Source organism: Streptomyces sp. NPDC050619, from assembly GCF_040654815.1.
GTDB lineage: Bacteria > Actinomycetota > Actinomycetes > Streptomycetales > Streptomycetaceae > Streptomyces.
Window position 1 is genome coordinate 1 of record NZ_JBFAIR010000010.1, and the last position, 115,343, is coordinate 115,343.

93 protein-coding genes, 1 tRNA gene, 1 other RNA gene and 7 pseudogenes (1 of these 102 running past the window's edge) are annotated in these 115,343 nt (G+C 70.3%); 66 read left to right on the top strand and 36 right to left on the bottom strand.

Features of this window, described 5'->3' with window-relative positions:
- Positions 1-1,156: pseudogene (locus tag AB0I77_RS17915) on the top strand (transposase); the annotation flags it as partial.
- Here the strand turns inward: AB0I77_RS17915 and AB0I77_RS17920 are convergent.
- Entirely contained in the window at positions 1,148-1,456 is a 309-nt protein-coding gene (locus AB0I77_RS17920; protein ID WP_363283530.1) for an RICIN domain-containing protein, read from the bottom strand. The pseudogene AB0I77_RS17915 and the gene AB0I77_RS17920 sit on opposite strands and share 9 nt — an antisense overlap.
- Before the next feature lie 515 nt (positions 1,457-1,971).
- On the opposite strand from AB0I77_RS17920, the gene AB0I77_RS17925 reads away from it, so the two are divergent.
- Positions 1,972-2,421 (top strand): hypothetical protein, encoded by a 450-nt coding sequence (locus tag AB0I77_RS17925; RefSeq protein WP_363283531.1) that lies wholly within the window; start codon positions 1,972-1,974, stop codon positions 2,419-2,421.
- Between the two features lie 51 nt (positions 2,422-2,472).
- Here AB0I77_RS17925 and AB0I77_RS17930 read toward each other — a convergent pair whose 3' ends face one another.
- The 5 genes from AB0I77_RS17930 to AB0I77_RS17950 form a co-directional block, all read right to left on the bottom strand.
- The gene (locus AB0I77_RS17930) at positions 2,473-2,883 is read right to left on the bottom strand and encodes a DUF6069 family protein (protein ID WP_363283532.1); all 411 of its coding nucleotides are present in this window, start codon (positions 2,881-2,883) and stop codon (positions 2,473-2,475) included.
- Positions 2,880-3,494 (bottom strand): TetR/AcrR family transcriptional regulator, encoded by a 615-nt coding sequence (locus AB0I77_RS17935; protein WP_363283533.1) that lies wholly within the window; start codon positions 3,492-3,494, stop codon positions 2,880-2,882. Before AB0I77_RS17935 ends, AB0I77_RS17930 begins: the two co-directional genes overlap by 4 nt.
- A 57-nt stretch (positions 3,495-3,551) precedes the next feature.
- A complete protein-coding gene (locus tag AB0I77_RS17940) occupies positions 3,552-4,514 on the bottom strand; it encodes an ADP-ribosylglycohydrolase family protein (RefSeq protein ID WP_363283534.1) in 963 nt (320 codons plus the stop codon).
- Entirely contained in the window at positions 4,511-4,717 is a 207-nt protein-coding gene (locus AB0I77_RS17945) for a DUF397 domain-containing protein (RefSeq protein WP_363283535.1), read from the bottom strand. The genes AB0I77_RS17940 and AB0I77_RS17945 overlap by 4 nt, the downstream gene beginning before the upstream one ends.
- A gap of 176 nt (positions 4,718-4,893) precedes the next feature.
- Entirely contained in the window at positions 4,894-5,064 is a 171-nt protein-coding gene (locus AB0I77_RS17950) for a hypothetical protein (RefSeq protein ID WP_363283809.1), read from the bottom strand.
- Positions 5,065-5,200: 136 nt separating this feature from the next.
- Between AB0I77_RS17950 and AB0I77_RS17955 the strand changes: the two are divergent.
- Both AB0I77_RS17955 and AB0I77_RS17960 read left to right on the top strand, forming a co-directional pair.
- A pseudogene (locus tag AB0I77_RS17955) lies at positions 5,201-5,323 on the top strand (DNA-binding response regulator); the annotation flags it as partial.
- 66 nt (positions 5,324-5,389) lie between these two features.
- On the top strand, positions 5,390-5,599 hold the full coding sequence (locus AB0I77_RS17960) for a hypothetical protein (RefSeq protein WP_363283536.1): 210 nt from the start codon (positions 5,390-5,392) through the stop codon (positions 5,597-5,599).
- An 871-nt stretch (positions 5,600-6,470) separates the two neighbouring features.
- Here the strand turns inward: AB0I77_RS17960 and AB0I77_RS17965 are convergent.
- Positions 6,471-9,569 carry a S8 family serine peptidase gene (locus tag AB0I77_RS17965; protein WP_363283537.1) on the bottom strand — a complete coding sequence of 1,033 codons (3,099 nt, stop codon included), beginning with the start codon at positions 9,567-9,569 and terminating at the stop codon, positions 6,471-6,473.
- 471 nt (positions 9,570-10,040) lie between these two features.
- On the opposite strand from AB0I77_RS17965, the gene AB0I77_RS17970 reads away from it, so the two are divergent.
- Positions 10,041-13,562: a S8 family serine peptidase gene (locus AB0I77_RS17970; RefSeq protein WP_363283538.1), complete on the top strand. Its 3,522-nt coding sequence runs from the start codon at positions 10,041-10,043 to the stop codon at positions 13,560-13,562.
- Between the two features lie 121 nt (positions 13,563-13,683).
- Here AB0I77_RS17970 and AB0I77_RS17975 read toward each other — a convergent pair whose 3' ends face one another.
- Complete coding sequence (locus tag AB0I77_RS17975) at positions 13,684-13,890, bottom strand: DUF397 domain-containing protein (protein WP_363283539.1); 207 nt, start codon at positions 13,888-13,890, stop codon at positions 13,684-13,686.
- Between the two features lie 12 nt (positions 13,891-13,902).
- Positions 13,903-14,091 carry a Scr1 family TA system antitoxin-like transcriptional regulator gene (locus tag AB0I77_RS17980; RefSeq protein WP_363283541.1) on the bottom strand — a complete coding sequence of 63 codons (189 nt, stop codon included), beginning with the start codon at positions 14,089-14,091 and terminating at the stop codon, positions 13,903-13,905.
- 117 nt (positions 14,092-14,208) lie between these two features.
- On the opposite strand from AB0I77_RS17980, the gene AB0I77_RS17985 reads away from it, so the two are divergent.
- Together AB0I77_RS17985 and AB0I77_RS17990 are read left to right on the top strand one after the other, a co-directional pair.
- On the top strand, positions 14,209-14,748 hold the full coding sequence (locus AB0I77_RS17985; RefSeq protein WP_363283542.1) for a hypothetical protein: 540 nt from the start codon (positions 14,209-14,211) through the stop codon (positions 14,746-14,748).
- 259 nt (positions 14,749-15,007) lie between these two features.
- The gene (locus tag AB0I77_RS17990; RefSeq protein ID WP_363283543.1) at positions 15,008-16,177 is read left to right on the top strand and encodes a serine hydrolase domain-containing protein; all 1,170 of its coding nucleotides are present in this window, start codon (positions 15,008-15,010) and stop codon (positions 16,175-16,177) included.
- A 26-nt stretch (positions 16,178-16,203) separates the two neighbouring features.
- On the opposite strand, the gene galE is transcribed toward AB0I77_RS17990, so the two are convergent.
- Entirely contained in the window at positions 16,204-17,187 is a 984-nt protein-coding gene (gene galE / locus AB0I77_RS17995; RefSeq protein WP_363283544.1) for a UDP-glucose 4-epimerase GalE, read from the bottom strand.
- 156 nt (positions 17,188-17,343) lie between these two features.
- Between galE and AB0I77_RS18000 the strand changes: the two are divergent.
- Positions 17,344-17,544 (top strand): annotated as a pseudogene (locus tag AB0I77_RS18000) (hypothetical protein); the annotation flags it as partial.
- A 128-nt stretch (positions 17,545-17,672) separates the two neighbouring features.
- On the opposite strand, the gene AB0I77_RS18005 reads toward AB0I77_RS18000, so the two are convergent.
- On the bottom strand, positions 17,673-18,173 hold the full coding sequence (locus tag AB0I77_RS18005) for a MarR family transcriptional regulator (RefSeq protein WP_363283545.1): 501 nt from the start codon (positions 18,171-18,173) through the stop codon (positions 17,673-17,675).
- A 120-nt stretch (positions 18,174-18,293) separates the two neighbouring features.
- Between AB0I77_RS18005 and AB0I77_RS18010 the strand changes: the two genes are divergently transcribed.
- Complete coding sequence (locus tag AB0I77_RS18010) at positions 18,294-18,707, top strand: organic hydroperoxide resistance protein (protein ID WP_363283546.1); 414 nt, start codon at positions 18,294-18,296, stop codon at positions 18,705-18,707.
- Between the two features lie 12 nt (positions 18,708-18,719).
- Here AB0I77_RS18010 and AB0I77_RS18015 read toward each other — a convergent pair.
- The 6 genes and pseudogenes from AB0I77_RS18015 to AB0I77_RS18040 form a co-directional block, all read right to left on the bottom strand.
- Positions 18,720-18,944, bottom strand: a pseudogene (locus tag AB0I77_RS18015) (hypothetical protein); the annotation flags it as partial.
- 88 nt (positions 18,945-19,032) lie between these two features.
- Complete coding sequence (locus tag AB0I77_RS18020; RefSeq protein WP_363283547.1) at positions 19,033-21,294, bottom strand: bifunctional glycosyltransferase family 2 protein/CDP-glycerol:glycerophosphate glycerophosphotransferase; 2,262 nt, start codon at positions 21,292-21,294, stop codon at positions 19,033-19,035.
- 196 nt (positions 21,295-21,490) lie between these two features.
- Positions 21,491-22,399: a carbohydrate ABC transporter permease gene (locus AB0I77_RS18025; RefSeq protein ID WP_363283548.1), complete on the bottom strand. Its 909-nt coding sequence runs from the start codon at positions 22,397-22,399 to the stop codon at positions 21,491-21,493.
- Positions 22,396-23,736 (bottom strand): sugar ABC transporter permease, encoded by a 1,341-nt coding sequence (locus AB0I77_RS18030; protein WP_363283549.1) that lies wholly within the window; start codon positions 23,734-23,736, stop codon positions 22,396-22,398. The genes AB0I77_RS18025 and AB0I77_RS18030 overlap by 4 nt, the downstream gene beginning before the upstream one ends.
- A gap of 4 nt (positions 23,737-23,740) precedes the next feature.
- Positions 23,741-25,126 carry an ABC transporter substrate-binding protein gene (locus AB0I77_RS18035; RefSeq protein WP_363283550.1) on the bottom strand — a complete coding sequence of 462 codons (1,386 nt, stop codon included), beginning with the start codon at positions 25,124-25,126 and terminating at the stop codon, positions 23,741-23,743.
- Between the two features lie 292 nt (positions 25,127-25,418).
- Complete coding sequence (locus tag AB0I77_RS18040; protein WP_363283551.1) at positions 25,419-29,756, bottom strand: FHA domain-containing protein; 4,338 nt, start codon at positions 29,754-29,756, stop codon at positions 25,419-25,421.
- A 390-nt stretch (positions 29,757-30,146) separates the two neighbouring features.
- On the opposite strand from AB0I77_RS18040, the gene AB0I77_RS18045 reads away from it, so the two are divergent.
- The 4 genes from AB0I77_RS18045 (at position 30,147) to AB0I77_RS18060 (ending at position 35,401) form a co-directional block, all read left to right on the top strand.
- Positions 30,147-31,823 carry a serine/threonine-protein kinase gene (locus AB0I77_RS18045; RefSeq protein ID WP_363283552.1) on the top strand — a complete coding sequence of 559 codons (1,677 nt, stop codon included), beginning with the start codon at positions 30,147-30,149 and terminating at the stop codon, positions 31,821-31,823.
- Positions 31,824-31,934: 111 nt separating this feature from the next.
- Positions 31,935-33,179, top strand: a complete 1,245-nt coding sequence (locus tag AB0I77_RS18050) for a serine/threonine-protein kinase (RefSeq protein WP_363283553.1) — start codon at positions 31,935-31,937, stop codon at positions 33,177-33,179.
- Between the two features lie 191 nt (positions 33,180-33,370).
- On the top strand, positions 33,371-34,477 hold the full coding sequence (prfB, locus tag AB0I77_RS18055) for a peptide chain release factor 2 (protein WP_363283554.1): 1,107 nt from the start codon (positions 33,371-33,373) through the stop codon (positions 34,475-34,477).
- A 303-nt stretch (positions 34,478-34,780) separates the two neighbouring features.
- Positions 34,781-35,401: an LPXTG cell wall anchor domain-containing protein gene (locus AB0I77_RS18060; protein ID WP_363283555.1), complete on the top strand. Its 621-nt coding sequence runs from the start codon at positions 34,781-34,783 to the stop codon at positions 35,399-35,401.
- A gap of 97 nt (positions 35,402-35,498) precedes the next feature.
- Here the strand turns inward: AB0I77_RS18060 and AB0I77_RS18065 are convergent, their stop codons facing one another.
- Positions 35,499-35,690, bottom strand: a complete 192-nt coding sequence (locus AB0I77_RS18065; RefSeq protein ID WP_363283556.1) for a hypothetical protein — start codon at positions 35,688-35,690, stop codon at positions 35,499-35,501.
- 339 nt (positions 35,691-36,029) lie between these two features.
- On the opposite strand from AB0I77_RS18065, the gene ftsE reads away from it, so the two are divergent.
- The 7 genes from ftsE to gap all read left to right on the top strand — a co-directional run bounded on the left by ftsE (position 36,030) and on the right by gap (position 42,148).
- A complete protein-coding gene (gene ftsE / locus AB0I77_RS18070) occupies positions 36,030-36,719 on the top strand; it encodes a cell division ATP-binding protein FtsE (RefSeq protein WP_363283557.1) in 690 nt (229 codons plus the stop codon).
- Positions 36,720-36,762: 43 nt separating this feature from the next.
- Complete coding sequence (gene ftsX, locus AB0I77_RS18075) at positions 36,763-37,683, top strand: permease-like cell division protein FtsX (RefSeq protein ID WP_363283558.1); 921 nt, start codon at positions 36,763-36,765, stop codon at positions 37,681-37,683.
- A 67-nt stretch (positions 37,684-37,750) separates the two neighbouring features.
- Positions 37,751-38,923, top strand: a complete 1,173-nt coding sequence (locus AB0I77_RS18080) for a S41 family peptidase (RefSeq protein ID WP_363283559.1) — start codon at positions 37,751-37,753, stop codon at positions 38,921-38,923.
- Between the two features lie 79 nt (positions 38,924-39,002).
- Positions 39,003-39,482 carry an SsrA-binding protein SmpB gene (gene smpB, locus AB0I77_RS18085; protein WP_363283560.1) on the top strand — a complete coding sequence of 160 codons (480 nt, stop codon included), beginning with the start codon at positions 39,003-39,005 and terminating at the stop codon, positions 39,480-39,482.
- 88 nt (positions 39,483-39,570) lie between these two features.
- Positions 39,571-39,975, top strand: a transfer-messenger RNA (tmRNA) gene (gene ssrA, locus AB0I77_RS18090).
- 97 nt (positions 39,976-40,072) lie between these two features.
- Positions 40,073-41,020, top strand: a complete 948-nt coding sequence (locus AB0I77_RS18095; RefSeq protein WP_363283561.1) for a DJ-1/PfpI family protein — start codon at positions 40,073-40,075, stop codon at positions 41,018-41,020.
- A 129-nt stretch (positions 41,021-41,149) separates the two neighbouring features.
- A complete protein-coding gene (gap, locus tag AB0I77_RS18100; RefSeq protein ID WP_363283562.1) occupies positions 41,150-42,148 on the top strand; it encodes a type I glyceraldehyde-3-phosphate dehydrogenase in 999 nt (332 codons plus the stop codon).
- Positions 42,149-42,245: 97 nt separating this feature from the next.
- Here the strand turns inward: gap and AB0I77_RS18105 are convergent, their stop codons facing one another.
- The 7 genes from AB0I77_RS18105 to AB0I77_RS18135 all read right to left on the bottom strand — a co-directional run bounded on the left by AB0I77_RS18105 (position 42,246) and on the right by AB0I77_RS18135 (position 52,895).
- Complete coding sequence (locus tag AB0I77_RS18105; protein WP_363283563.1) at positions 42,246-45,149, bottom strand: glycoside hydrolase family 3 C-terminal domain-containing protein; 2,904 nt, start codon at positions 45,147-45,149, stop codon at positions 42,246-42,248.
- 49 nt (positions 45,150-45,198) lie between these two features.
- The gene (locus AB0I77_RS18110; protein ID WP_363283564.1) at positions 45,199-46,206 is read right to left on the bottom strand and encodes a LacI family DNA-binding transcriptional regulator; all 1,008 of its coding nucleotides are present in this window, start codon (positions 46,204-46,206) and stop codon (positions 45,199-45,201) included.
- Positions 46,206-48,455 (bottom strand): alpha-xylosidase, encoded by a 2,250-nt coding sequence (gene yicI / locus AB0I77_RS18115; RefSeq protein ID WP_363283566.1) that lies wholly within the window; start codon positions 48,453-48,455, stop codon positions 46,206-46,208. The genes AB0I77_RS18110 and yicI overlap by 1 nt, the downstream gene beginning before the upstream one ends.
- A gap of 11 nt (positions 48,456-48,466) precedes the next feature.
- A complete protein-coding gene (locus tag AB0I77_RS18120) occupies positions 48,467-49,291 on the bottom strand; it encodes a carbohydrate ABC transporter permease (RefSeq protein ID WP_363283567.1) in 825 nt (274 codons plus the stop codon).
- Positions 49,288-50,256, bottom strand: a complete 969-nt coding sequence (locus tag AB0I77_RS18125) for a sugar ABC transporter permease (RefSeq protein WP_363283568.1) — start codon at positions 50,254-50,256, stop codon at positions 49,288-49,290. The genes AB0I77_RS18120 and AB0I77_RS18125 overlap by 4 nt, the downstream gene beginning before the upstream one ends.
- Positions 50,253-51,548 carry an extracellular solute-binding protein gene (locus AB0I77_RS18130; protein ID WP_363283569.1) on the bottom strand — a complete coding sequence of 432 codons (1,296 nt, stop codon included), beginning with the start codon at positions 51,546-51,548 and terminating at the stop codon, positions 50,253-50,255. Before AB0I77_RS18130 ends, AB0I77_RS18125 begins: the two co-directional genes overlap by 4 nt.
- 144 nt (positions 51,549-51,692) lie before the next feature.
- Positions 51,693-52,895 carry an MFS transporter gene (locus AB0I77_RS18135; protein ID WP_363283570.1) on the bottom strand — a complete coding sequence of 401 codons (1,203 nt, stop codon included), beginning with the start codon at positions 52,893-52,895 and terminating at the stop codon, positions 51,693-51,695.
- A gap of 95 nt (positions 52,896-52,990) precedes the next feature.
- Between AB0I77_RS18135 and AB0I77_RS18140 the strand changes: the two genes are divergently transcribed.
- The 13 genes from AB0I77_RS18140 (at position 52,991) to AB0I77_RS18200 (ending at position 69,517) form a co-directional block, all read left to right on the top strand.
- The gene (locus AB0I77_RS18140) at positions 52,991-53,965 is read left to right on the top strand and encodes a LysR family transcriptional regulator (protein WP_363283571.1); all 975 of its coding nucleotides are present in this window, start codon (positions 52,991-52,993) and stop codon (positions 53,963-53,965) included.
- Positions 53,966-54,181: 216 nt separating this feature from the next.
- Positions 54,182-55,021, top strand: coding sequence for a hypothetical protein (locus AB0I77_RS18145; RefSeq protein WP_363283572.1), 840 nt, complete (start codon positions 54,182-54,184; stop codon positions 55,019-55,021).
- A gap of 131 nt (positions 55,022-55,152) precedes the next feature.
- Positions 55,153-57,279, top strand: coding sequence for a glycosyltransferase (locus AB0I77_RS18150; protein ID WP_363283797.1), 2,127 nt, complete (start codon positions 55,153-55,155; stop codon positions 57,277-57,279).
- The gene (locus tag AB0I77_RS18155) at positions 57,276-58,451 is read left to right on the top strand and encodes an acyltransferase (protein WP_363283573.1); all 1,176 of its coding nucleotides are present in this window, start codon (positions 57,276-57,278) and stop codon (positions 58,449-58,451) included. Before AB0I77_RS18150 ends, AB0I77_RS18155 begins: the two co-directional genes overlap by 4 nt.
- A 112-nt stretch (positions 58,452-58,563) precedes the next feature.
- Positions 58,564-59,406 carry a hypothetical protein gene (locus AB0I77_RS18160; RefSeq protein ID WP_363283574.1) on the top strand — a complete coding sequence of 281 codons (843 nt, stop codon included), beginning with the start codon at positions 58,564-58,566 and terminating at the stop codon, positions 59,404-59,406.
- A gap of 167 nt (positions 59,407-59,573) precedes the next feature.
- Complete coding sequence (locus AB0I77_RS18165; RefSeq protein ID WP_363283575.1) at positions 59,574-60,956, top strand: nitrate/nitrite transporter; 1,383 nt, start codon at positions 59,574-59,576, stop codon at positions 60,954-60,956.
- 116 nt (positions 60,957-61,072) lie between these two features.
- A complete protein-coding gene (locus tag AB0I77_RS18170) occupies positions 61,073-62,224 on the top strand; it encodes a uroporphyrinogen-III synthase (protein ID WP_363283576.1) in 1,152 nt (383 codons plus the stop codon).
- A 146-nt stretch (positions 62,225-62,370) separates the two neighbouring features.
- On the top strand, positions 62,371-62,964 hold the full coding sequence (locus AB0I77_RS18175; RefSeq protein WP_363283577.1) for a CGNR zinc finger domain-containing protein: 594 nt from the start codon (positions 62,371-62,373) through the stop codon (positions 62,962-62,964).
- Between the two features lie 319 nt (positions 62,965-63,283).
- Positions 63,284-63,805, top strand: coding sequence for a sigma-70 family RNA polymerase sigma factor (locus AB0I77_RS18180; protein ID WP_010039908.1), 522 nt, complete (start codon positions 63,284-63,286; stop codon positions 63,803-63,805).
- Between the two features lie 59 nt (positions 63,806-63,864).
- Positions 63,865-64,629: a zf-HC2 domain-containing protein gene (locus AB0I77_RS18185; protein ID WP_363283578.1), complete on the top strand. Its 765-nt coding sequence runs from the start codon at positions 63,865-63,867 to the stop codon at positions 64,627-64,629.
- Positions 64,630-64,712: 83 nt separating this feature from the next.
- On the top strand, positions 64,713-67,112 hold the full coding sequence (locus tag AB0I77_RS18190; RefSeq protein ID WP_363283579.1) for a UvrD-helicase domain-containing protein: 2,400 nt from the start codon (positions 64,713-64,715) through the stop codon (positions 67,110-67,112).
- A gap of 309 nt (positions 67,113-67,421) precedes the next feature.
- Positions 67,422-68,846, top strand: coding sequence for an NAD-dependent malic enzyme (locus AB0I77_RS18195; RefSeq protein WP_363283580.1), 1,425 nt, complete (start codon positions 67,422-67,424; stop codon positions 68,844-68,846).
- 389 nt (positions 68,847-69,235) lie between these two features.
- The gene (locus AB0I77_RS18200) at positions 69,236-69,517 is read left to right on the top strand and encodes an HU family DNA-binding protein (RefSeq protein WP_105974351.1); all 282 of its coding nucleotides are present in this window, start codon (positions 69,236-69,238) and stop codon (positions 69,515-69,517) included.
- A 230-nt stretch (positions 69,518-69,747) separates the two neighbouring features.
- Here the strand turns inward: AB0I77_RS18200 and murA are convergent, their stop codons facing one another.
- Positions 69,748-71,094 carry a UDP-N-acetylglucosamine 1-carboxyvinyltransferase gene (gene murA / locus AB0I77_RS18205; protein WP_363283581.1) on the bottom strand — a complete coding sequence of 449 codons (1,347 nt, stop codon included), beginning with the start codon at positions 71,092-71,094 and terminating at the stop codon, positions 69,748-69,750.
- A gap of 253 nt (positions 71,095-71,347) precedes the next feature.
- Here murA and AB0I77_RS18210 point away from each other — a divergent pair, with 253 nt between their 5' ends.
- From AB0I77_RS18210 to AB0I77_RS18260, 11 genes and pseudogenes are all read left to right on the top strand, one after another.
- Positions 71,348-71,920, top strand: a complete 573-nt coding sequence (locus AB0I77_RS18210; RefSeq protein ID WP_363283582.1) for a YqgE/AlgH family protein — start codon at positions 71,348-71,350, stop codon at positions 71,918-71,920.
- 29 nt (positions 71,921-71,949) lie between these two features.
- Entirely contained in the window at positions 71,950-72,249 is a 300-nt protein-coding gene (locus AB0I77_RS18215; RefSeq protein WP_363283583.1) for a DUF3039 domain-containing protein, read from the top strand.
- 215 nt (positions 72,250-72,464) lie between these two features.
- The gene (locus tag AB0I77_RS18220; RefSeq protein ID WP_363283584.1) at positions 72,465-73,760 is read left to right on the top strand and encodes an extracellular solute-binding protein; all 1,296 of its coding nucleotides are present in this window, start codon (positions 72,465-72,467) and stop codon (positions 73,758-73,760) included.
- Positions 73,761-73,870: 110 nt separating this feature from the next.
- Positions 73,871-74,734 carry a sugar ABC transporter permease gene (locus tag AB0I77_RS18225; protein ID WP_363283585.1) on the top strand — a complete coding sequence of 288 codons (864 nt, stop codon included), beginning with the start codon at positions 73,871-73,873 and terminating at the stop codon, positions 74,732-74,734.
- A complete protein-coding gene (locus tag AB0I77_RS18230) occupies positions 74,731-75,576 on the top strand; it encodes a carbohydrate ABC transporter permease (protein ID WP_363283587.1) in 846 nt (281 codons plus the stop codon). The genes AB0I77_RS18225 and AB0I77_RS18230 overlap by 4 nt, the downstream gene beginning before the upstream one ends.
- A 1-nt stretch (position 75,577) precedes the next feature.
- A complete protein-coding gene (locus tag AB0I77_RS18235) occupies positions 75,578-77,203 on the top strand; it encodes a beta-N-acetylhexosaminidase (RefSeq protein ID WP_363283588.1) in 1,626 nt (541 codons plus the stop codon).
- Between the two features lie 248 nt (positions 77,204-77,451).
- A complete protein-coding gene (locus AB0I77_RS18240; protein WP_363283589.1) occupies positions 77,452-78,345 on the top strand; it encodes an FAD binding domain-containing protein in 894 nt (297 codons plus the stop codon).
- A complete protein-coding gene (locus AB0I77_RS18245; protein WP_363283590.1) occupies positions 78,342-80,768 on the top strand; it encodes a 2Fe-2S iron-sulfur cluster-binding protein in 2,427 nt (808 codons plus the stop codon). Before AB0I77_RS18240 ends, AB0I77_RS18245 begins: the two co-directional genes overlap by 4 nt.
- A complete protein-coding gene (locus tag AB0I77_RS18250; protein WP_363283591.1) occupies positions 80,765-83,074 on the top strand; it encodes a molybdopterin cofactor-binding domain-containing protein in 2,310 nt (769 codons plus the stop codon). Before AB0I77_RS18245 ends, AB0I77_RS18250 begins: the two co-directional genes overlap by 4 nt.
- 70 nt (positions 83,075-83,144) lie before the next feature.
- A pseudogene (locus tag AB0I77_RS18255) lies at positions 83,145-83,680 on the top strand (AAA family ATPase).
- A gap of 232 nt (positions 83,681-83,912) precedes the next feature.
- Positions 83,913-84,446, top strand: a pseudogene (locus AB0I77_RS18260) (SUKH-4 family immunity protein); the annotation flags it as partial.
- Positions 84,447-84,463: 17 nt separating this feature from the next.
- On the opposite strand, the gene argG reads toward AB0I77_RS18260, so the two are convergent.
- From argG to AB0I77_RS18275, 3 genes are all read right to left on the bottom strand, one after another.
- The gene (argG, locus tag AB0I77_RS18265; RefSeq protein ID WP_363283592.1) at positions 84,464-85,912 is read right to left on the bottom strand and encodes an argininosuccinate synthase; all 1,449 of its coding nucleotides are present in this window, start codon (positions 85,910-85,912) and stop codon (positions 84,464-84,466) included.
- 273 nt (positions 85,913-86,185) lie between these two features.
- Complete coding sequence (locus AB0I77_RS18270; protein WP_363283593.1) at positions 86,186-86,863, bottom strand: AAA family ATPase; 678 nt, start codon at positions 86,861-86,863, stop codon at positions 86,186-86,188.
- Positions 86,860-87,618 carry a GntR family transcriptional regulator gene (locus tag AB0I77_RS18275; RefSeq protein WP_363283594.1) on the bottom strand — a complete coding sequence of 253 codons (759 nt, stop codon included), beginning with the start codon at positions 87,616-87,618 and terminating at the stop codon, positions 86,860-86,862. Before AB0I77_RS18275 ends, AB0I77_RS18270 begins: the two co-directional genes overlap by 4 nt.
- Positions 87,619-88,370: 752 nt before the next feature.
- Here AB0I77_RS18275 and AB0I77_RS18280 point away from each other — a divergent pair.
- The 14 genes from AB0I77_RS18280 to AB0I77_RS18345 all read left to right on the top strand — a co-directional run bounded on the left by AB0I77_RS18280 (position 88,371) and on the right by AB0I77_RS18345 (position 99,873).
- The gene (locus AB0I77_RS18280; RefSeq protein WP_363283595.1) at positions 88,371-88,790 is read left to right on the top strand and encodes an NUDIX hydrolase; all 420 of its coding nucleotides are present in this window, start codon (positions 88,371-88,373) and stop codon (positions 88,788-88,790) included.
- Between the two features lie 103 nt (positions 88,791-88,893).
- A complete protein-coding gene (locus AB0I77_RS18285) occupies positions 88,894-89,160 on the top strand; it encodes a DUF6284 family protein (protein WP_363283596.1) in 267 nt (88 codons plus the stop codon).
- Positions 89,157-89,609, top strand: coding sequence for a Pycsar system effector family protein (locus tag AB0I77_RS18290; RefSeq protein ID WP_363283597.1), 453 nt, complete (start codon positions 89,157-89,159; stop codon positions 89,607-89,609). The genes AB0I77_RS18285 and AB0I77_RS18290 overlap by 4 nt, the downstream gene beginning before the upstream one ends.
- Complete coding sequence (locus AB0I77_RS18295; protein ID WP_363283598.1) at positions 89,606-90,715, top strand: conjugal transfer protein; 1,110 nt, start codon at positions 89,606-89,608, stop codon at positions 90,713-90,715. The genes AB0I77_RS18290 and AB0I77_RS18295 overlap by 4 nt, the downstream gene beginning before the upstream one ends.
- 91 nt (positions 90,716-90,806) lie before the next feature.
- Positions 90,807-91,124, top strand: coding sequence for a hypothetical protein (locus tag AB0I77_RS18300; RefSeq protein WP_363283599.1), 318 nt, complete (start codon positions 90,807-90,809; stop codon positions 91,122-91,124).
- A gap of 2 nt (positions 91,125-91,126) precedes the next feature.
- Positions 91,127-91,426 (top strand): hypothetical protein, encoded by a 300-nt coding sequence (locus tag AB0I77_RS18305; RefSeq protein WP_363283798.1) that lies wholly within the window; start codon positions 91,127-91,129, stop codon positions 91,424-91,426.
- A gap of 103 nt (positions 91,427-91,529) precedes the next feature.
- Positions 91,530-93,653, top strand: coding sequence for an FtsK/SpoIIIE domain-containing protein (locus AB0I77_RS18310; protein ID WP_363283600.1), 2,124 nt, complete (start codon positions 91,530-91,532; stop codon positions 93,651-93,653).
- A gap of 203 nt (positions 93,654-93,856) precedes the next feature.
- The gene (locus tag AB0I77_RS18315; RefSeq protein ID WP_363283601.1) at positions 93,857-94,321 is read left to right on the top strand and encodes a hypothetical protein; all 465 of its coding nucleotides are present in this window, start codon (positions 93,857-93,859) and stop codon (positions 94,319-94,321) included.
- 11 nt (positions 94,322-94,332) lie between these two features.
- Positions 94,333-95,127, top strand: coding sequence for a hypothetical protein (locus AB0I77_RS18320; protein ID WP_363283602.1), 795 nt, complete (start codon positions 94,333-94,335; stop codon positions 95,125-95,127).
- Between the two features lie 19 nt (positions 95,128-95,146).
- The gene (locus AB0I77_RS18325) at positions 95,147-95,404 is read left to right on the top strand and encodes a hypothetical protein (protein ID WP_363283603.1); all 258 of its coding nucleotides are present in this window, start codon (positions 95,147-95,149) and stop codon (positions 95,402-95,404) included.
- Between the two features lie 86 nt (positions 95,405-95,490).
- A complete protein-coding gene (locus tag AB0I77_RS18330; RefSeq protein WP_363283604.1) occupies positions 95,491-96,345 on the top strand; it encodes a bifunctional DNA primase/polymerase in 855 nt (284 codons plus the stop codon).
- Between the two features lie 2 nt (positions 96,346-96,347).
- On the top strand, positions 96,348-97,823 hold the full coding sequence (locus AB0I77_RS18335; RefSeq protein ID WP_363283605.1) for an ATP-binding protein: 1,476 nt from the start codon (positions 96,348-96,350) through the stop codon (positions 97,821-97,823).
- Positions 97,824-98,277: 454 nt separating this feature from the next.
- Entirely contained in the window at positions 98,278-98,511 is a 234-nt protein-coding gene (locus tag AB0I77_RS18340; protein ID WP_363283606.1) for an excisionase family DNA-binding protein, read from the top strand.
- Positions 98,512-98,592: 81 nt separating this feature from the next.
- Positions 98,593-99,873, top strand: coding sequence for a site-specific integrase (locus AB0I77_RS18345; RefSeq protein WP_363283607.1), 1,281 nt, complete (start codon positions 98,593-98,595; stop codon positions 99,871-99,873).
- A gap of 81 nt (positions 99,874-99,954) precedes the next feature.
- Here the strand turns inward: AB0I77_RS18345 and AB0I77_RS18350 are convergent.
- Positions 99,955-100,026, bottom strand: a tRNA-Cys gene (locus AB0I77_RS18350).
- Positions 100,027-100,197: 171 nt separating this feature from the next.
- On the opposite strand from AB0I77_RS18350, the gene AB0I77_RS18355 reads away from it, so the two are divergent.
- The 5 genes and pseudogenes from AB0I77_RS18355 to AB0I77_RS18375 all read left to right on the top strand — a co-directional run bounded on the left by AB0I77_RS18355 (position 100,198) and on the right by AB0I77_RS18375 (position 105,971).
- Positions 100,198-101,673, top strand: coding sequence for an MFS transporter (locus AB0I77_RS18355; protein ID WP_363283608.1), 1,476 nt, complete (start codon positions 100,198-100,200; stop codon positions 101,671-101,673).
- 152 nt (positions 101,674-101,825) lie between these two features.
- Positions 101,826-102,121: pseudogene (locus tag AB0I77_RS18360) on the top strand (Fic family protein); the annotation flags it as partial.
- Positions 102,122-102,275: 154 nt separating this feature from the next.
- Positions 102,276-104,066, top strand: coding sequence for a DEAD/DEAH box helicase (locus AB0I77_RS18365; RefSeq protein ID WP_363283609.1), 1,791 nt, complete (start codon positions 102,276-102,278; stop codon positions 104,064-104,066).
- Positions 104,067-104,458: 392 nt separating this feature from the next.
- On the top strand, positions 104,459-105,100 hold the full coding sequence (locus AB0I77_RS18370; protein WP_363283610.1) for a helix-turn-helix domain-containing protein: 642 nt from the start codon (positions 104,459-104,461) through the stop codon (positions 105,098-105,100).
- Between the two features lie 79 nt (positions 105,101-105,179).
- On the top strand, positions 105,180-105,971 hold the full coding sequence (locus tag AB0I77_RS18375; protein WP_363283611.1) for a S16 family serine protease: 792 nt from the start codon (positions 105,180-105,182) through the stop codon (positions 105,969-105,971).
- A 39-nt stretch (positions 105,972-106,010) separates the two neighbouring features.
- On the opposite strand, the gene AB0I77_RS18380 is transcribed toward AB0I77_RS18375, so the two are convergent.
- The 5 genes from AB0I77_RS18380 to AB0I77_RS18400 are packed head-to-tail and all read right to left on the bottom strand — an operon-like array spanning position 106,011 to position 110,199.
- Entirely contained in the window at positions 106,011-106,991 is a 981-nt protein-coding gene (locus tag AB0I77_RS18380) for a glycine betaine ABC transporter substrate-binding protein (RefSeq protein ID WP_363283612.1), read from the bottom strand.
- Positions 106,988-107,764: an ABC transporter permease gene (locus AB0I77_RS18385; protein WP_363283799.1), complete on the bottom strand. Its 777-nt coding sequence runs from the start codon at positions 107,762-107,764 to the stop codon at positions 106,988-106,990. The genes AB0I77_RS18380 and AB0I77_RS18385 overlap by 4 nt, the downstream gene beginning before the upstream one ends.
- Positions 107,765-107,793: 29 nt before the next feature.
- Complete coding sequence (locus tag AB0I77_RS18390; protein ID WP_363283613.1) at positions 107,794-109,059, bottom strand: betaine/proline/choline family ABC transporter ATP-binding protein; 1,266 nt, start codon at positions 109,057-109,059, stop codon at positions 107,794-107,796.
- Positions 109,052-109,699, bottom strand: coding sequence for an ABC transporter permease (locus tag AB0I77_RS18395; RefSeq protein WP_363283614.1), 648 nt, complete (start codon positions 109,697-109,699; stop codon positions 109,052-109,054). The genes AB0I77_RS18390 and AB0I77_RS18395 overlap by 8 nt, the downstream gene beginning before the upstream one ends.
- 20 nt (positions 109,700-109,719) lie before the next feature.
- Entirely contained in the window at positions 109,720-110,199 is a 480-nt protein-coding gene (locus tag AB0I77_RS18400) for an Lrp/AsnC family transcriptional regulator (RefSeq protein ID WP_363283615.1), read from the bottom strand.
- A gap of 123 nt (positions 110,200-110,322) precedes the next feature.
- On the opposite strand from AB0I77_RS18400, the gene hppD reads away from it, so the two are divergent.
- A complete protein-coding gene (gene hppD / locus AB0I77_RS18405; protein WP_363283616.1) occupies positions 110,323-111,477 on the top strand; it encodes a 4-hydroxyphenylpyruvate dioxygenase in 1,155 nt (384 codons plus the stop codon).
- Between the two features lie 46 nt (positions 111,478-111,523).
- Complete coding sequence (locus AB0I77_RS18410; protein WP_363283618.1) at positions 111,524-112,930, top strand: FAD-linked oxidase C-terminal domain-containing protein; 1,407 nt, start codon at positions 111,524-111,526, stop codon at positions 112,928-112,930.
- A 43-nt stretch (positions 112,931-112,973) separates the two neighbouring features.
- On the opposite strand, the gene AB0I77_RS18415 is transcribed toward AB0I77_RS18410, so the two are convergent.
- Positions 112,974-113,387, bottom strand: a complete 414-nt coding sequence (locus AB0I77_RS18415; protein WP_363283619.1) for an SsgA family sporulation/cell division regulator — start codon at positions 113,385-113,387, stop codon at positions 112,974-112,976.
- 238 nt (positions 113,388-113,625) lie between these two features.
- Between AB0I77_RS18415 and AB0I77_RS18420 the strand changes: the two genes are divergently transcribed.
- Positions 113,626-115,343: the 5' portion of an RDD family protein gene (locus AB0I77_RS18420; RefSeq protein ID WP_363283621.1), read on the top strand. 229 nt of this gene lie beyond the right edge of the window; 1,718 of the gene's 1,947 nt are visible here — the first part of the coding sequence; its start codon is at positions 113,626-113,628; its stop codon lies beyond the right edge, outside the window.

Here is a 115,343-nt window from a genome sequence, read left to right on the forward strand (position 1 = left end):
CTTTGGGGTTTGCTTGAGCCGGATGCGGTGACAAGTCGCAAGTCCGGTTCTGAGGGGGCCGGAGCGCAGCAATGCGCTCTGGCTACCCGACAGACGTGTGACGCGTACGCCGCGCTCAAGGCCAATCTGAAGGCCGGGAACCTGGGCAGGCGGGGCTCGAAGCGGTACCGGCGGGCGGTGGAGAAGCCGGTCGTCTTCCGGTCTGAGGGGGCGCAGCCGTATGACGACCGGATGCTGTCCTGGCAGATCGCCGAGCGGCGGGTCTCGATCTGGACGACGGCCGGGCGGATCAAGGACGTGGCGTTCACTGCATCCCCGGAGCATCTGGCCACCCTGGCCCTGTACCGGAAGGGTGAGTCCGATCTGGTGTGCCGGGACGGCAGGTGGTTTCTCAATGCCACCTGTGAGGTGCCCGAGGCGCCGCTGAACACCGATCCGGTGGACTTCCTCGGCATCGACCTGGGCATCGTGAACATTGCCACCACGTCCGACGGCGAGATCATGGCCGGGCGCGAGCTCAACCGCGGCCGGGTCCGTGAACGACAGCTGCGCAGCAAGCTGCAGAAGAAGAACACTCCGTCCGCCAAGCGGCGTCTGAAGAAGCGCAGGCGCAAGGAGGCGCGACGGGCCAAGGACATCAACCACAAGATCGCGAAACATGTGGTGGCCGAGGCAGAACGCACCGGTCGCGGTATTGCCCTGGAGGATCTGACGGGCATCCGCGAGCGGGTACGGCTTCGCAAGCCCCAACGGGCCGCTCACTCCAGCTGGTCGTTCGCTCAGCTGGGGGCGTTCATCGCGTACAAGGCTCGTAAGGCCGGTGTGCCGGTGGTGTACGTCGATCCGGCGTACACCTCCCGCACCTGCGCCGAGTGCGGGTACATCGACAGGGCGAACCGGGTCTCGCAGGCCTGGTTCGCGTGCCGGAACTGCGGATTCGTTGATCACGCGGACCGATGGGGGCACCTCCCGCTCGAGCGAAGCCGAGAGTGGGGGAGGCTCCCGCAACATCCAGGCCCGTGCCTGGGAGTTGTGGCGAAGCGGGGCCCAGTCAACGGCCCCCGTCCCACCACCGGGGCGCACGCGCCGGGGTGGGGCTGGACGCAAACGCAGCATCACACCCAGTGATGCCCGTTGTGCAAGCCCGTCACTTTAGTGGCAGGTAGTTGACCTCGAAGACGCTGTCCGAGCGCCAGTTGAGGGTCCAGTCCTGGTTGAGGTCGCCGGACGGGGTCGCCTGGATGGCCGCGGCGCCGGCCGAGGTGCTGGCGCCGTCGATACCGGCGTTCAGGCCGGAGTTGTCGTTCCAGAAAGTGGTGAAGGAGCCGTCCGCGACGAGCCACCACGACTGCCAGGCGCCTGAGGAGAGGGGTTGCTGGACGAGCCTGGCACCGACGGAGGTGCTTCCGCCCGAGGGCTGGATGTACTTCTGGGACTTGAGGTTGCGCAGGGCCAAGGGCTCCGCGGCGGCCTCGGCCTTGACGCTGGAGGAAGTCAGAGGAGCCGGCTCGCTGCTCTTCGGCGACTGGGTTTCGGTGACCCGCGTGCAGGCCGAATTCGAGCGGAAGCCGAGCGCGCCCGACGCCGACGGCGGAGCAGATTCCTCCAGATGAGCCCCACCAGCGGTGGTACTGCGGGACGTGGCGGCGCCGCGTGGCAAGGTCGTGCGAGGTTGGCTTGTTGGAGACCCGCCCTCCGCTTCGGGAAGAGGCTGGAATCGGCCTCTGCGCGGAGTGGGCGGCCATCCGGCCGTTGCCGGTACCGGCCTGGCTTCCGGGGCGGGGCGGACGGCCTGAGGACCTAGGTCATGAAGCGGACGCAAAGACGTCGGCATGCCTCCCTCGCCCCACGCGAAACCATTCCTGACCAGCAGAAATCAAGGGATCAGGTTCGGTTGAGACATGGCTTCTCACTGGTGAGTGCCCGGGGCTAGCCTGACGGGCCCTGCTCGCTCGATGGTGAGGAGAGTAAGTGTCCACTCTGGTCAACGCTGTTGATGTCCGCCCGCGCGTGTACTACAGGACCATCCAGATCGGCCCCATCCTCTTCGAACGGGCACCGGCTGAGGACGACATCGTTCAGATCCCCGGAGAAGGCTGGCGTCTTACCTCCAGCGACAACGATTTCTACCCTTTGGTGCGTTTGGAGGTGTGGGACGGGCCCGCTCCTCAGCCATCAGGTTCTTGGGAGTATGAACGGGCTTTCCGCTCTCCGATGGCAGATCGCCTCGCGGTGGTCGACTTGGGCGGCGTCTGCTACGGCGAGATCGCGCTGCGGCCGGGGCGCTATCACCTGCGTTTGCTCTGCCGAGGGCGAGATCATGTCGAGGCTCCGCTGGCACTCGATCCCTTCCCTCCCGAAGGGCCGCACGAGGATCCCCTTGAGGTGTGGGTTGTTCAGATGTGGCCTGATGCTGACTGAGCTTGGGCCGCCTCCAACTGGTGCTGTTCGCGGCGTACTTGGTGTCGGCGGTCACCCCATGGCGACACCGGCTCCCACCCCGGGGGACCTCCCGCCCAGCCCCGGGATCAGCACCGCCGCCACCGCCAGGTGCATCAGAGCGAGGGAGACCCGGGTGCCGCCGTCCATGCCGTCGCCGATGAACGGCAGGAAGGACACGGCCAGTACGGCGCCGGCCATACTGGTCCAGATGGCGCGGGCGCGCCGCGCGCCGAACCGCTCCAGGGCGGCCAGCAGTCCCCAGCCGGAGAGTGACGCGAGCAGTGCGACGAACGCCACGGGCACGGCGCCGATGTCGAGCGTCTGCTCGCCGTCGGCGATTCGCAGCCGGTGTCCCAGCAGTGGGTCCGCGACCAGCCACACCAGGACGGGGGCCAGGACGGCCAGGGCCGTGACCCCCAGGCGCCTTCTCCGCGCGCTCACGTGGCGCCCCCCGAGAGGGCCCCGTGCAGGAAGACCTCCACCAGCTCCTGCGGGGTCAGGTCGGGCTCGTCCTCCGTACGCGGCTGGGTGAAGAGCAGCCCGAAGAAGAGGGCCGCGATCTGCTCCGGCGGCCGGCGCAGGGCGGCCTTGTCGGGCTCCAGCAGCTCCGCGAGGGCCGCGCGGATACGGGTCGTCGACTCGGTGCGGCCCGCGCCGCGCACCGTGCCGGGGTGCTTGCCGCCGCGATGGCCCAGCGAGCCGGCGATCGCGCCCATCCTGGACAGGTGCGCCTGCAGCGCCTCGGCCGCCTCCGCGAGCCGGTCGGGCAGCGGCTGGGACACGTCGATCGCGTCGAGTTCGCGGACCGCGTGCTCGGGGGAGAGCGCCTCGGCCATGCAGGCCTGAAGCAGCTCGTCCTTGTCGGCGAAGACCCGGAAGATCGTTCCCTCGCCGATGCCCGCGGCGCGGGCGATCTTCGCGGTCGTCACCGCGGCGCCGTACTCGGCGATCAGCGGGATCGCGGTCTGGATGATCATTTTGCGGCGCTGCTCCGGCGACATGCCGGGGGCGCGGCGACGGGTGGTGGTCTGGTTCTCCTCAGGTGCTGTCATGACTGCGAGAGTACGGAGTGAGTACTCACTCCGTCAATGAGTGAGTACTCACTCCGCTCACTTTTTCCTGCGGCTGGAGTACTGGCCGTTCAACCGGCGGGCGAGTGTGGAGAGTTCTTCCGTGTCCAGGATCCGTCCGCCGAACCCCGGCAGCGGTACATGCAGTGGCGCGGTCCAGCGTTCGGGGACCGCGGTGATTCCGTGTACGGCGCCGGCGAGTCCGCCGGTCACGGCCGCCACGGTGTCCGTGTCGCCGCCGAGGTCGATCGCGGCGCGTACGGCGTCCTCGTAGGAGGAGGTCGTCCGCAGGGCCCAGACGGCGGAACCGAGGCAGGGCCAGACCGCGCCGTTGAACTCCGTTGCCAGGTCCGGGTGCCAGCTAGGGGAGAGGACTACGGCGTACCGGTCCCGGTGTTCGGGGTGTACGGCGGTGAGCGTGTCGTCGATGGCGTCCAGGGGGTCGCCTCCGTCCAGCGCGACCCGCACCAACTCGTGGAAGACGGCGGTGCCTTCCCACGCGGCGCGGTCTCCGTGCGTGAGTGCGGCGATGCGGCGGGCGGCGTCCATGGTGGCCTCCCGGCCCTGCCGGGCGAAGTACACCGCGGAGGGTGCCGCCCGCATCAAGGCCCCGTTCCCCGCCGCGCGTTGACTGATCTGGAAGTGCAGGGCCGCCGCCAGGTCCCACGGGTCCCCGCTGCTCAGCACGGCCTCGGTCTGGAGGCCGATGTCCTTCGGGTCGGCCGCCGCCCACCGCTGGAACCACCGGAAGACGTCGGGGAGTTCGAGGCCGCCGCACTCCAGCAGCGACTCGGCGACGAGCACGGCCATCTGCGTGTCGTCGGTCGCCTCGCCCGGGTCCCAGCCGGCGCCGCCGCACATCTCGCCGCCCTGCCCCGGCTTCGGGAAGCGGGCGGAGAAGACGCCTTCGGGGCCGAACTCGAAGGGTGCGCCCAGTGCATCACCTACGGCGGAGCCGATGACGGCGCCGAGGGCGCGGTTCGTTCGGGAGGGGGTGTTCATTCGGTGAGGTTGGTGCTGCTCTTGACTGTGGTCAGGAGGGCGTGGAGGGCGGTGGGGTTGGTGGTGAGGATGGTGGTGGGGGTTTCGCTTTCGCGGAGGTGTATGGGGGTGGGGGATGTGTGGGGGAGGGCGAGTTCGACGCATTCGTCGCCTGTACCGCCGCCCGAGAACGACGACTTCTGCCAAGTGAGGCGCGTGGTCATGGGGCACCTTTCAGAGTTCCTGGAGCATGTGGGCGATGAAGTCCCGGGATTCGGCCGGGTTCAATGCCGAGCCTGCCACCCTGTCGTACCGCTTGCGGTGTTGCTTGAGCAGCGGCTCGGCATCGATTCAGGTCTTTGTCGCGAGCGGCGAAACCAGTGGAACCTCTAATTCCGAATCAGCGGGCCTCGTGGGCGCAAGCCCGTACAGCCTCCCGGCGCTTCCGCGCCCTGATTTGGTGCGTTACCGCATTGGCGAGAACGATGACGGCCCAGTCGTAGAACCGCCGTCCCTGCGTGCCGAGTCCGGCCGAGAGCTTCTGCCAGGCCCGCTCCAGCACCTTCTTCACTGACGCTGGAATCCGACGCTGTGGGTGCCCTTCTTCACGTCGCCGGTCTCGTCGACGACCAACACTGCGGCCTCGTCGCGCTGTGAGCCGGCCGTGCCCGGAGGGATCTGTAAAGGCCGCAGGCGCGTAGAGGAATCGCGCCGCCCTCGAAGCACGTAAGGAGATTCCTGGGCTGCCGGTGCTGGTGCTCTCGCAGTATGTCGAGGAGTCGTATGCCGCTGAGTTGCAGGGTGGTGGGAGTAGTGGTGTCGGTTATCTTCCCGCTGCCCGCCGGGCAGGGACACCCGTCCGTCGGCGTCCGACCCCTCCAGCAGCCGGGGCCCCCGTGTACGTCGTCGAACTCGCCTTCACGTGCACCCCAGAACGCCCCGCCGCCCGCCCCGCCCACCGCGCGACCCTCGCCCGGCTGCACGCCGAGGGCAAGCGCGTCGCCGCGGGCCCCTGGGCCGACGACAACGGGGCCCTCCTGGTGTTCGCGCTGGACCGCACGCAGTTGGAGCAGGTCATGAGCAGAAACGCCCAGCTGGTCAAGTAGCGCTGCCGGTGGCGCTGTTGGTGTAGGCGCCCTTTCGTGAGCCAGGGCAAGCCGTACTCCAGCGACCTGTCCCACGGGAATCCCGTGGAAATACCTCCCGCAAGACTTCTCGAACCACGTGCCGTCTACGCCTACTACGCAGCCGCCCTCCAGATCCCTGTCAGTGGAACGCGAGGCCTCACAGACAAATCGAAACGGCCCGCCAGATGAACCGACGAGCCGTCACGAAATGTCTATGCCACGGCGTCAGGGGTACGGATTCACCAACATCCGTACTCTGAGCGTATGCAGTAGTGGGGGGCTTCGAAACAATCTTCGTTGCTTGCCAACAGCCCCGAACCTCGAATCCTCGTCCAGGGCAGGCCGACCGGCCCGCCCTGGACTTGCAACAGAACCTTACTAAGGGCAGTTATATGCGGGAATACAGTCGCCCTGACTGGGAGGTGGGTTTATCGACATCGCGTGTGCCTGCGTCTGCGACGCGAACAGGGCTCCAAGAGCGGCAGCCACGACAGCGGCCATCACTGTCATCCTCCGGAACTGGCCAAAGACCCTACTCATAGCATCTCCTTGAGTGCTCTTGTTTGCGGCATCATTGCGCTCACGATTCCCTTGCGTTTGTGTGTGGGGGGCTGGGCGAATAACGCCATCTTCGATGGTGATTCTCCGTAACGCCATGATATCTCCTGAGGATTAGCGACCGCTAGAGGTAAATTACCTCTGTTTTCCATTCAGTCGCATCCTCCCGCTGGGTTCAGGTGTAGGGCCGGTTCAGGAATACCCCTGGCTATGGAGACATGCGCCTTGCCCTTGCCCTTGCATGCTGCGAGCACGGATAATTCTCGGAATCCGTCAGCGAATCAACTGAACGCTACGGAGTGACCGTCAGGACGGTGCTGCCGACGGTGTCCTGGCCGTCGCCGTAGCCGACCAGGCCGAGATAGACGCCGCCGGCCGGCACATCCCGCCAGGAGACGGTGGTCGGGACGGTGTCGCCCCGGGAGACCGGGTGCGTGGCCGGAGTGACGGTGGCCTGGTGGTCGGGGGAGCCCGGGCCGATCAGCCAGGTGTGGAGGGTGTACGTCTGGCTGGTGGCACCCGGTGGCAGGGCGTACTGGATGACGTACACCGTGTACGTGCCCGGCTTGAGGTCGGCGTGCTCGTCGTTGCTGTTGCCCGGCTTGGTGAGCAGCCTGCCGTCCTTGTCCAGCACCCACAGGTCCAGGTCACTGCCCGCGAGATGTTCGGCGGACAGGATCGCGACGCGGGCCAGGCCGGCGCCCTCGGGGACGGTGAACTCGGCCTTGGCCACGGAGGGCGACGGGCGCGACGGGTCGAAGTCGGTGTTCACGCCGGTCAGGGTGCCGCTCTTGACCGTGCCCGCGTACAGGCCCTGCATGGTGGTGGTGAGGGTGCCGTCGAAGCCGGCCTTCGGGGTGAAGGTGACCGAGCCGGTGGCGCCGTTGCCGGTCGCCTCGGCCGGAATGTTGACCGGCGAGGCCCGCAGGGCGACGGCGCTGCGCACCCGGTGGGTCTGGTCGCTCCAACTCACCGAACCGTACGACCACTTCCCGAAGGCGGCGTCGGTGCGGGTGAAGGTGACCTGGTAGGTGGCCGAGCCGCCGGGCGGGACGACCAGCCTCTTCGGCGAGACCTGGGCCTCGTAGCCGGGCGGCGTCTGCGGCGTGGCGGTGTAGACGCCGGTGGTGGAGGAGACGTTGGTGACGGTGCGGGTCACGGTCTGTTTCCCCGCGAGGTCACCCACCGAGATGGTCGGGGAGTTGAGGTCGCTCGGGTCGGTCTTCCGGGCGGTGGCGCAGGCGTCGCCGCCGTCGGCGGTCACCGGAGGCTGGCCGAGGGCGCACAGGTACGCCGTCCAGTCGGCGGAGGTGGAGTCGTAGACCAGGCCCGGGTCGTCGGCCGGGTTCGGGGCGACGTGCCCGGCGCCGTAGTCGAGCGGGGTGGCCGCGGCGCCGGAGCGCTGGATCGGCTTGCCCGCGCTGTCCTTGGTGGTGGCGGTGGTCATCAGGGCCGACTTGACCTCCATGGGAGACCAGTCGGGGTGCAGCTGGCGCAGCAGCAGGGCCAGCCCGGCCACGTGCGGCGTGGACATGGACGTACCGGACATGATGCCCTGCTCGCCCTTGAAGGCGCCGCCGGAACCGCCCGGGGTGGTGCCGGCGGTGATGTCCACGCCGGGGGCCGTGACGTTGGGCTGGAGCAGGTCGCCGCCGCTGTTGACGTCCGGGCCGCTGGAGGAGAAGTTGGCCACCTCCGGCGCCTCTTGGTGCACGGCTCGCGCCGCGCCGAGTTCGGCGGTGGCGCCGGTGGGGTCGGCGTACGCCCTGATCGCCTGGCCGGTGGCCTGGTCGACGTGGACGGACGGGACGGTGTAGGCGCCGGCCATCTGCGCGTCGATCGGGGTGACGTTGTACAGCACCATGCCGGCGCCGCCCGCGGCCTTGACCTCGTCGCTCTTGTCGGTCAGGACGACGGCGCCGTACGCGCAGAGCACGAGGGCGCCCTTCACCCTGTCCGGGGCGAGGGTGCCGGCCTGGCACTGCCCGGCCTTGGTGGCGTCCACCCCGCTCCTGCCCGCCTTCGCCGCGTCGACGAGCGGCGCGGACGGCACGGCGAAGGCGCTGGTGCCGACGCCGGAGTAGGAGGCGCCGTTGCCGAGGGTGACGGTCGTGCGGTAGCCGACGTCGTGGGTGGAGGCGGCCACGGTCGTCACCCACGGGATCCCGTTGGCGGCGGTGCCGGGCCCTGAGTTGCCCGAGGAGGCGGAGACGAAGACCCCGGCCTTGGCGGCGTTGAACAACGCCATGTACTCGGGGCGGTTGTCGGGATCGTCGTATGCGCCGGCGATGGAGTAGTTGATGACGTCCACGCCGTCGGTCACGGCCCTGTCCATGGCGGCGACGATGTCGGCCGTCCCGCAGATGCTGTTCCAGCACACCTTGTAGGCGGCGATGCGCGCGGCCGGGGCTATCCCGGATATCCGGCCGGATATGGCGGTGTCGGGCACCGAGGCGGGCACGTCGGCGTTGCCGGCCGCTGTGGTCGCGGTGTGCGTGCCGTGGGCCTCGGCGTCCATCGGGGACGGCCAGTCGTCCTGCTCCGGGTCGGTGACGTCCTTGTTGTAGTACTGGGCGCCGATCACCTTGTTGTTGCAGGTGACCCGGTGCGCGGGGTCGTCGCCGGGGTCACAGCCGCCCTTCCACTTCTTCGCGATGACCTCGGCGTCGGGCCGGGGCTCCGGAAGGGCCCGCAACGACGGGTTGTCGGTGTCGATACCGGAGTCCAGCAGACCGATGATCATCCCCTGCCCCGCGTTCCGCTGACCGCCGGGAATTTTGGAGTACAGACCGCCGCGCTTCTTCAGTCCCAGGAACCCGACCGTGTCGGCGGGCGGGAGGGAACCGGCCGTGGTCGCGGTGCCGGCGGTGGTCGCGGTCGCGGTACCGGCTGTGGTCGCGGTACCTGCTGTGGTGGTCGTGGCGGCCAGGTGGTTCGCCTTGCTGCGGGCCAGCGAGACGACGCCCGGGGTGCGGGCCAGTTCGGCGGCCTGGCTGGCCGTCAGTTTGGCGGAGAACCCGTTCAGTACGTACTGGTAGGTGTACAGCGGTGTGACGCCCCGCACCTCGTCCAGGACCTGGTCGCGTGCCTGCTTCAGCCGGCCGAGGTAGTCGCGTACGGCCTCGGAGCGGGGGTTCACCTTCTCGCCAGGGGCCGGCGCTGTCTTGCCGTACGTGGCAACGGGCTTGTCGGCGAGTTGGACGAGGTAGGTACCGGCGGAGTACGTCTGCCGGCTGATGTCGGCCGGTTGCCGCGCCGTCGGTCCGGTGGGCGCGGCCTGCGTGGGCGGGCTGGAGGCGAGAAGCAGAAGGCCGCCGGCGACTGCCGGGGCCAGGAGCGACACGGCTCTGCGGCCGAGGCGGCGGCGCCGGCCGCGGTGTTGCTGAGACACAGAGTGCCTTCCCCCTGCGCATACGTGAGACACGTATCCGCGCGCGAAGTGGAGTGGTCAGTTCCCCAAGGTCGCCATCATTTTGTTGCCAATGAGGCTGATTGAGAAGAGACAAATGCTTGATAGTCCAAGAAGTGCACAGCTCCTTCACGGAGTTCTTCCGTCCACCGGGGTGACGGCCGTGCCGTAGAGAGCCCGCGTAGGGCCCCTTTCTTTCCTTCACGCCTCTCGCGGGCTCAACTGCGCTGCGTTTCTGTCAGACGGTGCTGGGCGGACTGGCGTTCCGACTGTTGTGGATATTCGGCCGACCGGCTGAGGCCGGCCTGAATGTCTAGGCCGGCCGGCGGATGTGGGCGGCCGTCACCGCAACGAAAGTCGGGGGCGACGGCCGGAAGGAGCGCATGAGCAGTTCGGCCGTGACGTTTGTTCACGGCCCGTGGCGACACGGGCGCTTGGAAGGGAAGGAACGAGTTGAGGACACAACGCAGGAGAGGCGGTTGCCGGAAGGCGGTGCTGCCCGGCACCGTCCTCGTGGCGCTGATCGCTTTGGCCGCCGGGGCATTGCCTGCCGCGGCCGCACCGTCGGCACGCAACCATGGGACCGGACAGGCCGGTTCGGCGCCGTCGGCCCTGTTGGGGGAGCGGACCGGAGCGGGCCGGACCGCCGAGCGGATCACGCTCATCACCGGGGACACGGTCGGCTTGGACGCGAAGGGGCGGGTCACTGGGGTGACGCGCGGCGATGGACGTGCCGGCGTGCCGCTGTCCCTGCAGCGCTTCGCCGGGCACACCTTCGTGATACCGGCAGACGTCAGCAGGCTGCTGGCCGACGGGCGCCTGGACCGGCGGCTGTTCGACGTGACGGGCCTCGCGGCAGCCGACTACGACGACGCGCACCGGCGGAGCGTGCCGCTGATCGTGTCGTACCGGAAGGGGGCCGCCCAGCAGAGCGCCCGCCGGGCGGTACGGGCCGCCGACGCCGACGTGCGGCGGCAACTGTCCGTGGTGCACGGGGAGTCGATGACCGCGCCCAAGCCCGACGCCGAGGGTGTGTTCGACGCGCTGACCGCCCCGATCGCCGGCCGGCCCCGTGACCTGACGACCGCACCCGGCGTCGACCGTATCTGGCTCGACGGCCGCAGGGAGTTGCGCTCGGGCGGCGCGCGGACGGCGGCGGCCGGCGCCCCGGCGGGGCAGGCCGACTCGTCGGCCGTGGACGCCCCGGATCCCAAGGGCGGCCCGGTGCAGATCGGCGCGCCGGTCGCGTGGAAGGCGGGTTACGACGGCGCGGGTGTCAGGGTCGCGGTCCTGGACACCGGGATCGACGCCACCCACCCTGACGTGAAGGACCGTATCGCCGCCGCGAAGGACTTCTCCGGCGCAGGCAGCACGGACGACTTCGTCGGGCACGGTACGCACGTGGCCTCCACCCTCGCCGGGTCCGGGGTCAGGAGCGGCGGCAGGTACGTCGGTGTCGCGCCGGGCGCCCGGCTGCTCGTCGGCAAGGTGCTCGACGACTCCGGCAGCGGCGATGACTCCGGCATCCTCGCCGGGATGCAGTGGGCCGTGCAGCAGAAGGCGAAGGTCGTCAGCATGAGCCTGGGAGGCACGGACTTCACGGGGGCAGACCTGCTCGAACAGGCGGTGAACGACCTGTCGAAGTCCTCCGGCACCTTGTTCACCATCGCCGCCGGCAACGAGGGTCCGACCGCCGGCACCGTCGGCAGCCCCGGCTCCGCGGAGCAGGCGCTCACCGTGGCCGCCGTCGACCACGGCGACAAGCTCGCCGACTTCTCCAGCCGGGGCCCGACGGCCGACTCCGCCTTGAAGCCCGACATATCCGCGCCCGGCGTGGACGTCATCGCCGCCAAGGCGGCCCGCAGCCACGATGACGACGCCGCGACCCCGGGCTACGTCTCGATGTCCGGTACCTCGATGGCCACCCCCGCCACTGCCGGCGCCGCCGCGATCCTCGCCCAGCGGCACCCCGACTGGACCGGGCAGCAGCTCAAGGCCGGTTTGCTGGCCTCCGCCAAGCCGCTGACCGGGCAGAGCGCCTATGCGGTCGGCGCCGGCCGGGTCGACGTCGGCCGGGCGATCCACCAGACGGTGACCGCTGCCCCCGCCTCCGTCGACCTCGGCACGCAGCAGTGGCCGCACGCCGACGACCAGCCGGTCAGCCGCACCCTCACTTACACCAACACCGGGGACGAGCCGGTCACCCTCGACCTCTCCCTCACCGAGCAGATCGGCCCGGACGGCAAACCCGCCCCCTCGGCAGGTGTGTTCACGGTCTCTCCCGCGCGGCTGACCGTGGCGGCGGGCGGCACGGCAGACGCCACCGTCACCGCCGACACGCGCTCCGCAGGCCTGGCCGACGGGGCCTGGTCGGCCGCTGTCACCGCGGCCGGCGGCGCCCAGACGGTACGCAGCGCCGTCGGCATCGTGCGCGAGGTGCAGTCGTACACCCTGACCCTGAAGACCACCGGCCGGGACGGAAAGCCCGCCCCGGACGCCGACCTCACCATCGTCGGCCAGGACGCCGTCCAGGTGTACCGCCCGTACGACTCCGGCGACAAGGACCGCGACGGCAAGGTCACCATCCGGCTGCCGAAAGGCCGCTATCTGCTGGACACCCGGATCGGGCGCACCACCGGGGGCCGCGACGAGCTGGCCTGGCTGGTCACGCCCCGACTGGTGATGGACCGCGACCGCACCCTCACCCTCGACGCCCGCACCGCCAAGGGGGGCCACGTCACCGCGCCTGACGCCCGGGCAAAGCTCCGTACCGCCCAGGCGGTCTTCGCATCCCACGGCGCCGTTTCCGATTACGACTACGCGGGCGGTCTGCTCTCGAACGACTACGACCGCGTCTACCTGGCCCAGGCCGGGCCCGCCGCACCGGCGAAGGACTTCATCGCCCAGTTCGGCGGCATCTGGCAGCGTGGCGCCACCGACCCGCAGTACAACCTGGTCGTCACCCGCAAGGGCACCATGTTCACCGGCCTGAACCGCACCGTCCCGGCGCGCGGGCTCGCCAAGGTCGTCACGGCGACCGGCTCCGTCGCCGCGGGCACCCGCGCCACCCCGAAGGTCTCCTGGTCCGTGCCCGGCTGGGACGCGTTCGGCTGGGTGATGTCATCTCTCGAAGGAGCCGCGCGGAAGGCGCCGTACCACTCCGGCATCCAGTACGTGTCCACAGACCACGACGTGCGCTGGGACCTGGGCATGGCCCTCGGCTCCACCGCCCACCCGGACATGGGCACACTGCAGTCCGGCGCCCGGCGCTACCAGCCCGGCCGCAGCTACCGGCAGACCTACAACACCGGCGTGTTCGGTCCGCTCCTCTCCAAGAACTCGGGAGGCGCCTACTCGGGAGACCTGTACGCCTTCTGCGTGCCCATGTTCGCCGACGGTGCCGGCCACGATTACCTCCCGGGTGCCACGGACACCTACCGCACCCGGTTCGCGACGGGCGGCACCACCCTCACCGACGCGAAGGGCGACCCCTGCCTGATGCCCAACGGCAGCGGCTTGAAGGACCACACCGCCCGTTACCGGCTCAGCATCGACGCCTCCCGCAGCGCCGCCGTCCACCGGGTCGGCACCCGGGTGTCCGCGGTCTGGAACCTCACCCTGAGCCCCGTCTCCAGCGCCAAGGTGGCCACCATGCCGCTGTCCGTCGTCCGCTTCAGCCCGAAGCTCGGTCTGGGCAGCACCGCCAAGGCGGGTGCCCGGATCACCGTCCCGCTGACGGTCCAGGGCGCGGCGGCCGCCCGCGGTGCCCTGCGGTCGCTGACCGTCCAAGTGTCGTACGACGGCGGTCGCACCTGGAAGAACACACGGGTGCACACCGCGCCTGGCGGCAAGCGCTCGGTGACCCTGACACAGCCCCGGACGCCCGGCTCCGTGTCCTTCAAGGCCACGGCTGCGGACATCAAGGGCAACACCGTCAGCCAGACAATGATCAACGCCTACCGCACCGTCAGGTAGCCGGAACACGCGCGGTGATGCCTGCCGCAGGTCGCGGTCGGCACAGCGAACACAACGCACCAAGGTCCGGGTCGAGAACCCGGGCCTTGGTGCGGGGCGCGGTTCGTTCGGGCGGGGGTGCTCATCCGGTCAGGTCGTTGCCGCTCTTGACTGTGGTCAGGAGGGCGTGCAGGGCGGTGGGGTTGGTGGTGAGGATGGTGGTGGGGGTTTCGCTTTCGCGGAGGTGTATGGGGGTGGGGGATGTGTGGGGGAGGGCGAGTTCGACGCAGCTGTCCCCTGTGCTGCCGCCAAAGAAGGACGATTTCTGCCAGGTGAGGGGTGTGGTCATGGTGACGCCCTTTCAGAGTTCCTGAAGCATGTGTGCGATGAAATCCCGGGACTTGGCCGGGTTCAAGGCTGAGCCAGCCACCCTGTCGTACCGCTTGCGGTAGCGCTTGAGTAGTGGCTCGGCATCGAAGAAGACGCTGCTGTGACCGGAGTCGGTCTGCACGGTGTCCAGCTGGGCGGCGAGGCCGTGTAGGTAGTCCATTGACCGGTTCGAACTCGGGGCACTCTGACCGTGGTTCCGTCGTGTCGGCGAGACACCCCGCAAGGGGATCGCTGCGTTCCCATACCGCTGTAGATCCCTCGCTGTCACCATCTGGTCATGACGACTGTCGATGACAGCGAGAGCCCCCTCGCCGCTTCACCTGCCGTGTTGCAGGCCCCCGACGCGGACGCTGAAGGCGTTGCTCAGATGGCCCACTTGCATGGTGAATTCCAAGCGATCATCACCGAATCCATTCGCCAGGCCCGCGCGTACCGTGTCTGGGGACGTGTTTGGAAGACAGCGCACATCCTGCTCGGGCTGCCGGCGACAGTACTGGCCGCGTTCTCGGGGGCCACCGGTCTGTCCTCGGCCGACGCCCGCATTCCAGCTGCCGTACTCGCCCTGACCTCCGCCGGCTTCGCCGCGGCTTTCAGCTTCCTCCAGAGCGACGCCAAGGCCGCACGCGCCAAACGGTGCAGGAACGCCTGGCTTGTCATCGAGGCCGACGCGCGCTTGAGTGCGGCCATTGACGGGTATCGGGCAGTCCCCGAAATGCATCGAGCCCTCGTCCGACTGTTGGAACAACGCAGGGCCATCTTGGCCGAGGACTTCGACAGGGCATTCGAGCTCTCTCAGGCCAGCACGGTCACTCCTTAGTACTCCAGTACTCCAGCCGTAGATCGTGATCTTGCTGGTCGGGGCCGACCGGGGGAGCCTCAGCATCCTTAAGGGGGGTAACCCCCCGGCACCGCCCTGAGGACAGCGCATCGGTACGCCAGGGGAAAGCCGGATGGGGCGATCCCCCCTCCGCTGGTGGGATGGTCGTCGACCGCCGGCTCCGGGGGTGACACAGTCGCGGGCCACAGCCTGAGCGGTCCCTTAACTCGCGCACAACCTCAGCAGAGAAGGGGTCGTCATGCATGGGTTGAGAAGGCGTCGGCGAGGCCTGCTCGTCCTGACCAGCCTGGCTACAGCCATCCTCGCCGCATCGACCGCGCCCACGGCGGCGGCGAAGCCGCCGTCGGCCGATCCGCTTCAACGGCAGGTGGAGGCGATCCACGACACTGGGGTGGTCGGTGTGCACGCCGAGGTGACTTCACCGGACGCACGCGACAGCGCGTACGCCGGGACGGCCGCGATGAACACACGGAGGCCGATGCCGCGGAGCGGAAGGTTCCGGATCGGCAGTGCCACCAAGACCTTCACCGCCACGGTTGTGCTGCAACTCATCGGCGAGGGGCGAATGTCCCTGGAAGACACCGTCGAACAGTGGCTGCCGGGAGTGGTCCGGGGCAACGGCAACGACGGCAGCCAGATCACCGTGCGGCAGCTGCTGCAGCACACCAGCGGCATCCCTGATGTCGGGCAGGAGATATCCGCGCTGAAAAGCGCGGACGGCTATCGGGCCGAGCGGTTCCGCACGTACACCCCCGAGGAGTTGGTGGGGCTGGCGATGCGGCACCCTGCCAAGTTCTCCCCGGGCGCCGGCTGGTCGTACTCCAACACCAACTACATTCTCGCCGCGATGATCATCCACAAGGTCACCGGCCGGAGTTGGGCACGGGAGGTGAAGGACCGGATCATCCGCCCGCTGGGCCTGAGGGACACCAGTACGCCCGGAGCCTTCCCGTTCGTTCTGGGGCCGCACGCCCAGGGCTACGCCACGTTCGGCACCGACACCGGCATCGACGTCACGGTGCTCAATTCGAGTATGGCCGTTGGCTCCGGCTCGGTCATCAGCACCGCGCACGACCTGAACCGGTTCTACGCCGCGCTGCTCGGGGGCCGTCTGCTGGCTCCGGCGCAGCTCGACGAGATGACGACCACCAAGCTCGCGCCCGAGCTGGGCGTGAGGTATGGACTCGGTCTGGCCGAGATCCCGTTGCCCTGTGGCGGCAGCTACTTCGGCCACCGGGGCGAACTCCTCGGCTATGTCACCTGGGGCGGCGCCACCCGAGACGGGACCCGGACCGCCGTGGTGTACGTCACCAGTGACGGCGGACAGGACACCCAGCAGGCCATGACCACACTCGTGGGTCAGGAACTGTGCCGGCCGGATTATGAGGAGGAGACCCCGCGTGAGTGACTGAAGCAGGGAGCCCGCCGAGCCGATCAATCGCGTGCCGCCCCCGGATGCAGCCGTACCCAGCCCTCCCAGGCCGATGTGATCATGTCCTGGACGTCGTGCTTGGCCTTCCACTCCAGTTCGGTGGCGGCGCGGTCGGCGGAGGCGACGACTCGGGCCGGGTCGCCGGGGCGGCGGGGGTGGACGGTCGGGGAGCGGTCGTAGCCGGTGACTGAGTTGATCAGGTCGATCATCTCGCGGACCGAAACGCCCTCGCCCCGGCCGATGTTGAGGGTGAGGTCGCGGCCGGGCGAGGACTGGAGGGCGCGGGCCGTTGCCACGTGGGCTTCCGCAAGGTCCATCACGTGGATGTAGTCCCGGATGCAGGTGCCGTCCGGGGTCGGGTAGTCGTCGCCGAAGATGCGCGGGGCCGCTTTCTCCGTGAGCTTCTCGAAGACCATGGGGATCAGGTTGAAGGCGCCCACGTCGGCGAGCTCGGGGCGCGCCGCGCCCGCCACGTTGAAGTAGCGGAGCGACGCCGTGGACAGGCCCGTGGCCTTGCCGGTCGCGCGGACCAGCCATTCACCGGCCAGCTTCGTCTCGCCGTACGGGTTCATCGGTACGCACGGCGTCTCCTCCGTCACCAGGTCCACGTCCGGCATGCCGTACACCGCCGCCGAGGACGAGAAGACGAAGGACGCGACCTCCGCCGCCGTCACGGCCTCCAGCAGGACGCGCAGGCCCTCGACGTTCTCCCGGTAGTAGTGCAGCGGCAGGTCCACCGACTCGCCGACCTGCTTCTTCGCCGCCAGGTGGACGACGCCGGTGACGGCGTGGTCCGCGAGGGTGCGGGCGACGCGCTCCCCGTCCAGGATCGACCCCACCACCAGCGGGACCCCGGCGGGCAGGCGCTCGGCGATGCCCGTGGACAGGTCGTCGTAGACCACCGCGCGCTCGCCCGCCTCGGTCATCGCCCGCACGACATGCGCTCCGATGTAACCCGCACCGCCGGTGATCAGCCAGGTCGTCATGTATCGCCGTCCCCTCGTCAGTCGTCTTGCGGTCATCAGTCAAGCAGGCGTTGGAGTCTGCAATCGCGGGAGACGCGTCAATCGTCGGTAAGAGCTTGCTGATAGCACAAAGTATGACTTGTGGTGAATGGCGAGTCGTCGGCGAAGGTTGGACGGGTCACCTTTCAGGTCGCGCGGCGTTCGGTGCCGGAGATCTGGCGGCTGCTGCACGGTGTGGACGCGGTGCACGGCCTGTACTACCTGCTCATGCACGCCGTGCGCGCCGTCCTCCCGCCCGGCGAGGTCGCCCTGCGGCTGCTGTCCGTGTGCGCGGCGGCGGTGACGGCGGGGATGGTGGCCGCTTTGGGGATACGGGTTTCCGCGGAATCCGACCGAGCGCGTCAAGCTCACCGTCGTAGGGGAGGAGTTCGTGCCCGCGGAGCCCCGGAAGGAGCACGTCCTGCGTGACGGGGTAACTCTCCGGCTCTACGTTCGCCGGCCTCAGGTCACTCGCGGCCCGGCGTCTCCTGCGCAGAGGCGTCCAGCGCCGCCGCGTCCAGCGTCGAGGTGAGCTCGTCGAGGCGTTCGCGCAGGGCGCGGATCTCGTCGGGGTCGAAGCCGGTCGCGGCGACGATCCGGCGCGGCACCTGGAGCGCGCGCTCGCGCAGGGCGAGGCCCTCCTCGGTCAGCCGCACCTCCACCGAGCGTTCGTCGCGGGCGCTGCGCTCGCGTCGGACCAGACCGGCCGCCTCCAGACGTTTGAGCAGCGGCGAGAGGGTGCCGGAGTCGAGGCGCAGGTGTTCACCGAGCTTCTTCACGGGCATCTCGCCCCGTTCCCACAGGACCAGCATCACCAGGTACTGCGGGTAGGTCAGGCCGAGATCCTTGAGGATCACGCGGTAGACACCGTTGAAGGCGCGGGAGGCGGCGTGCAGGGAGAAGCAGATCTGGGAGTCCAGGCGCAGCCAGTTCTCCTCGGTGGCGGCGGGTGTCGGCATCGCGTTCATGTCTCCAGAGTAGCTTGTGTCCGTCATTTAGTTGTAGGCAATTTAATTGTGTGCTCTAATTGTCCTCGTGAGCGGCCGGACCGGGCCGCTCACGACATGACTTGAGAGGGATGGATTTCCATGGAAGCGCTCTACACCGCTGTCGCCACCGCCACCCACGGCCGGGACGGCCGTGCCGTCTCCTCCGACGGCAAGATCGACCTCGGCCTGGCCATCCCGGTGGAGATGGGCGGCACCGGTCAGGGCACCAACCCGGAGCAGCTCTTCGCCGCCGGTTACGCCGCCTGCTTCGGCAGCGCCCTCGGTGTCGTCAGCCGCCAGGCCAAGGTCGACCTCAGCGACGCCGCCGTCACCGCCGAGGTCGGCATAGGCAAGGAGGGCGAGGGCTTCGGCCTGAAGGTCGCCCTCCGCGTCGAGCTGCCCGACTCCGTGGACGCGACGACCGGCCGCAAGCTTGTCGAGCAGGCCCACCAGGTCTGCCCGTACTCCAACGCCACCCGCGGCAACATCGAGGTCGACCTCGTCATCGAGTAAGGCCCGAGAGGGTCAGCCGACCCGCGCCGGCACCTCCCCCGCCCGTCCGCTCCACGCCACCACCACCGCCTCCTCGGGCACCGGTGCCGGCGCACGTGACAGCGGCGGACGACGGCGGTGCGTCCGGCGCGGGTCGACGTCGGGGCGAGGCAGGCGCGGATGTCGGCGAGTCGCCGCAGGCGTTCCCCGTTCGTCGAGGACCGGGTCCGGCCAGGCGGGCGCGGCGACGCCCGGGCCGTCCCGCCGGACGCCAGGTGGACGGCCGGCTCGGCGTGGGCCGCGAGGGGTTGGACGGCATACGAACTCCCCGGCGCGAGAACGGCGTTCAGACGCGATCGGTGACGGCCAGGTGCCCCGCGGGATGCGGCACGGTGGCGAGCGGCGGGCGCACGAGTGCGGCTGCCGCTGACGGCACGGGGTGGCGCTCGGCGAGCGGCACGACCGGCGGGGCGTCCGTCTCCCCCAGCACCACATGGCGTACGACCCGCTCGGCGGCGCGTCCGTCGTCGTACGGGCAGAAACGCTCGCGGAACGCGGCCCGCAGCTGGGCGGAGCGCGAGCCGCGCCAGTGGTCGGTGGCGAAGATGTCGATCAGCTCGTCCTCGCTGCGCGCGACCGCGCCCGGCGGGAAGGAACGCAGGTCGAAGTAGGTGCCGCGGGCCGCCTCGTACGCCTCCCGGTCCTCGGCGTGGATCACGATCGGCCGGTCGAGGTTGGCGTAGTCGAACATCAGGGACGAGTAGTCGGTGACCAGGGCGTCCGAGGCGAGGCACAGATGCTCGACGCGCGGGTGGTCGGTGACGTCGATGACCCCGCCCCCGCCGGGCACGAGAGGGCCGCCGTGGTCGTGGTGGGCGCGGGCCAGGACGACGAATCGGGGGCCGAGACGGCGCAGGACGCGTTCCAGGTCCAGGGCGCAGCGCTGGGTGCGGCGGTAGTCGCGGTGGGTGGGCGCGTACAGGATCGCGACCGTGCCCTCGGGGATGCCGAGGGACTCGCGCAGCCGGGCCACCTCGACCGAAGTGGCCCGCTGGAAGATGTCGTTGCGGGGGTAGCCGTAGGCGAGCGTGGTGTAGCCGCCGGGGTGGACGCGCTCCCAGGTGAGGCTGGAGTGGCGGTTGGCGGACAGGACGTAGTCCCACCTGTCGACGTCCTGGAGGAGCTCGCCGAAGTCCGTGTCGCGGGCCGCCGCCGGGCGCTCCTGGAGGTCGAGGCCCATGTGCTTGAGCGGGGTGCCGTGCTGGGTCTGGACGAGGATCTGACCGCGGCGCTTGACCAGGCGGCGGTCGAAGGTGACGTTGGCGACCAGGTACTTGGAGCGGGCGAGCGCCGTCCAGTAGGCGACCGTGCCGGGACGCAGGTGACGAGGGCCCGGCGGGATCGTGTGGTGGTGCTCGGGGCGGGCGATCCACGCCGTACGGATGTGCGGCGCGTGGGTGCGGAACGCGGCCTCCAGCGCGCCCGGGTTGCAGCCGTGGCCGCGGCCCCGGTACGCCGAGAAGACGGCCCGGTCGGCGCGCAGCGGCAGGCGCAGCTGGACGCGGTAGTGGAGCCTCAGGACGGCCGAGCGCAGCGCCTTGAGCAGGCGGACGGCGGCTTTGCCGCTGCGCCGGCGCACGGCCCCGGCCAGTTGCACGGCGCGGAAGGTGCGGTGCAGACCCAGCTGGACCAGGGCGTGCCGCAGGCGCGAGCGCAGCGGGACCGGGTGGCCGGGGGTGCGGTAACGGCGGCAGTGGGCGCGGGCCTTGCGCAGGAACTCCGCCTTGCACTCGCGCGGCAGCCGGTCGCGCCGGGTGAACACCGTCGCGAAGTGGTCGACCATGCGGCGGAACAACACCGGCCGCCAGACGGCGAGTTCGGGGCGCTGCTCGAGATACGCGAAGATCCGGTCGTACTGCTCGAAGACGTCGAAGTGGCGGCGGCTGGTCGTGCGCAGGATGGTGCCGCGCCGGCGCTGCCGGTAGTACACGCACACCCGGTCGAGGGTCGCGATCGACTCGGCGGTCATCAGGACCGGGTACGACCACGGGGTGTCCTCGTAGTAGCCGGGCGGGAAGGCGAAGCCCTCGCGCTCGACGAACTCCCTGCGGTACGCCTTGTTCCAGGCCACCATCGGCAGCTTGAGCAGACCCGGGCGGTCCTGGAGACGGAAGGGCGCAGGTCCGTGCTCGGTGAGCCGGCCGCCGGCCTGGCTGCGGGCGGTGCGGCCCGACCAGTGGGTGCGCGCGTAGTCGTGGACCAGGACGTCCGGCTCGTCCGTCTCCTTCAGCCGGTCGGCGATCGCGTGGAGCGCGCCCGGGGCGAGGGTGTCGTCGCTGTCGAGGAAGAGGAGGTAGTCGCCCGTGGCCTCGCGCATCCCGGCGTTGCGGGCGCGGCCGAGGCCCTCGTTCTGCGGCAGATGGAGTGGTCGTACACGTGGATCGCGGGCGGCGGCCTCGTCGATGATCTCGCCGCAGGCGTCCGGCGAGCAGTCGTCGACCGCGATCACTTCGAGATCGGGATACGACTGGGAGAGCACCGATTCCAGGCATTCGTGCAGGTACGCCTGAACCTTGTACGCGGGGACAATGACACTGAACCTGGGCAAGGGACATCCATGGGTCGGCGGGTCGGCGCGGGCGTTCTGCCCGGGAACGGCCGATGGAGTGAGTTAGTTACGGTGTTGTGCTGCATACGGGGGATTGTGGGTGAACGTCAGGGGGCGGACCGAGTGTCGGTCCGCCCCCTGCGAAATGAGGTCCTTATGCGCCTGATGTGCCTAGCGTCCTGATGTGCCTGGTGTCCTACTTGACCGCGCCGGCCATCACCCCGGACACGAACTGCCGCTGGAACGCGAAGAACACGGCCAGCGGGATCACCATGGAGATGAAGGCGCCGGGCGCCAGGACGTCGATGTTGTTGCCGAACTGGCGTACCTGCGTCTGGAGTGCCACCGTGATCGGCTGGCTGCCGGAGTCGGTGAACACCAGCGCGATCAGCATGTCGTTCCACACCCACAGGAACTGGAAGATGCCCAGGCTCGCGATGGCGGGCGCGCCGAGCGGCATCACGACCCGTATGAACAGGCGCAGTTCACCCGCGCCGTCCAGCCGGGCCGCTTCCAGCAGTTCCCTCGGGATCTCCGCGAAGAAGTTCCGCAGCAGGAACACCGCGAACGGCAGACCGAAGCCCGTGTGGAAGAGGATCACGCCGAAGATGGAGCCGAACAGGCCGAGTTTGCCGAAGAGTTCGGCGATCGGGATCAGCGCCACCTGCACCGGCACCACCAGCAGGCCGACCACGCCGAGGAACCACCAGTCGCGGCCCGGGAACTCCATCCACGCGAACGCGTAGCCCGCGAGCGCGCCGACGACGACCACGAGGGCCGTCGCCGGGACGGTGATCAGCACGGTGTTGACGAGCGAGTCGGTGATGTCGCTGTTCTGGAGGAGCTTGTCGTAGCTGTCGAAGGTGAGTTGGGACGGCTTGGAGAAGACCTCCCACCAGCCGCTCGCGGCCAGATCCTGCGGGGTGCGCAGCGAGGACAGCAGCAGGCCGATCGTCGGCACCAGCCAGAACAGTCCGACGAGAATGAGGAACACGCGCAGCACGCCGCCGCTCACGCCTGACACGAGGCGGGAGCCGAGCGACTGCTTGGCCTTCACGACCTGGACCGGCGCCGGCTTACTGAGCCGGTCGGCATGCGTGGTCATCGCCGCACCTCCCGCTTGAGCCGACGCACGTTGAACCACATCACCGGAATGACAAGGAGCAGCAGGAACACCGAGATGGCGCTGGCGATGCCCGGCTGGTCCTCGGAGAAGCCCTTGCGGTACAGCTCCAGCGCGAGGACGTTCGCGTCGTCCTGCGAGGAGCCCGGCGCGATGATGAAGACCAGGTCGAAGATCTTCAGCACGTTGATCATCAGGGTGACGGCGACGACCGCGAGGACCGGCGCGAGCAGGGGCACCGTGATCTTGCGGAACACCTGCCATTCGTTCGCGCCGTCGACGCGGGCGGCCTCCAGGAGATCGCGCGGGATCCCGGCCAGCCCGGCCGCGATCAGCACCATCGCGAAACCGGCCCACATCCAGATGTACGACCCGATGATCGCGGGCGTGACGAGGGACGGGCCGAGCCAGTCCAGGCCGTTGTAGGGCTCCTTGAAGTTGCCGGGCGGGAGCCGGAGTTGGGCTCCGTCGGCCGCCTCGGGGAGCGTGAACGTGCCGTCGTCGGCGGCTCTCGTCGAGGCGACGACCTTGCCGTCCTTGACCGCCTCGATCTTCATGCCGGGGTAGCCCACCTCGGACGCGTCGGGCGCGCCCAGCGTGCCGACGCCCTTGCCGCGGGTGAAGTCCTGCCACGTCGTGCCGGTGATCTTCCCCGGCTCGGGCCGCGGCGCTACGGCCGTCTCGGCGCCGTCGGGCATCTGCTCGGGGGCGACGCCGACGAGGGGCAGGGTGACCGTCTCCCCGGTCTGGACGGTGCCCTTGGTGATGAAGCCGCCTCGATCGGGCTGGAGCGGCGAGTCGCGGCCCGGGTGCGCCTTCGGGAACGCGGAAGCCTCGGCGAACGTGTCGTGGACGCCCACCCACACCGCGTTCGCGACGCCCTTGTCCGGATCCTGGTCGTAGACCAGGCGGAAGATGATGCCCGCCGCCAGCATCGAGATCGCCATCGGCATGAAGACGACCAGCTTGAACGCCGTGCCCCAGCGCACTCGTTCGGTCAGCACCGCGAAGATCAGGCCGAGCGCGGTGGCCACCGTCGGGGCGAACACCACCCAGATGATGTTGTTCTTGAGGGCGGTGCGGATGCCGTCGTCGGTGAAGAGGGACTTGTAGTTGTCGATTCCCGCGAAGCCGTCGCCCGACTGGTTGTAGAAGCTGCGGACGACCGAGTACCCGATCGGGTAGACCACGAGCGCGCCCAGCAGCACGAGAGCGGGCAGCAGGAACAGTGCCACCACGGTCTTGCGGGTGCCGGTCACGCTCTTGCGCGACTTGGGGGCGGCAGGGGTCGGTGGGACCCCTGCCGTGGCCGACGTCATCCCGTCAGCCCCCGTAGGCCGCTGCCGCGTTGGCTTCCAGTTTCGCTTGCGTGCCCGCGATGTCCTTCGGGTTCTTCAGGAAGTCCTGAAGGTCCTTCCACTCGCCCTTGCCGGGCGTGCCGCCGAAGGCCTGCGGTGCCTGGTCGGACAGGTCGAAGCGGAAGTCGTCGCCCGAGGCGATCAGGGCCTTGGCGATCTTCTGCTGCACGGCGTTCGGATACGCCGAGTTCGGCACGTTCTTGTTGGGCGAGAGGTAGCCGCCCAGCTCCGCCTGGATCGTCGCCGCGTCCGGGGAGGCCAGGAACGTCGCCAGCGCCTGCGACGCCTTCGAGTCCTCCAGGATGACGGCCGCGTCGCCGCCGGTGACCACGGGCGCGGTGTCGCCCACCGCCGGGAACGGGAACACCTTCGCGTCCGTGCCGATCTTCGCGTCGGTCTCGCCGATGTTGACCTGCACGAAGTCGGCCTCGAAGACCATGCCCGCCTTGGGCTGGGCGCCGCCGGTGAAGGTCTGCGTCACGGAGGCCGGGAACTCCGTCTGGAGCGCGCCGTCCGCGCCGCCCGCGATGTAGTCCTGCTTGCCCCAGATCTGGGCCAGCGTGGTCAGCGCGTCCTTCACGGACGGGTCCGTCCACTTGATCTCGTGCTTGGCCAGCTGGTCGTACTTCTCCGGGCCGGCCTGGGAGAGATAGACGTTCTCGAACCAGTCCGTGAGCGTCCAGCCGTCGGCGCCGGCGACGGAGAACGGGGTGACGCCGGAGTCGTAGACCGTCTGCGCGGTGGTGAGCAGTTCGTCCCAGGTCTTGGGCTCAGCTGCGCCCGCGTTCTCGAAGACCTCGGCGTTGTACCAGATCAGAGACTTGTTGGCGGCCTTGTAATAGACGCCGTACTGCTTGCCACCGACCTTGCCGATGTCCTGCCAGCCCTGCGAGTAGTTCTTGGCGAGCTCCGCCTGCGCCTCGCTGCCCAGCGGCTTGGCCCACTTCTTGTCCACGGCCTGCTTGATGGCACCCGGCTGCGGGAGCATCGCGACGTCCGGCGGCTGGCCGCCCGCGATCTTCGACCCGAGGAAGTTGACGATCGGGTCCTGTGCGGGAACGAAGGTCACCGTGGCGCCGGTGCGCTTCTCGAACTCCTCGAGGACCTTCTTGAAGTTGGCCTGCTCCGGGCCGGTCCAGACGGCGGCGACCTCAAGGCTCTCGCCGTCGAGCTTGGGGAGGGGGACGGCGCTGCCGGTTGCGGCGGCGCCGGTGGTGTCGCTGTCGCTGCTCTTCTCGTCGTCGCTGCCGCATGCGGTGAGCGAGAGCGCGAGTGCTCCCGCGATGACGGCGGCTGCGGTTTTCGCGGCCCCGGACCTGCGTGTCCGGATAATTGTGCTCGTCCTGCGCATCACTACCCCGTTCTTTGTGCCTCATCGAACGTTCGAGCGCTGTCCCGTGCGGTCTGGTCTACGCCCGGGAGGTGGGGTCGGCAAGACCGCGTCGCGTGTCAAGCCGGGGATCGTGACCCCCCTGTGACCAGGTACCCGGCGTCGGTGGCGCCCTCGCTGGGGGCTCGCTGACCCCAGACCCCTGCTATCGGCCAGGAGGGTCTGTTCCTCAAGTGCCTGATGGGCTGAAATGTGCCCTGCGCTGTCTGAGGGCCGGCGGTCTGAGGGCCATAGGGGTGATGGCGACGGAGGGCTATATGAGTGAGGGCACCTGGGTCGCCGAGACTTCCCGCGCCGCCCGCTCCAGGGCACTGGCCAGCAGGGCCAGATCGGTGGGGCCGTTGCCCAGTTCGCGGACCGGGCGGCGGGCCGGGGGGTCTCCCATGCGTTCCCACTCCAGGGGGACGACCGTCGGCCGCAGGGTGGCCGTGCGTGGGATGCGGCCGGTGACGCGGCCTCCCTGGAAGGCGGTCACCCGTCCGTCCGCCCAGGCCAGGCGCCCGCGCCCCGGTGCCGGTTCGTCCGGGCCCGGCGCCAGCGGGTCGAGGGCGACGCGCAGGGTGGCCCGCCGGGCCGGCTCGGACTGTGCCGTACGGCCGCAGAGGCCGGCGGCGGCCACCAGGTGCACGCCGAGCCGCTCGCCCTCCCGGGCCACGGCCTCCAGCGCGCGTATCACCGAGCCCGCCGCGGGCCTGCCCGGGGAACCCAGCGCGGGGGAGACCAGGGCGTCCAGGTCGTCCACGATCACGACCAGCCGGGGGAGCGGGGGGACCGACTCCGTCTGCGCACGCCTGGCCGCCGGTCGGAGCCGGATGGTCGAGCTGGGCGGGGAGTCGAGGTCTCCGGCGGCGGTGCCGGCGTGGTCCGCGCCGCGGGTCGAGGGCGTGCGCTGGGCGACTATGCGGCCCGAGACCTCGCGCCCGGTGTGCCACTCGGCGAAGTCGGACCGCCCGAGCAGCTCCGCGCGCCGCTTCAGCTCGGCGCTCAGGGACTGCGCGAACTCCCGCATGCGCACGGGGTCGTTGGCGGTGAGGTGGGTGCTGACGTGCGGGACATCCGTACAGACGCGCAGGCCTTCGCCGTGTCCGCCGCCGCCCGTGCCGGTGCTGTCCCGGCCGTCGATCAGGACGATGCCCAGCCGGTCGGGACGCTCGGCCGCGGCGAGCGACGCGACGACCGCGCGCAGCAGTTCCGTACGTCCGCTGCCCGGCGGTCCCTCGATCAGCAGGTGCGGGCCGTCGGCCGCGAGGTCCGCGCAGACCGGGCCGCGCGGTCCGGCGCCGAGCACGGCCCGGGCGCGCCCGCCGAGCGACTCGGTGTCGTCCGCCGCGTCCGCCCAGCGTGCCATCAGGGACGCCGGGGTGGCCCGGGCGAGGCCCAACTCGTCCAGCAGCCGCGCCGCTTGGGGCAACGGCGCCGACACCCGCGCGTGCCGCTCGCCGCCGGCCCCCTCCGCCCGCAGCGGCGCCAACGCCCGCGCGAACCGCTCGGCCCAGGCGAGCGAGACGGCGTCTACGGCGGCGATGGTGCCGGGGCCTACGGGGCCGGGTCCTGCGGTGGCGGGTGCTGCGGGGCGGGGTCCTGCTGTGCCGGGTTCTGCGGGGGCGGGTCCTGCGGGGCCGGGCTGAGGGGTGCGGGATTGGGGGGTGCGGGTTTCCGTCCCGGTCCGGGCGACGCGCATCAGCCGCAGTGCCGTCGCCACGTCACCGCTGAGCAGGGCGACCGCACCGCACTCCCGGAACGCCGGGGAGGCCGCGCAGGCCGTCTCGTACGTCTCCGTCACCGGCGAGGCGGGCGAGGCGGGTGCCGTCTCGGCGAGGCATACGACGTGGATGCCGGCCTGCGGGCCTTCCAGCGCCAGCCGCGCCACCGCCTCCCGCACGGCGGCGCCTCCGGGGGCGCCGTCCACGACGACCACGGTGTACGGGCCCGCGAAGTCGCTCCCGCTGGTCTCGCCGGGGGCGCTGCCTCGCTCGCCCGCCGCGTGGTCGTCCTTCGCCCAGGAGGGGCGTCTGCCCGCCGCCCGGGACGGCTCGTGGCGCGCATCGTCCTCCGGGCCCTGCGGGCCGCGACCGGTGAGCGTCAGGGTCGGGTTCTGTCCGCGTCCCGCGTCCGCGAGGTGGTCCTCCAGGCGGCGGAGGAGTTCGTCGGTGCGGGCCGTGGCCTGTTCGCGGTCGTAGGCGAGGAGGAGACGGCAGTCCTGGCCGTGGCTCGGGCGCAGATGGGGGAGCCAGCCCAGCCAGGACCACTCTGCGGTGCGCTCCTCCAGGGGACGGGCACGGTCCGCGCTGATCAGGACGATTTCCAGGGTCTCCGGCGAGTGCAGCGCGGCGAGTTGCGAGACGACCGCGCGGGCCAGCCCGGCGAGCCGCGTGCGCGGGCCGGCCAGCCCCAGCGCGCCGACCTCGCGCAGGTCGGCGGTCACCGGCACCGCGGGCAGCAGGCCCGAGCCGTCCGGCGCCGCCCGGTCGGCCGTGCCCAGCCGCACCGTCAGTGTCTCGGGGTGTCCCGGCCCGCGCTCCCACAGGCGCGGCCCGGGGCCCAGCGCCGTCAGCAGCAGGGCCGCCGGGTCCGGCCAGGTCTCGGGGGCCCGGGGTGCGGTGGCCGGGGGTTCGGCCGGCGAGGGGTGGACACCTTCGTCGTCCGTCCCGCGCCGGGCCGCGTCCTGTTCGCCGCGTCCGCCGGTCAGCCGCCGCGCCCAGGCCGAAAGCCCACCACGCTTGCGCACTCCCTGCGGCACATCGGTCCCCCGGAGGGGGGTCCCTTTGCGCCGACCGTCGTTTCCGGCGACACCCGGGGCGTCGTCCGCACTGCCGTCGGCCTCGCTGGGTGCGGCGTGCGCGTGGTCGGCAGGGGCACCGCCACGCGGGCTCGGCCCGGTTGGGCCTTCGTATGTCCTGCCGCCGTCTGCGTCGGCCTGGCCGGAGGCGCCGCGTGCTGTGCCCGCCGGGAGTCGTCCTCCGCGTGTCCGGCTGTCGTTTCCGGTGGCCGGGCCGGGGGTTCCGCCGGACGCGGCTGTTCCGGTCGGTCCGCCGTGCATCCGGCCGTCGTTCCCGCCGGTCTCGCCGGAGGTGCCGCGTGCTGTGCCCGCTCCGAGCCGTCCTCCGCGTGTCCGGCCCTCGTTTCCGGCGGCCGGGGTGCGGGACTCGCCCGGGGCGGCAGGCCCGGTCGGTCCTCGGTGTGTCCGGCCGTCGTCTCGGCCGGTCTCGCCGGAGGTGCCGTCTGGCGTGGCCGCCGGGAGTCGTCCTCCGCGTGTCCGGCTGTCGTTTCCGGTGGCCGGGCCGGGGGTTCCGCCGGACGCGGCTGCTCCGGTCGGTCCGCCGTGCATCCGGCCGTCGTTCCCGTCGGTCTCGCCCGAGGTGCCGCCTGCCGTGCCCGCCCCGAGCCGTCCTCCGCGCGTCCGGCGGTCCCTTCCGGTGAGGGGGCTGGCAGTCCCGTCTGGCGCGGCTGCTCCGGTCGGTCCTCCGTGCGTCCAGCCGCAGTCTCCGTCGGAGTCGTCGGTCGGCGCGTCCGGCCCGAGTCGTCCCGCGTGGATCTCCCCGCTGTCACCGGTACCCGCCCCGAAAGCGCCACCGCCGTCGGTGCCCGTGTCTGAGATGCCTCCCGCCGAGCCCGCACCGGACGACCTTCCGCGCCCCCGGCCGCCGTCTCCAGGGCCCGCATCGGAGATGCCCCCGGTCCCGAGCCGCCCTCCATGGGTCTCTCCGCTGTCACCACCGGAGCTGTCCCGCCGTACGTCCCCTGTCCGGCCGTACGACCTGGCCCCCCTCGTCTCGATCCCCGGCGCCCCACCCTGGCCGGGTACGACGATCGGCGGGTCGGCAGCGGCGTGGGGCTGGGCGCCCGGGGTGGCGGTCGAGGCGCCCCAGCCTGCCGAGCCGTACGCGTGATGGGTTCGGTCGGTCGGGGTGGGCACGACGGCGGGGCCGGCGTCTTGCGTGGCGCCGGTCTCGGCCGGTACGCGCACGTGCCCCTCTCCGTCCGGAGCCGTCCGCACGCGTGCCCCCGGGCCGCCGGCCGGAGCCAGGCGCAGTGCCGACTCACCCAGTCGCAGCAGCGCGCCCGGTGTGAAGCGGACCGGGCGGGTGCCCACGCGCGTGCCGTCCAGCGTGGTGCCGTTCGTGGAATCGAGGTCGGCGACCGAGACGCGGCCGTCGGCGGCGACCGTCACCGCGCAGTGCAGGCGGGAGACGTCCGGGTCGTCGAGCGGGACATCGGCATCGGCGGAGCGGCCGATGTGGATCTGGCCGCCATGGAGGAGGTGGACCCCGCCCGCGTCGGGCCCCGCGACCACCTGGAGCTGGGCCGGGGCGCCGTCCAGCTCGGGGTGGGCCTCCGGCTCGCCGGGGGCGCCCAGGGACAGCACCGCGCCGTCGATCAGCGGGGGCTCGCCCAGGGTGCAGCGCTGGGTGTCGAGCCGCTCCGCACCGGCGTACAGCACGACCGCGCCCTCGCCCCCGGAGAGCGCCGACGCGACCGCGGCCAGGGCCGTGCCCGCGGGCGCCGTGAGCAGCACGTCGCGGCTCGCGGCGCGGCCGGTCGCCCGGTCGGGCGGGCCCAGCGGGTCTACGACGGTCAGCCGGATCTGCATCGCCGTCAGCGGTCCCTTCGCGCGGGCACCCGAAAGCGGTGGTGAAGCCGCCTCGCGGTCCCCCACCGCGGACTTTCCCCACCGCCACGAGCACGTCGGCCAGTACGGAAGCATCCTCGCACCTGCCACTGACAACGCGCCCGCAGCCCGGCACCAAATGATCTTGATTGGTCGGCTCTGCCCGCAAAAGTGCCTGACCGGTGCCTTACCGGTGACCGCTTGAGATCAGTCACGTCCGGGTCCGGCAACCAGCCGATCGAGCCGAGCGTCTTTCCTTCGAACGGGTACGAGAACCGGTACGTAAGACGCACAGAAAGACGACAGAGTGCCGCCGAGCGCGGCGGCACTACAGTAGGGCGGAACACAGGCAAGCAGCAGGGAGCGCATGACGTGCGGCCGGTAGGCAGCAAGTACTTCCTCGAGGAGCCACTCGGACGGGGCGCCACGGGAACCGTCTGGCGAGCCCGCCAGCGCGAGGTCGCCGGCGCCGAGGCGGCCGTGCCCGGCCAGCCCGGCGAGACCGTGGCGATCAAGGTCCTCAAGGAGGAACTCGCCAGCGACGCGGACATCGTGATGCGGTTTCTGCGGGAGAGGTCCGTCCTGCTCCGCCTGACCCATCCGAACATCGTCCGCGTGCGCGACCTGGTGGTCGAGGGCGATCTGCTCGCCCTGGTCATGGACCTCGTCGAAGGCCCGGACCTGCACCGCTACCTGCGCGAGAACGGCCCCTTCACGCCGGTCGGCGCCGCGCTGCTGACCGCCCAGATCGCCGACGCGCTCGCCGCCAGCCATGCCGACGGCGTCGTCCACCGCGACCTGAAACCGGCCAACGTCCTGCTCAAGCAGAACGGCGGCCAGATGCACCCGATGCTGACCGACTTCGGCATCGCCCGGCTGGCCGATTCCCCCGGACTCACCCGGACGCACGAGTTCGTCGGCACGCCCGCGTACATCGCGCCCGAGTCCGCCGAGGGCCGCCCGCAGACCTCCGCCGTCGACGTCTACGGCGCCGGCATCCTGATGTACGAGCTGGTCACCGGCCGTCCGCCGTTCTCCGGCGGCTCTGCCCTCGAAGTCCTGCACCAGCACCTGAGCGCCGAACCGCGCCGCCCGTCCACGGTCCCCGACCCCCTGTGGACGGTCATCGAGCGCTGCCTGCGCAAGAACCCCGACGAGCGGCCGAGCGCCGAGAACCTGGCCCGTGGCCTGCGTACCGTCGCCGAGGGCATCGGCGTGCACGCGAACTCCGCGCAGATCGCCGCCGCGGAGTCGGTCGGCATGCTGCTCGTGCCCGACCCGGCGCCGGCGGCCGTCCCGGACGTGCCCGGCGCTGCCGATCCGACCCAGGCGTTCCAGCACGGCGCGGGCGCGTACGACCCGAACGGCGCCACCAGCGTGCTGCCGCACACCGGCGGCCCCGCGGGCGCCGCCGACCCCACCGCCGTGCTCCCGAATCGCGGCGCGGCCGATCCGACCGCCGTCATGCCGTCGATGCCGCCGGGACAGCCGGGCGGACAGCAGGGGCAGCACGGGCAGCAGCCCGGTCAGCCCGAGGAACCGCATCCCTGGCAGAACCAGCTGCGCGCCGCCCGTGATCGCAACGAGCCGACGCAGGTCCAGTACCTCGACCCCAACCAGGACCCGCTGCGCCGCCGCCCCCAGCGGCAGGTCGCCCGGCCGCAGCAGCAGCCCAGGCCCCAGCAGCGCCCGCAGCCCGGTGGCTACGGCCATCCGCAGCAGCAACAGCCGCAGCAGTACGCCCCGCCGCAGCACCAGCAGCCGCAGCGGTACGCGCCGCCCGCCCAGCCGGAGCCCCAGCGGCCCGTACGCGAGCCCCGCGAGCCGCGGCAGCGCAGCGCCAACCGGATGAAGATCCCGGGCCTCGGCTGCCTCAAGGGGTGCCTGTTCACGATCGTCATCCTGTTCGTCGCGAGCTGGCTGGTCTGGGAGCTGAGCCCGCTCCAGGACTGGATCGGCACGGGCAAGGGCTACTGGGACCAGCTCTCCGACTGGTTCAGCACGGCGTCCGGGTGGATCGAGAAGCTGGGCGGTGGCTCCTCCTCGTAACGGCGAGGTTGGTGATTTGTCGACACCTGGCGGGTGGTTTCTGCCTCCGCGGTGAAGGTTGGCTCTTCCGGCGCGTACTTTTATCGGCAACACGCGTCGGTAGGAGCAGCCTTGGCACGGAAGATCGGCAGCCGGTACACCGCTCACCAGATCCTGGGGCGGGGCAGCGCCGGCACGGTGTGGCTGGGCGAGGGACCCGAGGGGCCCGTCGCCGTCAAGCTGCTGCGCGAGGACCTCGCGTCCGACCAGGAACTCGTCGGACGCTTCGTGCAGGAGCGCACGGCGCTGCTCGGCCTGGAGCACCCGAACGTGGTCTCCGTACGGGACCTGGTGGTCGACGGCAACGACCTCGCGCTGGTCATGGACCTCGTCCGGGGCACGGATCTGCGTACCCGGCTCGACCGGGAGAAGCGGCTCGCGCCCGAGGCGGCCGTCGCGATCGTGGCGGACGTGGCGGACGGGCTGGCGGCGGCGCACGCGGCCGGGGTCGTGCACCGCGACGTCAAGCCGGAGAACGTGCTCCTCGACATGCAGGGCCCGCTGGGCCCGGGCGGCTCCCATCCGGCGCTGCTGACCGACTTCGGTGTGGCCAAGCTGATCGATTCGCCGCGCAGGACGCGCGCGACGAAGATCATCGGCACGCCCGACTATCTGGCGCCGGAGATCGTGGAGGGGCTGCCGCCGCGTGCGGCGGTCGACATCTACGCGCTGGCCACGGTGCTCTACGAGTTGCTGGCGGGCTTCACGCCGTTCGGCGGGGGACACCCGGGCGCGGTGCTGCGCCGCCACGTCACGGAGACGGTGGTCCCCCTTCCGGGCATCCCGGACGAACTCTGGCAGCTGATCGTGCAGTGCCTGGCCAAGGGGCCGGCCTCGCGGCTGCGGGCCTCGGAGCTGGGGGCGCGGCTGCGGGAGCTGCTGCCGATGCTGGCGGGCATGCCGCCGCTGGACGTGGACGAGCCGGACACGGAGGAGGACGCGGAGGAGGAACGCGAGGCTCCGCCTCAGCAGGCCGCGTCCTCGGCGGCCCGGGTGCGCCGGGGCGCGGTGCCGCTGGTCCCGAGAGCGAAGCCGGCCGACTCCAACCGGGACACGCATACGTCGATGAGGGTGCCGGGGCCTGATGAGCTGGCCGGGGGTGCGCGGGGGACCGCTCGGGCGCCGCGGGCTGCGGGGGCCCCGCGGCCTGGCTCCGCCCGGCACCGGGCTGCGACTCGGCGGCGGCGGGTGGTGTTGGGGGTGGCGGCGGCGGTTCTGGTGGCTGCGGCTGGGGTCGGTACGTGGGTGGCGACCTCTGGAGACGACGCGGGGGCGACTCCCCAGGACACGAAGAACTCGGCACCGGCGACACCGTGAACGCCAGGGGCTTCGCCCCTTCGACCCCACCAGGGGGCTCCGCCCCCTGGACCCCCGGCCTATGCCCACCCGCCATCCGACTCGGTTGGGCAGAAGTGGCCCACCCCTCGGCCACCCGACTCGGTCGGCCGAGAAGTATGCAGGCCACCGTCCCCGGCGTTCCCGCTTGGCGGAGCCGTTACGCTGGAGGCGTGGCAGTCGTCGATGTATCCGAAGAGCTCAAGTCCCTCTCCTCGACCATGGAGTCGATCGAGGCCGTTCTGGACCTCGACAAGCTGAGGGCAGATATCGCCGTGCTCGAGGAGCAGGCGGCCGCGCCGTCCCTGTGGGACAACCCGGACGAGGCGCAGAAGATCACCAGCAAGCTCTCCCACCTCCAGGCCGAGGTCAGGAAGGCGGAGACGCTGCGCGGACGGATCGACGATCTCTCCGTGCTGTTCGAGATGGCCGAGGAGGAGGACGACCCGGACACCAAGGCCGAGGCCGAGTCCGAGCTCGTCGCCGTCAAGAAGGCGCTGGACGAGATGGAGGTCCGCACGCTCCTCAGCGGTGAGTACGACGCGCGCGAGGCGCTCGTCAACATCCGCGCCGAAGCAGGTGGCGTCGACGCCGCCGACTTCGCCGAGAAGCTCCAGCGGATGTACCTGCGCTGGGCGGAGCAGCACGGCTACAAGACCGAGGTCTACGAGACGTCGTACGCGGAAGAGGCCGGCATCAAGTCGACCACCTTCGCCGTGCAGATTCCGTACGCCTACGGCACCCTCTCCGTGGAGCAGGGCACCCACCGGCTCGTGCGCATCTCGCCCTTCGACAACCAGGGGCGGCGCCAGACCTCCTTCGCGGGCGTCGAGATCCTTCCCGTGGTCGAGCAGACCGATCACATCGAGATCGACGAGTCCGAGCTGCGGGTGGACGTCTACCGGTCCTCCGGCCCGGGCGGCCAGGGAGTCAACACCACCGACTCCGCGGTGCGCCTCACCCACCTCCCCACCGGCATCGTCGTCTCCTGCCAGAACGAGCGGTCGCAGATCCAGAACAAGGCGACCGCGATGAACGTGCTCCAGGCCAAGCTCCTCGAGCGGCGCCGCCAGGAGGAGCAGGCCAAGATGAACGCCCTCAAGGGCGACGGCGGCAACTCCTGGGGCAACCAGATGCGTTCGTACGTACTGCACCCGTACCAGATGGTCAAGGACCTGCGCACCGACTTCGAAGTCGGCAATCCCGAGGCCGTGTTCAACGGCGAGATCGACGGATTCCTGGAGGCCGGAATTCGCTGGCGCAAGCAGACGGAGAAGTAAGTTTGTCGACAAGGCAACTGCCGCTCTTCCGGCGGCAGTTGCCTTTTGCGTGCCCGGTTGAATGCCTGATGTCTGGGTTTTACATCACACTCACAGGTTTCAATCTCTGGCAAAGATCCCGTAGCTGGACATCGCGCCCGCAACGCCCTTGACGTTGGTTTGAAAAATGGGAAGGGTGATGCGCGGCATGCGTATCTTTGGGGCGCATGTGAACCGGGGGGCTTCAGCGCAGCTGGCTATCTCCGTCGATCACAGCCCCGAGCGCCGCCTCACCGACGATGAGCTACTGGGGGTAGCAACCAGATGACCAAGAAGACGCGGATCCGTGTCGCACGGATAGCGGCCGGTGCCGTGATCGCGGCCGGTGCCTCGCTGACCGCCGCTGGCGCGGCATCCGCCGCCGAGCCGGAAGACGACTGCATCCTGGGCATTCTGTGCGCCCCGGAGTCGCCGACCCCGACCCCGACGCCGCCGGTCCCCACCGACATTCCGACGGACCTGCCGACGACCGAGCCCACCGGTGAGCCGACCGAGCCCACGGAGGAGCCCACCGAGGAGCCGACGGACAACCCGACCGACGCGCCGACCGACCCGGGCAACGGGAACGGGAACGGAAACGGCAATGGGAACGGGAACGGCAACGGGAACGGCAACGGCAATGGTGCCGGCGGCGGCAACAGCAACACCGACCCCGACGGTGGCGCTGCCGCCCAGGAAGAGGGCTCCTCGTCCCTCACCGACACCGGCTCGGAAACCCCGGTGTCCCCCGACACCTCGGCCCAGGGCAGCGGTGACGAGCTCGCCGACACCGGTGCCGCGCAGACCACCTTCCTGGTGATCGGCGCCGCCACGATGATCGCCGGCGGTGTCGGCTTCCGTATCCTGCCGCGCCTGATGGGCGGCCGGGGCGGCGCGGCTGCCTGACGGTAGCCGTCTGCGTACGGAACGTACGCATGCCATGCGGCGAGGGGCCCGGAGCGGATGTATCGCTCCGGGCCCCTCGTATGTCTTCTTATGTCCTCTATGCGGTCTGGTGGGCCAGCAGCGCCAAGGCCGCGATCAGCACTGCCAGCAGTGCGATCAGCGCCATGGGGTTCATTCCGGCGAAAAGGTTGTCCTGCTGCAGCCGCTCGCGGTTGGCGCGGCACACAGGGCACCTGCCTTCGCTCACGGGCGCGGCGCAGTTCGCGCACACCAGCCGGTCGTACGTCATGCGCTCGCCCTCCTTGCACCGGTTCCATGTACACAACGCTCGCGGCGGCGCGAACGTTCCCCCTCCACCATGCCAGGTTCTTCCTCCGGAGGTCGGGCGGTCGCTCTCGGGGGGTGGCTCGCATTGTTTCGCGGCTGCCGGCCGGTGGGGGCTTGTCGCGCCCACGCGGCGGAGCCGCATATCGACACAGCCTCGCGCCCCTTAGACGTACCGTTCCTTTCAAAGGTTGCCCGGTACAAAAGTGCACAACCCTCACGGAACCGTTACCTGTGACTGCGGTCAGGTCCCCGGTTCGCGTATGGTCACGCTCATCTACCCCCGGCTACCCGTGGTGCATCCGTGATCCGATTCGACAACGTATCCAAGGTCTACCCCAAGCAGACCCGTCCTGCACTCAGGGATGTCTCCCTGGAAGTGGACAAGGGCGAGTTCGTGTTCCTCGTGGGGTCCTCCGGCTCCGGAAAGTCCACCTTCCTGCGGCTGGTCCTCCGTGAGGAGCGGTGCAGTCACGGTCAGGTGCACGTTCTGGGCAAGGATCTCGCGCGCCTGTCCAACTGGAAGGTGCCGCAGATGCGGCGCCAGTTGGGGACGGTGTTCCAGGACTTCCGGCTGCTGCCGAACAAGACGGTCGCCGAGAACGTGGCCTTCGCGCAGGAGGTCATCGGCAAGTCGAAGGGCGAGATCCGCAAGTCCGTGCCGCAGGTGCTCGACCTCGTCGGCCTCGGCGGCAAGGAGGACCGGATGCCAGGCGAGTTGTCCGGTGGTGAGCAGCAGCGTGTGGCCATCGCCAGGGCCTTCGTGAACCGGCCCAAGCTGCTCATCGCGGACGAGCCCACCGGCAACCTCGACCCGCAGACCTCCGTCGGCATCATGAAGCTGCTCGACCGCATCAACCGGACGGGTACGACCGTGGTGATGGCGACGCACGACCAGAACATCGTGGACCAGATGCGCAAGCGCGTCATCGAGCTGGAGACCGGCCGCCTCGTCCGCGACCAGGCACGCGGCGTCTACGGCTACCAGCACTGACCGCCGTCTGATGACCGTCCACGGAAAGGCTTGACCAGACGTCATGCGCGCCCAGTTCGTTCTGTCGGAGATCGGTGTCGGTCTCCGCCGCAATCTGACGATGACCTTCGCGGTCATCGTCTCCGTCGCCCTGTCGCTCGCCCTGTTCGGCGGGTCGCTCCTGATGAGCGACCAGGTCAGCACCATGAAGGGCTACTGGTACGACAAGGTCAACGTCTCTGTCTTCCTCTGCAACAAGAGCGACGCCGAGTCCGACCCGAACTGCGCCAAGGGCGCGGTCACCGAGGACCAGAAGAAGGACATCCTCTCCGACCTGAAGAAGATGTCGACGGTCGTGCAGACGGTCACCTACGAGTCGCAGGACAGCGCGTACAAGCACTACAAGGAGCAGTTCGGCGACTCCCCGCTGGCCAGCTCCCTCACGCCGGACCAGATGCAGGAGTCGTACCGCATCAAGCTGAAGGACCCGGAGAAGTACCAGGTCATCGCGACCGCCTTCGACGGGCGGGACGGCGTGCAGTCCGTGCAGGACCAGAAGGGGATCCTCGACAACCTCTTCGGGCTGCTCAACGGCATGAACTGGGCGGCGCGGGCGGTCATGGCGCTGATGCTGGTGGTCGCGCTGATGCTGATCGTCAACACCGTGCGCGTCTCCGCGTTCAGCCGGCGGCGCGAGACCGGGATCATGCGCCTGGTGGGCGCCTCGGGCTTCTACATCCAGGCGCCGTTCATCATGGAGGCCGCGGTCGCCGGGCTGATCGGCGGCACGGTCGCGTGCGGGTTCCTGGTGATCGCGCGGTACTTCCTCATCGACCACGGCCTGGCCCTGTCCGAGAAGCTGAACCTGATCAACTTCATCGGCTGGGAAGCCGTACTGACGAAGCTGCCGCTCATCCTGGCGACGAGTCTGCTGATGCCCGCGTTGGCCGCGTTCTTCGCGCTGCGCAAGTACTTGAAGGTGTGACGCACGCCAAGGGGGCCGTACGGTCAACCGGCCGTGCGGCCCTTTGCGTTGTCCTAGACTCACCGGCATGTCAGGCCGAGACCTGTTCTGTCCGCCCCGCCGCATCCGCCGCGGGGCCGCCCTGACATTGGTCTTCGCGAGCCTGCTCGTGGCCGGTGCGGCGACCGGATCCTTTCCGGACGTCGACCGCCTGGAGCGGAAATCCCCCTCGGATCCGGGGCGTTCGGCCGTCTCCGCGAAGGCGCACGAGGATGTCGCCGAGGCGGCCGAGGCGGCCATGGCCGACGGCAAGTCCCCCATGGAGGCCGCCGAACGCGCGGTCAGCCGCAGCGGGGACCGCTGGGGCGCCGTCTACTCCCAGGGCGAGTACGAGGAGTTCGAGGAGGCCCTCGACGGCCAGTACACCGGTGTCGGCCTGTGGGCGCGGCGCGAGCGTGACGGCCGTATCGAGGTGACCAACGTGGCCCCCGGGTCGCCCGCGGCCGCCGCCGGGATCCACAAGGGCGACCGGCTGCGCAGCGTCGACGGCAAGAAGGTCGACGGGCGCCCGGTCACCGAGGTCGTCTCCTTTCTGCGCGGTGACGCCACGGACGCGGCGGCCGGTACGACCGTCCGCCTCGGGCTGGAGCGCGGCACGCGCGCGTGGAGCCGGACGCTGCACCGGGCCCGCCTGTCCACCGACGATGTGACAGTGCGCACACTGGTCGGCGGCATCACCGTCATCAGGATCTCCGCCTTCACCAAGGGCTCCGGCGAGCAGGTGCGCGATGCCGTACGCCAGGCCCCGGCCGGCGCCGGGATCATCCTCGACCTGCGCAGCAACTCCGGCGGCCTGGTCACCGAGGCCGTCACCGCCGCCTCGGCCTTCCTCGACGGCGGCCTCGTCGCCACGTACGACGTCGAGGGCGAGCAGCGCGCCCTGCACGCCGAGCCGGGCGGCGACACCACCAGGCCGCTGGTCGCGCTGGTCGACGGCGGCACGATGAGCGCGGCCGAGCTCCTCACCGGTGCCCTCCAGGACCGCGGTCGCGCGGTCGTCGTGGGCTCCCGCACCTTCGGCAAGGGCTCGGTGCAGATGCCGAGCCGGCTGCCCGACGGCTCCGTCGCCGAGCTGACCGTCGGGCACTACCGCACGCCGTTGGGCCGCGGGGTCGACGGGCGGGGCATCACGCCCGACCTGGACGTCGGGCAGGACGTGCTGGAGCGGGCGGAGACGGTGCTCAGCGGGCTGGGCCGGTAGCCCCCGCCGCCCCCTGGTGCGGGCCTGCACTAAACCGTTTCCCGCTCACCCCCTCCGTAGTGCGAAAATGGACGGCACTATGGCTAAGGAAAAAGGGCGCAAGCTGATCGCGCAGAACAAGAAGGCGCGGCACGACTACCTCATCCTCGACACCTACGAGGCCGGTCTGGTCCTCACCGGTACCGAGGTGAAGTCGCTGCGCCAGGGACGGGCGTCACTGGTCGACGGCTTCGTACAGCTCGACGGGCACGAGGCGTGGCTGCACAACGTGCACGTGCCGGAGTACAGCCAGGGCACCTGGACCAACCACAGCGCCCGCCGCAAGCGCAAGCTCCTGCTGCACCGCGAGGAGATCGAGAAGCTGGAGTCGAAGTCCCAGGAGACGGGTCACACGATCGTGCCCCTCGTCATGTACTTCAAGGACGGCCGGGCCAAGATCGAGATCGCGCTGGCGCGAGGCAAGAAGGAGTACGACAAGCGCCAGACCCTCCGCGAGAAGCAGGACCGGCGCGAGACGGAGCGGGTGATCTCGGCGGTGCGGAGGAAGGAGCGGGCGTAGCGCGGGAATGCGGTGGCATCGGTACGCGTTGGTCACGTACGATGGCATCTGCACCCCACGCAGGGTGCGGGTATTGAAAAATCAACATGGGGATGATCGGTTTCGACAGCGGCTGTCGAAGCAGGGGAAGCGTGTCGAGGAAGCGGCCATGATCTCGTAAACCACAGGCCGAAAAAATAATCGCCACTCTCAAGAGCGATTCTCCCGTGCAGTCGCAGTACGCCATGGCCGCCTGAACCCAGGTAGCTAGGCAACTGCTCCGCACTTAATGGAGTGTCAGCCCGGGGCTGTTCCCGACCCGGATCCTGGCATCAGCTAGGGGACTAAACCTTGATCCCGGTCACGGGGTGAAGAGGGAAATCAAACAGTGACTGAGCCCGTCGGCGACTTGTTCGCGTGATCGCCGGGGCCGAGAAAAGCACAGCGAACTGCACACGGAGAAGCCCTGATTCTGCACCGTTGGACGCGGGTTCGATTCCCGCCATCTCCACTGACCCACTTCTGGTGGGTTCCCCATGTGGGCACAGGCCCCGTCGCTTTCGAGCGGCGGGGCCTTTGCCATGCGTTGCCATGTGAGTCGAAGGAGGCCGATGAGCCGGAAGAACCACCACGTCGCCGTGCTCGTGCTCGAAGGTGCGAAGCCGCTCGACGTCGGCATCCCCGCGCAGGTGTTCTCCAACCGGCCGAGCATGCCCTACGAGGTGCGGGTGTGCGGTGCCGTGCCCGGACCGGTGACCGGCGGCGACGGGCTCTCGTACCACGTGGCCGAGGGCATCGAGGCCTTCGAGGGCGCCGACACCGTCTTCATCCCCGGCTATCGGGAGCCGGCGACCACCCGGCCGCCGGCCGCGGTCGTCGACGCGCTCATGGCCGCCCACCAGCGCGGGACCCGGCTCGCGGCCATCTCCACGGGGGCGTTCGCGCTGGCGGCGACGGGTCTGCTCGACGGCAAGCGGGCGACGACCCACTGGCACTACACGAGGGCGCTCGCCGAGAGGCATCGGCTCGTGCGGGTGGACGAGAACGTGCTGTTCGTGGACGAGGGCGATGTGCTCACCTCGGCGGGCGCGGCATCCGGCATCGACATGTGCCTGCACCTGGTGCGCCGCGACCACGGCGTCGCGCTCTCCAACCACGTGGCGAGACGGCTGGTCGCGGCGCCCTATCGCAGCGGCGGGCAGGCGCAGTACGTCCCGCGGAGCGTGCCCGAGCCGCTCGGCGACCTGTTCGCGAGCACGCGTGAGTGGGCCCTGGAGCACCTCGCCGAACCGCTGACCCTCGAAGCGCTCGCCCGCAACGCGCGGGTGTCGGCGCGTACCTTCTCGCGGCGGTTCGTGGAGGACACCGGCTACACGCCGATGCAGTGGGTACTCCGGGCGCGGGTGGACCTGGCACGTGAGCTGCTCGAACGCACGGATCTGGGCGTGGAGCAGATCGCCGACCGCGTCGGGCTCGGCACCGGCGCGAACCTGCGCCTGCACTTCCAGCGCATCCTCGGCACCTCCCCGACCGAATACCGGCACACCTTTTCGTCCTGAGCGTCCCCGCGTCTCCGAAGCAGTCCCCGAATAAGGGGCGTGGCGCGAACCTTGCGCCTGCTGGCATTCCAGCCACTGTCCGGCCCGCACCCGGGTACCGACCATGGAGGCAGGACGAAAGGAGCCTCCATGACCCGCATCGCCGTCAACGGATTCGGCCGTATCGGACGCAACACCCTGCGCGCTCTCCTCCAGCGCGGCAGCGACCTCGAAGTGGTCGCCGTCAACGACCTCACCGCCCCCGACACCCTCGCGCACCTGCTCAAGTACGACAGCTCGCTCGGCCCCATAGGCCGCTCGGTCGAGGTCGACGGGAGCGACCTCGTGGTCGACGGCCGCCGCATCAAGGTGCTCGCCGAGCGTCAGCCCGCCGACCTGCCGTGGGCCGAGCTCGGCGTCGATCTCGTGCTGGAGTCCACCGGCCGCTTCACCGCGGCGGACGCCGCACGCGCGCACATCCAGGCCGGCGCCCGACGTGTGCTGGTGAGCGCGCCCTCCGACGGTGCCGACGTCACGCTCGCCTACGGGGTGAACACGGATGACTACGACCCCGCCGAGCACGTGATCGTCTCGAACGCCTCGTGCACCACGAACGCGCTGGCCCCGCTGGCCTCCGTACTGGACGACCTGGCCGGCATCGAGCACGGCTTCATGACCACGGTGCACGCCTACACCCAGGAGCAGAACCTCCAGGACGGCCCGCACCGCGACCTGCGCCGCGCCCGCGCCGCCGGCGTGAACATCGTGCCCACCACCACCGGGGCCGCCAAGGCCATCGGCCGGGTGCTGCCGAGCCTCGACGGCAAGCTGTCGGGCGACTCGATCCGCGTGCCGGTCCCGGTGGGCTCGATCGTGGAGCTGAACACCACGGTCTCCCGCGAGGTCACCCGGGACGAGGTGCTCGAGGCCTACCGTGCCGCCGCCGACGCCAAGCTCAAGGGCATCCTCGAGTACGCCGAGGAGCCGCTGGTCTCCAGCGACATCACCGGCCGGCCGGCGTCGGCGGTCTTCGACGCCGAGCTCACCCGCGTCGACGGAAAGCACGTCAAGGTGGTGGCCTGGTACGACAACGAGTGGGGCTTCTCCAACCGAGTCGTCGACACGCTCGAACTGCTCGCGCGCGACTGAGCGCTGAGCGGTACCCGGAGCGGGTACCCCACCGCTGTACCCCGCGTACCGGCCCGGATGAGGGAGCCGGTACGCGGAGGACGACCGGGGCCGCCCGTCAGCGCAGCGTGAACGTCGACAGGCGTACGCCCTCGCCCAGCACCAGGTACACGTCCGTACGGCCCTTCGCCGCCGTCTTCAGGTCCGCGGTGACCGTCTCGTACGTGTACGGCGACGACGTTCCGGAGAAGTGCGCCGTACCGGCGAGGGGGCCGGTGGGGGAGCCCAGCCGGACCTCGATCGGGCCGGCGGAACCGGCGACGCGGGCGGTGAGGGCGGAGGTGCCCGGGGTCAGTCGCGTGTCCGCGAACTTCAGCCAGGCGCCGTCGGCGGACGCCGATACCGCCGTGCCGCGCACCTTCGACTCGTCGACCAGGCGGATCGCGTCGTAGTCGTCGAAGTTCTCCGCCCGGGTGAGGCGGGACAGGTCACGCGCGGGGATCGTTTCGCCGCGCACCGTCCAGGTCGTACGGGCGCGGATGTCCGTCGCCGACGATCCCGCCATGACGTCGTAACCGCCGCTCTCCACCACCCACTTGGAGCGCGTGACGTCCCAGTGGGCCAGGTCCTTCGGGGTCAGCTTCAGCCGGACCGTCCTCGTCTCGCCCGGCTTCAGCGACACGCGGTCGAAGGACTCGAGCTGTTTCAGCGGCTGTTGGTCGCGGGACGCGCGCTGGTGCACGTACAACTGCACCACCTCGTCGCCCGCCCGGCTGCCCGTGTTGGTGACCTTCACCTCGTAGCCGCCGTTCGTCCGCTTCAGGTCGCCGTAGCGGAACGTCGTGTAGGACAGGCCGTGGCCGAAGGGGTACAGCGGCCGTCCCTCGAAGTACTGGTACGTACGTTCGGACTTGATGATGTCGTAGTCCAGGATCGACGGGAGGTCGGCCTCGGACCGGTACCAGGTCTGGGTGAGGCGGCCGGACGGGTTCGCGTCGCCGTACAGCAGGTCGGCCAGCGCGTTGCCCGTCTCCTGGCCCGCGTGGGACGTCCACAGCAGGGCCGGGATCTCCTTCTGGAGGGCGCCCAGGGTGGTCGGGTAGCTGTTCTCGACGATCACCACGGTGTGCGGGTTGGCCTTGCGCACCGCCCTGACCAGGGCCTCCTGGGAGGGGGCCAGGGCCATGTCGCTGCGGTCGTGGGCCTCGCGGCCGTTGATCGACGGGTTCGAGCCGACCACGACGACCGCCGTGTCCTTGCCCTTGACCGCCGCCACCGCCTCGGCCAGACCGTCGCGGACGACGTCCTTCGTGTAGTGGGCGGCCCGGTCCTTGTCCACCAGGCCCAGCGTGCCGTCCGCGTCCGTCGGGCCGAGGTAGACCGGGGCGGACCACCACGGTTCCTCGGTCTCGTATCCGGCGTACCGCAGCAGGTGGGTGCCGTCCGCCTGCGCCTCCAGCTCGAACTGCTGCTGGACGAACCAACCGCCCGGCTGGACCTGGTCGTTGACGAAGCCCGCGCCGCCGTAGCCGACGTACTTGCCGTTGGCCGCCGAGCGCAGGGTCACCACTCCCGCACCCCAGTCGAAGACGTCGAACTCGGCGCTCACTCCCGCGGACTCGCCCTCCTTCAGGGGCGCGCCCGCCGGGCCCGTCCCCGCCGTGACGTACTTGCCGGTCGCCGCGTCCTTCAGCGTGATCCGGTCGACGGCCTCGCTGCCGGTCACCGGCTTTCCGAGCTTGGCTTCGATGCCGTCGGCGGGGGTGACCGCGTACGGGAGGGTGCCCGAGTACCAGTCCGTGTAGAGGGTGTCGGCGAGTGGGCCGACGACCGCCACGTCGTCCTGGGTCTTCTTCAGCGGCAGCGCGCCCGCCTGGTTCTTCAGCAGTACCGCCCCCTCGGTCGCCGCCTCGCGGGCCAGCTTCCGGTGGGCCGGGCTGTTGACGACCGACTTGTCGATCGAGCCGTACCGGCCGCCGCCGGGATCGAACTCGCCGAGCCGGACGCGCACGGACAGGATGTGGGAGACGGCCTCGTCGATGTCCGACTGCTCCAACAGGCCTTGCTGGAGGGCCGAGTTGACGGCCTTGATCGTCGGACCGGGGTCGGCGTTGTTGTCCGTGAAGCTGTCGAGTCCGGCCTTCAGGGCCGCCGCGTCGCCCTCGGCGAGGGTCGGGTAGTACTGCTGGTCGCCGGGGATGTTGCCCGGGGCGAAGGCGTCGCTGACGTTCAGCAGATCGCGGTCGGTCCAGGACCGTACGACCTCGTCCAGGTCCGGATTCACCGTCGCCGGGCGGCCGTTGACCAGGTTGTAGGAGGACATCACGCCGGTCGCCGCGTCCGCCTCGATCGCCGGCTTGAAGGCCGCCTCGTCGTACTCCTTCCGCACGCGCGGGCGCAGGTCGGAGGAGGTGGTGGTGCGGTGCCACTCGTTGTTGTTGGCGAGGTAGTGCTTGAGGGTCGGGGCCGTCTTGAGGTGGTCCGGGTCGCCGCCGGTGAGGCCTTCGCCGTACGCCGTCGACAGGGCGCCGGTCAGCTCCGGGTCCTCGCTGTAGCCCTCCTCGTTGCGGCCCCAGCGCGGGTCGCGCAGCAGGTTCACCACGGGCGCCCAGAGATTCAGCCCCCAGCCGTCGGGACGCTCCTGCTGGAAGCCGCGCGCCTCGTCGCCGACCGCCGAGCCGACCCGCTCCATCAGCTTCGGGTCCCAGGTCGAGGCGAGCCCGACGGCCTGCGGGAAGACGGTGGCCTCGCCGAGCCAGGCCACGCCGTGCAGGGCCTCGGTGCCGGTGCGGAAGGACTGGATGCCCAGGCGGGGGATCGCGGGCTGGAACTGGTGCAGGAGGGAGACCTTCTCGGCCGGTGTCAGCCGGTCGAGCAGGTCGTCGACGCGGCGGTCCACGGGGAGGGCCGGGTCGCGGAAGGGGTAGGACGGCTCGGCGTGGGCGGGGACGGTGGCGCCCAGGCCGGCGATCAGGGCCAGCGCCAGGACGAACGTGGATCTACGTCTCTTTCTGCCTTTCATGCCACGGCTCCTTCGGTTAGGGCCTTGCATACGGGTGTGGGGGGCGGAGTCAGGCGGCCCGCTGTGCCGTGCTCGCCCGTTCCGTCAGGCGGGGCGGCAGCAGCGTGGACTCGGGTACGTCCGTGCCGTCCAGCTTCCGCATCAGCAGCTCCACCGCCCGCGTCCCGATGTCGTCGGAGGGCAGGGCGACGGAGGTGACCGGGACGCGGGCGGACTCGGCGAGTTCGTCGGGGCAGATGGCGGTCACGGACAGATCGCCGGGCACGCGCAGGCCGAGCTTCTCGAAGGCGTCGATCAGCGGCTCCAGCAAGGGCTCGTTGTGCACGACCACGCCGGTCAACGCGGGCTGTTCACGCAGCAGTTGCTCGGCGACCGTACGGGCGGCCCCCGGTCCCGCCTCGCACGGGTGCACGGAGGAGGCGAGCCCGTGCCGGTCGGCGGCGGCCGTGAAGCCCTGGACCACGCGCTGGGCGAACGCGGTCTGCCGGACGTACACCTCCGGCGGCGAGCCGACCAGCGCCACCGCCTTGTGCCCGAGCCGCGCCAGATGGTCCACGCATGCCTCGCCGGCCGCCTTGAAGTCGAGGTCGATGCAGGTCAGACCCTCGGAGGAGGCGGGAAAGCCGATCATCACGGACGGCCGCTCCAGCGCCCGCAACAGCGGCAGCCGGGGATCGTGCAGCTGGACGTCCATCAGGATCAGCGCGTCGACGAGTGCCGTGTCGGCGACCCGGCGCAGGCCCTCCTCGCCCTCCTCCTGAGTCAGCAGCAGGACGTCATGGTCGTACCGCCGGGCCGTGGTGACGACCGACACCGCGAACTGCATCACCACCGGCACATGGATACCGGCCCGCAGCGGCACCACCAGCGCCAGCACGTTCGACTTGCTGCTGGCCAGCGCCCGCGCGCCCGCGTGCGGGCGGTAGCCCAGCTCGCGGATGGCCTCCTCCACCCGCCGCCGCGTCTCCTCGGAGATGGGGCGCTTGCCGCTGAGCGCGTACGAGACGGTGCTCGGGGAGACCCCGGCGTGCCGCGCCACATCCGTGATCTTCACCATCAGGCCCACTCCACCGTCAGAAAGCCGGTCCCGGCCTGCGCCCGCACCTCACGCTCACCGACGGCAAGACTCCAGGGCGCCACCGGGTCACTGCACGACGCCCGCAGCAGATCCCCTTCGCGGACGACGGTGAAGGCCACGTCCCCGACCCGCACCGTCACCTGCTGCCCGCGCTCCATGCCGTACGCCCGCAGGGTGACCCCGTCGGCGTGGTCGTAGTCGGGCCGGTCCGCCACCGCGCCGACCGGGACCACCGCACCGGGACGCACGAGCAGCGGCACGCTAGCGAACCCGTGCTTCTCGCGCACCCAGCGCGGTCCGGTCACCGTCTCCCCGGTCACGAAGTGGGTCCAGGTGCCCTCGGGGACGTAGTAGGTGACGTCGCCCTCATCGCTGAACACCGGCGCGACCAGCAGGTTGGGGCCGAGCATGTACTGCCGCTCCAGGTGCGCGCACCCGGGGTCGTCCGGGAACTCGAGCACCATGGCCCGCATCATCGGCAGGCCCTCGGTGTGGGCGGTGCGCGCGGCCTCGTACAGATAGGGCATGAGCCGCAGCTTCAGCCGGGTGAAGTGCCGCAGCACGTCGACCGACTCCTCGTCGAACAGCCACGGCACGCGGTAGGAGGAGCTGCCGTGCAGGCGGCTGTGGGAGGAGAGAAGGCCGAAGGCCAGCCAGCGCTTGAACAGCGAAGGCGTCGGGGTGCCCTCGAAGCCGCCGATGTCATGGCTCCAGAACCCGAAGCCCGACATCCCCAGCGACAGCCCGCCGCGCAGCGACTCGGCCATCGACTCGTACGTCGCCTCGCAGTCGCCGCCCCAGTGCACGGGGAACTGCTGGCTGCCGGTGGTCGCCGAGCGGGCGAAGAGCACCGCCTCCTGCTCGCCCCGGTGCTTGCGCAGCACGTCGAAGACCGTGCGGTTGTAGAGGTACGTGTAGTAGTTGTGCATCCGCTCCCGGTCGGAGCCGTCGGACCACGTCACGTCGAGGGGCACCCGCTCGCCGAAGTCCGTCTTGAAGCAGTCGACGCCCTGGGCGAGCAGCGCCTCCAGCTTGGACGCGTACCAGTCGCGGGCGGCCGGGCTGGTGAAGTCGACGATCGCCATGCCCGGCTGCCACAGGTCCCACTGCCACACGCTGCCGTCCGGCCGGCGCAGCAGATGCCCGAGCTCCTTGCCCTCCGCGAACAGTGGGGAGCGCTGGGCGATGTACGGGTTGATCCACACGCTGACGCGCAGGTCCTTCGACTTGAGCCGGGCGAGCATGCCCTCGGGGTCGGGGAACACGCGCGGGTCCCACTGGAAGTCGCACCAGTTGTGCTCGCGCATCCAGAAGCAGTCGAAGTGGAAGACGGACAGGGGCAGTTCGCGCTCCCGCATGCCCTCGATGAACGAGGTCACCGTCTCCTCGTCGTACGACGTCGTGAAGGACGTCGACAGCCACAGACCGAACGACCAGGCGGGCGGGAGGGCCGGACGGCCGGTCAGGGCCGTGTACTTGCGCAGGATCTCCTTCGGGGTCGGGCCGTGGATGACGTAGTACGTCAGCTCCTGTGTCTCGGCGCTGAACTGCACCCGCGACACCGCCTCCGAGCCGACCTCGAAGGACACCTTGCCCGGGTGGTCGACGAAGACGCCGTAGCCGGCGTCCGTGAGGTAGAACGGCACGTTCTTGTAGGCCTGTTCGGTGGTCGTGCCGCCGTCGGCGTTCCAGATGTCGACGACCTGGCCGTTCTTCACCAGCGGTCCGAAACGCTCGCCGAGACCGTAGACCGACGTGCCGATCCCGAGGCCCAGCTGCTCGCGCAGGTAGTGGGCGCCGGACGCGTCCCGCAGGATGCCCATGCTCTTGGCGCCGCTGCTGGTGAGGACCCGGCCGTGGGCGAGGAAGTCGACGTGCCAGGGGCCCGAGCGGGCGAACCTGACCGACAGGGCGCCCGAGGTCAGCGTGGCGTGCTCCTCGTCGTACGACACCTGCGACGCGGCGTCCTCCGCCAGCAGCTCGAACTCGGGGCCGCGCGAGGGCTCGCCCTGGAAGTGCGAGAACGTGACGCCGATGACGTCGGGCAGGGGGGCGTGTGCGCTGATCGTCATGACCGGTCCCTTCAGCAGGTCGCCGCGGTGCCGGATGGGTCTCGACGGCGCGTGGATCTCCAGCGCGCCGTCGGCCGCGGTGACGTCGAGGACCTCGGCGGGGTGATCCGCGGTGACGCCCTCGCGCAACAGCCAGTAGCCGTCGGTGAACTTCATGTGGGGGTTCCTTACTTCACGGCGCCCACGGCGATGCCGCGGGTGAGGGTTCGCTGGAACACGAGGAAGAAGACGAGTGCGGGCAGGACGCCGAGCAGGGCCGCCGCGTTGGTCATCGTGGCGTCCATCAGGCGCTGGCCCTGGAGGACGCCGAGGGCCACCGACACGGTCTGGTTGTCGTTGGAGATCAGCATGACCAGGGGGAGCAGGAACTCGTTCCAGGTCCAGATGAAGAAGAACACCAGGAGCACGCCGATGGTGGGGCGGCTGACCGGGACCACGATCCGCCACAGGATCTGCCACTTGTTCGCCCCGTCGATCCGGGCGGCCTCGATGATCTCGCGGGGGAACTGGCCGAGCACGGAGGAGAGGAGATACGTGCCGAAGGCCGCCTGGATGACGGTGAACACGATGATCACGCTCAGCCTCGTGTCGTAGAGGCCGGCCTCCTTGCTCAGGTAGTAGATCGGGTAGACCAGCGCCTCCTGCGGCAGCATGTTCGCCAGGACGAAGAAGGCGAGCACCCAGGTGCGGCCCTTGATCCGGCCGATGCCGATCGCGTAGGCGTTGAGGACGGACAAGGCGACCGCGAGAACGGCCACCGACCCGCTGATCACCAGCGAGTTGAGAAGTTTCTGCGAGTAGTCGACGCGCTCCCAGAAGTCCTTCAGGCCGTCCAGGTAGAGGCCGTCGGGGAGGCTCAGCGGCCCGTTCTGGGCGTACTCGGCCGGCGACTTGACCGCGTTCACGGCCACGATCAGAAACGGGACGATCATGAAGAGGGCCGCGAGGCACAGGGCCACGAGGACGGGGTAGCGGCGGAGCGCGGTGGTCATACGCGGGTCCCTTCCTCGGCGTCCTCGGCTCTGGTCTGGAGTTTCAGGCCGATCAGGGAGAGGGCGAGGATGATCACGGTGAGGACCGTGGAGATCGCGGCGCCGTAGCCGGCCTGCGTCTTCTCGAAGAACGTGGTGAAGGAGAAGTAGGAGGGCACGTTCGTCGCCCCGCCCGGGCCGCCCTTCGTCAGCACGTACACCGCGCCGAACACCTTGAGCGCGGCGATCGTGCACCAGGTCAGCACGACGTAGATCTCCGGCCGGATCTGCGGCAGCGTGACGTGCCAGAAGCGGCCCCACCAGCCGGCGCCGTCCAGCTCGGCCGCCTCGTGCAGCTGCGGGTCGACGCGTTGCAGGCCCGCCACGAAGATCACCAGCGGGAAGCCGAGCTGCACCCAGACCATCACGCCCATGACGCTGTACAGCGCGATGTCGGGATCGCCGAGCCAGTCCTGCTGCCAGGACGACAGGCCGATGGCTTTGAGGACCTCGTTGAGGGAGCCGTTCTCCGGCGCGAGGATCCAGCTCCAGACGATGCCGGCGACCGCGATCGGCAGTACCTGCGGGAGGTAGAAGCAGGCGCGGAGCACGGCCGTGACCTTGCTGCCGAAGTGCCTGCCGACGTAGTCGAACAGCGCGGCGGCCAGCACGAGCCCGATCGCCGTCGGTACGGCCGCCATCGCGACGACCATGAACAGGCTGTGCCTGAAGGACGCCCAGAACTCGGAATCGTCCATCAGCTCGCGGTAGTTGGCGAGCCCGGTCCAGTCGGGGGAGCCCACGCCCTCCCAGTCCGTGAAGCTCACGCCCGTGTTCATCAGGAACGGGACGACGATGACGGCCAGGAAGGCGAGGAACCCGGGGAGCAGGAACAGGGCGTAGGAGTCGCGGGGGCGGCGGGGCGGGTGCCCGGTGCGGTCCTGCTTGCCGGTCACCCGCCCGCCGCTTTCGACAGTGACCGTCATCGCTTCGGCGCGTCCTTGTCGTACGCCTCCTGCAACGCGTCCAGGTAGCCGTCCGGTTTCTCGCCGCCCGTCATCAGCTTCTGCGTCTCGGAGACGAGGACGTCGTAGAAGCCGGAGATCGGCCAGTCGGGGTAGAAGGCCAGGCCGTCGCGCTCGGAGACGGTGTTGAAGTTGTCGATGAGCGTCTTCGACTTCGGGTCCGAGATGGCGCTCGCGTCCGCCGCGACCGGGACGCCGCCCTTGTTGCCGAGCAGGTTCTGGATCTTCTTCGACATGGTGATGTCGATGAAGTCGTAGGCCAGATCCTTGTTCTTGGCGCCCTTGGGGACGACCCACAGATTGCCGCCGGAGCCGAGGGTGAGGTTGGAGCCGGGCCACAGGAAGGTGCCCCAGTCGAACTTCGCCTCGTCCTGGAAGCGGCCGTACCACCAGCTGCCGGAGAAGAAGACCGGCGACTTGCCCTGGAGGAAGGAGACCCCGGCGTCCTCCGCCTTCGCGCTGGTGGAGTCCTTGCTGATGTAGCCCTTCTTCATCCAGTCGGCGAAGGTCTCGGCCGCGTACGTCCAGGCGGCGTCGTGGAAGTCGGGCTTGCCCTTGTACAGCTCGTAGGCGTCGACCCAGGCGCGGTCGGCCTTCGACAGGGCCAGCTGGTAGAGGTACTGGTGGGCGGGGTACTCGGCGCCCCCGTTGGCGAGCGGGGTGACCTTGTTCTTGACGAACGTGTCCATGGCGGCGGTCAGTTCGTCGAAGGTCTTCGGCTCGGGGATCTTGTACTTGGCGAACAGGTCCTTGTTGTAGAAGACCATCGTGTACTCGGCGTAGTTGGGCACGCCGTACCACTTGCCGGAGCCCATGACGCCCTCGGCGTCGTAGAGGCTGGTGGTGCGGACGCCCGCGCCGAGCTTCTTGTCCCAGCCGCGCTTGGCCGCCTCGGCGCTGAGGTCGGTGAGCAGGCCCTGCTTGGAGAGGTGGCCCGCTGTCGCGTTGCCCTTGTTGTACTCCATGAGGTCGGGCGCCTCGGAGGAGTTGAGGACCATCGGGGCGGTCTTCTGGATCTGTTCGAAGCCCTTCTCCTCGAACTCCACCTTCACGCCCGGGTGCGTGGCCTCGAACTCCTTGATGGCCTCGTTCCAGGCCTGGCCCATGGCGCTGTTCGGGGCCTCGTAGTGCCAGAGCTTCAGCGTCTTGCCGTCCGACGAGCCGCCGTCCGAGCCGCCGCAGGAGGTCAGGAGCAGGGCTCCGCTCAGGGCGGCCGAGGCCAGGGCCGTCACACGCCTTCGTGCCGTCAACATCCAGTGCCTCCAGGGGAGTCGGATGGGTATCGGAGACATCACGCAGCGTTCATCGAATCGATTCGATGCATGATGTCGAAGCGCTTCGACGGGCGAAGGTATGTGGGGCCTGTGAGTGCGTCAATGGGGTGCGCGGGAATTGCGTCAGGTGTTCGTGTCGTCGAACGGGACGAGTGAGATCAGCAGCGCCACCGCCGCCGCCGCGACCGGAACCCCGAACCCCGCCGTGGCCGACGCGTGTTCCGCCAGCCGGCCGCCGAGGGCACTGCCGCAGGCTATCCCGCCGAGCAGGCCGGTCACCGCGAGGGTCATGCCCTCGTTGATCCGACCCTCGGGCGTGCGGCGCTGGACCAGCGTCATGCCCGTGACCATCGTCGGGGCCGTCGCCATCCCGGCGACCAGCAGCGCGCCCGCCAGGGTGAGGAGCGAGCCGGTCAGGGACGCGGCGAGCAGCGGCAGCGTCAGCAGCGCGGTCATCGCGGCGATGCACCACACGTACCGCTTCCGCGGCGGACCGGCCGGCTGCACCGCCCCGTACAGCAGCCCCGCCACACACGAACCGGCCGCCTGGAGACCCAGCACCACCCCGGCCGCCGACCTGTGCCCCTGTGCGTCCGCGAACGCGATCGTGACGACCTCCATCGCCCCGAACACCACGCCCATGGCGAGGCAGACGGCGAGCAGCGGGGGCATGCCGGGGGCGCGGAGGAGGGACTTCGCCTGGGTGAATGTCCGCCCCGTCACCGGTGGCTCGGTCGAGCGCTGCGCGCTGAACAGCAGCATGCCCGTGACCAGGAGCACCACGCCCGCCAGCGTGCCCGCCTCCGGGAAGAACGTCCCGCACAGGAAGGCCGCGAGCGCCGGGCCCAGCATGAAGCACAGCTCGTCCACCGCCTGCTCGAAGGAGTTCGCGCTGTGCAGGGCGTCGGCGTCGCCTTTCAGCAGGTGGGACCAGCGGGCCCGGGACATGCCGCCGAGATTGGGGGTCGTCGCGGTGGCGGCGTAGGACGCGAAGAGGGTCCAGGCGGGCGCCTCGTGCCGTATGCACAGCAGCAGCGCGAGGGAGCCGAGCGCCGCGAGCAGCGTCGCGGGTACGGCGATCCGGGCCTGGCCGTACCGGTCGACGAGCCGAGCGGTCCACGGGGCGACTGTCGCGGTCGCCGCGAGACCGGTCGCGGTGACGGCGCCGGCGAGGGCGTACGACCCCCGCGTGGCGGCGATCATGACGACCGCGCTCACGCTGAACATGCCCATGGGGAGACGGGCCAGCAGATTCCCGATGGTGAAGGCCCGGGTTCCGGGGACGGCGAAGAGGCGGCGGTAGGTACCGGGGGTCGGTCGCGGCATGGGGCAACCGTGGCCCGCACCGGAGCAAGCGGTCCAACACCTGCTCCTCGCCGATTGACGCACTCCTGTTGTCAATGCCGCTGTAGGTTCGCCGCATGCCCGCCACCGGCCACCACCTCGACCCCCGACTCCTGCGTGCCTTCCTCGCCGTCGCCGAGGAGCTGCACTTCACGCGTGCCGCGGCCCGGCTCTACGTCGCCCAGCAGGCGCTCAGCCGGGACGTACGGCGGCTGGAGCGGGACCTCGGGACCGAGTTGTTCGTGCGTACCACCCGGCAGGTGACCCTGACGGCCGACGGCGAGCGACTGGTGCCGCACGCCCGCCGCGTCCTGGACGCGCAGGACGCCGTGATCGCCGCCTTCGGGCAGGCCCGCTCTCTGCTGGTCGACCTCAACTCGCCCGGACTGGTCACCGGCCGCCGAGTTCTGCACCGGGCCCGCGAACTCGCCCCCGAGCACGAGCTGATGGCCCGCTACGAGAGCGGGCTCGCCCATGCCGCGGGCGAGCTGCTCGCGGGCCGGCTGGACGCGTCGTTCGGGCGGTTCGCCGGACTGGACCCAGCCCTGCGGGCGGGCCTCGCGCAGCAGCCCGTGCGCTACGAGCCGATGGCGGTCGTGCTGCCCCAGGACCACCGGCTGGCGGCGCTGGACGCGGTGCCGCTCGACGCGCTCGCGGGCGAGTCCGTGTACGCGGGCGCCGGGAATCCGCGCACGCCGGAGTGGACCGACCTGGCCCATCGCCTGTTCGAGGGGCGCGGCATCGATGTCGCGCCGCCCGCCCCGCTTGCCGTCGGGGACGAGGAATTCGAGCGGATCATGGCGAAGACGCGCAACCCGATCCTCGCCGTGGTGGGTTTTCCGGCCATGCCCGCGACGGTGGTGCGCCCCTTGACCGATCCCGTTCCCCTGTCACCCGTGTCCCTGGTGTGGCGCAAGGGACTGGTGCACCCCGGAATCGACGCTCTGCGACGTGCGGCGGCCGAGCTCTCGGCGGCGGAGGGCTGGCTGCGGAGGCCCGCGGGGGCATGGGCTCCGGATGCGGATATCGCGATGATGAGTGTCCATACGTGACCCATATGTGACATCGCATGGGTCCGGGATTTCGAACTGACGATGATAAATGTCCATGTTTGACATACGGACATCGCATAACCCACGGACGCATTACGTTCGTCGCCCGAGCACAGTGTGGCAATGGGGGCGCTCGGATCGAGTGGGGGCTCGGTCCGGTCGACAGGCGCTCGGAGTCGTGTGCGCACCCGGAACGGTCCCGTGGGGGAAATGCGCGTGCGCGAGAAAACATGGCGGAAAGACGCTCAACCGGAATGGCCCGAAGCGGCGAGCTCTCAGGGCGCGGATCTCAGTGACCCGTGGGAGAACGCCCACGACCCGCATGAGGTGACCGTCCAGCTCGACGGGGTCGCCCAGCAGGCCGAGACCCACCTCGCAGGCCAGGCCGGCGGTGCCCCGGACGGCTCCGACGGTCCGGTCTTCGTCGACGAGTCCGGCCGCCGAAGCCGCAGATACCGCCGTATCGGCATATCCGTCGGCGCCGCCTGCGCGATCTACGCGGTGGTCATCGTCGCGACCCTCCTGTCCGGCAACTCCCACGCGCCCTGGCTTCCCGTGCCGGGCCAGGAGGAGGCCAAGGAGGCCGGCCAGGTCGAGAACCCGCCGCTGCCCACGGACTCGGCCGAGCCCACCGACGACGCCGACAGCGTCCCGTCCGGTGTCACGCCGTCCCTCAGCAGCGACGGTGCGACGCCGGCGCCGGGCGCCAGTGCCACCGCACCCGGCCCCGCCGTGACCGCCAAGGATCCGGCCACGTCGGCCGGCCCACGGCCGACGGCGACGAAGACGGCCCCGGGCGCGAGTACCGGCCCCACCCCGTCCCCTCAGAATCCGACGAGCCCGCCGACGAGCGGCCCGCCCGACCCGCCGTCCACCAGTACGTCGTCGCCCCCCGCCCCGACCGATTCGCCGACCGGCGGCAGCGCGGGCCCTGATACCGGCACCGGCACCGGCACCGGCACCGGCACTGGCACCGGCACTGAGACGGTGGCCGACGGCGCGAGCGACACCACGCCCGTCAACTCCGGCGCACAGCCCGTGGAGAGCGCCCTCTGATGGCAACCCGCACCCGCCCCACCAGCCCCACCAGCCCCACCAGCCCCACCCGCCGTCCCCGCCGTCCCCGCCGTCCTCGTCGTCTTCGGGCCAGGACCGGCGCCCTCGGCGGCTCCCGCCGCTCGCTGCCCATGCGTCTGCTGCTTCCCCTGCTCGCTCTCGTCGCACTGATGGCGATGCTGATGCTGCGGGGTTACGTACACAGCGAGATTCTCGCCGACCACCGCGTCCAGGCACCCGCCGCCTCCGACCGAGTGCCCCAGCGGATCCTGGAGGGCGGACCGGTCATCGACACCCGCGGCGGCCACAGCCAGAGCCTGCGCCTGAAAGACCACCGGCTCGTCCTCACCTTCGACGACGGCCCGGACCCGGAGTGGACCCCGAAGGTCCTGGACGTGCTCGAGAAGCACGACGCCCACGCGGTCTTCTTCGTCACCGGCACGATGGCCTCGCGCCACCCGGACCTGGTGCGGCGCATCGTCGAAGAGGGCCACGAGATCGGCCTGCACACCTTCAACCACCCCGACCTCTCCCACCAGTCGAAGAAGCGCATCGACTGGGAGCTGTCCCAGAGCCAGCTCGCGATCACTGGTGCGGTCGGCATCCGCACCGCGCTCTTCCGCCCGCCGTACAGCTCCTCCGCGTCCGCCATGGACAACAACTCCTGGCCGGTCACCGAGTACATCGGCACTCGCGGCTACCTCACCGTCGTCAACGACACCGACAGCGAGGACTGGCGCAAGCCCGGCATCGAGCGGATCATCCGCAACGCCACGCCCGAAGGCGGCAAGGGCGCGGTCGTCCTGATGCACGACTCCGGCGGCGACCGCCACCAGACGGTGCTGGCACTGGACAGGCTCCTGCCCCGACTCCAGGCGCGGGGCTACGAGTTCGACACCCTCACCGAGGCCCTCGGCACGGCCGGCGCGCACACCCAGGTCACCGGAATCGACCTGTGGAAGGGCAAGGCCTGGATCTTCCTGGTCACCGCCTCGGACAACATCACCGCCGTGCTGGTGGTCGGCCTCGCGGTCATCGGCTTCCTCGTCATCGGCCGCCTGGTCCTGATGTTCTGCCTGTCCGGCGTCCACGCCCGCAGGGTGCGCCGCCGCGACTTCCGCTGGGGCCCGCCGGTCACCGAACCGGTGTCGGTGCTGGTCCCGGCGTACAACGAGGCCAAGTGCATCGAGAACACCGTACGTTCGCTGATGGCGAGCGAGCATCCGATCGAGGTCGTCGTCGTCGACGACGGCTCGAGCGACGGCACGGCGCGGATCGTCGAGGCCATGGACCTGCCGAACGTCCGGGTGGTACGCCAGCTGAACGCGGGCAAGCCGGCCGCACTCAATCGCGGTCTGGCGAACGCCCGGCACGACATCGTCGTGATGATGGACGGCGACACGGTCTTCGAACCGTCGACCGTCCGCGAACTGGTGCAGCCCTTCGGCGCCCCCCGGGTCGGCGCGGTCGCGGGCAACGCCAAGGTCGGCAACCGGGACTCGCTCATCGGTGCCTGGCAGCACATCGAGTACGTGATGGGCTTCAACCTCGACCGCCGTATGTACGACGTCCTGCGCTGCATGCCGACGATCCCGGGCGCGGTGGGAGCGTTCCGCAGGACCGCCCTCGAACGGGTCGGCGGCATGAGCGACGACACGCTCGCCGAGGACACCGACATCACGATGGCGATGCACCGCGACGGCTGGCGGGTCGTGTACGCCGAGAAGGCGCGGGCCTGGACCGAGGCCCCGGAGTCCGTCCAGCAACTGTGGTCGCAGCGCTACCGCTGGTCCTACGGCACCATGCAGGCGATCTGGAAGCACCGCGGGGCGCTGGTGGAACGGGGCCCGTCGGGCCGCTTCGGCCGGGTGGGCCTGCCCCTGGTCTCGCTGTTCATGGTCGTGGCACCGCTGCTGGCCCCGCTGATCGACGTGTTCCTGATCTACGGCCTGGTCTTCGGCCCCACCCGGAAGACGGTCCTGGCCTGGCTGGGCGTCCTCGCGATCCAGGCGGTCTGCGCCGCGTACGCCTTCCGCCTCGACCGCGAACGCATGACCCACCTCGTCTCGCTTCCCCTCCAGCAGATCCTCTACCGCCAGCTCATGTACGTCGTCCTGCTCCAGTCCTGGATCACGGCCCTGACCGGCGGCCGGCTGCGCTGGCAGAAGCTGCGGCGCACGGGGGTCGTCGAGGCACCCGGCGGTCCGGTGCCACGGCAGCGGGCGCACAGCGGTGACGATCGGAGGCCGGTGGGATGACGACGCGGGGACACACCCAGTCGTACGGGGCGCCGGAGCAGGAGGCGCCGGCACCGAGACAACCGGGCCGCGACCGCTACCTGGACCTGCTGCGCTCGATCGCCCTGGTCCGCGTGGTCGTGTACCACCTGTTCGGCTGGGCCTGGCTGACCGTCCTGTTCCCCTCCATGGGCGTGATGTTCGCGCTGGCGGGTTCGCTGATGGCGCGCTCGCTGAACCGGCCGGCGTGGGGTGTGATCAGGGGCAGGCTAAGGAGGTTGCTTGCCCCACTCTGGGCGTTCGGCGCGGTCGTCCTGACGCTGATGTTCGCGGGTGGCTGGAACCTGTCGCAGGACCCGGACCACAGCGGGGCCTTGGGACTGATCGAGATGGCCAACTACGTCATCCCGGTCGGTGCCCCGCCCTACCCCTGGCAGATCGGCTCCGAGTCGGGCCTGCTGGACGCCACGTGGGCGGAGCAGGCGGTGGGCCCGCTGTGGTACCTGCGGGCCTACCTGTGGTTCGTCGTCGCCTCGCCGCTGTTGCTGTGGGCCTTGCGCCGGGCACCGTGGCCGACGGTGCTGGCCCCGCTGGGACTGACGGCCGTGGTGGGTACGGGACTCGTCTCCATCCCGGGCGAAACCGGCAACGCCGTCGGCGACTTCGCGGTCTACGGCGGCTGCTGGGTCCTGGGGCTCGCCCACCACGAGGGCCTGCTGCGGAAGGTCCCGCGCTACCTGGCGGTCTCCTGCTCGACCTCGCTGATGGCGTTCGGCCTGTGGTGGGCTTCGGGTCATCTCGGCCCCGCGGGCTGGGACCTGAACGACATCCCGCTGGCCCAGGCCACCTGGTCCTTCGGTTTCGTCGTGATCCTGCTCCAGTACTCCCCGTCCTGGCCGGAACTGCCGGGCCGCCTGGCGAGGTGGGACAAGCTGGTGACGTTGTCCAACAACCGCGCGGTCACGATCTACCTCTGGCACAACATGCTGATCATGGCCACGTTCCCGATCCTCGACCTGCTGTACGAGCTTCCGTTCCTGCGGAGCGACCCCGCGGTGGCCGCGCTGGACTCGACCTACCCGATCTGGACGTTCGTCCTGGTCTGGCCGTTGATCGGGCTGGCGATTCTCGGGGTGGGCTGGATCGAGGACCTGGCGGCGAAGCGGAAGCCCCGACTGTGGCCGACGGCGTGAGAGATGCCGGCGGTGGGGAAACCGGCAACGCGGCCGAGATGCGTGCACCGCGGCGTGCGAGACTGCCTGAGTTGCGGAAGTGAACGGGTGGCCCGGTGGGGAGCAGGTGCTGATGAGCAAGCGGCAGATACAGAACATGCTGCGCTTGATGGCGAGCGGAGAGCCTGTCCAGCTCACCAGCCCCATGGCGTCCGTGAAGAAGCTCGCCAGGCTCGCCTTCGTCGCCCAGCAGTTCGGCTACGAGTACGCGGACGTACGGCAGGGCGGCGGGCGGAACACCTCGCTCCTGATGCTGATCGAGCCCGACCCCAGCCCGCAGGCCCGGGCCCGCGCCGCGCAGAACTGGGCGCAGTACCCGAACGCCGGTGACGGCGTCTCGCTGCCGCCCGTCGTGCCCGACGCCTTCGAGCTCCTCAAGGCCCGCATCAACTTCGACCTCACCGGCAAGAACGCCGAGAAACGGATGGGATACGGGGCCCTGGGCGCCACCGTCGGCTGCGTGGTCGTCGCCGTGCGGGCGGGCGGGGACGGCGTCGCCTTCGTCATCGCGGGCATCCTGTGGGCTGTGCTCATGGCGGTCATCGGCATCGGCTTCGCCGTGACGCGGGGGCGCAACGCGAAGTTCGCGGCCCGGCTGCGGGCGGCCGGCTTCACGCCGGTCACCGACGAGACCGGCCGGCTGCGCTACCTGCCGCCGGGGGCGCGGATTCCGCAGGCGCCGGGGCAGGTGAACCCGTTCGCCGGTCCGTATGGGCCGTATGGACCACCGCAGGGACCGAACGCTCCCCAGCAGTACCAGCCCCAGCCCCAGCCTCAGTACCAGCCCCAGCCTCAGTACCAGCAGCCGCCTCAGTACCAGCAGCCGCCACAGGCTCCGGGCCCGTACGCTCCTCCTCAGCAGCAGCCGTACCCCCACCCCCAGCAAACCCCCCACTGGCAGCCCCCGCAGCACTGACGATCCCCCCATCACCCCGCCGCGACGTCGCCGTGACCTCTCATCCCGCTTTCCCTCGGGGTGAGAGCAAAGTTCCTTTCCGGTCACTCAGTGCCACAGACCGGAAACGCGCCCTCCCTACCGTCGGGACTCAGCCGCTCGCAGTCCCCGTACCCCGTGGAGGCGTCATGACAGCCCCTAGTACAGCCCCCGCACCCCCGAGCAGGGGCGGCCGCTGGATCCAGCAGTGGGATCCGGAGGACGAGACCTTCTGGAAAGAGACCGGAGAGAAGGTCGCCCGCCGCAACCTGATCTTCTCCGTCCTCTCCGAGCACATCGGGTTCTCCATCTGGACCATGTGGTCCGTGCTGGTGCTCTTCATGGGCCCGGAGTACGGGCTCACCCCGGCGGACAAGTTCCTGCTGACCTCGATGGTGACGCTGGTCGGCGCCGTCGTCCGGGTGCCGTACACCTTCGCCGTCGCGATCTTCGGCGGCCGGAACTGGACGATCGTCTCGGCCGCCCTCCTCCTCGTCCCCACCATCGCGGCCTTCACCGTGATGGAGCCGGGCACGTCCTTCAACACCTTCCTGTTGGTGGGCCTGCTGGCCGGTATCGGCGGCGGCAACTTCGCCTCGTCCATGACCAACATCAACGCCTTCTTCCCGCTGAAGAAGAAGGGCTGGGCCCTCGGGCTCAACGCGGGCGGCGGCAACATCGGCGTGCCCGTCATCCAGCTGGTCGCGCTCGCCGTCATCGGGGCGAGCGGAGGGCCGCGGGTCCTGCTCGGGATCTACATCCCGTTCATCGTCGTCGCCGCTGTCCTCGCCGCGCTCTTCATGGACAACATCGAGAACGTGAAGAACGACACCGGCGCCGCCAAGGACGCCGCGAAGGACGCGCACACCTGGATCATGTCCTTCCTCTACATCGGCACCTTCGGCTCGTTCATCGGCTACAGCTTCGCCTTCGGACAGGTGCTGACCAACCAGTTCGGGCGCACCCCGCTGGAGGCGGCGTACGTCACCTTCATCGGCCCGCTGCTCGGCTCGCTGATCCGGCCCGTGGGCGGCTGGCTCGCCGACAAGTACGGCGGCGCGAAGATCACGCTGTACAACTACATCGGGATGGGCGTGGCGACCGCGATCCTCATCGCCGCCAGCATGGAGAAGTCGCTGGCCCTGTTCACCACCGCCTTCGTGGTGCTGTTCGTCCTCACCGGCCTCGGCAACGGGTCGACATACAAGATGATCCCCGGCATCTTCCAGACCAAGGCCCTGGCCAAGGGGCTGGAGGGTGAGGAAGCCGCCGCGTACGGACGACGCCTCTCCGGTGCCTCCATGGGCCTGATCGGTGCGGTGGGCGCGCTCGGCGGTGTGGGCATCAACCTCGCCTTCCGCCAGTCCTTCCTCTCCTACGGTTCCGGCACCGGCGCATTCGTCGCCTTCCTCGCCTTTTACGGTGCCTGCTTCGTGGTTACCTGGGCCGTATACCTTCGCCGCTCGACCGGCAAGGCGCAGACCACGGCCGCCACCGAGGCGAAGCCGCAGCTCAACTACGCCGAGGTGTGACGTAACACCAGCGACATCTAGCCGAACCGAGCCTGTCACGAGCCGTTGACAGGCTCGTTCGGCATGAGGGTGCGACAACAGCGCATGTAGGTGCAAACGACTCTGGGACGAGAGCCATGTACGACGAACAGCAGCGACCAGACCACGGACCCCTCGCGGGCTTCACCGTGGGAGTGACCGCCGCGCGCCGGGCCGACGAGCTGGGCGCGCTGCTCCAGCGCCGCGGCGCCGCCGTCCTGCACGCCCCCGCCCTGCGCATCGTGCCGCTCTCCGACGACAGTGAGCTGCTCGCGGCCACCAAGGAGGTCATCCACAAGTCTCCGGACGTCGTGATCGCCACGACCGCGATCGGTTTCCGGGGCTGGATCGAGGCCGCCGACGGCTGGGGGCTCGGCGAGGATCTCCTCGACCGGCTGCGCGGGGTGGAGCTGCTCGCGCGCGGGCCCAAGGTCAAGGGCTCGATCCGGGCCGCCGGGCTGACGGAGGAGTGGTCCCCGTCGTCGGAGTCCATGGCCGAGGTGCTCGACCGGCTCATGGAGGAGGGCGTCGAGGGCCGCCGTATCGCCATCCAGCTGCACGGCGAGCCGCTGCCCGGTTTCGTGGAGGCGCTGCGGGCCGGGGGAGCGGAGGTGCTCGGGGTGCCGGTCTACCGGTGGATGCCGCCGGAGGACATCGGGCCGGTGGACCGGTTGCTGGACGCCACCGTCTCGCGCGGCCTGGACGCGCTCACCTTCACCAGCGCGCCCGCGGCCGCCTCGCTGCTGTCCCGCGCCGAGGAGCGCGGTCTGCTGCCCGAGCTGCTCGCCGCCCTCAACCACGACGTGTTGCCGGCGTGTGTCGGCCCGGTCACCGCGCTGCCCCTCCAGGCCCAGGGCATCGACACGATCCAGCCCGAACGCTTCCGGCTGGGCCCGCTCGTCCAGATCCTGTGCCAGGAACTGCCGGGACGGGCACGGACGTTGCCGATCGCCGGGCACCGGGTGGAGATCCGCGGGCACGCGGTGCTGGTGGACGGCGAGCTCAAACCCGTACCGCCCGCCGGGATGTCCCTGATGCGGGCGCTGTCGCGACGGCCCGGCTGGGTGGTGGCCCGCGCGGACCTGCTGCGCGCGCTGCCCGGCGCCGGCCGCGATGAGCACGCGGTGGAGACGGCGATGGCTCGGCTGCGTACGGCGTTGGGGGCGCCGAAGCTGATCCAGACGGTGGTGAAGCGGGGGTATCGCCTGGCGCTGGACCCCGTCGCCGATACGAAGTACGCCGATGTGTGAGGCACGGTCCTCAAACGCCGGACAGGCTGAGATTGCCTGACCGGCGCTCGAACGAGGGGTTCCGACCGCGCGAACGGGCAGGCACTGTTAGAGGGGACTGGAGGCACGGTTCCCCACAGGGGTGACCCCTAGGCGGTGACAGGCACATGGCACTGGGTACGGCCACGGCCGCGTACGAGCTGCGGTTCGATGCGGGGCGGATCTGCCTGGATCTCCTCGCGACCACCCACCCAGAGGAACGCTTCGACTCCGTCGAGGTGCTGCGCGCCTGGATCACCGGGTCGGGACTCGTCCCGGCGGGCACCCCGCTGACGCACGCCGACGAGTCCTGGCTCGTCGGTTTCCGGGAACTGCGCGGCCGTATCGGCCAGTTGGTGCCGGGAGGTCTCGCGCCTCAGGGACGCCCGTACGAACTCGCGCTCGCCCACGTCAACGAGATCGCCCGTGCCGCGCCCCCGGCCCCCCGTGCCGTACCCGGCGAAGACGGCACGCTCGTACGGGAGTTGGGCGGGCCGCCGGAGTGCGCGGCGCTGCTCGGGGCCGTCGCGCGGGACGTCGTCGAGCTGCTCACCGATCCGGTCGCGCGGGTGGGGCTTCGGCAGTGCGAGGGGGACAACTGCCCGATCGTCTACCTCGACACGTCGCGGGGGCGCAGGCGGCGCTGGTGTTCCAGTGAGGTCTGCGGAAACCGGGAGCGGGTGGCCCGGCACCGGCGCCGGGCGGCGCTCGCCCGCGCCTGAATGCCCGTTAAGTTCCTTCTGTGATACCGCCGTTGACGTGATTTCGATTACACATCGTTTACCTTTTCGGACCCGGGGTCACGTGGCTTGATTTTTTCGCAGTGGCGGAAATGTAAAGGTCGCGCGGTGGGAATGTGCGCCCATGTCCGGCCTCGTCACGTCACCCACGAGAAATCCGTCACCCCACGTTGAACGCTCAACTCACCGCGTCCGTACCCGTGGAGGAGCGACCGACTGGGGGAACCCCCGGACATCGGAGGTGGGCGTGCGCAAGGATTCCGTCGTGGCCAATGAACGTGGATCGAGGGCCCGACATCGCATGTCCCAGCCCTCGGAACCTGATGAGGAGCTGATGCGTGCTCTGTACAGAGAACACGCCGGACCTCTCCTGGCGTATGTCCTGCGGCTGGTCGCCGGAGACCGGCAGCGCGCCGAGGACGTCGTGCAGGAGACACTCATCCGTGCCTGGAAGAACGCCGGTCAGCTCAATCGAGCGACCGGATCGGTACGCCCCTGGCTGGTGACGGTCGCCCGGCGCATCGTCATCGACGGCCACCGCAGCCGGCAGGCCCGGCCGCAGGAGGTCGATCCGTCGCCGCTGGAGGTCATCCCCGCGGAGGACGAGATCGACAAGGCGCTGTGGCTGATGACGCTGTCCGATGCGCTCGACGACCTGACCCCGGCCCACCGGGAGGTGCTCGTCGAGACGTACTTCAAGGGGCGTACCGTCAATGAGGCGGCCGAGACGCTTGGCATCCCCAGTGGCACGGTGCGCTCACGGGTGTTCTATGCCCTGCGGTCGATGAAGCTTGCTCTGGAGGAGCGGGGGGTGACGGCGTGATGAGTGTGTACGGGGGATCGCAGGGATTCGGTACGGGTGGTACGGGTATGTCTGGCCCCATGATGGGATCTCCAGGCCCGAACGAGCACGAAACGGTCGGCGCCTACGCCCTGGGCATCCTCGACGATGCCGAAGCAACCGCTTTCGAAGTCCATCTCGCCACCTGCGAATGGTGCGCCCAGCAGCTCGATGAACTCGCCGGGATGGAGCCGATGCTGGCCGCGCTCGCGGACCTGCCGGGCTCCGGTACGCCCGCCATCGGTGAATCGCTGTCCGCGAAGCCCAGCCCAAGAGTGGTGAACAAGCTCGTCGACGAGGTCGCCGAGCGCCGCGCCCAAAAGCGCCGCCGCAGTTTCTACATGGTGGCGGCCGCGGCCGCGCTCATCGTCGGCGGCCCGTTCGCCGCGATGGCGGCGAGCGGCGGAGATTCGGGCGGCGACGCCCCGAGAACACTCGCGGCGAGCCCGGCCAAGACGCAGTTCGACGCCCTGGACGACAAGGTCACGGCGACGGATCCGACCACGGACGTCAGTGCGACCGTCGCCATGCAGGAGAAGGACTGGGGCACCGAGGCGATCCTCGAGCTCAGCAACGTCAAGGGCCCGCTCAAGTGCTCCCTGATCGCCGTCGGCAAGAACGGCGAGCGGGAGACGCTCTCCTCCTGGCAGGTCCCGGCCTGGGGTTACGGCCTCCCGGACGCCAAGACCGAGAAGGCCAAGAACCCGCTCTACATCGGCGGCGGCGCGGCCCAGGCACCGAACGAGATCGACCATTTCGAGGTCATGACCTTCGACGGGAAGAAGCTCGTCCAGGTCGACGCGTAAATCACTGAGAGCGGACGCATAGCTTCCCGGGCCCCCCTTCGCGTACGGTTGACGGCTGCCCAGCACGTCAGATAGGGGGCCCGGTGGCCGCTCAGGCTCAGCAGGAAACCGCGGTCGACTCGGTTCAGGACTCCGCACCGGATTCCGTACGGGACCGGGAGATCAGCATCGAACAGGTACACCTGGATCAGGTGTACCGGCGCCTCGAGGAGAAGATCCACGAGGCTGAGTTCCTCATGAACGACGCGGCCAAGCGTGGCCAGGTCGGTACACCCGGCGCGCTCGCCGAGCGGGACGCACAGGTCTTCCGGGCGGGCATCCACCTCAGCCGCCTGAACAACGAGTTCGAGGACTTCCTCTTCGGCCGTATCGACCTGCTCCCCGGCAAGGACGGCAAGAAGGGACCCGACGGCGCGTACACGGCCGTCGAGCCCGCCGACGGGGCCGTGCGGGAGGACAACACCGCGGACATCGCCGAGACCCTGCACATCGGGCGTATCGGCGTCCTCGACGAGGACTACTCCCCGCTGGTCATCGACTGGCGGGCGCCCGCCGCCGCCCCCTTCTACCGATCCACCCCGGTCGACCCGGGGCGGGTGGTGCGCCGGCGCGTGATCCGGTCCAAGGGGCGCCGCGTGCTGGGCGTCGAGGACGACCTGATGCGCCCCGAGCTGAAGGCCTTCCTCGACGGCGAGGCACTGGCCGTCATCGGCGACGGCGCCCTGATGGCCGCCCTGGGACAAGCCCGTACGCACACCATGCGGGACATCGTCGCCTCCATCCAGGCCGAACAGGACCTGGTCATCCGCGCCCCGGCCGCCTCGGTGACGTACGTCGAGGGCGGCCCCGGCACCGGAAAGACGGCCGTCGCGCTGCACCGGGCGGCCTACCTCCTCTACCAGGACCGGCGCCGCTACGCGGGCGGCATCCTGATCGTCTCGCCCACGCCCCTGCTGGTGGCGTACACCGAGGGCGTGCTGCCCTCCCTCGGCGAGGAGGGTCAGGTCGCCATCCGCGCCATCGGCTCGCTCGTCGACGGCGCCGAGGCCACGCTGTACGACTCCCCGGCGGTGGCGCGGGCGAAGGGGTCGTACCGCATGCTCAAGGTGCTGCGGAAGGCGGCGCGGGGCGCTCTGGAGGCGGGCTCGGGCGGTGCCCCGCGCGCGGGTGCCGCCTCCGGGCAGCTCACCCTGGAGGCCCTCGATGACACCGAGCCGGGGCCGCAGGCGCCGGCCGGCCCGCCCACCCGGCTCCGCGTGGTCGCCTTCGGGCGCCGCCTGGAACTGGAGGCCGGCGAGCTGGACCGCATCCGCCACAACGCCCTCAGCGGCACCGCGCCCGTCAACCTGCTCCGCCCCCGCGCCCGCAAGCTGCTCCTGGACGCCCTGTGGACGCGGTCCGGCCAGGCCGGCCGCCACACCGACCCGGAGCTGGCCGCCGAGCTGCGCTCCTCCTTCGACGAGGACGTCGCTTCCGAGGACAGCTTCATCGAGTTCCTGGACGCCTGGTGGCCGGAGCTCACCCCGAAGGCCGTCCTCGACGCCATGGCGGACGAGCGGCGGCTGGGGCGCTGGGCCCGGCGCATCCTCAACCCCGGCGAGGTGCGCCGGGTCGCCCGCTCCCTGCGGCGGGACGGCCACTCCGTGCACGACATCGCGATGCTCGACGAGCTCCAGTCGATCCTCGGCACCCCGGCCCGCCCCCGCAAGCGGCGCGAGCTGGACCCGCTCGACCAGCTCACCGGCCTGGAGGAGCTGATGCCGACCCGCGAGGAGACCCAGCGCGAGCGGGCCGAGCGGCTGGCGCAGGAGCGCACCGAGTACGCGCACGTCATCGTCGACGAGGCCCAGGACGTCACGCCGATGCAGTGGCGCATGGTCGGACGGCGGGGCCGGCACGCCACCTGGACGGTGGTCGGCGACCCCGCCCAGTCGTCCTGGTCCGACCCCGACGAGGCGGCCCAGGCCCGCGACGAGGCCCTGGGCAGCCGCCCGCGCCGCCGCTTCCAGCTGACCGTGAACTACCGCAACCCGGCCGAGATCGCCGACCTCGCCGCCAAGGTGCTGGCCCTGGCCATGCCGGGCTCCCAGTCCCCGTCGGCGGTCCGCTCCACCGGAGTGGAGCCCCGCTTCGCGGTCGTACACGAATCCCTCGCCCAGACGGTCCGGGCGGAGGCCGCCCGGCTCCTCGGCCTCGTCGACGGCACGGTCGGCGTCGTCGTCGCCATGAACCGCCGCGAGGAGGCCAGGCGCTGGCTCGCCGGGCTCGGCGACCGCGTGGTGGCGCTCGGCAGCCTGGAGGCCAAGGGCCTGGAGTACGACGCGACGGTGGTCGTCTCCCCGGCGGAGATCGCGGACGAGTCACCGGCCGGACTGCGGGTGCTGTACGTGGCCCTCACCCGGGCGACCCAGCAGCTCACGGTGGTGTCGGGGGAACGGGACGCGCCGGACGCGAAGGGAGTGCCGGACCTGCTGCGGGACTGATTCCTGTGAACTCCCCGGACGGGAATGGCCTTCGGGCGTCCGTTTGTTAGCCTGGGTGTGGCACCGGCCCGATCCAAGCCCCCGGGCCCAACCTTCGTCGCTACGAGCGACCACTTGCCGCGAGGCGAGCATGGCGGGTCGGTGTCACTGAACGTTCGAGAGGTCCACGTCACGGAAGTGACGTGGACCTCTCTCGTCTCGTCGTGAACAAAAGGTTCGCAATCCAGACCCGGCTAACGCCTACCCGACGGTAGGTGCGACCATCGGACGGCATCCAGCGTCACTCGGTGAAAGCAGAGGAAGTCGGCCATGGCAACGGCGCCCAGCGTCTCCTACTCGATGACGGTCCGGCTGGAGGTGCCCGCGAGCGGAACCGCGGTCTCGCAGCTCACCGGAGCCGTCGAGTCCCACGGAGGCTCGGTGACCGGCCTCGACGTCACCGCTTCCGGGCACGAGAAGCTTCGGATCGACGTCACCATCGCGGCCACCTCCACCTCGCACGCCGACGAGATCGTCGAGCAGCTGCGCGGCATCGAGGGTGTGACGCTCGGCAAGGTCTCCGACCGTACGTTCCTCATGCACCTCGGCGGCAAGATCGAGATGCAGTCCAAGCACCCCATCCGCAACCGTGACGACCTCTCCATGATCTACACGCCGGGTGTGGCGCGCGTCTGCATGGCGATCGCCGAGAACCCCGAGGACGCCCGGCGGCTGACCATCAAGCGCAATTCGGTTGCGGTCGTGACGGACGGCTCGGCCGTGCTGGGCCTCGGCAACATCGGGCCCAAGGCCGCGCTCCCCGTGATGGAGGGCAAGGCGGCCCTCTTCAAGCGGTTCGCCGGCATCGACGCCTGGCCGCTGTGCCTGGACACCCAGGACACCGACGCCATCGTCGAGATCGTGAAGGCCATCGCGCCCGGCTTCGCCGGCATCAACCTCGAGGACATCTCCGCGCCGCGCTGCTTCGAGATCGAGGCCCGGCTGCGCGAGGCCCTCGACATCCCCGTCTTCCACGACGACCAGCACGGCACGGCGATCGTCGTCCTCGCGGCGCTGACCAACGCACTTCGCGTGGTGGGCAAGGCAATTGAGAACGTCCGGGTCGTCATGTCCGGCGCGGGCGCGGCCGGTACGGCCATCCTCAAGCTGCTGATCGCCGCGGGCGTCAAGAACGCCGTCGTCGCCGACATCCACGGAGTCGTGCACGCCGGCCGCGAGGACCTGGTCGACGCCGCCGCGGACTCGCCGCTGCGCTGGATCGCCGACAACACCAACCCCGAGAACCTGACGGGGACGCTGAAGGAGGCCGTACGCGGCGCCGACGTCTTCATCGGGGTCTCGGCGCCCAACGTGCTGGACGGCGACGACGTGGCCGCCATGGCCGACGGCGCGATCGTGTTCGCGCTCGCGAACCCGGATCCCGAGGTCGACCCGGCAATCGCCCGTCAGACGGCGGCGGTTGTGGCCACCGGCCGCAGCGACTTCCCGAACCAGATCAACAACGTGCTGGTCTTCCCGGGCGTCTTCCGCGGCCTGCTGGACGCGCAGTCCCGCACGGTCAACACCGAGATGATGATCGCGGCGGCGAAGGCCCTCGCGGACGTGGTGACCGAGGACGAGCTGAACCCGAACTACATCGTCCCGAGCGTGTTCAACGACAAGGTCGCGGGCGCGGTCGCGGGTGCGGTGCGGGAGGCCGCCAAGGCGGCCGGAGCGGCGGTCTCGGCGTCGTAGCCCGGCCCTAGGGCCCTTCTGACGGATCTCCGGGTCGTCACGCGCCCGTCAGCGTCCGGTCGGTGCGCGTTCGCTGTGAGGATCGCCACGGTGGGCCTGCTATCGGCGCGTCGCGGAACCCGGCTCTCCTGGGGGCCGTTTATCGTGGCGGCAGGCTCAGGCCTCTTTTCGTGTGACTCCCAAGGGTGTTCTCACGACTCCTACGGGCGCCGGATTGGCTTTCCCGCCGCAGGTAGGGGCAGGATGCGTCCCTGGGCGCGTGGGTCTGACGACGGACCCAGGTCCGGGGCCAGTCCGAGGACCCTGACAGCATCGGCACCGCTGTGCCGAATCATGCGGCTCCGCCGCGTGGCACGCCTCAACGGCAAGAAGAACACGGGAGTAACAACATGAACCGCAGTGAGCTGGTGGCCGCGCTGGCCGACCGCGCCGAGGTGACCCGCAAGGACGCCGACGCCGTTCTGGCCGCGTTCGCCGAGACCGTCGGCGAGATCGTCGCCAAGGGCGACGAGAAGGTCACCATCCCCGGCTTCCTGACCTTCGAGCGCACCCACCGTGCCGCTCGTACCGCTCGCAACCCGCAGACCGGCGACCCGATCAACATCCCGGCCGGCTACAGCGTGAAGGTCTCCGCGGGCAGCAAGCTCAAGGAAGCCGCCAAGGGCAAGTAAGCCTTCGCGTACGCGACGGGACTGCGTACGAGGCTCAGTAACGCGAATGGGGCGGCTCCCGCACGGGAGCCGCCCCATCGTCGTACGGACTGTCAGCCGAGCGCCTTGCCCGGCAGTTCGACCTTGGCACCCAGCTCCACGAGCTTCTCCATGCTGTGTCTATCCGGGGGATAACCCCCGGACCCCCAGCCGAGACCGGCGCTGCCCCGGCCGGAGCGATGAGGCGGCGGTCAGCCGAGCGCCTTGCCCGGCAGTTCCACCTTCGCCCCGAGCTCCACGAGCTTCTCCATGAAGTTCTCGTAGCCCCGGTTGATGAGGTCGATGCCGTGCACCCGTGAGGTCCCCTGCGCCGCCAGTGCCGCGATGAGGTACGAGAAGCCGCCGCGGAGGTCCGGGATGACCAGGTCGGCGCCCTGGAGCTTGGTGGGGCCGGAGACGACCGCCGAGTGCAGGAAGTTGCGCTGGCCGAAGCGGCAGTTCGAGCCGCCCAGGCACTCGCGGTACAGCTGGATGTGAGCGCCCATCTGGTTCAGCGCGGAGGTGAAGCCCAGGCGGGACTCGTAGACCGTCTCGTGGATGATGGAGAGCCCGGTCGCCTGCGTCAACGCCACCACCAGCGGCTGCTGCCAGTCCGTCTGGAAGCCGGGGTGGACGTCCGTCTCCAGCGCGATGGACTTCAGCTGGCCGCCGGGGTGCCAGAAGCGGATGCCCTCGTCGTCGATCTCGAAGGCACCGCCGACCTTCCGGTAGGTGTTCAGGAACGTCATCATCGAGCGCTGCTGGGCGCCCTTGACGTGGATGTTGCCCTCGGTGGCCAGCGCCGCGGACGCCCACGACGCGGCCTCCAGGCGGTCCGGGAGGGCGCCGTGGTTGTAGCCGCCGAGCGTGTCCACACCGGTGACGCGGATGGTGCGGTCGGTGTCCATCGCGATGATGGCGCCCATCTTCTGCAGCACGCAGATCAGGTCCTCGATCTCCGGCTCGACGGCCGCGTTCGAGAGCTCGGTGACGCCTTCGGCGAGGACGGCCGTCAGCAGCACCTGCTCCGTCGCGCCCACCGACGGGTACGGCAGCCGGATCTTCGTGCCGCGCAGCCGCTGCGGAGCCTCCAGGTACTGCCCGTCCGCACGCTTCTCGATCCGCGCGCCGAACTGCCGCAGCACCTCGAAGTGGAAGTCGATCGGCCGGCCGCCGATGTCGCAGCCGCCGAGACCCGGGATGAAGGCGTGGCCGAGGCGGTGCAGCAGCGGGCCGCAGAACAGGATCGGGATACGGCTCGAACCCGCGTGCGCGTCGATGTCCGCGACGTTCGCACTCTCCACGTGCGACGGGTCCATCACCAGCTCGCCCGGTTCCTCCCCCGGACGGACCGTCACCCCGTGCAGTTGCAGCAGACCGCGTACGACACGCACGTCACGGATGTCCGGAACGTTGCGCAGTCGGCTCGGCTCGCTGCCCAACAGGGCGGCGACCATGGCCTTGGGTACGAGGTTCTTCGCACCGCGGACACGGATCTCGCCCTCCAGCGGGGTTCCGCCGTGGACAAGCAGTACGTCGTCAGTGCCATTGACGGTCATGTATCTCGCGTTCCGATGAGTGGGGCAGGGGCCAGGAGGGAAAGGGTAATCGCCACGCACCCCCCTTCCGTAAGCCCGAGGACGCCCCAGTACGTCATGGCTGTGTCACAACACGAACGGTTCCGCGCCGGGCACATGGGGTCACCGGCGAGGAGGGTGCGCGTGGGGGCGCACCGGTGCACCCTGAGCTGCATTCCCTCGCGAGTTGGCATTGGCTCCCCGCGTGCGGGGAAGATGCGGGATCATGTCTGGCATGACCGAGGTGTCCTCGCTCACAGGGCGGTTGCTCGTGGCAACACCCGCCCTGGCGGACCCGAACTTCGACCGTGCGGTGGTGCTCCTTCTCGACCACGACGAGGAGGGCTCCCTCGGTGTCGTCCTCAACCGTCCGACCCCGGTGGACGTCGGCGACATCCTGGAGGGCTGGGCGGAACTGGCCGGCGAACCCGGTGTCGTCTTCCAGGGCGGCCCGGTGTCCCTGGACTCCGCGCTCGGCGTCGCCGTCATCCCCGGCGGCGCCTCCGCCGAGCGGGCGCCGCTGGGCTGGCGCCGGGTGCACGGCGCGATCGGCCTGGTCGATCTGGAGGCACCGCCTCAGCTGCTGGCCTCGGCGCTGGGCTCCTTGAGGATCTTCGCCGGGTACGCCGGCTGGGGCCCGGGCCAGCTGGAGGACGAACTGGTGGAAGGCGCCTGGTACGTCGTCGAATCCGAACCCGGCGATGTCTCCTCCCCGTCCCCGGAAAGACTCTGGCGCGAGGTCCTGCGCCGCCAGCGCAACGAGCTCGCGATGGTCGCGACGTATCCCGATGACCCTTCGCTCAACTGATGCGTGTGAGCTTCAGTACCCTAGGTTTCATGAGCACTCTTGAGCCTGAGACCCAGCCGCAGCGAGGTACTGGGACGGGGACACTCGTAGAGCCGGCGCCGCAGGTGTCCCACGGCGACGGTGACCACGAGCGCTTCGCCCACTATGTCCAGAAGGACAAGATCATGGCGAGCGCCCTCGACGGGACTCCCGTCGTCGCGCTGTGCGGCAAGGTCTGGGTGCCGGGCCGCGATCCGAAGAAGTACCCGGTGTGTCCCATGTGCAAGGAGATCTACGAGTCCATGGGCGCCGGCGGCGACGACAAGGGCAAGGGCGGCGGCGACAACTAGCCCTGGCTGTTCGGCCGTCTGAGGTTTTGAGGGCCCCCAGGGGGCACGCTGTGGCGTGCCCCCTGGGGGCCCTCGTGCGTCCATGCCCTGGACCCTCGCAGATCACAGAGTGGTAGAGACCTCTTGTGGACATGTCCATGTACTTCTAGCCTCCGTGGTGTTGTGCAGAGCGAAACCGTCATTGCATATGTTGCAACGCACCGGAGGGTCACTCCATGAAGCTCGCCCCCAGACTGGCCGTTCTGCTGGCCGCCGCCGTCGTCGTCACCGCCTGCGCCCCCCAGACCTCCGACAACGCCTCCTCCGACAAGGACGAGAAGAGCGGCACCCTGCGTGTCTGGCTCTTCCAGGAGGTCAACAACACGCCGAAGCAGAAGGTCGTGGACTCCGTCCTCGCCGACTTCGAGAAGGCACACAAGGACACCAAGGTCACCGTCGAGTACATCCCCGTCGAGACCCGCGCCCAGCGCATGAAGGCCGCCTTCAACGACCCGAAGAGCGCACCCGACGTCGTCGAGTACGGCAACACCGACACCGCCGGCTATGTGAAGGACGGCGGACTCGCCGACGTCACCAAGGACTTCGCGTCCTGGAGCGAGGCCAAGGACACCGACCCGACCGCGAAACAGTCGGTGACGGTGAACGGCAAGATCTACGGCGCGCCGTACTTCGTCGGCGTCCGGGCCCTGTACTACCGCACCGACGTCTTCAAGGAACTGGGCCTCGAAGTCCCGAAGACCATGGCCGAGTTGGCCTCCACCGCCCGCGAGATCCGGGCCGCGAAGCCCAAGCTGTACGGCCTCGTGGTCGGCGGCGCCTTCACCTACGGCGCGATGCCGTTCATCTGGGCGAGCGGCGGCGAGCTCGCCACCGGTAAGGGAGGCTCGTACGCCTCCGCCATCGACAGCGCCGCCGCCCAGAAGGGCATCAAGGCGTACACCTCCCTCTTCAGCGACGACAACTGTCCCGCCGCCAAGTGCGCCGGCATGGGCGGCAACGACACGATCACCGCCTTCGCGGCCGGCCAGGCCGGCATGGCGATCGGCGGCGACTTCAACCACGCGGCCGTGGAGGCCGGGAAGGTGAAGGGCGAGTACGCGGTCGTACCGCTGCCGGGCGTGGCCTCCGGCTCGATCGCGCCGGCTTTCGCGGGCGGCAACAACCTCGGCGTCCTGAAGAGCACCTCGCACCGCACCCTCGCCGTGGACCTGATGGAGCAACTGGCGTCGAAGAAGACGCAGGAAGAGATGTTCGGCGCGATGGGCTTCCTGCCGACCTTCACGGACGTCCGCCAGCAGGTCGCCGCACAGGAGCCCTACACGAAGCCCTTCGTGCAGACGCTCGCCGCGGACACCAAGTTCGTGCCGGCCACGCCCGCCTGGTCGCAGATCGACTCCTCGCTGGTGCTGCCGACCATGCTCCAGGAGGTCATCAGCGGCAAGAAGGATGTGGCTACGGCTTCCAAGGATGCGGCTACGAAGATGAACGATGCGTTTGGCTCCGCCGGGTGACGCCGGTGCCTGAGAGCTCGGGGCTTTCGGATCGTCGGCGGCTGCGGGTCGTCGGTGGCCGGTCGCGCCGTTCCTCGCGCCCCTTGGGGCGCGAGGGTGCGCGGCGTCAAATGGCTCCCTGGCTCTACCTCGCGCCCGCCCTCGTCGTGCTCGGCGGGCTGCTCGTCTACCCCATCTACCAGCTCGGTCTGATCTCGTTCTTCCAGTACACCCAGGCCCAGGTCAGCGGCGGCGAACCGGCCACCTTCCGGGGCTTCGGCAACTACACCGAGCTGTTCCGGGACGACCAGTTCTGGCAGGTGCTGCTGGCGACGGTCCTCTTCGCGGCGGCCTGTGTCCTGTCGACCCTGGCGGTCGGCTGCGCGCTCGCCGTGCTCCTCACGCGCGTGCGTGCCGTGCCCCGGCTCGCGCTGATGCTGGCCGCGCTGGGCGCGTGGGCGACCCCGGCCGTCACGGGCTCGACGGTGTGGCTGCTGCTCTTCGACCCGGACTTCGGGCCCGTGAACCGGGTCCTGGGGCTCGGCGACCACTCGTGGACGTACGGGCGCTACAGCGCCTTCTTCCTCGTCCTGCTCGAAGTGGTGTGGTGCTCCTTCCCGTTCGTCATGGTCACGGTGTACGCCGGCATCCGCGCCGTACCGGGCGAGGTGCTGGAGGCCGCCGCCCTGGACGGCGCCTCGCAGTGGCGTATCTGGCGCTCCGTCCTGGCGCCGATGCTCCGGCCGATCCTGACCGTCGTCACCATCCAGTCGGTCATCTGGGACTTCAAGGTCTTCACGCAGATCTACGTCATGACGAACGGCGGCGGCATCGCCGGGCAGAATCTCGTGCTGAACGTGTACGCCTACCAGCAGGCCTTCGCGTCCTCGCAGTACAGCCTCGGCTCGGCGATCGGCATCGTGATGCTGCTGATCCTCCTCGCCGCCACGCTCGTGTACCTGCGGCTGCTGCGCCGGCAGGGGGAGGAACTGTGAACCTGCTCCGAGGTCAACTGCAACGTCCGTGGCGGCTGGCCGCCGAGGCGTCCGCGCTGCTGATCGCGGTCGTCGTCGCCTTTCCCCTCTATTGGATGGTGCTCAGCGCCTTCAAACCGGCCGGCGAGATCGAGTCGGCCGAGCCCAGGCCGTGGACGCTCGCGCCCTCCCTGGATTCCTTCCGGCGGGTCTTCGGACAGCAGGAATTCGGCCGTTACTTCCTCAACAGCCTGGTCGTGGCGTGCAGTGTGGTGATCGTCTCGGCGCTGATCGCGTTTCTCGCGGCGACCGCCGTGACGCGATTCCGGTTCCGCTTCCGGACCACCTTGCTGATCATGTTTCTGGTGGCCCAGATGGTGCCCGTGGAAGCCCTGACGATCCCCCTGTTCTTCCAGATGCGGGACCTCGGCCAGCTGAACACGCTGGGCTCGCTGATCCTGCCCCACATCGCCTTCTCGCTGCCCTTCGCGATCTGGATGCTGCGGGGGTTTGTGAAGGCGGTTCCGGAGGCCTTGGAGGAGGCCGCGTACATCGACGGGGCGAGCCGGGCGCGATTCCTGTGGCAGATCCTTTTCCCGCTGGTCTTCCCCGGCCTGGTGGCCACCAGCGTGTTTTCCTTCATCTCGGCCTGGAACGACTTCCTGTTCGCCAAGTCGTTCATCATCAGTGACACCTCCCAGTCCACCCTGCCGATGGCGCTGCTGGTCTTCTACAAACCAGACGACCCCGACTGGGGCGGTGTGATGGCCGCGTCCACGGTGATGACGATTCCGGTGCTGATCTTCTTCGTACTCGTACAGCGACGACTGGTCTCCGGGCTGGGCGGAGCGGTAAAGGACTGACGTGACTGAACTGATTCCGGCACCCCGTGGCCTCGTCGCCGGTTCCGGCAACGTGCGGCTGACGGCGCACTCCCAGCTCTACGCCAACGCCGCGTTGGCGGGCGTCGGTCACTGGCTGCGCACCGTCCTGTGGCAGGCCACCGGCCTGCCGCTGCGCGAGGCAGTGGAACTCGACGACGCCGGAGGCGACGGCATCGGGCTCCAGCTCGACCCCGAACTCGGTCCCGAGGAGTACCGCCTCGTCAGCGACTCCTCCGGCGTCCTCATCGAGGGCGGCAGTGCGGCCGGTGTCTTCTGGGGCGCCCAGACGCTGCGGCAGCTTCTCGGCGCCGACGCGTACCGGAAGGCCCCGCTCAGTCGTGACCGCACCTGGGCCGTGCCGCACGTCACGATCGAGGACGGTCCCCGTTTCCGCTGGCGCGGTCTCATGCTCGACGTGTCCCGGCACTTCATGCCCAAGGACGGTGTCCTGCGCTACCTGGACCTGATGGCCGCGCACAAACTCAACGTCTTCCACTTCCACCTGACGGACGACCAGGGCTGGCGCGTCGAGATCAAGCGATACCCGAAGCTGACCGAGGTCGGCTCCTGGCGGGCGCGCACGAAATTCGGCCACCGGGCCTCACCGCTGTGGGAGGAGAAGCCGCACGGTGGCTTCTACACCCAGGACGACATCCGGGAGATCGTCGCCTACGCCGCCGAGCGGCATATCACCGTCGTCCCCGAAATCGACATACCCGGCCACTCGCAGGCCGCCATCGCCGCGTATCCGGAACTCGGCAACACCGACGTCATCGACACGACCTCCCTCTCGGTCTGGGACAGCTGGGGCATCTCTTTGAACGTACTCGCCCCCACTGACAACACCCTGCGCTTCTACGAGGGGGTGTTCGAGGAACTGCTGGAGCTGTTCCCTTCCGAGTTCATCCACATCGGCGGCGACGAATGCGCCAAGGAGCAGTGGCGGGAGTCGCCCCTCGTCCAGGCCCGGATCGAGGAACTCGGCCTCGCGGACGAGGACGAGTTGCAGTCGTGGTTCATCGCACACTTCGACAAGTGGCTCTCCGCGCGCGGGCGCAGGCTCATCGGCTGGGACGAGATCCTGGAAGGCGGTCTCGCGGACGGGGCGGCGGTCTCCTCCTGGCGCGGATATCAGGGCGGGATCGCGGCGGCCCGCGCGGGCCACGACGTCGTCATGTGCCCCGAGCAGCAGGTGTACTTGGACTACCGGCAGGACGCGGGCGCGGACGAGCCGGTCCCCATCGCCTACGTCCGCACCCTGGAGGACGTGTACCGGTTCGAGCCCGTTCCCTCGGAGTTGACGTCCGAAGAGGCCGGGCATGTCCTCGGCGCACAGGCCAACGTGTGGACCGAGGTGATGGAGGACCACGCGCGCGTGGACTACCAGACGTTCCCGCGCCTCGCGGCCTTCGCCGAGGTGGCCTGGAGCGCGCTGCCCGCCCCGGCGGAACGGGACTTCGCCGACTTCGAGCGGCGGATGGCCGTCCATTACGGGCGACTTGACGCCCTGGGGGTCGCCTACCGGCCGCCGACGGGTCCGTTGCCGTGGCAGAAGCGCCCCGGTGTGCTCGGCCGGCCGATCGAGGGCCCGCCCCCGAACAGGTGAGGGAACAGCTGAGGGAACAGGTCGTGGAAAAAACCGCAATTATCACCGAAGAGTGTCAATGAGTACGCACCGGTGATGCCGTACGAAAACGGACCATCTCCCTGGTGAGGTGGGCGAATGCCTCCTAGCGGACCCCTGTCTTCGCTCCCTGCGAAGATGTGCCAGAGTTGCCACGTCCGCCCTGTCAGCACGTACCGTACGCGCAACACAGGTGGGACCAGGTGGGGCAGCGGGAAGGGGCAGCCGGTTTGACCACGCACGCACCGCAGGCGGCGCAGGCCGTCACGCTGCCCACGACGCTGGACGAGGCAGTGGCGGCGCTCACCGCCATGCCCGCCGCCGTGCCCGTCGCGGGCGGTACGGACCTGATGGCCGCCGTCAACTCCGGGCAGCTCAGGCCGGCCGCGCTGGTCGGCCTCGGCCGGATCAGCGAGATCCGCGGCTGGCAGTACCTGGACGGCCACGCCCTGCTCGGGGCGGGCCTCACCCACGCGCGGATGGGCCGCCCCGACTTCGCCGCCCTGATCCCGGCGCTCGCGGCCGCCGCGCGCGCCGCCGGGCCGCCGCAGATCCGTAACGCGGGCACCCTGGGCGGCAACATCGCCTCGGCCGCCCCCATGGGGGACGCGCTTCCGGTACTGGCCGCCCTGGAGGCGACGCTGATCATCGCGGGCCCGGGTGGAGCCCGTCGGGAGATCCCGGTGTCGCACCTGCTGGCCGGCATGGAGATGCTGCGCGCCGGCGAACTCATCGGCTACGTGCGCGTGCCGCTGCTGCACGCGCCGCAGGTCTTCCTCAAGGCGACCGGCCGCACCGGCCCCGGCCGCTCCGTCGCCTCCGTCGCGCTGGTCCTCGACCCCGCCCGGCGCGGAGTCAGGTGCGCCGTCGGTGCCATAGCTCCGATGCCGCTGAGGCCCCTGGACGCCGAGCAGTGGGTCGCCCGGCTGATCGACTGGGACAACGGCCGCGCGATCGTGCCGGAGGCGCTCAGCGCCTTCGGGGAGTACGTCTCCGCGGCCTGCATCCCCGACCCAGCCCCGGCCGAGGACGGCTCCGTACCACAGCATCCGCCCGCCGTACTGCACCTGCGGCGCACCGTCGCCGCGCTGGCCCGACGAGCACTGGGGAGGGCGCTGTCGTGACCGACGACCAGCACGACCAGCACGAAGAGGGCACGCCCCGGAGTGCGGGCCGCTGGGACCCGCTGCCCCAGGGCGACTACGACGACGGCGCCACCGCCTTCGTGAAACTCCCGGAGGGGGGCGTCGACGCGCTCCTGTCCTCCGCCGACAGTCCGCTCGCCGCGCCCGGGCAGGGCTATGTGCCGCCGCAGATAACGGTGACGCCGAACTCGACCGGAGAGACCGACCCGGCGGCCACGGGTTCCTGGGCGATGCCCGCCGCACCTGGCGAGGGCGTCCAGTGGCCCGACCCGAACGCCATGCCCCAGGACGTCGGGAACGACCGTTTCACGTACGAACCGGGTGCCACGGGGCAGTGGAACTTCGAGGAGACGCGATCGACGGCGCCCGAGTCCGCGCCGGCCGCTCCCGCGCCGGGTCACGATGTGACCGGCCAGTGGTCGATCCCCGTAGCCGGTGGTGACCTCCCGGACGAATCGGGCGAGTTCACCACATCGTCCCTGGTCGAACAGTGGGGCGGCACCCCACCGGCCACACTCCCCGGCGGCGCCCCCGCCCCCTGGGCGACGGAGGCGGCGGGCCGCCCCTGGGGCCAGGAACAGCCGGGGGCGAGCGAACAGACGACCGGGCCTGGATACGAGCAGCCTCCTCCGGGACCGGCCGGACAGACAGTTGATGACCCGACGGCAACGGGGTACGAGCCGGGGCGGGGCGCCGGGCACGGCCACGACCGGTCGGCGGGGCCGGGGTACGAGGCGGAGCAGTCGGGGCCGTCGGGGCACGCGCGGGAGCAGTCGGCGGGATCCGGGTATGACACCGGGCAGGTTCATGGTCAGTCGGCGGGGCCGGGAGGCACGCGCGAGCAGCCGGCCGGAACCGGGTACGACGCCGGGCGGCCCGCGGGTGCCGAGCACCTCCACGGTCAGTCGCAGTCGCCGGGCGCGCGCGAGCAGCCCGCGGGGGCGGGGTACGAGACGGAGCAGTCGGCGTCGTCGGGGCGCACGCGCGAGCAGCCGGCCGGAACCGGGTATGACGCCGGGCGGGCTGCGGGTGCCGGGCAGGTTCATGGTCAGTCGGCGGGGTCGGGAGGCACGCGCGAGCAGTCGGCCGGAACCGGATACGACGCCGGGCGGCCCGCGGGTGCCGAGCGTGCGCATGAGCGGGCCGGGGAGACAGGGCTCGCGTATGAGCAGTCGGCGGATGGCGGCCAGGCGTATGAGCAGTCGGCCGGTGGCGGTCACGCGCACGGGCAGACGGCGTTCGCCGGGCGGCCGGGGCACGAGCAGTCGGCGCCCACCCGCCCCGGGCACGAGCAGTCGGCGCCCACCCGGTCCGCGCATGAGCAGCCCGGGGCGCACACCGACGCTCCGCCGGTAGGACACGCGCCGGAGCGCCACCACATGCCGGGGCAGCAACCCGCGTCCGAGGCGCACGCGCCCGTGCAGGCGAGCCCCCCGGTCGGGCACGACCCCGAGCAGCCGCACTCGCACATGCCCGGGCAGCCCCAGCCGCACGCTGCCGAACAGCCCCAGCCGCACGCCTCGCAGCGTCCCGCAAAGCCGTACGCGGAAAGGCCCGCCGAAGCCGCCGTAGCCGCCGCACAGCGCGCTCACGGGGCCGATGACGCGGAAGAGGCCCCGGAGGGCGCGGAAGCCGCTGAGGAGGCCGCCGAGCCCGGTTCAGCGGAGGCCGCCGCCGAAGCCGCCACCGACCCGGAGACGGACGCGGAGGCGGAGGCGGAGGCGCCCGATGGCACCGCACCCCCGCCTTCCGGCGAGGAACACCCCCTCGCCTCCTACGTCCTGCGCGTCAACGGCGTCGAACGCCCCGTCACCGACGCCTGGATCGGCGAGTCGCTGCTCTACGTGCTGCGCGAGCGGCTCGGTCTCGCGGGCGCCAAGGACGGCTGCTCGCAGGGCGAGTGCGGGGCCTGCAACGTCCAGGTCGACGGACGGCTCGTCGCCTCCTGCCTGGTGCCCGCCGTGACCGCCGCCGGCAGCGAGGTCCGTACCGTCGAGGGCCTGGCCGTCGACGGGCAGCCCTCGGACGTGCAGCGGGCGCTCGCCCGGTGCGGCGCCGTGCAGTGCGGTTTCTGCGTGCCGGGCATGGCGATGACCGTGCACGACCTCCTGGAGGGCAACCCGGCGCCCACCGAGATGGAGACCCGCCAGGCGCTGTGCGGCAACCTCTGCCGCTGCTCCGGCTACCGGGGCGTCGTGGACGCGGTCCAGGAGGTCGTCGCCGAACGTGAGGCGCACTCCGCGGCCGGTGATTCCGAACACGAGGGAGACGAGGCACGTATCCCTCACCAGGCGGGCCCGGGCGCCGGCGGCGTGAACCCGTCGGCGTTCGAACCGGCCACCCCGCGCGACCGAACGCATGACCAGGCGTTCGGACAGGGCCAGGACGGAGGCCAGGCGTGAGCAACGAAGCCGCCACCGCTACGAGCACCGCGGAGGCAGCCCCCGCCCCCGAGTCGATCCCGCACGGCCTCGGCGCGTCCCTCCCGGCCGCCGACTCCCGCGCCAAGACCGAGGGCACCTTCCCGTACGCGGCCGACCTGTGGGCCGAGGGCCTGCTGTGGGCGGCCGTGCTGCGCTCCCCGCACGCGCACGCGCGCATCGTGTCCATCGACACCTCCCACGCGCGCGAGATGCCCGGCGTACGGGCCGTCGTCACGCATGAGGACGTGCCGGGCGAGCCGGTGCTCGGCCGCGGCAAGGCCGACCGCCCGGTGTTCGCCTCCGAGGTCGTACGCCATCACGGCGAGGCCATCGCGGCCGTCGCCGCCGACCATCCCGACACCGCGCGGATGGCCGCGGCCGCCGTCATCGTCGAGTACGAGGTACTCGACCCGGTGACCGACCCGGAGCAGGCCTTCGAGGCCGAGCCGCTGCACCCCGACGGCAACCTGATCCGGCACATCCCGCTGCACCACGGCGACCCGGAGGCGGCCGGCGAGGTCGTCGTCGAGGGCCTGTACCGCATCGGCCGCCAGGACCCGGCCCCCATCGGCGCCGAGGCCGGCCTCGCCGTGCCGCGTCCCGACGGCGGCGTCGAGCTGTACGTGGCGTCCACGGACCCGCACGCCGACCGCGACACGGCCGCCGCCTGCTACAACCTGGAGCCGGAGCGCGTGAAGGTCGTCGTCACCGGCGTCCCCGGCGCCACCGGCGACCGCGAGGACCAGAGCTTCCAGCTCCCGCTCGGCCTGCTGGCGCTCACCACCGGCTGCCCGGTGAAGCTGACCGCCACGCGCGAGGAGTCCTTCCTCGGGCATGTCCACCGGCACCCCACCCTCCTGAGGTACCGCCACCATGCCGACGCCGAGGGCAAGCTGGTGAAGGTCGAGGCGCAGATCCTGCTCGACGCGGGCGCCTACGCCGACACCTCGTCGGAGGCGCTGGCCGCCGCCGTGGGGTTCGCCTGCGGCCCGTACGTCGTCCCGAACGCCTTCATCGAGGGCTGGGCCGTCCGCACCAACAACCCGCCCTCCGGCCACGTACGCGGCGAGGGCGCCATGCAGGTGTGCGCCGCCTACGAGGCGCAGATGGACAAGCTCGCGAAGAAGCTCGGCGTCGACCCGGCGGAGCTGCGCCTGCGCAACGCGCTGGCCACGGGCGACGTCCTGCCCACCGGCCAGACGGTGACCTGCCCGGCGCCGGTGGCGGAGTTGCTCCAGGCCGTACGGGACTTCCCGTTGCCGGCCCTGCCCAAGGACACCCCCGAGGACGAGTGGCTGCTGCCCGGCGGCCCCGAGGGCGCGGGCGAACCGGGCGCGGTGCGCCGGGGCGTCGGCTACGGCCTGGGCATGGTGCACATGCTCGGCGCGGAGGGCGCGGACGAGGTCTCCACGGCGACGGTCCGCGTCCAGGACGGCGTGGCGACGGTGCTGTGCGCGGCGGTGGAGTCGGGCCAGGGCTTCACCACGCTGGCCCGGCAGATCGTCCAGGAGACGCTCGGTATCGACGAGGTCCATGTGGCCCCGGTCGACACCGACCAGCCCCCGGCCGGCCCCGGCTGCCGGGGCCGCCACACCTGGGTGTCGGGCGGCGCGGTCGAACGGGCCGCGAAGATGGTCCGTACGCAGCTGCTGCAACCCCTGGCCCACAAGTTCGGCATGTCCACCGAGCTGCTCCAGATCACCGACGGCAAGATCACGTCGTACGACGGAGTCCTGTCGACCACTGTCACCGAGGCGCTGGACGGCAAGGAACTGTGGGCCACGGCCCAGTGCCGCCCCCACCCGACCGAACCCCTGGACGCGAACGGTCAGGGCGACGCCTTCGTGGGTATGGCCTTCTGCGCGATCCGCGCGGTGGTCGACGTCGACATCGAGCTGGGCTCGGTACGCGTGGTGGAGCTGGCGCTCGCCCAGGACGTCGGCCGGGTGCTGAACCCGGCGCAGCTGACGGCGCGTATCGAGGCGGGTGTCACGCAGGGCGTGGGCATCGCCCTGACCGAGAACCTGCGCACCGGGCGCGGCCTGGTCCGCCACCCGGACCTCACCGGGTACGCCTTGCCGACGGCCCTGGACGCGCCGGACATCCGGATCGTCAAACTCGTCGAGGAACGTGACGTCGTCGCCCCCTTCGGGGCGAAGGCGGCCAGCGCGGTACCGGTGGTGACCTGCCCGGCGGCCATCGCCTCCGCGGTCCGCGCTGCGACGGGCCGCCCGGTCAACCGCCTCCCGATCCGGCCGCAGGCCGCGGTGGTGACGGGGCAGTGAGCGCACCGGGGCCGGGCACCGACGAACAGCTCCTGTTGTCGGTGGTGCTGGGCGGCGTGCACTTCGCGTGATGCGCGGCGTGGTGGTCGTCACCGGGGTGATGGCGGCGGGGAAGTCGACGGTGGCGCAGGCGCTCGCGGAGAGATTGCCGCGGGCCGCACACGTCCGTGGGGACGTGTTCCGGCGGATGATCGTTTCGGGGCGCGAGGAGTACGTTCCCGGAGCAGAGCCCGGCGGCGAGGCCGAGGCCCAACTCCGGCTGCGGTACCGGCTGTCGGCGGCGACGCGGACGCGTATGCGCGGGCCGGGTTCACGGCGGTCGTGCAGGACGTGGTGCTGGGCGAGGACTTGGCGGCGTACGTCGGACTGGTCCGCACACGTCCGCTGTACGTCGTCGTCCTGGCGCCGAGCGCCGAGGTCGTGGCTTCCCGGGAGGCGGGGCGGGCCAAGACCGGCTACGGCGCGGCCTGGACGGTCGGGGAACTGGACGGGGCGCTGCGGGTATCGCCCCCGCGGCTCGGTCTGTGGCTGGACACCTCCCAGCTGACGGTGGCGGAGACGGTGGATGCGATCGTGGTGGGAAGGGAACGGGCCAGGGTGGTTTGAGCGTCTGTTGGGTTGGGGGCGTGTCTTGGGCTGGGGGCGTGCTCGGTGGCGCCGCAGGTCCGGGGCGTTGTCAGTGGTGCCGCGTAGTGTTTTGGGCAGTGGGGACGGCTGCCGGACCTGGGGTCGGCCGGGCGTGCCCTGCGCGGGGATTGAGCAAGCACATGCACATGCGGGGGAGCCCATGAGCACGACCGACGTCGCCACCGCGGCGATCACCTTGACCGAGGACGAGCTGGATCCGAACATCACGCTGGCGCGATTCCCGACGGCGGCGGACGAACTGGCGGCGCTGCGTGGCGGGTTCGCCTCCTACGCGGGCCGTTTCGGGCCGAAGGCGGCGCAGGAGGCGTCGGGGCTGGCCATGGACCTGCCCGCGCGGCTGCTGGACCAGGAGTTCGGCCGGGGCAAGGTGATGCGCTTCGAGGACATCGACTTCCCCGTGACGCTCACCCACGAGCCGACCCGCCGCTTCCTGCGCGAGACGGGCCTGCCCGAGGACGGCACGCTCTTCTCCCTGGACTTCTGCCTGGACATGGACGTTCCGCTGCCGACCCTCGCCGAGAGCTGCGCCGACAGCCGGGCGAACGGCCTTCCGGACCGCGCCGACCACCTCATACGCCTCGGCCACCTCGTCGAGGGCAACAGCCTGGTGCTCGACGGCGAGACGGGCGCGGTCCTGCACTGGAGCCGGCCCGAGGCGGCTCTGTACCCGCTGACCACGGATGTCTCCACCCTCGCCTTCACCCTCTGGCTGCTGCACCGCGAGAGCTGACGGCAAAGAGGTCAGTCGGTGCCGGACTCCATCGCGGCGTGGTCGAGGAGTTCGTCGTCGCCGGAGGCCTCGCCGCGGGAGGCGATCACCGTGGCGCCGCCCTTGGGCATCGCGCCGATCAGCCCGGTCGAGGCGGCCTGGGCCGCGCCGATCATCGTCGGGTGGGAGCTGCCGACCATGCCGAGTCCGGCGTACTGCTCGAGCTTGGCGCGGGAGTCGGCGATGTCGAGGTTGCGCATGGTGAGCTGGCCGATGCGGTCGACCGGACCGAAGGCGGAGTCCTCGGTGCGTTCCATGGAGAGCTTGTCGGGGTGGTAGCTGAAGGCCGGTCCGGAGGTGTTGAGGAGGGAGTAGTCCTCTCCTCGCCGCAGGCGCAGGGTCACCTCGCCGGTGACCGCCGTCCCGACCCAGCGCTGGAGCGACTCGCGGATCATCAGGGCCTGCGGGTCCAGCCAGCGGCCCTCGTACAGCAGCCGGCCCAGCCGCCGTCCCTCGTTGTAGTAGAGGGCGAGGGTGTCCTCGTTGTGGATGGCGTTGACCAGCCGTTCGTACGCCGCGTGCAGCAGGGCCATGCCCGGTGCCTCGTAGATGCCCCGGCTCTTGGCCTCGATGATCCGGTTCTCGATCTGGTCGGACATGCCCATGCCGTGCCGGCCGCCGATGGAGTTGGCCTCCAGCACCAGGTCGACGGGGGAGGGGAACTCCTTGCCGTTGAGGGTGACCGGACGTCCCTGTTCGAAGCCGATCGTGACGTCCTCGGCGGCGATGTCGACGGCAGGGTCCCAGAACCGCACGCCCATGATCGGTTCGACGAGTTCGACCCCCGCGTCGAGGTGCTCGAGCGCCTTGGCCTCGTGGGTCGCGCCCCAGATGTTGGCGTCGGTGGAGTAGGCCTTCTCGGCGCTGGCCCGGTAGGGCAGGTCGCGGGCGGCCAGCCATTCGGACATCTCGCTGCGGCCACCGAGCTCGGTCACGAAGTCGGCGTCCAGCCACGGCTTGTAGATCCGCAGCGAGGGGTTGGCGAGCAGGCCGTAACGGTAGAACCGCTCGATGTCGTTGCCCTTGAAGGTCGAGCCGTCGCCCCAGATCTGCACGTCGTCCTCGAGCATGGCACGTACCAGCAGCGTGCCGGTGACGGCCCGTCCGAGCGGGGTGGTGTTGAAGTAGGTGCGTCCCCCGGACCGGATGTGGAAGGCCCCACAGGCCAGGGCCGCGAGCCCCTCCTCGACGAGGGCGGCCCGGCAGTCGACCAGCCGCGCGACCTCCGCACCGTACGCCTCGGCCCGCTCGGGCATCGAGGCGATGTCGGTCTCGTCGTACTGACCGATGTCGGCGGTGTAGGTGCAGGGCACCGCCCCTCTCTCGCGCATCCAGGCGACCGCGACCGAGGTGTCGAGCCCCCCGGAGAAGGCGATCCCGACACGTTCACCGACAGGGAGAGAGGAGAGTACTTTGGACATAGGTATGAGTATGCATGAGCTCGAATCTTCATGCAATACGTGTTTGGGCACTGGAGGCCGTGGCGGGAATCGAACCCGCGTAACTCGCTTTGCAGGTTTGTCCAGGCTGGTCAGGGCATGATCCGGACCTGTTCAAGGGCGTTCATTCCCGTCCGCACGCAGGGGGCGTGACGGTTGGGCGAACGCTCCTGAACGGCTCCGTACGGTGGTGAACGAGACGGAAACTGAGACGGGGCATGGTCCGGCTGACCTGCGCGTCTGTCTCTCTCGGTGTCAAGGTCGCGAGGCGTCCAAAGCCGCGATCACGGCTGCTGGGTCACCGTCGTACAACACGTGTGGTTCATCCGCTCCCGGGGGGACGAACCGCGTGCGGTACCGCTGTAGATCTCTTTCAGAGAAGTAGATCGAATTCGGGTCGTTGGCATGGAACTCGTTGCGCTTGCTGATCCTCGCCCATAGTTCGTCATGGCTGGCGGCAAGGTACACGAGCACGGTTGTCGCGCCGGCGTCGGTCGCGGTCGCGCGCCACTTCGCCCGGTCCTCCGGCGTCCAAAAGCCGTGGTCGACGACGACGTCGTGCCCGGCCTTGAGCTGCTCTCGCAGGTCGGCCGCCACGTCTTCGAGCACGGGGCGTTCAAGGGTGGGGAAGGCGCCCCGGGGGAAGTCCACCCCGTAGACGCCGTGCCGACGGAACATCTCTTCGTCCGGGCACAGCCGTACGAAGCCGCGAGCGGTGAGAGTGCGGGAGAGGGTTGTCTTGCCGGAGCCGGGAAGGCCGGCCATCAGGACACAGAACGGCGGGTGTGGGGACATCGGTCTCGTCATGGTTCGGGAGATGGCGGACACCTCCGGTTCGGCTTCGGGCGTGATTGTGCCAGCCCTACGGGCCGCGAGCAGCGCGTCCAGGCGGCTTTCCAGCACGCTCACGAGCGTGTCATCCGCGACGGTCACGAGGCCACCTCCGATTCTGTGCGCCACGTCCGGCCCGGACCCCCGAGATCCACGCCGTACTCCACGATGTTCCCCTCGCTGTCCACGAACTTGGCAGTCATGACCACCACCGGGTCCGCCGGCGGGTTGTCGGGGTCCAGCTCCAAGAGTCGCGCGTACTCCGGCGTCAGCAGACGGGCTGAAGCCGTGTCGATGCGGTGGCTGATCGGGTGGCCGGTCACCTGGGCAATGAGCTGAAGCGAGGTGCCCCCCGTCAGTCGCTCGCTCTCGGCAAGCTGAGGGATCAGCTTCCCGTACCGAGCGGGAATCCACGACGTGCTGTGAGCAACGATGCCGTGCCGGTCTCTGTACACGCGGCTCCGGCGAACCACGTCCGAGCCAGGCTGAACGTCCAGCGCTTGCGCCACTTCATCAGGTGCGGGCACCACGGCCGCTTGGTGCGAGTCGGACCGCTCGCCTGCCCCCCAGCTTGATCCGGTGCGGCGTCCCCGGTCCTGTCGCTGGGACCCTGACGACATGGGGGCCGGTTGGTCCAATACCTCGGTCCCGATGCCGTGGATGCCACGGACAAGCCCCTCGTTGCGCAGCTTGCGCAGGGCTTTCTCCGCTGTCGCTGTGCTCACTTTCCACTCTTCCGACAGGTTCTTGATGCTCGGCAAGAGGGTGCCCGGCTGTAGCTGACCAGACGTAATCAGCTCCGTGTAGTGGGCGGCGATTTTCGCGTACGGCGCCCGATTGTCGGCCTGGCCTGCCATGTTGTCCGCTCCTTGTCGCGACTTCCCTGAGGTTCCCTAGCTTACCGCTTGACACCGCAGGGAACCCTAGGGAACCTTAGGGATGTGCCCGAAGGAAAGCCCCCGCAGGGGGTGAGTACGAAGTGAGCGCGCTTTGGTTGAGAACTGAACAGTGATCGTGCGGGGCTGACGCGAGAGCGGCGGTCGCGGCAGGTGCCCAGGGCGAGGTTCCGGGGGCAAACCGCCGTGGTGAACCGTGGCTCTCCCCCTACGCGCCTGGCAGGCGCCACCCGGTCTCGGGTGTGGGGAAGTACAGCGGGGCCCCAACGCACGTGGCGGCAAGAGTGAGACCGCCCCCGCGACGACCGGGTGATGTCGTCGGCGGCAATGCCAAGCCCACCGGCTCCGGAGACAACCCCTGAACTGGGGTTCCGCCCGGTGTGGGCCGCCCTGCTGGCGTCAGAGCAGTGACGATGACGCACCCGGCTTCACCGGCTCGGGACCGGTGCCCCGTGGCAACGGAGCACCGGTGAAAGCCGTGTCCCTGCGAACGCGGGAGGTCGGTCGTGAACCGACGACATACCAAGGGCGCCGCCGCTCGGACCGGCCGGCGGCGCCTGGACAGCAAGCACGGTCCGCCACGGCTCGCAGCGCTGGACGCTGCGGCTGGCTGCCTCTCCCGCCCGTCCGTCCCGCCGTGTGCGAGGACGTACGGACGGGAGTGCGGGGAGCCGGAGACTCCGCTACTTCAACTGAGCAGATCAGGAGCTGACGTGACCTGCACCGAGACCTTCGAGACCATCCGCTACACCGCCGACGTCGTCGTCACCACGACCGACGGGTACGTCCTGCTGATCGAGCGCGGCTGGGACCCGTTCAAGGGTCAGTGGGCGCTGCCCGGCGGTTACGTCGATCCCGGTGAGACGAGTCGCGCCGCTGCTGCCCGTGAGCTCGCCGAAGAGGCCGGCGTGCACGCGGCACCGGAAGAGCTGGACCAGATCGGCACGTTCGACCAGCCCAATCGTGACCCGCGCGGCAGGTACGTCACCGTCGCCTACCACCTCACCGTCATCCCCGGCACGATCGTCGAGGCCGGTGATGACGCGACCAACGCCCAGTGGTGGCCCCTGAGCGACCTGCCGCCGCTCGCGTTCGACCACGCCGACATCCTCGACGCGGTTGCCCGGATCTGACGGGCAAGACCAACCCCATCCACCTGAAACGGCGCGCCCCCGGAGTTGGCCCTCCGGGGGCGCTGTTCGGGCCGTTTCCACCTTGCAGGGAGACCACGACCCAATGAACCACATCGTCACTGTTCAGGACGCTGTTACCGCGTTCGCCGACTTCATGGAGCCGACGGATGCGGAGTTGGACGCGATCGATCGGGAGATGCCCGTCATCCTGGCGGACGTCGACCTGTTGGACGCGCAGATCATCACGCTTGACCGCACGCCGACCGAGCTGGACGTCCGCCGTATCCGCCGGGCCCTCCGCCGGGTCCTGACCGCGCGCCGCGACCTGGCCAACCAGGGCGCCACGGACACCGCCGGGGGTGCCGCATGAGCGCCACCCGTGAGCAGAACCTGACGGCCGCGCACGCTGAGGTGAAGGCGGAGATTGCGCGGACCGACACCAAGACGGGGCTGTTGCTGGCGTTCGTCGGTGCGGTCCTGGCCGGCACCTGGACGGTCGCCCGCGACCTGCCCCTGAACATCCCCGCCGTGGTGGTCGGGAGCTCCGGGGTGGCGCTGCTGGTCGGGGCGGCCGGTCTGCTGCTGCGGTCGGTGCGCCCGAACCTGAAGGGCCGGCACGGCTTCCCGCTGTGGGCGACGCTCACCGCCGAGGAGATCACCGCTACGACCGCCGCCCGCAACCTGGCGGCCGACGTCGCCGGGCTGTCCCGGCTCGCGGTGGTGAAGTTCACCTGCCTGCGCCGCGCGGTCGACGTGACGTGCGCGGGTGGTGCCCTGGTCGTCCTGTCCGTCGTGTTCGCCCTGGGAGGTGCGGCATGAGCGAGACCCGTAAGCCTCTGACGAATGTTCAGATCGGTGTGCTGACGGCTGCGTTCGTGCCGATGCTGGCCACGGGCGTGGTCGGCGGTATCGGCACGTACAGCAACATCGGGCACGCCTACGGCAAGGGGACCGCGCTGGGAGCCCTCGGTGCCGGTGAGGGCGCCACGGCCGTGCTCGCCCTGGTGTTGCTGGGACTGACCATGCTGGGCCAGTCCTCACCGCGCGTCGTACGGCTCGGACTGTGGGCACTACCGGCCGCCGCCGCCGTCATGGGCGCGATGGCCGCGCCGGACGCGGGCCGCACCGTCGTCTACGCGTTGACCCCGATGGGCATGTCCGTCTCTGCCGAGGGCATGGCGTTCCTCGCCCGCCGGATCGTCGTCCACACCGACGGCCGCGACGCGGAGCACGAACGGCACACCGCCGACATCGTGCAGGCCCTCGCCTACCACCGCGCCCGTGCCGCCCACCACCCGGTGAGCCGGGTACGGAAGCGGTCGGACCGGGCGTCATGGCGTCTGGCCCGCAAAGCCGGGGTCGGGGACACGGCGCTCGGATCGAGGCTGCTGGACGTGCAGCGCGACCGCGTCACCGCCGGTGCGAACGCCGCGCTCCTGTCGATGTTCGGCGGCACCGACCCGGCCCCCGCCCCGGACGCGAATGCGGAGGAATCTACCGAGACGATGAGGAATCGGTCTACGGCTGACCTGCTGGAATCGACCCACGCGCCGATCACGGCGACGGTGGTGCGGGTGCCCGATCCAGTGCCGGTCGACTTCGGGAAGTCGACGCTTGCGCTCAAGCCGGTTCCCGCGCTCGCGGCGCCGGTCGAGTCGGCCCCGGTCACGTCGATCGAGCGGCACACGGTGGCTGCCGAGTCGCCCCGATCGCGTCGGGCGACCGGCCGGGTTCCCGACGTGGCCCGGTCGCCCCGACCGAAGCGCACGGCGGATCAGTTGCTCGATGAGGCGCGCAAGGCGACGGCCGATTGGCCCGATCGGCAGATCACTGCTGAGGGCATCCGGCGTGAGGTGCGGACCTCGCCCGTGAACGCGCGGAAGCTGCGGGACACGCTGCTTGCCGAGCGCTCCGGGGCCGCGTGATGTCCGCCGCGTTCGGCACGTGCTTCGACCCCACCGGCGCCCGCTACGGCATCCCCACCTACCCCGACCCCACCCCGAAGGGCGTCTGAGCATGTCCAAGTCCGAGCTCCGCCGCCTGGACCGCGAGATCCGCAAGACCGCTGCCAAGCTGGAAGCTGTGCAGCGGGGTGAGTGGTGGCCGCTGACCAGGCGTGAACGCCTCTCGATGACGCGTGCGCTGGCCAGTGGTGCCCGCAGCGTCCACCAGGGCCGCAGCACGACCGGAGCCGAGAACCGGATGGACTCCATCGAGTCCTCCATCACGGCCCGGCTGAACGCGGAACTGACCGCCCTGCATGGCGAGAAGCAGCGACTCATCACTGAAGCCGCCCGCGAAAAGGCCGCCAAGAAGTCCTCGGGGTGGTGGTGAGCATGGACCCCCGCTGCCCGGCCGCCCACCCGGACGACCCCACGCCCTGCGTCGGTCCCCTCGCCGTGACCGTGCTGGACGCGGCCGGCGCGGGGGCCGACGGGTGCGAGCACCACGGCGCCCGGCTGCTGGCCTCCGTCGACGGCGCCCGTGTCCACGCCCTCGACGACGCCCCGCCCGGCGCCGCCATCCGCACCTTCACGGCCTCTGACGGCATCCGCCCGTTCTGCTGGCTCGACGGCCCGCGCACCGAGCCCTCCCAGCTCAGCCGTGCCGAGAACCGCGCCCGGCAGGGCCGCTGACCCGCACTACCGCCGGGGTGGCCGTTGTTGCCACGGACCCGGCCACCCCGGCTCTCTTCCTTCAACTCCCGCCCTGATCAGGGTAGTCAGGAGCACGTTCAGCATGTCCGAGAACGTCATCAGCCTCCACAAGAGCCCCGACCCCGAACCGCCCGCAGGCACGGCCGGCGTGACCACGCTGACCGTCGTCCCCGACCCCGCCTCGGCCAGGCCCGTGCCGTTGTGGGTGCGCTCCGGCCGCGCCGTGCGCACCGTGGTCACGCACGAGAGCACCAAGGCGACCGTCCGCGCGGTGGCCCGCCACGGCCTGTACACGGTCAACGGGGGCCGGATCGTGGCCCGCCGCACCTGGGACGGCCGCACCGGCGCCCGCTACGAGCGCATGATCCGTACCGCTGAAGCCGCGGGGAACCTGGAAGCGGCCGAGGAGTGGGAGGAGCGGTTGCAGCGCTTCCGCCAGGCCCGCCACCACCGCCGCATGGACCTGCTCCACTCCCCGGTTGAGGCCGCCAAGGGCCTTGCGGTCGGGACAGGCGTGAGCATCGGCGCTCTGATCGCGCTGGGGATCGTGATGGCCATCAACACCGGCCGCCCCGTCGACGTGCTGACCCCCCTGGACGCCACGATCGACTTCATCAACCTGCTGATCCGGATCGTGCAGGTCGTATGGGGACCGATGCTCACGATCGGCCCGTTCCTGGCCCTGCTCGCCCTGTGGACCGTCGGCAACAAGCAGCAGGCCGCCCCCCAGTGGGCGCTCCCGGCGAACGTCCGCTCCGGCGAGGGTGAGCCCATCACCCCGTCCATCGTCGTCAAGGCCCTGCGCGACCTGGGGGTGCCCGCGCTGCGCAAGGCGATTACGGAGATGGGCGACGCCGGCGCTTCCATGCTGGGACCGATCCGGATCGCCGGATGCGGCGTGGAAGTCGACGTCACGCTGCCCTCGGGGGTGGCCACGAACGAGGTGCAGGGCAAGCGGCGCAAGCTTGCGGAGAACCTGACCCGGCACGAGCACGAGGTGTTCATCACGATCCCGCAGGCCGCGCGGACGGTGCGGCTGTGGATCGCGGACTCGGGGGCGCTGGATGAGCCGATCGGCCCGTCCCCGCTGGTCACCGACGAGTCGATGACCGCCGACTACACCAAGGGCAAGGCGCCCTGGGGTCAGGACCTGCGCGGGGACGCCGCCGCGCTGAGCCTGTACCAGCGCCACCTTCTCATCACCGGCCTGTCCAACCAGGGCAAGACCGTGGCCCTGCGCTCTCTGGCCCTGTGGCTGTCGCTGGACAAGTCGGTGCAGTTCCTCATGGGTGACCTCAAGGGCGTGGGCGACTGGGCCATGTTCGATGGGCTCGCCACGACCCTGATCCAGGGGCCGACGGATGAGCACGTGATCCAGGTGACCGAGATGGTTGAGGGCGCCGTCGACGAGATGAACCGCCGTATCCAGGCGCCGCCCGGCACCGTGTTCCCGCCGCTGATCGTGCTGGTCGACGAAGCGCAGGTGGCGTTCATGTGCCCGGCCAAGGACGAGGACAAGCGGCCGTATGGCGGCTCCAAGGCCAACTCCCGGTACTTCATGGCCGTCCGGAAGATCCACAACCAGGGGCGGGCCGTGAACGTGCTGATGTGGCAGGGCACCCAGGACCCGACCAACGAGAACCTTCCCAAGCTGGTCCGCGAGGGCGCCCACACCCGCGCTTCCCTCGCGCTGGGCACCGAGTCGCAGGCCCGCATGGCCCTGGGAGACAAGGCCGTTGACGGGGGTGCTGCTCCGAACCTGCTGCGTCCGGGTCTGGACCGGGGAACCCTGGTCGTCGCTTCCGACGGCGTCACCATCCCGGCCGGACAGTCGTCCATCACGGTGCGCACGCACTACATCGACGACGACGCAGCCGAGGCCGTCACCGACCGGGCCAAGGCCCTGCGCGATGGCGTGACCACCCTGCACGCCATCGAGCGGGGCGAGGGACACGATCCGCTCGCCGACATCGCCGCCGTGATCGGCGACGCCCCCCGCGTGCGGACCAAGGACGTGCTGGCGCGGCTCGCCACGCGGAACGCGGACGCCTACGGCGGCTGGTCGTTCATCGACCTCAAGCGCGTCCTGGACGACGCCGGCGCGGAGCCGTACAAGTCCGACGGCGTGATGGTCGTCGCCCATGACCGGGTGGCCCGCGCCCTCGCCAACCGCGACAACGAGGGTTCCGCTTCCGCCGACGGATGACAGGGAGCCGCCCCCCGGCGGGTCAGGGAGGCAGGGAGAACTCCCTGACCACCTCCCTGACCCGCCTCCCTGGCCCTGAGCTGCACAAATGATCGTTCAGGGAGGCAGGGAGGCCCGCAGGTCAGCACCCCTGAAACCCCCTCCAGGAGCCTCCCGCAAGGGGGTATCTCCGCCTCCCTAACCCATTGCCGGAAGGATTCCGCATGTACCCCGACAACCCGCACCGCGCGCCCGCCGAACGGGCCGTGGAAGTCCACCAGCCCACCCCGCTCACCCCGGCCGTGCTGCACCCGGCGCCGGTCGTTCCCGTCCAGCCGGGCCACGTCCCGGCGGTAGCGAGCGTCGTCCTCCCGGACGGCCGTCTCGTCACCGGCTACGCCATCGACCACGCCCGCCCGGAACCAGTCGCCGCCAAGCCGGCCGTCTCCCGCGCGGCCGTCAACGTCGCACTCGGAGGCGTCGGATTCCTCGCCGTATGCGGCGGACTGCTCCTGCTCACCTCGTTCATCGCCGCACTGACCGCGCTGATCACTCAGCTCATCACGCTCGCCGCTGTGATCTTCGGCGGCTGGATCGCCGTGCAGGTGTTCAGCGCACGCCGCCACCAGGGCGGCAACACCTTCAACATCCGCAAGGCCGTCATCAAGCGCAACCACTTCCATGGCTGAGGGGAGCCGCTTTGCGCTTCTACCTGACCACCCACAAACGCCACTGGGTCCGGCTGACCGACGTGCCGCTGTTCCTGAAGTCGGAGCACTTCACGAGCGCGGTCAAGCTGGATGAGGCGCGCGGCCCGTACGCGGTGGACTCCGGCGGCTTCTCGGAGCTCCAGCGCCACGGCCGTTGGACGCGCACCCCACGTCAGTACGTCGATGATCTGCGCCGCATCTGGGAGTGCGTTGGCCCGTATGACTGGGCTGCGCCGCAGGACTGGATGTGTGAAGACCTCATCATCCACGGCGGCAGTGCCGGACCGCTCACCTTCGCCGGAACCGGCCTGAGCGTTGCCGAACACCAGCGGCGCACCGTCGCCAACTTCCTCGAACTGCGCTCCCTGGCCCCTGAACTGCGCATCACGCCAGTCCTCCAGGGCCGCACCGTCCCGGACTATGAGCGATGCCGGGAACTCTACGAGCGGGCCGGAGTCGACCTGACCCGGGAACCCACGGTGGGGCTCGGCTCAGTGTGCCGCTTGCAGTCCACCCGCGAAGGGGCCGCCATCGTGACTGCGATGGCCGCGCACGGGATCAGGCTGCACGGCTTCGGCTTCAAGACCCTCGGCCTGGAACAAGTCGGCCACCTGCTCGCCTCCGCCGACTCTGCGGCCTGGAGCTATCACGCCCGCCGCAGACCACCCATGCCCGGCCACCCGCACAAGAACTGCGCCAACTGCCTGCCCTACGCCCTGCGCTGGCGCACCCGCGTCCTGGACGCCATACCCACCTGGCAACAGCCCTACCTCGACGCCGCCTGACGAGAGGACAGCCACACCCATGCTCCGACTCCGCTTCAAGGTCATCGGCTGCCCCCGTCGGGCGCTGGCCTTGACCGACACCCCCCGCCCCAACTGCCCCGACTGCCAGGGCGTGGGCGGCATCGCCCACGACTACGGCAACCCCGAGACCGGCGAGTACGAGGGCACCAACTACGAGTTCTGCCCCTGCTGGACCGCATGGTGCCTGCCCCTGCTGCCGCTGCCCCAGTGGCTGCACCGCACCCCGCCCGGCTACAGCAACGAACCGCCCTTCTAGCTACGCCAAGGGCGGCCCCCGTCTCGACAAAGTCCGGGGCCGCCCTTGCCAACCAGTCCGCAACAGACCTGTTGGAGGCCTCCAGCATGACCCAACCCACTGACATCCGGCGAGTGCACACCGCGCTCGCCCTCGCCGGGCACGGCATCCCCGTACTTCCCTTGCGGGTGGGAAAGGTCCCGTTCGGCAACTGCCGTGCCTGCGCGAAGAACGCGTGCGGCGGCCGGCCGAACATGAAGACCCCCGGCCCCTGCCACTGCCCCGACGTCTGCCACGCGTGGGCCGCCGCCACCACCGAGCCGCACGTCCTCAACTCCCCCCAGTGGACTACCGCGTGGCGGCAGGCGGCGGCGGTCGCCTACCACCCTGGCGGCGCCGGGCTGACCGTCGTCGACCTCGACAACGCGGCAGCCATCGCGTGGGCACGCGAGACGTTGCCCGCGACCCGGACCGTGCCGACGACCCGAGGTGAGCACTGGATCTACCGGGGCGTCATGCCCTCCGCCAACGCCGTACGGCCCGGGGTCGACATCAAGTCCCATATGGCGTACGCCCGTTGGCTCGGATGGGGCAGCGGCGCCATGGCCGCTCTCCCGGGCTCTGTGCGCGCCCTGGCACTAACGGACCCCTCTCCGGCCCGTAGGGCGCCACAGACCGTCTCAGCGCCCTTGGGAGGCCAGGGCGGGGAGTGCCGTCACCGCACGCCCGTCTTCCTGGACCGTGGGATCGCCATGGCCGAGCAGCAGATCACCGGCGCCCGGGAGGCGGTGCACGCGACCGTCTACCGGACGTTCCTCGCCGTGCTGTCCACCCACGGCCGATGCGGCTGCCTCACCGACACGCACGTCGCCCGGCTGTTCACCGCCGCGCAGGCCAAGGGCGAATCCGTGCGGCACTGCACCGACGCGTGGACCAACGCCCGCACCGCACTGGGGATGTGACCGTGTCCGAGGACGATAAGACTCCGGCCCGCCAGATCATCACCGACTACGCGCAGCAGCATTTCCGGTACTTCCGCACCATCGACGGCACCGTCTACGCGCAGAAGAACGGCCACCCCGTCGCCCGGCCCATCCGCTCCCAGGGCACCACCGGCAGCCACCGCCAGGAACTCATGGTCGGCCTCTACAAGGACGGGATTGGCGTGTTCAACGGCACGGCACTCAAGGAGGCACTGGACTTGATCGAAGCACTCGCGCTGACCGAGGACGTACAGCCCACCCACATCCGCGTCGCGCCCGGATTCGACGGCGCGACCTGGCTCGACCTGGGCCGCAACGACGGCAAGTCCGTCCGCATCCACCCCACCGGCTGGGACATCCTCACCCCCGACCCGCAGGAAGTCTGCTGGAGGCGCACCCAGCTCACCGGGGAACTCCCCCTGCCCGCCAAAGACACCAACGGCAAAGGCATCGACCTCCTGCTCCGCCTGTGCAACTTCGCCGGCGCCGAAACCGAATGCCTGGCCATCGCCTGGCTGATCGGCTGCCTGGAACCCTCCGTGCCCGTTCCCGCGCCCTTCCTCACCGGCCCCCAGGGGGCGGGCAAGTCCACCGGCGGACGCATGCTCGTGCGCATCATCGAAGGGATGAGCGGCGACCTGCGCCGGGCCCCGAAGGACGAGGAGAACATGATCACGGCCGTCGCTGCCGGATGGGTCACCGCCCTGGACAACCTCTCCCACCTGCCCCCGGACCTGTCCGACCTCATGTGCTGCATCGTGACTGGTGCCGAGAGCATCAAGCGCGCGCTGTTCACCGATGGTGATGTCGTCCGCTCCCGCTACCGGCGCCCCATGCTGTTGACCGGTATCGACGTCGGTGTCATCCGGCCCGACCTCGCCGAACGCCTCCTCCCGCTGCGTCTCGTGCGGCCCCGGGTGCGGCGGACCGAGGCAGAGCTGTGGGCGGAGTACGCGGAGATCCTGCCGGTCGTTCTCGGCTCCCTGCTGGACCTGACGGTGAAGGTGCGGGCTGCTCAGGCGGATACCCCCACCGACCTGCGGATGGCCGACTTCGCCCACCTGTGCGCACAGCTCGATGCGGCAATCGGCCTCGGCTCGCTGGCCGCGTACCGGGCCAGTCTCGATGACCTCAACGACGACGTCATCGAAGGTGACCTGCTGGCTCAGACGGTCTTGAAGCACGCGGCCGGGCTCGATGCGGGAGCGGAAGTCCGTATGGCGTCCTCGGAGTGGCTGCACTGCCTCACCACCCTCTACAGCGGTGAGGAGTGCCGTCCTCTGCCCAAGGGCTGGCCCACCACGGGCAAGGTCCTCTCCGACCGTCTCAAGCGGCTGCAACCGACCCTTGCCGCACGCGGCGTGCTCGTCGACTGGGGGCGCACCAGCGCCGCCCGCTACATCGAGATGACCCGGGCCGCCGCGCTCGCCCTCAATCAGCAGGAAGCGGCGTTCTGACCGCACCGGCCGGACAAGCAAGAGGAGCACCCCGCCCGGCGGATGGTGCTCCTCTTGTTGTTCCGGCGGCGGCGCCGCTGCACAGGCGTGCCGCTGCGCGGCTCCGCATTCGCGTTCTGAGACGCGCCGCACCACCACAGACACCACCCCTCCCTTTTTCCTAAGAGAAGAGACCCTGCGTCACCCACGTCACCAGCCACCCGAACCCAGTCACTGGCCAGCGGTTACGACCGTGACGCAGACGGCCGAACCCAGCGTCACGGCCCGTCATCCGCGTCACAGGTGACAGAGCCCCGCCCCGTCCTATGACACGCCCCAAACTGCCCGCGTCATCGCATAACCACAGGTCAGAGCCACAAATGACGGGCGTGACGCGATGACGCAGAAATCCGAACCTCGGACACACAGAGCCCTGACACAGGTCCTGGATGAACTGCCTTACAGGAGTGCCTACATGAGCATCACCAACCTGGACACCGCTCGATCCGTCAAGGTCAACCGTCCGGCCCCTGTTCTCCTGACCGTCGAAGAGGCCGCCGTCTGCCTTCGCATCGGTCGCACTACCTGCTTCGCCCTCATTCGCACCGGTGAGCTGGAGTCTCTGATGGTCGGCGGACTTCGCCGCGTCCCTGCCGACGCTCCGGCCGCCTACCTCGCCCGCCGCCGCGCCGAGCGGCAGGCGGCCTGACCCATCCTCCGCCGGAGCGCCACCCCGCCACGGGTGGCGCTCCGGTCGTTGACGCCCGTTTCAACCTGAAGGAGTCCGCCCGTGGCGGAAGACAAGAAGCGCACCCGACAGCCCAACGGCCGCAGCTCCATCTACCAGGGCAACGACGGCAAGTGGCACGGCCGCGTGACCGTCGGCATCCGTGACGACGGCAAGCCGGACCGCCGCCACGTCGAACGCAAGACGCGTGCTGAGGTGACCGCCGCCGTGCGCGAACTGGAGAAGCAGCGTGACGCGAAGACGGTGCGGAAGCCGGGAAAGGCGTGGACCGTCAAGACGTGGCTGACGCACTGGGTTGAGAACGTCGCGCCCCTCGTCGTCAACGACAACACGATGGTCGGGTACCGCGTGGCCGTCCGGAAGCACCTCATTCCTGGCTTGGGGGCTCACCGGCTCGACAGGCTCAAGCCCGAGCACATCGAGGTGTTCTACGCCAAGATGCAGGCCAACGGCAGCAAGCCCGCGACCGCTCACCAGGTGCACCGCACCTTCCGGACCGCGCTCAACGAGGCCGTGCGGCGCGGTCATCTCGGCAAGAACCCGGTTCAGTTGGCCAAGGCGCCCAAGACGGGGGATCACGAGGTGGAGCCCTACACCGTCCAGGAGGTACAGCGGCTCTTGAAGACCGCTGACCAGCACCGCAACTCCGCACGGTGGGCCGTCGCCCTCGCGCTCGGTCTGCGGCAGGGGGAGGTGCTGGGATTGCAGTGGGCGGACGTGGACCTTGACAGCGGGTTCCTCGTGGTCCGCCGTAGCCGCCACCGGCCGCAATACGCCCACGGGTGCCCCGAACCCTGCGGACGCAAGGCCGCCGGGTACTGCCCGCAGAAGCGACGGACCAACCCGGAGTTGACCGTCACCAAGTCGCGCGCCGGCCGTCGCGCGGTCGGACTCCCCGAACAGCTCGTTGACCTACTCCGGGCTCACCTCAAGGCGCAGGAAGCCGAGCGGGAAGAGGCCGGGAAGCGGTGGGAGGAGAACGGCCTGGTCTTCCCGGATGAGCACGGACGTAGCCCGTCCCACCGTCGGGACTGGACTGAGTGGAAGGATCTCTTGGCTGAGGCGAAGGTGCGGGACGGTCGGCTGCACGACGCGCGCCACACGGCCGCCACGGTCCTACTCATCCTGGGTGTCCCCGAGCGTGCCGTCATGGGCCTCATGGGGTGGTCTACCACGGCCATGGCCGCGAGGTATCAGCACATGGTCGATGCCGTGCGGACGGACGTCGCGAAGCAGGTTGACGGCCTGATCTGGAAGCCCAAGGCGGACCGGCCGGGCGATGACGACGACGGGGCCGCCGGCGCCCTCGTACCGGCCAACTGAGACGGCAATTGAGACGGAGGACTAAAAAGGGCGGCACCCTGCCGGGGTGCCGCCCTTCCTTTTGCCTCGTCAAGGCACGTGAGGCCGTGGCGGGAATCGAACCCGCGTAACTCGCTTTGCAGGCGAGTCCCTCAACCACTCGGGCACACGGCCAGGTCGGTGGATTCCGGTGATCCGTTCCGGACTTGGTGAAACGACCGTATGGCGCGGCGGGGAGGGCCTCAAGGGAATCCCGGGTGCTGCAATGGGACTGCCACACCCCGTTCATGAAAGGTCTGACCTGCGACAGGGTCAAGGCGGGCCGTGCGCCTTACGCTGGCGACCATGGCTGCCCAGGAACCGCGTGACACCGATGTCGCGCACACCGCCCTCCCGTCCGCCGGCGCCGCGCGGGACGAGACCGTGCTGAGTCGTTCGTATCGGGCGCTCAGTATCGGGATCGTCTCCGTCGTGCTGCTGATCGCGTTCGAGGCGACCGCCGTCGGTACGGCGATGCCGGTCGCGGCGCGGGAGTTGGACGGGGTGTCGCTGTACGCGTTCGCCTTCTCGGGGTACTTCACTACCTCGCTGTTCGGGATGGTGTTGTCCGGGCAGTGGTCCGACCGGAGGGGGCCGCTCGGGCCGTTTACCACGGGGATCGGTGCCTTCACGGCGGGGCTGGTGTTGTCCGGGACCGCGGGGGCGATGTGGCTGTTCATTCTCGGGCGGGCCGTGCAGGGGCTCGGTGGCGGGCTGGTGATCGTGGCGTTGTACGTAGTCGTGGGGCGGGCCTATCCCGAGCGGTTGCGGCCGGCGATCATGGCGGCGTTCGCGGCGAGCTGGGTCGTGCCGTCGATCGTGGGACCGCTCGTCTCGGGAGCGGTGACCGAACACCTGGGCTGGCGCTGGGTGTTCCTCGGGATTCCGGTGCTCGTCGTCTTTCCGCTGGCGCTCGCACTGCCTCAGATACGGCGCCGGGCGGCCGGTCCGGTGGACGGCTCGGCGGAAGACGCCTCCTTCGACCGCCGCCGCATCCGGCTCGCCCTCGGCATCTCCCTCGGCGCGGGGCTGCTCCAGTACGCCGCCCAGGACCTGCGCTGGATCTCCCTGGTCCCCGGTGTCGCGGGCGCCGCGCTGCTCGTCCCGGCCGTCCTCGGGCTGCTCCCGCGCGGCACGTACCGGGCGACGCGCGGGCTGCCCTCCGTCGTGCTGCTGCGCGGGGTCGCCGCGGGGTCCTTCATCGCCGCCGAGTCCTTCGTGCCGCTGATGCTGGTCACTCAGCGGGGGCTGTCGCCGACGCTGGCCGGGTTCTCGCTCGCGGCGGGGGGCGGGACGTGGGCGCTGGGTTCGTGGCTGCAGTCGCGGCCACGGGTGGAGCCGTACCGGGTCCGCCTGATGACGGTGGGGATGGTGCTGGTGGCCGCCGCCATCGCCGCCGCGCCGAGCGTGCTGATCGATTCCGTGCCGGCCTGGACCCTGGCCGTCGCCTGGGCTTTCGGCTGCTTCGGGATGGGGCTGGTGATCTCCTCCACCAGCGTGCTGCTGCTCCACCTCTCCGCCCCGGAGGAGGCCGGCACCAACTCGGCCGCCCTCCAGATATCCGACGCCCTGTCCAATGTGGTCCTGCTGGCCGTGGGGGGCGCGGCGTTCGCGGCGCTGGGCGGTGGGACGGTGGCGCATGCGGCGACGGGGGCCACCGGCTCGCATCCGGCCGCCTTCGTCGCCGTGTTCCTGCCTATGGCGGGGGTGGCGTTGGTGGGGGCTTGGGTGACTACTCGGGTGCGGGCAGCTTCCCCGATGAGACCGAGTGGTACCACGTAGTACCGTCGAGCTCGATGCGCTGCGCGAGCGTGCGGCAGCGGAGGGGCGCAGTATGTAGGCCTTCGCGCACTATGCCGTGATCTCGGCCATGAACGAACACTCCCGGCTGTTCGACGAGGCCGCCGATCACGTACTGAAGGCCAGTTCCGAGCGGGCTTCTGGACTCGGCGCTGGCCCGCCCGCGGTCGAGCGTGTTCGGGCAGGACGCGTATCCGGACGTGTGGCAGAAGGCCGCGGCGCTCATGAATCGCTCGCCCGTAACCGCGCCCTAGTCGACGGCAACAAGCCCGTCGCCTGGTACGCGACCTGGGTCTTCCTGCACATGAACGGCCATCCGCTGGACGCGGAGTTCACCGTGGACGAGGCCGAGGAATTCGTGCTGGACGTGTGCCAGGGCGCTCTCGACGTGCCCAAGATCGCCGCCCAACTGCCGCGCTTCGCGCGCTGACCGCTGGGCGATGTGACCTGAATCCCATCCTGGGACAGCCCGGCACCGTCCGCACGTTGCCCCCGCCGCCCGCCGATAGGGTGGCCCGGTTGTCATACGTACTTGAGTCGCCAGAACCCCGCCAGCCCAGCTGCCCAACCCCACAACGGAGACCGTGACTACCACCGCCGCCTCCTCCCACCACCTTTCCCCCGCCTTCCCCGGCCGCGCCCCCTGGGGTACCGCCAACAAGCTGCGTGCCTGGCAGCAAGGGGCGATGGAGAGGTACGTCCAGGAGCAGCCGCGTGACTTCCTCGCCGTCGCCACGCCCGGCGCCGGGAAGACGACGTTCGCGCTGACGCTGGCGTCCTGGCTGCTGCACCATCACGTCGTGCAGCAGGTCACCGTCGTCGCCCCGACCGAGCACCTGAAGAAGCAGTGGGCGGAGGCGGCCGCGCGGATAGGGATCAAGCTGGATCCCGAGTACAGCGCGGGGCCGCTCGGGAAGGACTACCACGGGGTCGCCGTCACGTACGCCGGTGTCGGCGTACGGCCCATGCTGCACCGCAATCGCGTCGAGCAGCGCAAGACCCTCGTGATCCTCGACGAGATCCATCACGCCGGTGACTCCAAGTCCTGGGGCGAGGCCTGCCTCGAAGCCTTCGAGCCCGCCACCCGCCGGCTCGCGCTCACCGGTACGCCCTTCCGGTCCGACACCAACCCCATCCCCTTCGTGACGTACGAAGAGGGCAACGACGGGATCCGGCGGTCCGCCGCCGACTACACCTACGGGTATGGATCGGCCCTGTCCGACGGCGTCGTGCGGCCCGTCATCTTCCTCTCCTACAGCGGCAGCATGCGGTGGCGGACCAAGGCCGGTGACGAGATCGCCGCCCGGCTCGGCGAGCCCATGACCAAGGACGCCGTCTCGCAGGCCTGGCGTACCGCTCTCGACCCGCGCGGTGAGTGGATGCCCAGCGTGCTGCGCGCCGCCGACCAGCGGCTGACCGAGGTCAGGAAGGCCATCCCGGACGCCGGTGCGCTCGTCATCGCCACCGACCAGGACTCCGCGCGCGCCTACGCCAAGCTCATCCGCGAGATCACCGGCAGCAAGGCGACCCTCGTGCTGTCCGACGACACCGGCTCCTCCGACCGGATCGACGAGTTCAGCGGCAGTAACGACCGGTGGATGGTCGCGGTGCGGATGGTGTCCGAGGGCGTGGACGTGCCGCGGCTCGCCGTCGGGGTGTACGCCACGACCATCTCCACCCCGCTCTTCTTCGCCCAGGCCGTCGGCCGTTTCGTACGGTCCCGGCGGCGCGGCGAGACCGCCTCCGTGTTCCTGCCGACCGTGCCCGACCTGCTCACCTTCGCCAACGAGATGGAGGTCGAGCGCGACCACGCGCTCGACAAGCCGAAGAAGGACGGCGAGGAGGACCCGTACGCCGAGTCCGAGAAGGAGATGGAGGAGGCGAACAAGGAGCAGGACGAGGACACCGGCGAGCAGGAACAGTTCGCCTTCGAGGCGCTGGAGTCCGACGCCGTCTTCGACCGGGTCCTCTACGACGGCGCCGAGTTCGGCATGCAGGCCCACCCGGGCAGTGAGGAAGAACAGGACTACCTCGGGATCCCCGGGCTCCTCGAACCCGATCAGGTGCAGCTGCTGCTCCAGAAGCGGCAGGCCCGGCAGATCGCGCACAGCCGCAAGAAGCCGGACGAGGAGGCCGACCTGCTCGAAGTGCCCGCCGAGCGGCGTCCGGTGGTCTCGCACAAGGAGATGATGGAGCTCCGTAAGCAGCTCAACACGATGGTCGGCGCGTACGTCCATCAGAGCGGCAAGCCGCACGGGGTCATCCACACCGAGCTGCGGCGCGTGTGCGGCGGGCCGGCGAGCGCCGAGGCCACGGCCGGGCAGCTGCGGCAGCGGATCGCCAAGGTGCAGGAGTGGGCCACGCGGATGCGGTGAGGAACGCTGGGCGCTGTGCCAGGACCGCTTTCTTGGAGGCGGGGGCGTCTGTCGTGCTTCGGGTGCGGGCCGGTGGGGGCTTGTCGCGCCGTTCCCCGCGCCCCTTCGGGGCGCGTCACATGCCGTAAATCCGGCTAAACCGGAGTGGTCCGTACCGGGCAGTGCCCGGATTCTGGACGCAGCCTTCCGCTCAGCGAACCCCCTTCGCTACTGTCACGCTACGCATACGCCCCGTGGCAGCGCCGCCGCGGAGCGCAGCCGTGAAGCGACGCGGTCCGGACATGCCGGGCCGCCGGCCGATCGGCGGCCTCTGAAGTGCGTCGCTGACGGGACTCGGCGACGCATCCGCCGCGACGGGGGCTGCCGACCTCACCACTTAAGGAGTGGGCGTCGTGACCGCGGAGACCTCTCAGACGCTCGACCGGGGACTGCGGGTCCTCAAACTGCTCGCCGATACGGACCACGGGCTGACCGTCACCGAGCTGTCCAACAAACTGGGCGTGAACCGGACCGTGGTGTACCGGTTGCTCGCCACCCTCGAACAACACGCGCTCGTACGACGTGACCTGGGCGGACGTGCCCGGGTCGGGCTGGGAGTGCTGCGCCTGGGCCGCCAGGTGCATCCGCTGGTACGGGAGGCGGCGTTGCCGGCCTTGCGGTCACTGGCCGAGGACATCGGGGCGACGGCCCATCTGACGCTGGTCGACGGGGCGGAGGCGCTGGCCGTGGCCGTCGTCGAGCCGACGTGGACCGACTATCACGTCGCCTACCGAGCCGGGTTCCGGCATCCGCTGGACCGCGGGGCCGCGGGCCGGGCGATTCTCGCCGCGCGGCAGCGGGCCGTCGACGAGCCCGGGTACACCCTGACGCACGGGGAGCTGGAGGCGGGGGCGAGCGGAGCCGCCGCGCCGTTGCTCGGGGTCACGGGGGTCGAGGGCAGCGTCGGAGTGGTGATGCTGGCGGACGCGGTGCCCGAGCGGGTCGGACCGCGGGTCATGGACGCGGCCCGGGAGGTGGCCGAGGCGTTGCGGTGAGCGCGGGGCGAGGTGGGGGCGGGCGCGGGTCCGTCGACCTGCGCCCGGCCGGAAATCACCCCCACGTTAGATTGATCCCGTGCTCTCTCGCCTCACGCGCCCCCAGGCCGTCGCCGTCTGCGCTCTGCCCGTCGTGGGTCTGATCGCCACGGCGGTGTTCGCGCCGCTGCCGTTCTCGCTCACGCAGCCCGGTCTGACGGCGAACGTGCTCGGAGAGAACAAGGGCACCCCGGTGATCACGATCTCCGGGGCGCCCACCCGTGCCACGAGCGGGCAGCTGCGGATGACGACCATCGAGGCGACCAATCCGGACGCCCGCGTCTCGCTGGGCGATGTGATCGACTCCTGGTTCCGCACCGACCAGGCGGTCATGCCGCGTGACGCGGTCTACCCGAGCGGCCAGAACGTCAAGGAGATCGAGCAGCACAACACCGAGGAGATGCGGGAGTCCCAGGGCGCGGCGACCCAGGCCGCGCTGAACTACCTGGACCTCGGCGACAAGGACGTCAAGGTCACGCTGAAGCTCGCCGATGTCGGCGGCCCCAGCGCCGGGCTCCTGTTCACCCTCGGCATCATCGACAAGCTCGACGGCGACGGCAGCGGCGGCGACCTCACGGGCGGCCGCAAGATCGCCGGCACGGGCACGATCACCGCCGACGGCACGGTCGGCGCGGTCGGTGGAGTGGCCCTGAAGACGCAGGCAGCGCGCAGGGACGGGGCGACCGTCTTCCTGGTGCCCAAGGCGGAGTGCTCGGACGCGAAGGGCGAACTGCCGAAGGGGCTGCGCCTGATCCCGGTGACCACCCTGAAGAGCGCGGTCAACGCCCTGACGGCCCTGGAGAAGGGGACGGGCTCCGTACCCAGCTGTTGATCAACCCAGTAACCCAGTCCACGCACTCTTCTGTGTTGATCAACCCTCCTTCACGAACCCCTCCGCCTCCATCCAGTCCAAGGCCACCTGGTGCGGATCCTCCCCGTCCACGTCCACCTTCGCGTTCAGCGTCCGCGCCACCGAGTTGGTCAGCTTCCTGGTGATCGGGTCGAGGACGTCCGCGATGGCCGGCCACTTCTTCAGGGCCTTGGAGTTGATCGCGGGGGCCACGTTGTAGTTGGGGAAGAACTTCTTGTCGTCCTCCATCACCGCGAGGTTCATCGACTTGATGCGGCCGTCGGTGGTGAAGACCTCGCCGTAGACGCAACTCCCCTTCGCCGCCTGGGTGTAGATGATCCCGGTGTCCATCTGCGTGATGTTCTTCGCCGGGACGCTCATTCCGTACGCCTGCCGCATGCCCGGCAGTCCGTCCGCCCGGTTGGCGAACTCGCTCTCCACGCACAGCGTCACCGCGCCCGGATCCGACTTCGACAGCGCGGCCACGTCCGAGAGCGTCTTCGTGCCGTACTTCTTCTGGTTGGCCTGGTTCATGGCCAGGGCGTAGGTGTTGTTGAGCGACGCCGGTGCCAGCCAGGTCAGGCCGTTCCTCAGGTCGGCGTCGCGCACCGCCCGCCACTGCCGCAGCGGGTCGGCGATGGGGTCGCTGTTGCCCAGGTAGGTGATCCAGGCGGTGCCCGTGTACTCGTACATGCCGTCCACGTCCCCGCCCTTGACGGCCTCGCGGGCGCCGATCGAACCCTGGATGCCGGTGCGGTCGAGGACGTCCGCGCCGGCCGCCTCGAAGGCGATGCCCATGATCGCGCCGAGGATGAGCTGCTCGGTGAACGACTTGGATGTGACGGTGAGGTCCGCGCCCTTGAGCGGCTCGCCCCGTCCGATGGAGCCCGGCTCGACGTCGTCGGCCATCGGCGAGCCGCTGGTCAGCCCGCAGCCGGAGGTCAGCACCCCCGAGGCCAGCACCAGCGCCCCGGCGAGCCGCGGACACGTACGACGGCTCATGTCCCCACCTCCAGCCCCCGTGGCCGCAGCAGGAGTTCGGCCAGGGACGCCAGCCAGTCGACCAGGAGGGCGAGGACGACCGTGAGGATCGAGCCCAGCATCAGCACCGGCATCCGCTGGTTGGTGATGCCGGTCGTGATCAGGACGCCCAGGCCGCCGCCCCCGCCGAAGGTCGCCAGGGTCGCCGTGCCCACGTTCAGCACCAGCGCCGTCCGTACGCCCGCCAGGATCAGCGGGACGGCGAGCGGCAGTTCCACGCGCGCCAGGACCTCCAGCGGGGACATGCCGATACCGCGTGCCGCTTCCAGCAGCGTCGGGTCGTTGGCCTTCAGGCCCGCGACGGTGTTCGACATGACCGGCAGGACGGCGTAGGCGATGATGCCGATCAGGGCCGCCTTCATCCCCGTGCCCAGCCAGATCACCAGCAGGGCGAGCAGGCCGATGGCCGGTGTCGCCTGGCCCATGTTGGCGACCGCCATCGCCACCGGGGTCCCCTTCCTCAACGCCTCGCGGGTCAGCAGGATGCCCAGCGGGATGGCGATGATCAGCACGAAGAACGTCGAGATCGCGACGAGCTCGATCTGCCGCCACAGAGCCTTGGACACCTGCCCGTTCGACAGGGCGTTCTCGGAGAGCGGGTCGAGGTCGGCCTGCTCGAACCACAGCCAGGTCGCCAGCAGCACCGCCACCAGGACGGCGGGCAGGAAGGTCAGCTTCTGCCAGGTGACGCGTCTGCTCGGGGGAGGCGGGGGAGGCGTCTCGGTCTCTTCCAGCTCGGCCGGTGCGGACGGCTCGGGAGTCGTCACGCCTTCCTCTCCCCTCCGGCGGCGCCCTCCTGTTCGGCGTGCGTCTGCGCGGCCCGCAGCTCCTCCAGCCCGTGCCGGGCCTCCATCGCCTCCAGCCGGTCGGCCTCCATCAACTCGTGCACGGAGTTCATCAGCGACTCCACGTCCACGACCCCCAGGTACTCGCCGCGCCGCCCGGTGACCGCGACCCGCCCCGCGGTGTCGGTGAGTACGGCCTCCAGAGCCTCCCCGAGCGTCGCGTCCTGGGCGACCGTGTCGATCACCAGCGTGCCGGCCCGCGCCAGCGAGCCCTTCGCGCGCATCAGATCGCCGCGCCGGAGCCACTTGTACGGCCGCCCGCGCTTGTCGAGCAGCAGGATCTCGTTCGTGCGGCTGGTACGGAGCGTGTTGAAGATCTCCTGGAGCGGGTCGTCGATGGCCACGGTCGGATAGCCGCTGATCCCCACCTCCCGTACGCGGGTCAGGTTCAGCCGTTTCAGGGCCGCCCCGGCGCCCACGAAACCGGAGACGAAGTCGTCGGCCGGGTTGGTGAGGATCGCCTCCGGGGTGTCGAACTGAGCGATGTGCGACCGCTCCCGGAGCACCGCGATCCGGTCGCCCAGCTTGATCGCCTCGTCGAAGTCGTGCGTGACGAAGACGATCGTCTTGTGCAACTCGTGCTGCAACCTGATCAACTCGTCCTGGAGGTGATCCCGGGTGATCGGGTCGACGGCCCCGAACGGCTCGTCCATCAGCAGCACCGGCGGATCGGCCGCCAACGCCCGGGCCACGCCCACCCGTTGCTGCTGGCCGCCGGAGAGCTGACGCGGGTAACGGCCGTGGAACTCGCCGGGGTCGAGGCCGACCAGGTCGAGCATCTCCTCCACCCGTTCGCTGATCCGCGCCTTCGGCCAGCCGGTCATCCTCGGAACGAGCGCGATGTTCTGGGCGACCGTCATGTGCGGGAACAGACCGCTCGCCTGGATCGCGTACCCGACCCTCCGGCGGAGCTTGACCGGATCCATGTGCGTCACGTCTTCGCCGTTGATACGGATGCGTCCGCCCGTCGGCTCGATCAACCTGTTGATCATCTTGAGCGTTGTGGACTTGCCGCATCCCGACGGGCCGACGAAGACGACCAGCTCGCCCGCCTTGATCTCCATGTTGACGCTGTCGACGGACGGCTGCGGATTGCCGGGATACCGCTTGGTCAGGTTCTCCAGCTCGATGGTGGCGCCGGAGGCCGCCCCTGCCTCAGCTGTCTCATGCGCCGTCTCAGGCACGGATCCCCCTGGGAATGGTGAGCCGCCCGATCAGGACGTACGCGGCGTCGAACAGCAGGGCCAGGACGATGATCCCGAGCGTGCCCGCGAGCACCTGGTTGATCGCGTTCTTGCTGCCGAGGGAGCCGAGGCCGCGGAAGATGACGTTGCCGAGGCCGGGCCCGGAGGCGTAGGCCGCGATCGCCGCGATGCCCATCAGCATCTGCGTCGAGACCCGGATCCCGGTCAGGATCGGCGGCCAGGCCAGCGGCAGCTCGACCCGCGCCAGCCGCGTCATCCGGGACATCCCGATGCCGTTCGCCGCGTCCACCAGCGAGGGATCGACCCCGCGCAGGCCGACGATCGCGTTGCGCACGACGGGCAGCAGCCCGTACAGCGTCAGCGCGATCACCGTGGGCGGGACGCCCAGGCCCACGATCGGGATGAGCAGACCGATCATGGCGAGCGACGGAACGGTCAGGATGGCCGACGTGCTCGTGGTCGCGAGGTTGCCGGCCCACTCACTGCGATACGTGACGATGCCGAGCAGCACGCCGATCAGGGTCGCCGCGACCATGCACTGGAAGACGGCGCTCGCATGCTGATAGGCGTCCGTCAGCAGCTGCTGGTGGCGGTTGCCCAGGTACTCCCAGAAATTCACGGCCGCTCACCCCAGGTCGGTTACATGCGCTCCCGGTCCTCCGCCGCCTGCTCCACCAACGGGATGATCCGCAGCGGAACGGGGTTCTCCATGACGATCGCGGTAGAGGCCCGGACAATCCCATCAAAACCGACAACCCGGTCGATGACCCGCTGAAGATCGGCATTGGAGCGGGCCACCAGCCGGCACAGCATGTCCCCGGTACCGGTGGTGGTGTGCAGCTCCAGCACCTCCGGCACGGTCGCCAAGTGCGCCCGTACGTCCGCCCCTTGCCCCTGCCTGATCTGGAGCGTCGCGAACGCCGTGACCGGATAGCCCAGCGCCGCCGGATCCACCTCGGGACCGAACCCCCGGATGACTCCGTTCGACTGAAGCCGGTCGAGCCGCGCCTGCACGGTCCCCCGGGCGACCCCCAGCCGCCGGGACATCTCCAGCACCCCGATCCGCGGCTCCCGGGCCAGCAGCCCGATGATCCGCCCGTCCAGATGATCGATCGCCACGACGCCTCCCGGCACTGGTCACCCTGTACAGAAACCCCATACTGACGCTCGCACGACTGGGCACATTGCGCAGCGAAAACGCGAACTGTTGCGCACCTTGCGCCACGGAGCGACGCTTCCCCTATGGCTGCGACTTATGCGAACACACACCACACTCCCCACACCGCCCGGCAGGCCGACCCCTTCCCGGTCAAGGGAATGGACGCGGTCGTCTTCGCCGTGGGCAACGCCAAACAGGCGGCGCACTACTACTCCACCGCCTTCGGCATGTGGCTGGTCGCCTACTGCGGACCGGAGACCGGCAGCCGCGAGACCGCGAGCTACGTCCTGGAGAACGGCTCCGCCCGCTTCGTCCTCACCTCGGTCGTCAAGCCCGCCACCCCTTGGGGCCACTTCCTCGCCCAGCACGTGGCCGAGCACGGCGACGGCGTCGTCGACCTCGCCATCGAGGTCCCGGACGCGCGCGCCGCGTACACGTACGCGGTCGAGCACGGCGCCCGCTCGGTGGCCGAGCCGTACGAACTCAAGGACGAGCACGGCACGGTCGTCCTCGCCGCGATCGCCACGTACGGCGAGACCCGCCACACCCTGGTCGAGCGCACGGGCTACGACGGCCCGTACCTCCCCGGGTTCTCCGCCGCGAGCCCCCTCGTCGCCCCGCCCGCGCACCGCACCTTCCAGGCCATCGACCACTGCGTCGGCAACGTCGAACTCGGCCGCATGAACGAGTGGGTCGGCTTCTACAACGAGGTCATGGGCTTCACGAACATGAAGGAGTTCGTGGGCGACGACATCGCCACCGAGTACAGCGCGCTGATGTCGAAGGTCGTCGCGGACGGCACCCTCAAGGTCAAGTTCCCGATCAACGAGCCCGCCCTCGGCAAGAAGAAGTCCCAGATCGACGAGTATCTGGAGTTCTACGGCGGCGCGGGCGTCCAGCACATCGCGCTCAACACGAACGACATCGTGCAGACCGTACGCACCATGCGCGCGGCCGGAGTCCAGTTCCTGGCCACGCCCGACTCGTACTACGACACCCTCGGCGAGTGGGTGGGCGACACCCGCGTCCCCGTCGAGACCCTGCGCGAGCTGAAGATCCTCGCCGACCGCGACGAGGACGGCTATCTGCTCCAGATCTTCACCAAGCCGGTCCAGGACCGCCCGACGGTCTTCTTCGAGATCATCGAACGACACGGCTCGATGGGCTTCGGCAAGGGCAACTTCAAGGCCTTGTTCGAGGCGATCGAACGGGAGCAGGCCAAGCGCGGCAACCTGTAACCGCCGTACACGGGGGTTCACACCGGTGGCCGCCGGGTGCGAGGCTGTGATCATGAGCCGTATCGAAGCGCCTCGCGACGAAGCGACCGGCAACCTCTTCGACCGCCTACTGGACGGCCTGCCCGCCGAGGCCGTCCTCACCGATCCGGACGTCACGGCCTCCTACGCCAACGACATGGCCAGCTTCTGCCCGGCCGGCGCCCCCGCGGTGGTCGTGCTCCCGCGCACGGTGGAACAGGTCCAGCACGTCATGCGCACCGCCACCGAGCTGTGCGTCCCTGTCGTCCCGCAGGGCGCCCGCACGGGCCTGTCGGGCGCGGCCAATGCCTCCGACGGCTGCATCGTGCTGTCGCTGACGAAGATGGACCGGATCCTGGAGATCAACCCGGTCGACCGCATCGCCGTCGTCGAGCCGGGCGTCATCAACGCGGCCCTCTCCCGCGCGGTGGGCGAGCACGGCCTGTACTACCCGCCGGACCCCTCCAGCTGGGAGATGTGCACGATCGGCGGCAACATCGGCACCGCGTCCGGCGGTCTGTGCTGCGTGAAGTACGGGGTGACGGCCGAGTACGTCCTGGGACTGGACGTCGTCCTCGCCGACGGACGGCTCATGACCACCGGCCGCCGTACGGCGAAGGGCGTCGCCGGGTACGACCTCACCCGCCTGTTCGTCGGCTCCGAGGGCTCGCTCGGCATCGTCGTACGGGCGATCCTGGCCCTCAGGCCGCAGCCGCCGCAGCAGCTGGTGCTGGCCGCCGAGTTCGCGTCCGGCGCCGCCGCCTGCGACGCCGTGTGCCGGATCATGGCGGGAGGCCACGTGCCGTCGCTCCTCGAACTGATGGACCGTACGACGGTCAAGGCGGTCAACGACCTGGCGAACATGGGCCTGCCGGAGACCACCGAGGCCCTCCTCCTGGCGGCCTTCGACAGCACGGACCCGGCCGCCGACCTCGCCGCCCTCGGCGCGCTGTGCGAGGCGGCCGGCGCCACCCAGGTCGTCCCGGCCGACGACGCGGCCGAGTCCGAACTCCTCCTCCAGGCACGGCGGTTGTCCCTCACCGCGCTGGAGGCGGTCAAGGGCACGACGATGATCGACGACGTGTGCGTGCCCCGGTCGCGGCTCGCCGAGATGCTCGAAGGGACCGAGCGGATCGCCGAGAAGTACCAGCTCACCATCGGCGTCGTGGCCCACGCCGGCGACGGCAACACCCACCCGACCGTCTGCTTCGACGCCCAGGACCCCGACGAGTCCCGGCGCGCCCGCGAGTCCTTCGACGAGATCATGGCCCTCGGCCTGGAACTCGGCGGCACGATCACCGGGGAGCACGGCGTGGGCGTCCTGAAGAAGGAGTGGCTGGCGCGGGAGATCGGCCCGGTGGGAGTGGAGATGCAGCGGGCGATCAAGGCGGCCTTCGACCCGCTGGACATCCTGAACCCGGGCAAACTGTTCTGACCCACGGGTCCCGGCACGGGTTCCGACGCGGGCCCCGGCACGGTCACTGGGCGAGCAGCTGGTCGAGCGCGTCGTCGAGTCCCAGTTGCTCGCCCTCATACCCCGGGGGCACCACCCGCAGCGTCCGCTCCAGCCAGGCGGACACCTGGGCGGCCGGGGCCTCCAGCAGGGCGTCACCATCAGGTGAACTCAGCGCCATCAGGACCACGCTGCGCCCCTCCGACTTCCTCGGCCACACCCGCACGTCCCCGTGCCCGCACGGCCGGAACACCCCCTCCACCAGGAGTTCGCGGGAGAACGTCCAGTTCACCGGGTGCTCGGAGGTGACGTGGAAGGCGACATGGACGGCGTACGGGTCGTCGGAGCGGTAGCTCAGCCGGGCCGGAACCGGGATGCTGCGCTCCGGGGACAGGATGAGTGTGAGCTCCAGTTCGCGCTCCACAACCGTGTAGTGCATGGCGGTGTTCCTCTCTCGCGTTGTCTCGTGCGGGCCGGCGGTGGGCCCGTACGAGTGGAGAGGCGGCGCGGCGGCCACCATTACGCGGGTTCGGAGGATTTTTTTCCGGACGTGTGAATCCGGTGCACGGCCTTGCCCGGAAAGGGGTGGGTCCGGCGGGACTGGCGGTGGGGCTTGCGCCGGTCTGATAGATGTGGAGCCCCCTATTTCACCCCCGAGCAGATACGGGACGACGGACATGAGCGCCCCAACCCCGGCACCCGGTGACGACAGGCCCCGCGACGGGTATTACCCGGACCCGTCCATTCCTGGATATGTCCGGTACTGGAACGGTGCCGCCTGGGTACCGGGCACCAGCCGTCCGGCACCGACGGACGGCGAACGGCTCGCTCCGCCGCCCGGCGCGGGTCCGGCCCAGCCCTCGGCCGCCGCCCCGCTCGAGGAGACGGGCCCGCACTTCTTCGACGAGGACCCCGTCGACGCCCCGGGCGCGTCCGGCACGCCTTCCGCGGCCGACGCCCAGCACGGCAGCCGCCCCGAGCCCGCGTCCGCCTGGGGCGCCGACCGTTCCCGCCAGTCGGGCTTCGGGGGCGACCAGGACCGCCGGGTGTCGTGGGGGTCGCCGCCGGGTGCTCCGCAGGGGGCTCAGCAAGGTGCTCCCCAGGGTGCCCAGCACGGGACTCCGCAGAGCGCCGATCCGAGGGTGCCGCGTGCGGCGGAACCGGGCGACGATCCGTCTCAGCCGGCCGGCCGTTCCGCCCGTGCGGACGGCACCGCGACCATCCCGCCCGCCGAGCGGGACTCCGGCGACGTAGCCTCCGGCAACACGTTCGTCTTCCGCAGGCCCGCGGCGGGGCCCGGGGGAGCTGTGGGCGGCCGGGGTGCCGCTGACGGCTCTGGTCCCGGTGCGGCAGGCCATGCTGGTACGGGACCTGGGGGAGTCGCAGGAGGCAGCGGTGCCGCCGACGGCTCCCGCCCGGGTACGGGACCCGGGGGAGCGGCAGGGGGCAGTGGTGCCGCCGACCGCTCAGGGCCGCGCTCCGGGCCGGGTGCGGCTGGCCGTGCGGGTACGGGAACGCCCGGCGTCCCGCGCCCCGGTGGTCCCCCGGCCGACGAGGGCACCATGACCTTCCGCGCGCTCTCCCCGCGCACGGCACAGCAGAACCGGGCGGGGGCGCCCCCGGGGAGCACGGGCACGCCGGGGACGGCGGGCCCCTTCGGCGCCCAGTCCGCGCCGACCGGAGGCCCCACGTCGCCGGCCGCCCCCGGCAGGGCTCCTTTCGGGCCCGCGGCCGGTCCGGGTGATGGCTCGGGAATGCCGGGTGCCGGCGCTCGGCCGGGCGCCCCAGGCACGCCCGCTTTCGGAGCGCAGCCCGCGACCGGTCCGGGCGACGGCTCGGGAACGCCCGGCGCCGGAGCCCAGCCCGGCACCCCCGGCTTCGGTGCCGGAAAGGCCGCAGCCGATCGTGCGGCAGCCGCGCAGGCGGGCGCCCCGGCCCCCGCTCAGGCACCCGCTCCGAACGTGCCGCAGCAGGCCGCCGCCTCCGCCTCCGCCCCCATGGCCACCGGCGTCGGCGGCGGTCAGCCGTCCTGGGCGCAGCAGGTGCACCGGCTCGCGGGCGCGTCCGACGAGGACCAGCCCGTCGCGCCCTGGAAGCCGCCGGTCGACGACATCTTCCAGGCGGCTGCCCGGCGGCAGTCCTCGGCCCGTCCCGCCGGGCTCGGCAAGCGCCTGGCGGCCCGGCTGGTGGACACCGTCGTCCTCGGGGGCGTCACCGCCGTGGTCGCAGTACCGCTCGGCATCAAGGCGCTCGACCACGTCAACGAGAAGATCGACGCGGCCAAGCTGTCCGGCGAGACGGTCACGATCTGGCTGCTCGACGGCACGACGACGACGTACCTGGGCATCGTCCTGGCCGTCCTGCTCCTCTTCGGCGTCCTGTACGAGGCGCTGCC

Excerpts from the sequence above, each read along its gene's own strand:
- AB0I77_RS17935 (WP_363283533.1), bottom strand. The coding sequence starts at position 3,494 with ATGACAGCACCTGAGGAGAACCAGACCACCACCCGTCGCCGCGCCCCC.
- AB0I77_RS18340 (WP_363283606.1), top strand. The coding sequence starts at position 98,278 with ATGAGCATCACCAACCTGGACACCGCTCGATCCGTCAAGGTCAACCGT.
- gap (WP_363283562.1), top strand. The coding sequence starts at position 41,150 with ATGACCCGCATCGCCGTCAACGGATTCGGCCGTATCGGACGCAACACC.
- galE (WP_363283544.1), bottom strand. The coding sequence starts at position 17,187 with ATGACGACCTGGCTGATCACCGGCGGTGCGGGTTACATCGGAGCGCAT.
- AB0I77_RS18140 (WP_363283571.1), top strand. The coding sequence starts at position 52,991 with ATGCCCGCCACCGGCCACCACCTCGACCCCCGACTCCTGCGTGCCTTC.
- AB0I77_RS18155 (WP_363283573.1), top strand. The coding sequence starts at position 57,276 with ATGACGACGCGGGGACACACCCAGTCGTACGGGGCGCCGGAGCAGGAG.
- AB0I77_RS18060 (WP_363283555.1), top strand. The coding sequence starts at position 34,781 with ATGACCAAGAAGACGCGGATCCGTGTCGCACGGATAGCGGCCGGTGCC.
- AB0I77_RS18220 (WP_363283584.1), top strand. The coding sequence starts at position 72,465 with ATGAAGCTCGCCCCCAGACTGGCCGTTCTGCTGGCCGCCGCCGTCGTC.
- hppD (WP_363283616.1), top strand. The coding sequence starts at position 110,323 with ATGGCTGCGACTTATGCGAACACACACCACACTCCCCACACCGCCCGG.
- AB0I77_RS18285 (WP_363283596.1), top strand. The coding sequence starts at position 88,894 with ATGAACCACATCGTCACTGTTCAGGACGCTGTTACCGCGTTCGCCGAC.
- AB0I77_RS17980 (WP_363283541.1), bottom strand. The coding sequence starts at position 14,091 with ATGGACTACCTACACGGCCTCGCCGCCCAGCTGGACACCGTGCAGACC.
- AB0I77_RS18305 (WP_363283798.1), top strand. The coding sequence starts at position 91,127 with ATGGACCCCCGCTGCCCGGCCGCCCACCCGGACGACCCCACGCCCTGC.
- AB0I77_RS18135 (WP_363283570.1), bottom strand. The coding sequence starts at position 52,895 with ATGCCGCGACCGACCCCCGGTACCTACCGCCGCCTCTTCGCCGTCCCC.
- AB0I77_RS18300 (WP_363283599.1), top strand. The coding sequence starts at position 90,807 with ATGTCCAAGTCCGAGCTCCGCCGCCTGGACCGCGAGATCCGCAAGACC.
- AB0I77_RS18295 (WP_363283598.1), top strand. The coding sequence starts at position 89,606 with ATGAGCGAGACCCGTAAGCCTCTGACGAATGTTCAGATCGGTGTGCTG.
- AB0I77_RS18215 (WP_363283583.1), top strand. The coding sequence starts at position 71,950 with ATGAGCACTCTTGAGCCTGAGACCCAGCCGCAGCGAGGTACTGGGACG.
- AB0I77_RS18035 (WP_363283550.1), bottom strand. The coding sequence starts at position 25,126 with ATGCGCAGGACGAGCACAATTATCCGGACACGCAGGTCCGGGGCCGCG.
- AB0I77_RS18025 (WP_363283548.1), bottom strand. The coding sequence starts at position 22,399 with ATGACCACGCATGCCGACCGGCTCAGTAAGCCGGCGCCGGTCCAGGTC.
- AB0I77_RS18105 (WP_363283563.1), bottom strand. The coding sequence starts at position 45,149 with ATGAAAGGCAGAAAGAGACGTAGATCCACGTTCGTCCTGGCGCTGGCC.
- AB0I77_RS18030 (WP_363283549.1), bottom strand. The coding sequence starts at position 23,736 with ATGACGTCGGCCACGGCAGGGGTCCCACCGACCCCTGCCGCCCCCAAG.
- argG (WP_363283592.1), bottom strand. The coding sequence starts at position 85,912 with ATGTCCAAAGTACTCTCCTCTCTCCCTGTCGGTGAACGTGTCGGGATC.
- AB0I77_RS18110 (WP_363283564.1), bottom strand. The coding sequence starts at position 46,206 with ATGGTGAAGATCACGGATGTGGCGCGGCACGCCGGGGTCTCCCCGAGC.
- AB0I77_RS18160 (WP_363283574.1), top strand. The coding sequence starts at position 58,564 with ATGAGCAAGCGGCAGATACAGAACATGCTGCGCTTGATGGCGAGCGGA.
- AB0I77_RS18315 (WP_363283601.1), top strand. The coding sequence starts at position 93,857 with ATGTACCCCGACAACCCGCACCGCGCGCCCGCCGAACGGGCCGTGGAA.
- AB0I77_RS17985 (WP_363283542.1), top strand. The coding sequence starts at position 14,209 with ATGACGACTGTCGATGACAGCGAGAGCCCCCTCGCCGCTTCACCTGCC.
- yicI (WP_363283566.1), bottom strand. The coding sequence starts at position 48,455 with ATGAAGTTCACCGACGGCTACTGGCTGTTGCGCGAGGGCGTCACCGCG.
- AB0I77_RS18290 (WP_363283597.1), top strand. The coding sequence starts at position 89,157 with ATGAGCGCCACCCGTGAGCAGAACCTGACGGCCGCGCACGCTGAGGTG.
- AB0I77_RS18150 (WP_363283797.1), top strand. The coding sequence starts at position 55,153 with ATGCGTCTGCTGCTTCCCCTGCTCGCTCTCGTCGCACTGATGGCGATG.
- ftsX (WP_363283558.1), top strand. The coding sequence starts at position 36,763 with ATGCGCGCCCAGTTCGTTCTGTCGGAGATCGGTGTCGGTCTCCGCCGC.
- AB0I77_RS18415 (WP_363283619.1), bottom strand. The coding sequence starts at position 113,387 with ATGCACTACACGGTTGTGGAGCGCGAACTGGAGCTCACACTCATCCTG.
- AB0I77_RS18005 (WP_363283545.1), bottom strand. The coding sequence starts at position 18,173 with ATGAACGCGATGCCGACACCCGCCGCCACCGAGGAGAACTGGCTGCGC.
- AB0I77_RS18185 (WP_363283578.1), top strand. The coding sequence starts at position 63,865 with ATGATGGGATCTCCAGGCCCGAACGAGCACGAAACGGTCGGCGCCTAC.
- murA (WP_363283581.1), bottom strand. The coding sequence starts at position 71,094 with ATGACCGTCAATGGCACTGACGACGTACTGCTTGTCCACGGCGGAACC.
- AB0I77_RS18210 (WP_363283582.1), top strand. The coding sequence starts at position 71,348 with ATGACCGAGGTGTCCTCGCTCACAGGGCGGTTGCTCGTGGCAACACCC.
- AB0I77_RS17975 (WP_363283539.1), bottom strand. The coding sequence starts at position 13,890 with ATGACCACACCCCTCACCTGGCAGAAATCGTCCTTCTTTGGCGGCAGC.
- AB0I77_RS18165 (WP_363283575.1), top strand. The coding sequence starts at position 59,574 with ATGACAGCCCCTAGTACAGCCCCCGCACCCCCGAGCAGGGGCGGCCGC.
- AB0I77_RS18355 (WP_363283608.1), top strand. The coding sequence starts at position 100,198 with ATGGCTGCCCAGGAACCGCGTGACACCGATGTCGCGCACACCGCCCTC.
- AB0I77_RS18065 (WP_363283556.1), bottom strand. The coding sequence starts at position 35,690 with ATGACGTACGACCGGCTGGTGTGCGCGAACTGCGCCGCGCCCGTGAGC.
- AB0I77_RS18180 (WP_010039908.1), top strand. The coding sequence starts at position 63,284 with ATGTCCCAGCCCTCGGAACCTGATGAGGAGCTGATGCGTGCTCTGTAC.
- AB0I77_RS17945 (WP_363283535.1), bottom strand. The coding sequence starts at position 4,717 with ATGACCACGCGCCTCACTTGGCAGAAGTCGTCGTTCTCGGGCGGCGGT.
- AB0I77_RS18175 (WP_363283577.1), top strand. The coding sequence starts at position 62,371 with ATGGCACTGGGTACGGCCACGGCCGCGTACGAGCTGCGGTTCGATGCG.
- AB0I77_RS18200 (WP_105974351.1), top strand. The coding sequence starts at position 69,236 with ATGAACCGCAGTGAGCTGGTGGCCGCGCTGGCCGACCGCGCCGAGGTG.
- AB0I77_RS18130 (WP_363283569.1), bottom strand. The coding sequence starts at position 51,548 with ATGTTGACGGCACGAAGGCGTGTGACGGCCCTGGCCTCGGCCGCCCTG.
- AB0I77_RS18010 (WP_363283546.1), top strand. The coding sequence starts at position 18,294 with ATGGAAGCGCTCTACACCGCTGTCGCCACCGCCACCCACGGCCGGGAC.
- AB0I77_RS18170 (WP_363283576.1), top strand. The coding sequence starts at position 61,073 with ATGTACGACGAACAGCAGCGACCAGACCACGGACCCCTCGCGGGCTTC.
- AB0I77_RS18310 (WP_363283600.1), top strand. The coding sequence starts at position 91,530 with ATGTCCGAGAACGTCATCAGCCTCCACAAGAGCCCCGACCCCGAACCG.
- AB0I77_RS18330 (WP_363283604.1), top strand. The coding sequence starts at position 95,491 with ATGACCCAACCCACTGACATCCGGCGAGTGCACACCGCGCTCGCCCTC.
- AB0I77_RS18120 (WP_363283567.1), bottom strand. The coding sequence starts at position 49,291 with ATGACCACCGCGCTCCGCCGCTACCCCGTCCTCGTGGCCCTGTGCCTC.
- AB0I77_RS18275 (WP_363283594.1), bottom strand. The coding sequence starts at position 87,618 with ATGGCAGGCCAGGCCGACAATCGGGCGCCGTACGCGAAAATCGCCGCC.
- AB0I77_RS18125 (WP_363283568.1), bottom strand. The coding sequence starts at position 50,256 with ATGACGGTCACTGTCGAAAGCGGCGGGCGGGTGACCGGCAAGCAGGAC.
- AB0I77_RS18225 (WP_363283585.1), top strand. The coding sequence starts at position 73,871 with ATGGCTCCCTGGCTCTACCTCGCGCCCGCCCTCGTCGTGCTCGGCGGG.
- AB0I77_RS18040 (WP_363283551.1), bottom strand. The coding sequence starts at position 29,756 with ATGCAGATCCGGCTGACCGTCGTAGACCCGCTGGGCCCGCCCGACCGG.
- AB0I77_RS18195 (WP_363283580.1), top strand. The coding sequence starts at position 67,422 with ATGGCAACGGCGCCCAGCGTCTCCTACTCGATGACGGTCCGGCTGGAG.
- AB0I77_RS18095 (WP_363283561.1), top strand. The coding sequence starts at position 40,073 with ATGAGCCGGAAGAACCACCACGTCGCCGTGCTCGTGCTCGAAGGTGCG.
- AB0I77_RS17990 (WP_363283543.1), top strand. The coding sequence starts at position 15,008 with ATGCATGGGTTGAGAAGGCGTCGGCGAGGCCTGCTCGTCCTGACCAGC.
- smpB (WP_363283560.1), top strand. The coding sequence starts at position 39,003 with ATGGCTAAGGAAAAAGGGCGCAAGCTGATCGCGCAGAACAAGAAGGCG.
- AB0I77_RS18380 (WP_363283612.1), bottom strand. The coding sequence starts at position 106,991 with ATGAGCCGTCGTACGTGTCCGCGGCTCGCCGGGGCGCTGGTGCTGGCC.
- AB0I77_RS17940 (WP_363283534.1), bottom strand. The coding sequence starts at position 4,514 with ATGAACACCCCCTCCCGAACGAACCGCGCCCTCGGCGCCGTCATCGGC.
- AB0I77_RS18325 (WP_363283603.1), top strand. The coding sequence starts at position 95,147 with ATGCTCCGACTCCGCTTCAAGGTCATCGGCTGCCCCCGTCGGGCGCTG.
- AB0I77_RS18080 (WP_363283559.1), top strand. The coding sequence starts at position 37,751 with ATGTCAGGCCGAGACCTGTTCTGTCCGCCCCGCCGCATCCGCCGCGGG.